The sequence below is a fragment of the Mesorhizobium sp. M1329 genome (genome assembly GCF_040318035.1).
In the GTDB taxonomy this organism is placed as follows: Bacteria; Pseudomonadota; Alphaproteobacteria; order Rhizobiales; family Rhizobiaceae; genus Mesorhizobium.
This window is the reverse complement of the sequence record NZ_JAMYLN010000002.1, coordinates 112,028-220,278: the sequence shown is the minus strand read 5'-3', so window position 1 is coordinate 220,278 and position 108,251 is coordinate 112,028. Positions and strand designations below refer to the sequence as shown.

The 108,251-nt window shown below is 63.5% G+C and carries 121 protein-coding genes and 1 tRNA gene (2 of these 122 running past the window's edge); 52 read left to right on the top strand and 70 right to left on the bottom strand.

Going from position 1 to position 108,251, the window contains the following annotated elements:
- The 5 genes from rpmH to yihA all read left to right on the top strand — a co-directional run.
- Positions 1-6, top strand: partial view of a 50S ribosomal protein L34 gene (gene rpmH, locus NKH21_RS02945; RefSeq protein ID WP_008833937.1) — the end only. Its footprint begins 129 nt before the window's first position; 6 of the gene's 135 nt are visible here — the last part of the coding sequence; its start codon lies off the left edge, out of view; its stop codon occupies positions 4-6.
- A 23-nt stretch (positions 7-29) separates the two neighbouring features.
- The gene (gene rnpA, locus NKH21_RS02940; RefSeq protein ID WP_352862981.1) at positions 30-383 is read left to right on the top strand and encodes a ribonuclease P protein component; all 354 of its coding nucleotides are present in this window, start codon (positions 30-32) and stop codon (positions 381-383) included.
- A gap of 13 nt (positions 384-396) precedes the next feature.
- A complete protein-coding gene (gene yidC, locus NKH21_RS02935; RefSeq protein ID WP_352663569.1) occupies positions 397-2,220 on the top strand; it encodes a membrane protein insertase YidC in 1,824 nt (607 codons plus the stop codon).
- 144 nt (positions 2,221-2,364) lie between these two features.
- A complete protein-coding gene (locus NKH21_RS02930) occupies positions 2,365-3,003 on the top strand; it encodes a CatB-related O-acetyltransferase (RefSeq protein WP_023677492.1) in 639 nt (212 codons plus the stop codon).
- Positions 3,000-3,659, top strand: coding sequence for a ribosome biogenesis GTP-binding protein YihA/YsxC (gene yihA, locus NKH21_RS02925; protein ID WP_352862980.1), 660 nt, complete (start codon positions 3,000-3,002; stop codon positions 3,657-3,659). The genes NKH21_RS02930 and yihA overlap by 4 nt, the downstream gene beginning before the upstream one ends.
- Positions 3,660-3,680: 21 nt before the next feature.
- Here the strand turns inward: yihA and NKH21_RS02920 are convergent, their stop codons facing one another.
- Positions 3,681-4,430, bottom strand: coding sequence for a TetR/AcrR family transcriptional regulator (locus tag NKH21_RS02920; protein WP_352490516.1), 750 nt, complete (start codon positions 4,428-4,430; stop codon positions 3,681-3,683).
- Between the two features lie 143 nt (positions 4,431-4,573).
- Here NKH21_RS02920 and NKH21_RS02915 point away from each other — a divergent pair, with 143 nt between their 5' ends.
- Entirely contained in the window at positions 4,574-5,752 is a 1,179-nt protein-coding gene (locus NKH21_RS02915) for an HlyD family secretion protein (protein ID WP_352862979.1), read from the top strand.
- A 67-nt stretch (positions 5,753-5,819) separates the two neighbouring features.
- Positions 5,820-7,373: a DHA2 family efflux MFS transporter permease subunit gene (locus NKH21_RS02910; RefSeq protein WP_352863098.1), complete on the top strand. Its 1,554-nt coding sequence runs from the start codon at positions 5,820-5,822 to the stop codon at positions 7,371-7,373.
- A 213-nt stretch (positions 7,374-7,586) separates the two neighbouring features.
- Here NKH21_RS02910 and msrB read toward each other — a convergent pair whose 3' ends face one another.
- From msrB to NKH21_RS02890, 4 genes are all read right to left on the bottom strand, one after another.
- On the bottom strand, positions 7,587-8,087 hold the full coding sequence (gene msrB, locus NKH21_RS02905) for a peptide-methionine (R)-S-oxide reductase MsrB (protein WP_352862978.1): 501 nt from the start codon (positions 8,085-8,087) through the stop codon (positions 7,587-7,589).
- Positions 8,088-8,262: 175 nt separating this feature from the next.
- Positions 8,263-8,820 (bottom strand): fasciclin domain-containing protein, encoded by a 558-nt coding sequence (locus NKH21_RS02900; RefSeq protein ID WP_352862977.1) that lies wholly within the window; start codon positions 8,818-8,820, stop codon positions 8,263-8,265.
- 205 nt (positions 8,821-9,025) lie between these two features.
- Positions 9,026-9,730 (bottom strand): anti-sigma factor, encoded by a 705-nt coding sequence (locus tag NKH21_RS02895; protein ID WP_352863096.1) that lies wholly within the window; start codon positions 9,728-9,730, stop codon positions 9,026-9,028.
- On the bottom strand, positions 9,727-10,266 hold the full coding sequence (locus NKH21_RS02890) for a sigma-70 family RNA polymerase sigma factor (RefSeq protein ID WP_023718207.1): 540 nt from the start codon (positions 10,264-10,266) through the stop codon (positions 9,727-9,729). The genes NKH21_RS02895 and NKH21_RS02890 overlap by 4 nt, the downstream gene beginning before the upstream one ends.
- Before the next feature lie 126 nt (positions 10,267-10,392).
- Between NKH21_RS02890 and NKH21_RS02885 the strand changes: the two genes are divergently transcribed.
- Together NKH21_RS02885 and argB are read left to right on the top strand one after the other, a co-directional pair.
- Entirely contained in the window at positions 10,393-11,889 is a 1,497-nt protein-coding gene (locus NKH21_RS02885; RefSeq protein WP_352862976.1) for an amidase, read from the top strand.
- Positions 11,890-12,045: 156 nt separating this feature from the next.
- Positions 12,046-12,939, top strand: a complete 894-nt coding sequence (gene argB / locus NKH21_RS02880; RefSeq protein WP_023677482.1) for an acetylglutamate kinase — start codon at positions 12,046-12,048, stop codon at positions 12,937-12,939.
- Positions 12,940-12,958: 19 nt separating this feature from the next.
- On the opposite strand, the gene bchE is transcribed toward argB, so the two are convergent.
- Positions 12,959-14,497 carry a magnesium-protoporphyrin IX monomethyl ester anaerobic oxidative cyclase gene (gene bchE, locus NKH21_RS02875; protein WP_352862975.1) on the bottom strand — a complete coding sequence of 513 codons (1,539 nt, stop codon included), beginning with the start codon at positions 14,495-14,497 and terminating at the stop codon, positions 12,959-12,961.
- Between the two features lie 102 nt (positions 14,498-14,599).
- Complete coding sequence (locus NKH21_RS02870; protein ID WP_292655879.1) at positions 14,600-15,076, bottom strand: Lrp/AsnC family transcriptional regulator; 477 nt, start codon at positions 15,074-15,076, stop codon at positions 14,600-14,602.
- Positions 15,077-15,215: 139 nt separating this feature from the next.
- On the opposite strand from NKH21_RS02870, the gene phhA reads away from it, so the two are divergent.
- Complete coding sequence (gene phhA, locus NKH21_RS02865) at positions 15,216-16,049, top strand: phenylalanine 4-monooxygenase (RefSeq protein ID WP_352862974.1); 834 nt, start codon at positions 15,216-15,218, stop codon at positions 16,047-16,049.
- Positions 16,050-16,080: 31 nt separating this feature from the next.
- Here the strand turns inward: phhA and NKH21_RS02860 are convergent, their stop codons facing one another.
- Positions 16,081-16,842 (bottom strand): GGDEF domain-containing protein, encoded by a 762-nt coding sequence (locus NKH21_RS02860; protein ID WP_352862973.1) that lies wholly within the window; start codon positions 16,840-16,842, stop codon positions 16,081-16,083.
- 161 nt (positions 16,843-17,003) lie between these two features.
- Between NKH21_RS02860 and NKH21_RS02855 the strand changes: the two genes are divergently transcribed.
- The gene (locus NKH21_RS02855) at positions 17,004-17,708 is read left to right on the top strand and encodes a pyrimidine 5'-nucleotidase (protein ID WP_352862972.1); all 705 of its coding nucleotides are present in this window, start codon (positions 17,004-17,006) and stop codon (positions 17,706-17,708) included.
- A 65-nt stretch (positions 17,709-17,773) separates the two neighbouring features.
- Here NKH21_RS02855 and NKH21_RS02850 read toward each other — a convergent pair whose 3' ends face one another.
- Positions 17,774-18,619 (bottom strand): LOG family protein, encoded by an 846-nt coding sequence (locus NKH21_RS02850; protein ID WP_352663591.1) that lies wholly within the window; start codon positions 18,617-18,619, stop codon positions 17,774-17,776.
- Positions 18,620-18,764: 145 nt separating this feature from the next.
- Here NKH21_RS02850 and dapD point away from each other — a divergent pair, with 145 nt between their 5' ends.
- The 4 genes from dapD to NKH21_RS02830 all read left to right on the top strand — a co-directional run bounded on the left by dapD (position 18,765) and on the right by NKH21_RS02830 (position 22,161).
- Positions 18,765-19,619, top strand: coding sequence for a 2,3,4,5-tetrahydropyridine-2,6-dicarboxylate N-succinyltransferase (gene dapD / locus NKH21_RS02845; protein ID WP_023677474.1), 855 nt, complete (start codon positions 18,765-18,767; stop codon positions 19,617-19,619).
- 26 nt (positions 19,620-19,645) lie between these two features.
- Positions 19,646-20,017, top strand: coding sequence for a DUF805 domain-containing protein (locus NKH21_RS02840; RefSeq protein WP_352862971.1), 372 nt, complete (start codon positions 19,646-19,648; stop codon positions 20,015-20,017).
- A gap of 21 nt (positions 20,018-20,038) precedes the next feature.
- On the top strand, positions 20,039-20,827 hold the full coding sequence (locus NKH21_RS02835; RefSeq protein ID WP_352862970.1) for a hypothetical protein: 789 nt from the start codon (positions 20,039-20,041) through the stop codon (positions 20,825-20,827).
- A gap of 233 nt (positions 20,828-21,060) precedes the next feature.
- Positions 21,061-22,161: a GGDEF domain-containing protein gene (locus tag NKH21_RS02830; RefSeq protein WP_352862969.1), complete on the top strand. Its 1,101-nt coding sequence runs from the start codon at positions 21,061-21,063 to the stop codon at positions 22,159-22,161.
- 24 nt (positions 22,162-22,185) lie between these two features.
- Here NKH21_RS02830 and NKH21_RS02825 read toward each other — a convergent pair whose 3' ends face one another.
- Complete coding sequence (locus NKH21_RS02825; RefSeq protein ID WP_352862968.1) at positions 22,186-22,512, bottom strand: 2-dehydropantoate 2-reductase N-terminal domain-containing protein; 327 nt, start codon at positions 22,510-22,512, stop codon at positions 22,186-22,188.
- A gap of 129 nt (positions 22,513-22,641) precedes the next feature.
- On the opposite strand from NKH21_RS02825, the gene dapE reads away from it, so the two are divergent.
- Together dapE and NKH21_RS02815 are read left to right on the top strand one after the other, a co-directional pair.
- Positions 22,642-23,841 carry a succinyl-diaminopimelate desuccinylase gene (gene dapE, locus NKH21_RS02820; protein WP_352663603.1) on the top strand — a complete coding sequence of 400 codons (1,200 nt, stop codon included), beginning with the start codon at positions 22,642-22,644 and terminating at the stop codon, positions 23,839-23,841.
- Between the two features lie 2 nt (positions 23,842-23,843).
- A complete protein-coding gene (locus tag NKH21_RS02815) occupies positions 23,844-24,452 on the top strand; it encodes a transporter (RefSeq protein ID WP_352455970.1) in 609 nt (202 codons plus the stop codon).
- Here the strand turns inward: NKH21_RS02815 and truA are convergent.
- From truA to def, 4 genes are read right to left on the bottom strand one after another with little or no spacing between them, the layout of a single operon-like run.
- Positions 24,434-25,189, bottom strand: a complete 756-nt coding sequence (gene truA / locus NKH21_RS02810) for a tRNA pseudouridine(38-40) synthase TruA (protein ID WP_352663605.1) — start codon at positions 25,187-25,189, stop codon at positions 24,434-24,436. The genes NKH21_RS02815 and truA overlap by 19 nt on opposite strands.
- Positions 25,190-25,207: 18 nt before the next feature.
- Positions 25,208-25,717 (bottom strand): GNAT family N-acetyltransferase, encoded by a 510-nt coding sequence (locus tag NKH21_RS02805; protein ID WP_352455966.1) that lies wholly within the window; start codon positions 25,715-25,717, stop codon positions 25,208-25,210.
- The gene (fmt, locus tag NKH21_RS02800) at positions 25,714-26,643 is read right to left on the bottom strand and encodes a methionyl-tRNA formyltransferase (RefSeq protein ID WP_352863094.1); all 930 of its coding nucleotides are present in this window, start codon (positions 26,641-26,643) and stop codon (positions 25,714-25,716) included. Before fmt ends, NKH21_RS02805 begins: the two co-directional genes overlap by 4 nt.
- Positions 26,644-26,659: 16 nt before the next feature.
- Positions 26,660-27,190 carry a peptide deformylase gene (gene def / locus NKH21_RS02795; RefSeq protein WP_352862967.1) on the bottom strand — a complete coding sequence of 177 codons (531 nt, stop codon included), beginning with the start codon at positions 27,188-27,190 and terminating at the stop codon, positions 26,660-26,662.
- Between the two features lie 103 nt (positions 27,191-27,293).
- Between def and NKH21_RS02790 the strand changes: the two genes are divergently transcribed.
- A complete protein-coding gene (locus NKH21_RS02790; protein ID WP_352862966.1) occupies positions 27,294-28,556 on the top strand; it encodes a DNA recombination protein RmuC in 1,263 nt (420 codons plus the stop codon).
- A 46-nt stretch (positions 28,557-28,602) separates the two neighbouring features.
- Here the strand turns inward: NKH21_RS02790 and NKH21_RS02785 are convergent, their stop codons facing one another.
- From NKH21_RS02785 to NKH21_RS02775, 3 genes are all read right to left on the bottom strand, one after another.
- Positions 28,603-29,007 (bottom strand): GFA family protein, encoded by a 405-nt coding sequence (locus tag NKH21_RS02785; protein ID WP_352663611.1) that lies wholly within the window; start codon positions 29,005-29,007, stop codon positions 28,603-28,605.
- Between the two features lie 67 nt (positions 29,008-29,074).
- Complete coding sequence (locus NKH21_RS02780) at positions 29,075-30,037, bottom strand: cation diffusion facilitator family transporter (protein ID WP_352663613.1); 963 nt, start codon at positions 30,035-30,037, stop codon at positions 29,075-29,077.
- Between the two features lie 122 nt (positions 30,038-30,159).
- Positions 30,160-30,969 carry a transglutaminase-like domain-containing protein gene (locus tag NKH21_RS02775; RefSeq protein ID WP_254815869.1) on the bottom strand — a complete coding sequence of 270 codons (810 nt, stop codon included), beginning with the start codon at positions 30,967-30,969 and terminating at the stop codon, positions 30,160-30,162.
- A gap of 215 nt (positions 30,970-31,184) precedes the next feature.
- Between NKH21_RS02775 and NKH21_RS02770 the strand changes: the two genes are divergently transcribed.
- Positions 31,185-31,310, top strand: coding sequence for a hypothetical protein (locus tag NKH21_RS02770; RefSeq protein ID WP_013528464.1), 126 nt, complete (start codon positions 31,185-31,187; stop codon positions 31,308-31,310).
- Between the two features lie 151 nt (positions 31,311-31,461).
- On the top strand, positions 31,462-31,776 hold the full coding sequence (gene sugE / locus NKH21_RS02765; protein WP_352862965.1) for a quaternary ammonium compound efflux SMR transporter SugE: 315 nt from the start codon (positions 31,462-31,464) through the stop codon (positions 31,774-31,776).
- An 82-nt stretch (positions 31,777-31,858) separates the two neighbouring features.
- On the opposite strand, the gene NKH21_RS02760 is transcribed toward sugE, so the two are convergent.
- Complete coding sequence (locus tag NKH21_RS02760; protein WP_023718183.1) at positions 31,859-32,287, bottom strand: DUF6481 family protein; 429 nt, start codon at positions 32,285-32,287, stop codon at positions 31,859-31,861.
- A gap of 230 nt (positions 32,288-32,517) precedes the next feature.
- Between NKH21_RS02760 and NKH21_RS02755 the strand changes: the two genes are divergently transcribed.
- From NKH21_RS02755 to NKH21_RS02740, 4 genes are all read left to right on the top strand, one after another.
- Complete coding sequence (locus NKH21_RS02755; RefSeq protein WP_352663617.1) at positions 32,518-33,579, top strand: LLM class flavin-dependent oxidoreductase; 1,062 nt, start codon at positions 32,518-32,520, stop codon at positions 33,577-33,579.
- Between the two features lie 118 nt (positions 33,580-33,697).
- On the top strand, positions 33,698-34,894 hold the full coding sequence (locus NKH21_RS02750) for an AI-2E family transporter (protein WP_352862964.1): 1,197 nt from the start codon (positions 33,698-33,700) through the stop codon (positions 34,892-34,894).
- A gap of 39 nt (positions 34,895-34,933) precedes the next feature.
- Positions 34,934-35,761, top strand: coding sequence for an arylamine N-acetyltransferase family protein (locus NKH21_RS02745; protein WP_352862963.1), 828 nt, complete (start codon positions 34,934-34,936; stop codon positions 35,759-35,761).
- 6 nt (positions 35,762-35,767) lie between these two features.
- On the top strand, positions 35,768-36,769 hold the full coding sequence (locus NKH21_RS02740) for an LLM class flavin-dependent oxidoreductase (protein ID WP_352862962.1): 1,002 nt from the start codon (positions 35,768-35,770) through the stop codon (positions 36,767-36,769).
- Positions 36,770-36,926: 157 nt separating this feature from the next.
- Here the strand turns inward: NKH21_RS02740 and NKH21_RS02735 are convergent, their stop codons facing one another.
- Positions 36,927-37,550, bottom strand: coding sequence for a L,D-transpeptidase (locus NKH21_RS02735; protein ID WP_352862961.1), 624 nt, complete (start codon positions 37,548-37,550; stop codon positions 36,927-36,929).
- Positions 37,551-37,719: 169 nt separating this feature from the next.
- On the bottom strand, positions 37,720-38,739 hold the full coding sequence (locus NKH21_RS02730) for a LacI family DNA-binding transcriptional regulator (RefSeq protein ID WP_352862960.1): 1,020 nt from the start codon (positions 38,737-38,739) through the stop codon (positions 37,720-37,722).
- Positions 38,740-38,956: 217 nt separating this feature from the next.
- On the opposite strand from NKH21_RS02730, the gene NKH21_RS02725 reads away from it, so the two are divergent.
- The 3 genes from NKH21_RS02725 to NKH21_RS02715 are packed head-to-tail and all read left to right on the top strand — an operon-like array spanning position 38,957 to position 42,812.
- Positions 38,957-40,540 (top strand): sugar ABC transporter ATP-binding protein, encoded by a 1,584-nt coding sequence (locus NKH21_RS02725; RefSeq protein ID WP_352862959.1) that lies wholly within the window; start codon positions 38,957-38,959, stop codon positions 40,538-40,540.
- Complete coding sequence (locus NKH21_RS02720; RefSeq protein ID WP_023718176.1) at positions 40,537-41,850, top strand: ABC transporter permease; 1,314 nt, start codon at positions 40,537-40,539, stop codon at positions 41,848-41,850. Before NKH21_RS02725 ends, NKH21_RS02720 begins: the two co-directional genes overlap by 4 nt.
- Positions 41,847-42,812: a substrate-binding domain-containing protein gene (locus tag NKH21_RS02715; protein ID WP_352862958.1), complete on the top strand. Its 966-nt coding sequence runs from the start codon at positions 41,847-41,849 to the stop codon at positions 42,810-42,812. Before NKH21_RS02720 ends, NKH21_RS02715 begins: the two co-directional genes overlap by 4 nt.
- A gap of 68 nt (positions 42,813-42,880) precedes the next feature.
- On the opposite strand, the gene NKH21_RS02710 is transcribed toward NKH21_RS02715, so the two are convergent.
- From NKH21_RS02710 to NKH21_RS02685, 6 genes are read right to left on the bottom strand one after another with little or no spacing between them, the layout of a single operon-like run.
- Positions 42,881-43,342 (bottom strand): MarR family winged helix-turn-helix transcriptional regulator, encoded by a 462-nt coding sequence (locus NKH21_RS02710; protein WP_352863092.1) that lies wholly within the window; start codon positions 43,340-43,342, stop codon positions 42,881-42,883.
- On the bottom strand, positions 43,339-43,923 hold the full coding sequence (locus NKH21_RS02705) for an amino acid synthesis family protein (protein WP_352862957.1): 585 nt from the start codon (positions 43,921-43,923) through the stop codon (positions 43,339-43,341). Before NKH21_RS02705 ends, NKH21_RS02710 begins: the two co-directional genes overlap by 4 nt.
- A complete protein-coding gene (locus NKH21_RS02700) occupies positions 43,916-44,791 on the bottom strand; it encodes a UPF0280 family protein (protein ID WP_352862956.1) in 876 nt (291 codons plus the stop codon). Before NKH21_RS02700 ends, NKH21_RS02705 begins: the two co-directional genes overlap by 8 nt.
- On the bottom strand, positions 44,788-46,332 hold the full coding sequence (locus tag NKH21_RS02695) for a 6-hydroxynicotinate reductase (RefSeq protein WP_352862955.1): 1,545 nt from the start codon (positions 46,330-46,332) through the stop codon (positions 44,788-44,790). The genes NKH21_RS02700 and NKH21_RS02695 overlap by 4 nt, the downstream gene beginning before the upstream one ends.
- Positions 46,329-49,082, bottom strand: a complete 2,754-nt coding sequence (locus NKH21_RS02690; protein WP_352862954.1) for a molybdopterin-dependent oxidoreductase — start codon at positions 49,080-49,082, stop codon at positions 46,329-46,331. Before NKH21_RS02690 ends, NKH21_RS02695 begins: the two co-directional genes overlap by 4 nt.
- Complete coding sequence (locus NKH21_RS02685; protein ID WP_352862953.1) at positions 49,082-49,942, bottom strand: FAD binding domain-containing protein; 861 nt, start codon at positions 49,940-49,942, stop codon at positions 49,082-49,084. The genes NKH21_RS02690 and NKH21_RS02685 overlap by 1 nt, the downstream gene beginning before the upstream one ends.
- A gap of 272 nt (positions 49,943-50,214) precedes the next feature.
- Between NKH21_RS02685 and pncA the strand changes: the two genes are divergently transcribed.
- Together pncA and NKH21_RS02675 are read left to right on the top strand one after the other, a co-directional pair.
- On the top strand, positions 50,215-50,814 hold the full coding sequence (gene pncA / locus NKH21_RS02680) for a bifunctional nicotinamidase/pyrazinamidase (protein ID WP_352490552.1): 600 nt from the start codon (positions 50,215-50,217) through the stop codon (positions 50,812-50,814).
- Between the two features lie 40 nt (positions 50,815-50,854).
- A complete protein-coding gene (locus tag NKH21_RS02675; protein ID WP_352862952.1) occupies positions 50,855-52,282 on the top strand; it encodes a sodium:proton antiporter in 1,428 nt (475 codons plus the stop codon).
- Here the strand turns inward: NKH21_RS02675 and NKH21_RS02670 are convergent, their stop codons facing one another.
- The 8 genes from NKH21_RS02670 to gcvA (NKH21_RS02635) all read right to left on the bottom strand — a co-directional run bounded on the left by NKH21_RS02670 (position 52,283) and on the right by gcvA (NKH21_RS02635) (position 61,192).
- A complete protein-coding gene (locus NKH21_RS02670) occupies positions 52,283-53,002 on the bottom strand; it encodes an ABC transporter ATP-binding protein (protein WP_352862951.1) in 720 nt (239 codons plus the stop codon).
- On the bottom strand, positions 52,995-53,723 hold the full coding sequence (locus NKH21_RS02665) for an ABC transporter ATP-binding protein (RefSeq protein ID WP_352862950.1): 729 nt from the start codon (positions 53,721-53,723) through the stop codon (positions 52,995-52,997). Before NKH21_RS02665 ends, NKH21_RS02670 begins: the two co-directional genes overlap by 8 nt.
- Positions 53,720-54,682, bottom strand: a complete 963-nt coding sequence (locus NKH21_RS02660; protein WP_352862949.1) for a branched-chain amino acid ABC transporter permease — start codon at positions 54,680-54,682, stop codon at positions 53,720-53,722. Before NKH21_RS02660 ends, NKH21_RS02665 begins: the two co-directional genes overlap by 4 nt.
- Positions 54,679-55,560 carry a branched-chain amino acid ABC transporter permease gene (locus NKH21_RS02655; protein ID WP_352862948.1) on the bottom strand — a complete coding sequence of 294 codons (882 nt, stop codon included), beginning with the start codon at positions 55,558-55,560 and terminating at the stop codon, positions 54,679-54,681. The genes NKH21_RS02660 and NKH21_RS02655 overlap by 4 nt, the downstream gene beginning before the upstream one ends.
- 86 nt (positions 55,561-55,646) lie before the next feature.
- Positions 55,647-56,951, bottom strand: a complete 1,305-nt coding sequence (locus tag NKH21_RS02650) for an ABC transporter substrate-binding protein (RefSeq protein ID WP_352467797.1) — start codon at positions 56,949-56,951, stop codon at positions 55,647-55,649.
- 163 nt (positions 56,952-57,114) lie between these two features.
- Positions 57,115-58,548, bottom strand: a complete 1,434-nt coding sequence (locus NKH21_RS02645) for a hypothetical protein (RefSeq protein ID WP_352862947.1) — start codon at positions 58,546-58,548, stop codon at positions 57,115-57,117.
- 171 nt (positions 58,549-58,719) lie between these two features.
- Entirely contained in the window at positions 58,720-60,024 is a 1,305-nt protein-coding gene (pncB, locus tag NKH21_RS02640) for a nicotinate phosphoribosyltransferase (RefSeq protein WP_352862946.1), read from the bottom strand.
- Between the two features lie 193 nt (positions 60,025-60,217).
- Positions 60,218-61,192 (bottom strand): transcriptional regulator GcvA, encoded by a 975-nt coding sequence (gcvA, locus tag NKH21_RS02635; protein ID WP_352862945.1) that lies wholly within the window; start codon positions 61,190-61,192, stop codon positions 60,218-60,220.
- 181 nt (positions 61,193-61,373) lie between these two features.
- On the opposite strand from gcvA (NKH21_RS02635), the gene speB reads away from it, so the two are divergent.
- The 4 genes from speB to NKH21_RS02615 all read left to right on the top strand — a co-directional run bounded on the left by speB (position 61,374) and on the right by NKH21_RS02615 (position 64,700).
- On the top strand, positions 61,374-62,435 hold the full coding sequence (gene speB, locus NKH21_RS02630; RefSeq protein WP_352862944.1) for an agmatinase: 1,062 nt from the start codon (positions 61,374-61,376) through the stop codon (positions 62,433-62,435).
- 136 nt (positions 62,436-62,571) lie between these two features.
- Positions 62,572-63,381 (top strand): transporter substrate-binding domain-containing protein, encoded by an 810-nt coding sequence (locus NKH21_RS02625; protein WP_352862943.1) that lies wholly within the window; start codon positions 62,572-62,574, stop codon positions 63,379-63,381.
- A gap of 6 nt (positions 63,382-63,387) precedes the next feature.
- Positions 63,388-64,056 carry an amino acid ABC transporter permease gene (locus tag NKH21_RS02620; protein ID WP_352663666.1) on the top strand — a complete coding sequence of 223 codons (669 nt, stop codon included), beginning with the start codon at positions 63,388-63,390 and terminating at the stop codon, positions 64,054-64,056.
- Positions 64,053-64,700 carry an amino acid ABC transporter permease gene (locus NKH21_RS02615; protein ID WP_292662377.1) on the top strand — a complete coding sequence of 216 codons (648 nt, stop codon included), beginning with the start codon at positions 64,053-64,055 and terminating at the stop codon, positions 64,698-64,700. Before NKH21_RS02620 ends, NKH21_RS02615 begins: the two co-directional genes overlap by 4 nt.
- A 16-nt stretch (positions 64,701-64,716) precedes the next feature.
- On the opposite strand, the gene NKH21_RS02610 is transcribed toward NKH21_RS02615, so the two are convergent.
- On the bottom strand, positions 64,717-66,120 hold the full coding sequence (locus NKH21_RS02610) for an MATE family efflux transporter (protein WP_352862942.1): 1,404 nt from the start codon (positions 66,118-66,120) through the stop codon (positions 64,717-64,719).
- A 234-nt stretch (positions 66,121-66,354) separates the two neighbouring features.
- Between NKH21_RS02610 and NKH21_RS02605 the strand changes: the two genes are divergently transcribed.
- Complete coding sequence (locus tag NKH21_RS02605) at positions 66,355-66,936, top strand: histidine phosphatase family protein (protein ID WP_352663947.1); 582 nt, start codon at positions 66,355-66,357, stop codon at positions 66,934-66,936.
- A 21-nt stretch (positions 66,937-66,957) separates the two neighbouring features.
- On the opposite strand, the gene NKH21_RS02600 is transcribed toward NKH21_RS02605, so the two are convergent.
- The 9 genes from NKH21_RS02600 to gcvA (NKH21_RS02560) form a co-directional block, all read right to left on the bottom strand.
- The gene (locus tag NKH21_RS02600) at positions 66,958-68,544 is read right to left on the bottom strand and encodes an FGGY-family carbohydrate kinase (RefSeq protein WP_352862941.1); all 1,587 of its coding nucleotides are present in this window, start codon (positions 68,542-68,544) and stop codon (positions 66,958-66,960) included.
- A complete protein-coding gene (locus tag NKH21_RS02595) occupies positions 68,541-69,224 on the bottom strand; it encodes an HAD family hydrolase (RefSeq protein WP_352663672.1) in 684 nt (227 codons plus the stop codon). Before NKH21_RS02595 ends, NKH21_RS02600 begins: the two co-directional genes overlap by 4 nt.
- A 15-nt stretch (positions 69,225-69,239) precedes the next feature.
- Positions 69,240-70,718 carry a mannitol dehydrogenase family protein gene (locus NKH21_RS02590; RefSeq protein WP_352663674.1) on the bottom strand — a complete coding sequence of 493 codons (1,479 nt, stop codon included), beginning with the start codon at positions 70,716-70,718 and terminating at the stop codon, positions 69,240-69,242.
- Between the two features lie 72 nt (positions 70,719-70,790).
- Positions 70,791-71,561, bottom strand: a complete 771-nt coding sequence (locus NKH21_RS02585; protein ID WP_352663676.1) for an L-iditol 2-dehydrogenase — start codon at positions 71,559-71,561, stop codon at positions 70,791-70,793.
- On the bottom strand, positions 71,558-72,562 hold the full coding sequence (locus NKH21_RS02580) for an ABC transporter ATP-binding protein (protein ID WP_352663678.1): 1,005 nt from the start codon (positions 72,560-72,562) through the stop codon (positions 71,558-71,560). Before NKH21_RS02580 ends, NKH21_RS02585 begins: the two co-directional genes overlap by 4 nt.
- Positions 72,563-72,613: 51 nt before the next feature.
- Positions 72,614-73,438, bottom strand: a complete 825-nt coding sequence (locus NKH21_RS02575) for a carbohydrate ABC transporter permease (RefSeq protein ID WP_352862940.1) — start codon at positions 73,436-73,438, stop codon at positions 72,614-72,616.
- 11 nt (positions 73,439-73,449) lie between these two features.
- Positions 73,450-74,322 carry a carbohydrate ABC transporter permease gene (locus NKH21_RS02570; RefSeq protein WP_352663682.1) on the bottom strand — a complete coding sequence of 291 codons (873 nt, stop codon included), beginning with the start codon at positions 74,320-74,322 and terminating at the stop codon, positions 73,450-73,452.
- 120 nt (positions 74,323-74,442) lie between these two features.
- On the bottom strand, positions 74,443-75,753 hold the full coding sequence (locus tag NKH21_RS02565) for an ABC transporter substrate-binding protein (protein WP_352663684.1): 1,311 nt from the start codon (positions 75,751-75,753) through the stop codon (positions 74,443-74,445).
- 213 nt (positions 75,754-75,966) lie between these two features.
- The gene (gene gcvA / locus NKH21_RS02560) at positions 75,967-76,878 is read right to left on the bottom strand and encodes a transcriptional regulator GcvA (RefSeq protein WP_352663686.1); all 912 of its coding nucleotides are present in this window, start codon (positions 76,876-76,878) and stop codon (positions 75,967-75,969) included.
- A gap of 110 nt (positions 76,879-76,988) precedes the next feature.
- Here gcvA (NKH21_RS02560) and NKH21_RS02555 point away from each other — a divergent pair, with 110 nt between their 5' ends.
- The gene (locus NKH21_RS02555) at positions 76,989-77,174 is read left to right on the top strand and encodes a hypothetical protein (protein ID WP_352663688.1); all 186 of its coding nucleotides are present in this window, start codon (positions 76,989-76,991) and stop codon (positions 77,172-77,174) included.
- A gap of 74 nt (positions 77,175-77,248) precedes the next feature.
- Here the strand turns inward: NKH21_RS02555 and NKH21_RS02550 are convergent, their stop codons facing one another.
- A complete protein-coding gene (locus tag NKH21_RS02550) occupies positions 77,249-78,208 on the bottom strand; it encodes a sugar-binding transcriptional regulator (protein WP_352862939.1) in 960 nt (319 codons plus the stop codon).
- 361 nt (positions 78,209-78,569) lie between these two features.
- On the opposite strand from NKH21_RS02550, the gene NKH21_RS02545 reads away from it, so the two are divergent.
- Positions 78,570-79,202 carry an HAD family hydrolase gene (locus NKH21_RS02545; RefSeq protein WP_352663692.1) on the top strand — a complete coding sequence of 211 codons (633 nt, stop codon included), beginning with the start codon at positions 78,570-78,572 and terminating at the stop codon, positions 79,200-79,202.
- Between the two features lie 22 nt (positions 79,203-79,224).
- Here the strand turns inward: NKH21_RS02545 and NKH21_RS02540 are convergent, their stop codons facing one another.
- The 8 genes from NKH21_RS02540 to ureC form a co-directional block, all read right to left on the bottom strand.
- Complete coding sequence (locus tag NKH21_RS02540) at positions 79,225-79,992, bottom strand: class II aldolase and adducin N-terminal domain-containing protein (RefSeq protein WP_352663694.1); 768 nt, start codon at positions 79,990-79,992, stop codon at positions 79,225-79,227.
- A gap of 81 nt (positions 79,993-80,073) precedes the next feature.
- Positions 80,074-80,715, bottom strand: a complete 642-nt coding sequence (ureG, locus tag NKH21_RS02535) for an urease accessory protein UreG (protein ID WP_352862938.1) — start codon at positions 80,713-80,715, stop codon at positions 80,074-80,076.
- On the bottom strand, positions 80,712-81,152 hold the full coding sequence (locus NKH21_RS02530; protein WP_352862937.1) for a DUF3995 domain-containing protein: 441 nt from the start codon (positions 81,150-81,152) through the stop codon (positions 80,712-80,714). Before NKH21_RS02530 ends, ureG begins: the two co-directional genes overlap by 4 nt.
- A complete protein-coding gene (locus NKH21_RS02525) occupies positions 81,149-81,838 on the bottom strand; it encodes an urease accessory protein UreF (protein WP_352663700.1) in 690 nt (229 codons plus the stop codon). Before NKH21_RS02525 ends, NKH21_RS02530 begins: the two co-directional genes overlap by 4 nt.
- The gene (locus NKH21_RS02520; protein WP_352663702.1) at positions 81,831-82,415 is read right to left on the bottom strand and encodes an urease accessory protein UreE; all 585 of its coding nucleotides are present in this window, start codon (positions 82,413-82,415) and stop codon (positions 81,831-81,833) included. The genes NKH21_RS02525 and NKH21_RS02520 overlap by 8 nt, the downstream gene beginning before the upstream one ends.
- A gap of 57 nt (positions 82,416-82,472) precedes the next feature.
- The gene (locus NKH21_RS02515; protein ID WP_352663704.1) at positions 82,473-83,066 is read right to left on the bottom strand and encodes a hypothetical protein; all 594 of its coding nucleotides are present in this window, start codon (positions 83,064-83,066) and stop codon (positions 82,473-82,475) included.
- Between the two features lie 115 nt (positions 83,067-83,181).
- Positions 83,182-83,958 (bottom strand): hypothetical protein, encoded by a 777-nt coding sequence (locus tag NKH21_RS02510; protein WP_352663706.1) that lies wholly within the window; start codon positions 83,956-83,958, stop codon positions 83,182-83,184.
- A 4-nt stretch (positions 83,959-83,962) separates the two neighbouring features.
- Positions 83,963-85,675 carry an urease subunit alpha gene (ureC, locus tag NKH21_RS02505; RefSeq protein ID WP_502903371.1) on the bottom strand — a complete coding sequence of 571 codons (1,713 nt, stop codon included), beginning with the start codon at positions 85,673-85,675 and terminating at the stop codon, positions 83,963-83,965.
- Between the two features lie 179 nt (positions 85,676-85,854).
- Between ureC and NKH21_RS02500 the strand changes: the two genes are divergently transcribed.
- Positions 85,855-86,238, top strand: a complete 384-nt coding sequence (locus tag NKH21_RS02500; RefSeq protein WP_352663708.1) for a hypothetical protein — start codon at positions 85,855-85,857, stop codon at positions 86,236-86,238.
- Between the two features lie 126 nt (positions 86,239-86,364).
- A complete protein-coding gene (locus NKH21_RS02495; protein WP_352663710.1) occupies positions 86,365-86,859 on the top strand; it encodes a hypothetical protein in 495 nt (164 codons plus the stop codon).
- Positions 86,860-86,885: 26 nt separating this feature from the next.
- Here the strand turns inward: NKH21_RS02495 and NKH21_RS02490 are convergent, their stop codons facing one another.
- The 4 genes from NKH21_RS02490 to NKH21_RS02475 are packed head-to-tail and all read right to left on the bottom strand — an operon-like array spanning position 86,886 to position 88,667.
- A complete protein-coding gene (locus NKH21_RS02490) occupies positions 86,886-87,191 on the bottom strand; it encodes an urease subunit beta (protein WP_352567600.1) in 306 nt (101 codons plus the stop codon).
- Between the two features lie 29 nt (positions 87,192-87,220).
- Positions 87,221-87,475: a DUF1272 domain-containing protein gene (locus tag NKH21_RS02485; protein ID WP_352663712.1), complete on the bottom strand. Its 255-nt coding sequence runs from the start codon at positions 87,473-87,475 to the stop codon at positions 87,221-87,223.
- 18 nt (positions 87,476-87,493) lie between these two features.
- Positions 87,494-87,796 carry an urease subunit gamma gene (locus NKH21_RS02480; RefSeq protein WP_023693076.1) on the bottom strand — a complete coding sequence of 101 codons (303 nt, stop codon included), beginning with the start codon at positions 87,794-87,796 and terminating at the stop codon, positions 87,494-87,496.
- 28 nt (positions 87,797-87,824) lie between these two features.
- Entirely contained in the window at positions 87,825-88,667 is an 843-nt protein-coding gene (locus NKH21_RS02475) for an urease accessory protein UreD (protein WP_352663714.1), read from the bottom strand.
- 202 nt (positions 88,668-88,869) lie between these two features.
- Between NKH21_RS02475 and NKH21_RS02470 the strand changes: the two genes are divergently transcribed.
- From NKH21_RS02470 to NKH21_RS02460, 3 genes are all read left to right on the top strand, one after another.
- Complete coding sequence (locus NKH21_RS02470) at positions 88,870-89,124, top strand: acyl carrier protein (RefSeq protein WP_023677013.1); 255 nt, start codon at positions 88,870-88,872, stop codon at positions 89,122-89,124.
- Between the two features lie 4 nt (positions 89,125-89,128).
- Positions 89,129-90,337: a beta-ketoacyl-[acyl-carrier-protein] synthase family protein gene (locus NKH21_RS02465; protein WP_352492188.1), complete on the top strand. Its 1,209-nt coding sequence runs from the start codon at positions 89,129-89,131 to the stop codon at positions 90,335-90,337.
- A gap of 134 nt (positions 90,338-90,471) precedes the next feature.
- Positions 90,472-91,176: a glutathione S-transferase family protein gene (locus NKH21_RS02460; protein WP_352862936.1), complete on the top strand. Its 705-nt coding sequence runs from the start codon at positions 90,472-90,474 to the stop codon at positions 91,174-91,176.
- 21 nt (positions 91,177-91,197) lie between these two features.
- Here NKH21_RS02460 and NKH21_RS02455 read toward each other — a convergent pair whose 3' ends face one another.
- Positions 91,198-91,323 (bottom strand): hypothetical protein, encoded by a 126-nt coding sequence (locus NKH21_RS02455; protein ID WP_352862935.1) that lies wholly within the window; start codon positions 91,321-91,323, stop codon positions 91,198-91,200.
- Between NKH21_RS02455 and NKH21_RS02450 the strand changes: the two genes are divergently transcribed.
- Positions 91,316-91,615: a hypothetical protein gene (locus NKH21_RS02450; protein WP_352663719.1), complete on the top strand. Its 300-nt coding sequence runs from the start codon at positions 91,316-91,318 to the stop codon at positions 91,613-91,615. The genes NKH21_RS02455 and NKH21_RS02450 overlap by 8 nt on opposite strands.
- Before the next feature lie 35 nt (positions 91,616-91,650).
- Here the strand turns inward: NKH21_RS02450 and NKH21_RS02445 are convergent, their stop codons facing one another.
- Positions 91,651-92,271 (bottom strand): nucleoside triphosphate hydrolase, encoded by a 621-nt coding sequence (locus NKH21_RS02445; protein WP_352663721.1) that lies wholly within the window; start codon positions 92,269-92,271, stop codon positions 91,651-91,653.
- 335 nt (positions 92,272-92,606) lie between these two features.
- Positions 92,607-93,713, bottom strand: a complete 1,107-nt coding sequence (locus tag NKH21_RS02440; protein WP_352663723.1) for a hypothetical protein — start codon at positions 93,711-93,713, stop codon at positions 92,607-92,609.
- Positions 93,714-93,934: 221 nt separating this feature from the next.
- Between NKH21_RS02440 and NKH21_RS02435 the strand changes: the two genes are divergently transcribed.
- Positions 93,935-94,825, top strand: coding sequence for a D-alanyl-D-alanine carboxypeptidase family protein (locus NKH21_RS02435; RefSeq protein WP_352663725.1), 891 nt, complete (start codon positions 93,935-93,937; stop codon positions 94,823-94,825).
- Between the two features lie 33 nt (positions 94,826-94,858).
- Here NKH21_RS02435 and NKH21_RS02430 read toward each other — a convergent pair whose 3' ends face one another.
- Positions 94,859-95,665, bottom strand: coding sequence for an AraC family transcriptional regulator (locus NKH21_RS02430; protein WP_352663727.1), 807 nt, complete (start codon positions 95,663-95,665; stop codon positions 94,859-94,861).
- 195 nt (positions 95,666-95,860) lie between these two features.
- On the opposite strand from NKH21_RS02430, the gene NKH21_RS02425 reads away from it, so the two are divergent.
- The 5 genes from NKH21_RS02425 to NKH21_RS02405 all read left to right on the top strand — a co-directional run bounded on the left by NKH21_RS02425 (position 95,861) and on the right by NKH21_RS02405 (position 99,040).
- The gene (locus NKH21_RS02425) at positions 95,861-96,781 is read left to right on the top strand and encodes a zinc-binding dehydrogenase (RefSeq protein WP_352663729.1); all 921 of its coding nucleotides are present in this window, start codon (positions 95,861-95,863) and stop codon (positions 96,779-96,781) included.
- A gap of 157 nt (positions 96,782-96,938) precedes the next feature.
- Positions 96,939-97,015, top strand: a tRNA-Arg gene (locus tag NKH21_RS02420).
- 261 nt (positions 97,016-97,276) lie between these two features.
- The gene (locus NKH21_RS02415; protein WP_352862934.1) at positions 97,277-98,266 is read left to right on the top strand and encodes a DUF2332 domain-containing protein; all 990 of its coding nucleotides are present in this window, start codon (positions 97,277-97,279) and stop codon (positions 98,264-98,266) included.
- Between the two features lie 291 nt (positions 98,267-98,557).
- Positions 98,558-98,767 (top strand): hypothetical protein, encoded by a 210-nt coding sequence (locus NKH21_RS02410; RefSeq protein ID WP_352474763.1) that lies wholly within the window; start codon positions 98,558-98,560, stop codon positions 98,765-98,767.
- Between the two features lie 39 nt (positions 98,768-98,806).
- Positions 98,807-99,040, top strand: a complete 234-nt coding sequence (locus tag NKH21_RS02405; protein ID WP_352663733.1) for a hypothetical protein — start codon at positions 98,807-98,809, stop codon at positions 99,038-99,040.
- Between the two features lie 106 nt (positions 99,041-99,146).
- On the opposite strand, the gene NKH21_RS02400 is transcribed toward NKH21_RS02405, so the two are convergent.
- Positions 99,147-99,461 (bottom strand): hypothetical protein, encoded by a 315-nt coding sequence (locus NKH21_RS02400; protein ID WP_352663959.1) that lies wholly within the window; start codon positions 99,459-99,461, stop codon positions 99,147-99,149.
- Between the two features lie 74 nt (positions 99,462-99,535).
- Complete coding sequence (locus tag NKH21_RS02395) at positions 99,536-100,054, bottom strand: metallophosphoesterase (RefSeq protein WP_352663735.1); 519 nt, start codon at positions 100,052-100,054, stop codon at positions 99,536-99,538.
- A 194-nt stretch (positions 100,055-100,248) separates the two neighbouring features.
- Between NKH21_RS02395 and NKH21_RS02390 the strand changes: the two genes are divergently transcribed.
- The gene (locus tag NKH21_RS02390) at positions 100,249-100,578 is read left to right on the top strand and encodes a hypothetical protein (RefSeq protein WP_352663737.1); all 330 of its coding nucleotides are present in this window, start codon (positions 100,249-100,251) and stop codon (positions 100,576-100,578) included.
- Between the two features lie 94 nt (positions 100,579-100,672).
- On the top strand, positions 100,673-101,221 hold the full coding sequence (locus tag NKH21_RS02385; protein ID WP_352663739.1) for a DNA-3-methyladenine glycosylase: 549 nt from the start codon (positions 100,673-100,675) through the stop codon (positions 101,219-101,221).
- Positions 101,222-101,253: 32 nt separating this feature from the next.
- On the opposite strand, the gene NKH21_RS02380 is transcribed toward NKH21_RS02385, so the two are convergent.
- The gene (locus tag NKH21_RS02380; RefSeq protein WP_352862933.1) at positions 101,254-101,604 is read right to left on the bottom strand and encodes a DUF3606 domain-containing protein; all 351 of its coding nucleotides are present in this window, start codon (positions 101,602-101,604) and stop codon (positions 101,254-101,256) included.
- 85 nt (positions 101,605-101,689) lie between these two features.
- Here NKH21_RS02380 and NKH21_RS02375 point away from each other — a divergent pair, with 85 nt between their 5' ends.
- Together NKH21_RS02375 and NKH21_RS02370 are read left to right on the top strand one after the other, a co-directional pair.
- A complete protein-coding gene (locus tag NKH21_RS02375; protein WP_352663743.1) occupies positions 101,690-102,166 on the top strand; it encodes an EF-hand domain-containing protein in 477 nt (158 codons plus the stop codon).
- A 149-nt stretch (positions 102,167-102,315) separates the two neighbouring features.
- Entirely contained in the window at positions 102,316-102,657 is a 342-nt protein-coding gene (locus NKH21_RS02370) for an antibiotic biosynthesis monooxygenase family protein (RefSeq protein WP_352663745.1), read from the top strand.
- On the opposite strand, the gene NKH21_RS02365 is transcribed toward NKH21_RS02370, so the two are convergent.
- The 6 genes from NKH21_RS02365 to NKH21_RS02340 all read right to left on the bottom strand — a co-directional run.
- Positions 102,639-102,806 carry a hypothetical protein gene (locus NKH21_RS02365; RefSeq protein WP_352663747.1) on the bottom strand — a complete coding sequence of 56 codons (168 nt, stop codon included), beginning with the start codon at positions 102,804-102,806 and terminating at the stop codon, positions 102,639-102,641. The two genes, NKH21_RS02370 and NKH21_RS02365, sit on opposite strands and share 19 nt — an antisense overlap.
- Before the next feature lie 28 nt (positions 102,807-102,834).
- Positions 102,835-103,557: a DUF899 family protein gene (locus NKH21_RS02360; RefSeq protein WP_352663749.1), complete on the bottom strand. Its 723-nt coding sequence runs from the start codon at positions 103,555-103,557 to the stop codon at positions 102,835-102,837.
- A 154-nt stretch (positions 103,558-103,711) separates the two neighbouring features.
- A complete protein-coding gene (locus NKH21_RS02355; protein ID WP_352663751.1) occupies positions 103,712-104,542 on the bottom strand; it encodes an SMP-30/gluconolactonase/LRE family protein in 831 nt (276 codons plus the stop codon).
- 14 nt (positions 104,543-104,556) lie between these two features.
- The gene (locus tag NKH21_RS02350) at positions 104,557-106,332 is read right to left on the bottom strand and encodes a CoA-transferase (RefSeq protein ID WP_352663753.1); all 1,776 of its coding nucleotides are present in this window, start codon (positions 106,330-106,332) and stop codon (positions 104,557-104,559) included.
- Positions 106,329-107,114 (bottom strand): enoyl-CoA hydratase/isomerase family protein, encoded by a 786-nt coding sequence (locus NKH21_RS02345; protein ID WP_352663755.1) that lies wholly within the window; start codon positions 107,112-107,114, stop codon positions 106,329-106,331. Before NKH21_RS02345 ends, NKH21_RS02350 begins: the two co-directional genes overlap by 4 nt.
- A gap of 2 nt (positions 107,115-107,116) precedes the next feature.
- On the bottom strand, positions 107,117-108,251 hold the 3' portion of the coding sequence (locus NKH21_RS02340; RefSeq protein WP_352517176.1) for a CaiB/BaiF CoA transferase family protein. It continues 71 nt past the right edge of the window; only the last 1,135 of its 1,206 coding nucleotides appear in the window; its start codon lies off the right edge, out of view; its stop codon occupies positions 107,117-107,119.

Here is a 108,251-nt window from a genome sequence, read left to right as displayed (position 1 = left end):
GCCTGAGCATCAAGCGAGAGACAAGATCGTTGCCCGCAACCGGCAAGCCAACGGGTCCCCATCCCAAGCGGCTTCTGAAGCGCGCGGAATTCCTGGCTGTCCGCCGTGGTGAAAAGCGCCGCGGGCGGCTTTTCCTCGTCGAGGTCCTGGGCCGCGACGACAGCGAGGCGCCGCGCGTCGGCTATACCGTCACCAGGAAGGTCGGCAACGCCGTCGTCCGCAACCGCATCCGGCGGCGGCTGAGAGAGGCCGTGCGCACGTATGCCGCGGATGACATGGTGCCGGGCAATGATTATGTCATCGTCGGGCGCGAAGACGTGCTTACCACTCCGTTCGGCCAGCTGAAGGCCGAACTCTCCCGCAGATTGCGTGGAACACGATAGGCCAAGGGCTTCGATGGAAAACAACCGCAACTTCTTCATCACCATCGCACTGTCGGTGCTGATCCTGGCGCTTTGGCAATATTTCTATGTGATGCCGCGCAGCGAGATGCAGCGCGAGGCCGCCCGCATCGAAGAACAGCGTGTGGCGGAGCAGAAGAAGGCCGCCCAAGGCACCAGCCCGGGAGCCAGCGAAACACCGGTGCAGCCGGGCGCCATTCCGAACGCACCTGGCGGCGACGCGGTAACGCCGGCCGGCCGCGAGCAGGCGATTGCCTCGACCAAGCGCGTGAAGATCGACACGCCGAGCCTCGAAGGCTCGATCAACCTCACCGGCGCGCGCCTCGATGATCTCAAGCTCAAGCACTACACAGAGACGGTCGACAAGACCTCGCCCGAGATCGCGTTGCTCAATCCGGCGTCCCTACCTAATGGCTATTTCGCCGAGATCGGCTTTTCCGGCACACCGGATGTCGGCAGGCTGCCCGGCCCAGACACCGTTTGGCAGACCGACGGCAATGCGACGCTGACACCGGCGACGCCGGTGACGCTGACCTTCACCAATGACAAGGGCCTGACCTTCAAGCGCACCTTCTCGGTCGACAGCCAATATATGTTCACCGTGTCCGACACTGTCCAGAACGGCGGCTCGGCACCTGCGACGTTGTCGAACTATGGCCGCGTCACCCGTTTCGACAAGCCGGCTATCGCCAGCACCTATGTGCTGCACGAGGGCCTGATCGGCGTTACCGGCAGCGAAGGCCTGCAAGAGTACAAATACTCCAAGGTCGAATCGGAAAGAGAATTCAAGCCAGGCAAGTCGACCGACGGCTGGCTCGGCATCACCGATAAATACTGGGCGGTGACCCTGGTGCCGCCGGGCGGCCGCGAATTTCAGCCCAAATTCTCTTATTTCGAGTTCAAAAGCGGGCCCCACCCGCATAGCTACCAGTCCGATTTCCTGTCCGATCCGGTCACGATCGCTCCCGGGCAGTCAACGACGGTAGAGTCGGAGATATTCGCCGGCGCCAAGGAAGTGTCGACGATCAACGCCTATGAAAAGGACCGTCATATTCGCCAGTTCGACCTGCTGATCGACTGGGGCTGGTTCTATTTCATCACCAAGCCGATGTTCTGGCTGATCGACACGCTTTACAAATTCTTCGGCAATTTCGGCCTGGCGATCCTCGCCACCACCGTCATCGTCAAAGCGCTGTTCTTCCCGCTCGCCAACAAGTCTTATGCGTCGATGGCGAACATGAAGAAGGTGCAGCCAAAGATGCTCGAGATCCGCGAGAAATACGCGGACGACAAGATGAAGCAGCAGCAGGCGATGATGGAGCTCTACAAGACCGAGAAGATCAATCCGCTCGCCGGCTGCTGGCCTGTGGCGTTGCAGATCCCGGTGTTCTTCTCGCTCTACAAGGTGCTCTATATCACCATCGAGATGCGGCACGCGCCGTTCTTCGGCTGGATCCAGGATCTGGCGGCGCCGGACCCGACATCAATCTTCAACCTGTTCGGGCTGATCCCCGTAACCTTGCCGCACATGCTGATGATCGGCATCTGGCCGCTGATCATGGGCGTGACGATGTTCCTGCAGATGCGCATGAACCCGACGCCGCCGGACCCGACGCAGGCTGCGATCTTCACCTGGATGCCCGTGATCTTCACCTTCATGATGGCGGGTTTTCCGGCCGGGCTGGTCATCTACTGGGCCTGGAACAACACGCTGTCGATCCTGCAGCAGGGCGTGATCATGAAACGGCAAGGCGCCAAGATCGAATTGTGGGACAATCTGGTCGCGCTGTTCCGCAAGAAACCGTCGCCGGCGGAATAGCCGGCGCTCCGATGATGCGAAACCAGAAAGCCCCGGTTCGTCCGGGGCTTTTTGCACAAGCAGCCGGCCTGGATTAAGCGATTGGTACTGCCGGACGGATCGCGCTATTTTGACCTGGCTGGCAGTTGCCCGACGGAGCTCGATATGACCGGACCCAATCCATCGATCAAGCATCCGATCCCGTTGCACACGCGCGTCGGCTTTCTGAAACCGCTGGTGACGGCGCCGAATATCGAGATCGGCGACTTCACCTATTATGATGACCCTGACGGACCCGACAAATTCGCCGAAAAATGCGTGCTGCATCATTATCCGTTCATCGGCGACAGGCTGATCATCGGCAAGTTCTGCGCCATTGCCGAAGGCGCGCGCTTCATCATGAACGGCGCCAATCATGCCATGTCCGGCTTTTCGACCTATCCGTTCAACATCTTTGGCCACGGCTGGGAAGAGGGTTTCGACCCGGCGACATGGTCGAAGGAGGTGCGTGGCGACACAATCGTCGGCAACGACGTCTGGATCGGCATGGAAGCGGTGATGCTGCCGGGCGTGAAGATCGGCGACGGCGCCATTGTCGCGGCAAAGTCGGTGGTGACGCACGATGTGCCGGCCTATGCGATCGTCGCCGGCAACCCGGCGAAGGTGGTGAAGATGCGCTTCGACGACAGGACCATCCGGCGGCTGCTGGCGCTGGCGTGGTGGCACTGGCCGGTGGAAAAGATCAGCCGCAATCTCGATGCCATTCGTGGCAGCAATATTTTTCTCCTGGAGGCAGCGGTTTGAACGCGTTGAGCAAGACCACGATCGGCATCGAATTGTTCACGCGAGCCTGGATCTTCATCCGCGGCGTGCCGGCGATGAAATTCCTGCCGCCGGAGGGACCGCCCGAGATCGCCTTTGCCGGCCGCTCCAATGTCGGCAAATCGTCGCTGATCAACGCGCTGGTCAACCAGAAGGGGCTGGCGCGCACCTCCAACACGCCGGGCCGGACGCAAGAGCTCAACTATTTCGTGCCGGGCGGATTTTCGGGAGAAGGCGCCGACCTGCCGCCAATGGCGCTGGTCGACATGCCGGGCTATGGCTACGCCACGGCGCCCAAGGAAAAGGTCGACGAGTGGACGAAGCTCGTGTTCGACTATCTCAAGGGCCGGGTGACGCTGAAGCGCGTCTACGTGCTGATCGATGCCCGCCATGGCATCAAGGCCAAGGACGACGAGGTTCTGTCGCTGCTCGACAAGGCGGCGGTGTCGTATCAGATCGTGCTGACCAAGACCGACAAGATCAAAGCTGCGGGGGTACCGCGGCTGATCGAGGAAACGCTCCAGAAGATCAAGAAACGCCCGGCGGCCTTTCCCCTCGTGCTTGCCACGTCGTCGGAAAAGAGCGAGGGCCTCGAGGAATTGCGTGCGGCGATCGTGCTCGCCGCCAATGGCGGATAGGCAACGGACTCCGACGGTTGGTCAGGCGAGGCTGGAGGCCCGTTCCTGCTCTGCAAGCTGTTCGGTGCCGTAGGCCTTCAGGAACACATCGACGCCCGACCTGACGATATGTTCGATCTCGGCCGCACTTGGTGCCTTGGTGCGATAGGCGAATATGCACTGGCGGAAAAGACCGGCCAGGCACAGTTCGGTGAACTGATAGGCGGCAAGCTCGACGTCGTCGATCTTCAGCAGGCCGCGTTCGATAGCCATGTTGAGGAAAACGACAACCCTGTCATGGCCGCGCTTCGGCCCGCGTTCGTAAAATCGCGCGCCAAGCTCCGGAATACGTTCCGACGCGCCGATCACCGTCCGCTGCGCCAGGATGACCCTCGCCGAAGTGATCTTCATGGACAGCACAATGCCGAACTTCACCAGCGTCTGGCGAAGGTCGCCGATCTGGTCGAGCACCTCATACATGTTCTTGAAGATCGTGCCGCGCTCTTCCTCGATCAGCGCTTCGAACAGCTCTTCCTTGTTGGCGAAGTAGACATAGATGGTGCCCTTGGACACGCCGGCCTCACGGGTGATGTCGTTCATCGACGCGGCTTCGAAGCCCTTGTCGATGAAGACACGGCGCGCACCGTCGATGATCTGGCTGCGCTTGACCGGGTCTTGCCCCGCGGCCGGGCGGCCGCGCGGCAGACTGTCCAGCAAATCGCACTGGTCCTTGCCAGCGCTGGGCAATGGGCCTGAATCAGGCAAAGGAGCGGCCTTGGGGGCTTCGGCCATAATGTCACACCTCGTAAAATAATTCGAACCATCCGGTTCGATTGCTCTTGATATGGTCCTCTTTAAGCGCTAAGTCAACGTCGAGTTCGAACCGAACGGTTCAGTCTGATGAAGTTCAGCGCCAGTTAATTTAGAGAGATATCATGTCCTCGAATGCGCCCACCAGTGCCGAAGTCCGCCCTTTCCCCAATGCCAAGGTCCAGCCTGCGATCGAAGCGCCGGAAGCCCCTCTCAAGCCCGCCGACGTCACCCCGCTGGCTCCCGCCAAAAAGAAGCGCTCGATGCGCTCGATGTTGCTGCCCATCATCGGCCTGGCCCTGCTGGGCGCCGGCGCCTGGTATGGCTATGATTACTGGACAGACGGGCGCTTCATGATCACGACCGACGACGCCTATGTCCAGGCCGACACGGCGTTCATCTCGCCAAAAATCTCGGGCTATGTCGATCAGGTCAAAGTGACCGAGAACCAGCAGGTGAAGGCCGGCGACCCGCTGCTGATCGTCGATGACGGTGACTACAAGATAGCCGTTGCCCAGGCCGAGGCGCAGATCGCCACGTTGAGCAAGACGCTCGACCGCATCGATGCCCAGACCGAGGCGGCGCGCGCTTCGCTCAAGCAGGCGCAGGCGCAGAAGACCGCCGACCAGGCCGCGGCCGACAATGCCAAGCGGGCTCAGGTTCGTGCCGCCCAGTTGCTCAAGACCCGCGTCGGTACGCAGGCCCAGTTGGACGATGCCCAGACGGCGGTCGAGCAAGCCAATGCCGCGCTAGCCGGCGCCGACGCGCAGATCGCGGCGGCTCAGGCCAATATCGGCGTGCTCCAGGCGCAGCGCGCGGAATCGGCCAGCACGCTGGCCTCGCTGCAGCTTGCCCACGACAAGGCGGTGCGGGATCTGTCCTTCACCGTGCTGCGCGCACCCTATGACGGCGTGGTCGGCAACCGCTCGGTCGAGCAGGGTGACCTGATCAGCCCCGGACAGAAGCTCGCCGTCATCGTGCCAATGGACAAGCTCTACATCGTCGCCAACTTCAAGGAGACCCAGCTTGCCCGGCTGGTGCCTGGTGAAAAGGTCAGGGTGTCGGTCGACGCGATCGACGGCCAGGACATCGAGGGTACCGTGTCGTCGCTGGCGCCGGCTTCGGGAGCAGTGTTCTCGCTGCTGCCGCCGGAGAACGCCACAGGCAATTTCACCAAGGTGGTGCAGCGCGTTCCGGTTCGCATCGACGTGCCGGCGGATGTGCTGAAGACGGGCAAGCTGCGCGCCGGCCTGAGCGTCGTCGTCGCCGTCGACAGCCGCACGGCGCCTTCGGCATCGAAGTAAAGCGGATCCGGGAGCAAAGCTCATGGCGACCGCAACTCTGACTGCAGGATCGACACCGGCGCCAGCCATGCCGGTGCCGGTCGACCACATCTCGACACGCCGCGTCATCGCCTTCCTGGCGATGGTGTTCGGCATGTTCATGGCCATCCTGGACATCCAGATCGTCTCGGCCTCGCTGGCCGAGATCCAGGCGGGCCTGAGTGCCAGTTCGGACGAGATTCCGTGGGTGCAGACGGCCTATCTGATTGCCGAGGTCGTGATGATCCCGCTGTCGGGTTTCCTCAGCCGGATGCTGTCGAGGCGCGTGCTGTTCACGATCTCGGCGGCAGGGTTCACCGCGGCCAGCGCGCTGGCCGCGACCGCAACCAATATCGACCAGATGATCGTCTACCGCGCCGTGCAGGGCTTCATCGGTGGCGGCATGATCCCGAGCGTCTTTGCAGCCGCCTTCACCATCTTCCCACCGTCGCGCCGTGCCGTCGTCTCGCCGATGATCGGCCTGGTGGCGACCTTGGCGCCGACTATCGGCCCGACCGTCGGCGGCTATATCAGCCATGCCATGTCCTGGCACTGGCTGTTCCTGGTCAACGTCGTGCCCGGCATTCTGGTGACGACGGCCGCCTGGTCGCTGATCGACTTCGACAAACCCAATCTCAAGCTGTTCAGCAAGTTCGACTGGTGGGGGCTTGCCGGCATGGCCGCCTTCCTGGGCTGCATGGAATATGTGCTGGAGGAAGGTCCCAACAACGACTGGCTGCAGGATCAGGCGGTGCTCGTCTGCGCCGTCATCATGACCTTCGGCGCGGTGCTTTTCTTCTGGCGCGTGTTCACCGCCGAGGAGCCGATTGTCGATCTGAGGGCCTTCAGCAATATCAATTTTGCCTTCGGCTCGCTGTTCTCCTTCGTCGTCGGCATCGGCCTCTACGGTCTGACCTATCTTTATCCGGTGTTCCTGGGGCGCATCCGCGGCTACGATTCGATGATGATCGGCGAGGCGCTGTTCGTCAGTGGCCTGGCCATGTTCTTCACCGCGCCGATCTCCGGCATCCTGTCGAACAAGATGGACCCGCGCATCATGATGATGATCGGCTTCTTCGGCTTTGCCACGGGGACCTGGTGGATGACGCATCTCACCGCCGACTGGGATTTCTATGAACTGCTGATCCCGCAGATCCTGCGCGGCTGCTCGATGATGCTGTGCATGGTGCCGATCAACAACATTGCGCTCGGAACCTTGCCGCCGGAGCGGCTGAAGAATGCGTCTGGCCTGTTCAACCTGACCCGCAATCTCGGCGGCGCCGTCGGCCTGGCCGTCATCAACACCGTGCTGATCGACCGCAATGCCTTCCACTACGCCAGGCTCTCCGAGCACGTGCAATGGGGAAGTGCCGCTGCGCAGCAGAAGCTGCAGAACATGACGGTCAACTTCGAGCAGACCGCCGGGCTCGACGCCTCCAAGGCGGCCATCTCCAAACTGTCAGGCATGGTCCAGCAGCAGGCATCGCTGCTGTCGTTCATGGACGTATTCTTCATGCTGACGGTTTTGTTCGCGACGCTTGGGCTCTTCACCCTGGTGATCCGCAAGCCAGCCGCTCAGGGCGGCGGTGGCGGAGGCCATTGAGGCGCGCTGGATCCCCCGCCTGGCGCCCTCGCGCATGACCCCGAAAAGCGATTTTCGGGGTCATGCGCAAAATCAACCATCACGAAGTCTTGGAGCGGCGGACACTCCACCGCTCCAACTTTTTGTTTGAGCATCGGATTTTCCCAAAACCGCTTCGCACTTTAGGGTCCGATGCTCTAGCGCGCTCCGACAAAGTAAGGGGCGCGGCCGTCCTCACGCCGTCGCCGGCTTGAAGGTCAAGGCGACGCCATTGATGCAGTGTCGCAACCCGGTCGGCGGCGGACCGTCGTCGAAGACGTGGCCAAGATGGCCACCGCAGCGGCGACAATGGACCTCGGTGCGGGTCATGCCCAACGACCTGTCCACGGTCTTGCCGATGGAATTCGGGATTTCCTGCCAGAAGCTCGGCCAGCCTGTGCCGGAATCGAACTTGGTCTCTGACGAATAGACCGGCAGGCCGCAGCCGGCGCAAGCGAAGATGCCTTTGCGGTGCTCGTTGAGCAGCGGACTGGTGCCCGGATATTCGGTGCCCTCCTTGCGCAGCACATTGAAGGCCGCGTCGGACAGGATGGCGCGCCACTCGGCCTCGGTCTTGGTAACCTCGAAAGTCTCGGCCGCGCGTGCATCCTGGGCTTCGCCCATGCGCAGCGCGGTGGCGCCTGCGACAACGCCAATGGCTGCCGCCCCACTCAAAAGAAGCTCGCGACGGTTCATGGCCATTTCCTCCTGTTGCTGCTTGTGCCAAATTCGACCGCCACACGGAAATCAAAAGCCGGTGACGATCGCTGTCCTCAAAGCGGGACTCCGCGCCTGTCCACATCTTGCGTGAACGGCGCGGAGCGTGCGCAGGGAGGCCCTCAGCGATATCTTCGCCGGCAGCGTGCGTTTGTTACATCTTCGGCAGGAGAACCTTGTCGACGACGTGGATGACGCCGTTGGACTGCTCGACATCGGCGATCGTCACATTGGCGACGTTGCCATTTTCGTCGGTCACGGTGACCTTGCCGGCGTCGGCCTTGAGCGACAGTTCGCAACCACCGACCGTCTTGACCTTGTGGGTGCCGCCGTCATCCTTGACCATCTTGGCGACGTCGGCGGCCATCGCTTTGGCGCCGATGACATGGCAGGTCAGGATCTTGACGAGCTTGTCCTTGTTTTCAGGCTTGAGCAGCGTCTCCACCGTGCCGGCTGGAAGTGCCGCAAAGGCCTCGTTGGTCGGCGCGAACACGGTGAAGGGGCCGGCGCTTTGCAGCGTATCGACCAGGCCGCCTGCCTTGACGGCAGCGACGAGTGTGGTGTGGTCCTTCGAGTTGACCGCATTTTCGACGATGTTTTTCTGGGCATACATGGCGGCGCCGCCGACCATCGGATTTTGGGCATAAGCAATGGTGGCGAGCGCAGAAATGGTGACCGTGCCGGCAAGCAAAAGTGTGGCGAATTTACGCATGATTTCAATCTCCTCGGGTTATCGTTCCCTCATTCTGGAACGCAAGGAGATACGCGATAGCAAATGCCGGAGTTTCGTCCTCTGCGCAAAAAAATATTGTTTCGCTGCAATTTGTCCGGCGTCGATCGACAGCCGCCAACACGCTTTTCAGGCGTTTAAATCGCGGGAGATAGATTTCAGATCTGCTTCCACAGATGAGAAGCAGTCAGATGCTCTTCAGATCGCCCGCTGCGACCACCGGTCCAGTCGGCTGGCCGGTCGGTGAACCGCCGGCAGGCTCGATGCTGACCGCAAGCACGGCGCCTTGCGCCAATTTCTCCTGGACGGCGGGCGGGATGGCCAAATGCGCGGTCGCACCGGCCGGGATGACGCCCATCGACACCGGCGCCTTCTTGCCTTCGATCATCCACAGCTCGAAGTCCTTGCCGGCGGCCCGCTCGCCGGAAACGTGGGAAAGACCGACCTCGTGACGGGCGGCATCGTAGACGACGAGATATTTGACGTCGCTGCCTTCGGCCGCCAGCGAGGCGACAAGCCGCGCCTGCGGCGGTTCGGTGGGCGGGCGGAAGTAAGGCACGGCGAGGTAGATCGCCAGCGCCGCAATGGCGGCGGCGGCAAGACCGCGCCAGAAGCCAAGGCTCGACCAGAGGCCGGCGCGCGGCTCTGCAGCGAACAGCCGGCGGTCCAATGCTTCCTTGACCCTGATCGGAGGCTCTGTCTCCGGATAGGCGGCGGCCATCGGCGAAAGATGCGCCTCCCAGGCATCGACAAGGCGTGCGAAGGCGGCGTCCGCATCGATGCGGCGCGACGCGATCTCGCGTTCATCGGCGGCCAGAACGCCAAGAACGTATTCGGCGGCGAACAGGTCGTCGCCCCCACGTTCCGGTCCATTGTCGTCAGCCAGCGTCATCTTTCCAGGCATTCTCTCAGTTTCAACAAGCTGCGACGCAGCCAGGTCCGCATCGTGTTCAGCGGTACGCCATAGCGCTCCGCCAGTTCGGCATAGCTTTTGCCATCCAGATAGGCGCCCCGGACGGCCGCCGCCCGGTCCTTCTCCAATTCCTCGAGACAATGGTAGATGCGTCCGGACTCACCGCCCGCCACGGCCATGGCCTCCGGCCCCGGCGCCGGATCGGCCACGTCGAGCGCGGCATCGATATAGGCGGCAGGCTCTCGCCGCGCCCTGATCCGATCGATCGCATGATTGCGCGCAATGGCCACCAGCCAGGAGATCGGGCTCAGATCCGAAACTGCGAAACGGTCCGCCTTCGTCCATATCTTGACGAAGACCTCTTGAAGCGCCTCTTCTGCATCTCCCCGATCCTTCAATACACGAAGGCAGACGCCGAAAAGTTTCGCGCTGGTCTGCCGGTACAGCAGATCGAACGCAGCCCGGTCCTTCATCGAAGTCCGGACAATCAGGTTGCTGATGTCCTGCGGCGTCATCGGCCGCCAAATTAGGTGATTGCAATGTATTTGCAACGACTGAAATGGTCTTGCGCACCGGCAGCGCCAGCCTCGATTGCCAATGAAATCGCCGCCCGCTAGCTTGCCATGAGCGGGAGGGCGACCATGTCGATCGAGCGGGTCCTGTGGGAGCATGACGCGACCGGCCAGGCCGCACTCGTGCACAAGGGAGAGATCACACCGCAAGATCTCGTCGATGCGGCGATCGCCCGGGCCGAGGCCACCCGGCCGGAGATCAACGCCATCGCCGAACCGCTTTTTGAGGCGGCGCGGGCGCGAGCGAGAACCGTCGACCACAAGCTGCCGCTTGCCGGAGTGCCCTTTGCCTTGAAGGACCTCGGCATCGCCATGAAGGGCGTGCCGACGCATGGCGGCAGCCGCATTCCGGCTTACACCCCCGATTTCAACTCGGTCATGACGGATCGCTATCTGGCCGCCGGCCTGATCCCGATCGCCACCAGCACCGCACCCGAACACGGGTTGAGGCTGGTGACCGAGTCGGTGGCTTACGGCGTCACCCGCAACCCATGGGACACCGCGCACACGACCGGCGGTTCCTCGGGCGGTGCGGCTGCGCTGGTCGCGGCCGGCATCGTGCCGGTGGCGCATGCCTCGGATGGCGGCGGCTCGATCAGGGTGCCTGCAGCCTGCACCGGGCTGGTCGGGCTGAAAACCTCGCGCGGCCGTGTGCCCTTGACGCCGCTCGTCACCGAAAGCTGGTACGGCTTCGTCGTCGACCATGCGTTGGCCCGCTCGGTGCGCGATACGGCCCTGCTGCTCGACCTGACCCACGGGCCCGACCCGCTGTCGCCCTACGCGGCACCGTCGCCGAACGGCAGTTTCGCCGCGGCGGCCGGGCGCGATCCGGGCAAGCTCAAGCTCGCCTTCTATCGAAAATCGCCGCTCGGCCTGCCGATATCGGAAGAGACGTTGAAAGCTCTGGATGCGGCGATTGCGCTGGCGCGCGAAGGCGGGCACAGCGTCGAGGAGATCGACCTGCCCTATATCGATCGCGATTTCATCGCCGATTTCGCCAGAACCGTCGCCGCGGCGGTGGCCGGCACGATGCGTGGCGAGGCCCTGCGCGTCGGCCGCTCCATCTCAGGCGATATCGAACGCGCCACGCGCGTGATGAGCCGGTTCGGTGAAATCCTCTCGGCCGGCGAAATCTATGCCGGCCTGCAGCGGCTGCACGCCGCCTCGCGCCGGCTTATCACCGAAACCGCGCACTATGATGCAGTGCTGATGCCTGTCATCGCGCACCCGCCGCTCGCCTGCGGCACCATGGACCCGAAAGGCGCCGACGAATTCATCGAGAATGTCCTGGACAGACTGCGCCTCGCCGGCCTGCTGAAGTTCAAGCCGCTGTTCGGCCAGCTGATGGACAAGAGCCTGTGGTTCACCCACTGGCCGGCGATCCAGAACGTCAGCGGGCAACCGTCGATCACGCTTCCGGTCTACGTCACCGATGCCGGCCTGCCGCTCGGGGTCCAGGCCGCCGGCCGCCCCGGCGATGAGGAAACGCTTTTGTCGTTCGCCGCGCAGATGGAAAAGATCTCGGGCTGGCTGGGACGGCGCGCGCCGCTACAGGTGCCGGCATAGACCATGATCCCGAAAGGTGGGAACCGGTTTTCGGACAAGATCATGGTCAAACAAATAGTAGTACCGATTTGATCGATCGTGACAGCAAAGCCGTTTGCCCCCTCGTCCAATTCCCGCTAAGACGCCGCCGTTCATGCCAAGCTGGGAACCACGCCGATGACGGATGTCGCCGCCACCGCCGAAATGCAGGCCGCGCTGCTTTCAAGGGCGCTGCCCTACATGCAGCGCTACGAGAACAAGACGGTCGTGGTGAAATATGGCGGCCACGCGATGGGCGACATCGCGCTCGGCAAGGCTTTCGCCCGCGACATCGCACTGCTCAAGCAATCCGGCGTCAACCCGATCGTTGTGCATGGCGGTGGGCCGCAGATCGGCGCCATGCTCAGCAAGATGGGCATCGAATCCAAATTCGAGGGCGGCTTGCGCGTCACCGACCAGAAGACCGTCGAGATAGTCGAGATGGTGCTGGCCGGTTCGATCAACAAGGAGATCGTCGCGCTGATCAATGCCGAGGGCGAGTGGGCGATCGGCCTGTGTGGCAAGGACGGCAACATGGTGTTTGCCGAAAAGGCGCGCAAGACCATGATCGATCCGGATTCCAACATCGAGCGGGTGCTCGACCTGGGCTTCGTCGGTGAACCTGTCGAGGTCGACCGCACATTGCTCGACCTCCTGGCACGATCCGAAATGATCCCGGTGCTGGCGCCGGTGGCGCCCGGCCGCGACGGCCATACCTACAACATCAACGCCGACACTTTTGCCGGCGCCATCGCCGGCGCCTGCCAGGCGACGCGCCTGCTGTTCCTCACCGACGTGCCCGGCGTGCTCGACAAGGACAAGAAGCTGATCGACGAGCTGACCGTGGCCGAGGCCAAGGCCCTGATCAAGGACGGCACGGTCTCGGGCGGCATGATCCCCAAAGTCGAGACCTGCATCGAGGCAATCGAGCGCGGCGTCGCAGGCGTCGTCATCCTCAACGGCAAGACGCCGCATGCGGTGCTGCTCGAGCTGTTCACCGAACACGGCGCTGGCACGCTGATCGTGCCGTAAGGCCGGGTGTCTGAGGGGTTCAAGCGTTTGGCGAAATAGCGGTCACGGACTGACGCGACAGGCGTTCGACCACCATCGATTCCTCTTCCCCGTCTTGCGGCGCGCCCCAGAATTCGGCGAGCGTCGGGCCATTTTTCAGGCGGCGGTCGCGGACCAGAAAGCCCCAGACTTCGCGGAACCAGACGCGGCGGCCCATTTTGGTGTACCAGCGCATCGAATGCCGTTGCTCCGGATCCTTGTGGAACAGGATACGCGCCAGCGCCTTGGGCCGCGATTGCACGGCCAGTTCGATCAGCTTGACGGCGAAGAACAGCATCCACGGCTTGAGGCGGGTCATCTGCAGCACCTGGTGCTTGTAGTCCCACAGGCGTGGGTCCAGCTGGATCACCTTGCGGTTCCTGGCAATCCTGAAGAACGGCGTCCAGCGATGCGGCGTCACATAGAGCGCCTGGATCTGGTCGGGATCATAAGCGATCAGCTGGCGGAAGCCGCGCCAGAGGTCGCGAAAGCTTTCGTCCTCGAAACCGGCCACCCAGGTCGCCATCGACAGGATGCCGTTGCGGCGCAACAGCCGGATCGCCTCGCGGTCGGATGAGGTGCTGCCGCCCTTGCGGATCAACTGGAGCGTCTGTTCGTCGGTGTTTTCCATGCCCAGCAGCCAGCGAATGACGCCGGCCTTGCGATAGAGATGCAGGCTGCCGGCGTCGCGGACGATGTCGTCGGCGCGGGTGGAGCCGACGATCAGCACCGGCACGTTCTCGGCGATCATCGCATCGAGAAAGGAGCGCCAGGCTTTTTTGGACGAGGTCGGGTTCTCGTCGGCAAGGTTGATCAGCTCGACGCCGTGCTCGCGGTGCAGCCAGGCAATCTCCCGCGCGAACTTCACGGGGTCGCGGTGACGCCAGCGCGTCCAGAAGCCGCGCTGGCCGCAATAGTTGCACAGATGCGGACAGCCTCGCGAGAACTGCATGACCACTGCGCGCTTGCCGCCCCAATAGCTGTAGCGATTGAAGTCGATCAGTTCCCAGCCGATGCGGTAGTCGTCGAGGTTGGCGATCGTCAGTGCCGGGCAGGTGGCAAAGGGCCGGCGCAAATCGTCAGGAAAGGCGATGCCCGCCACGTCCGACAGCCGCTTGCGTTTCTCCAGGGTTTCGATCAGCGCAACGATAGTCGCCTCGCCCTCGCCGCGCACGATGAAGTCGAAGACATCCGTTTCGGCCAGTATGTCGCGCCAGTGATAGGTCGGAAACACGCCGCCGTAGATCAGGATTGTCGCTGGATCGATGTCCTTGACCATGCCGGCGATCAGCAGGGCTGTCGGATGTGCAGAGGTCGAGCCGGAATGGCCGATCAGAATGCAGTCGGGATGGTCGCTCAAGGCGTCCCGGACCAGCGTGGCAAGCGGCATCGGCCCGAATTCGGCGTCCACAAGCCGCACTTGATGTCCCGCGTCGATCAGCGGGCCGCCCAGTGCCAGCAAACCGAGCGGCGGCAGATGGTCGTCCGGCACACGGCTGCCAATAGCGGTATGCGGCGGGTTGATCAGGACGATTTTCATGGCGGGCCTTATGCTATGGCGGTCCGCATGTCGTAGTCGGCAATCTAGCTCTGGAGATTGGCCAGCTTCAGCAGTTTTTGTGCAGCTTTCCCGCAGAACTACCTATCGTCTGAGATGTGCAAGCGGGACATGGCCGGGCCCCTTGATGTTCTGCAGCACAAGCTGGGTGTGGACGTCGCGCACGCCTTCGAGCCGCATCAGCCGGTGCATGACGAAGGCATTGAGCTCGTCGACCGACGGCACCATGACATGCAGCAGGAAATCATGGTCGCCGGTCATGGTCCAGCATGAGGACACCTCGTCCATGCGCTGGACGGCGGCGATGAAGCTCTCGGGCGAGCCGTCGCTGTGGCTGGTCAGGCGCACCTGGATGAACACCTCGACCATCAGCCCGACGGCGCGACGGCTGAGCACCGCGGCGAAGCGCTTGATGATGCCCGCCTGCTGAAGAGCTTCGAAGCGCCGCGCGCAAGGTGTCGTCGACAGGCCGATCTGCTGCGCCAGTTCGGATACCGGCTTGCGCCCGTCGCGCTGCAGGATGTCGAGCATCTTGATCTCGAATTCGTCAAACTGAGGCATTTTCACTCTCCCAAAGCTTGATCGTGGAGTCTTTTACCTCCAACCCCGCATTTGAGCCACCATCAAAGCTGATTTGCCTCGCGCGATCCGGCTAAAATTGCCGACAATTCGCTGATCATGATTTCCAGGGAGAGCAGCCATGACCATGAACGTTGCCGATTATGCCCGCGAATGCGCGGCGCGAGGCCTCCGCGGCGATTATTCGGTCTGCCGTGGCGATTTCACCGTGGCGCAGGGCTACAATTATAGCGACGAAGAACAGGCGGTGTGGCGCACGCTGTGCGACCGCCAGACGAAGCTGACCAGGAAGCTCGCCCATCACTCCTATCTCGATGGCGTTGCGGCGCTCGGCCTTCTCGACAAGATCCCGGATTTCGGTGAAGTCAGCGAGAAGCTGCGCAAGCTCACCGGCTGGGCGATCGTCGCCGTGCCGGGGCTCATCCCCGCCCAGCCGTTCTTCGACCACCTCGCCAACCGCCGGTTCCCGGTCACCAACTGGCTGCGAACCCAAAAGGAGCTCGACTACATCGTCGAGCCCGACATGTTCCACGATTTCTTCGGTCACGTGCCGATCCTGACGCAGCCGGTCTTTGCCGACTTCATGCAGATGTATGGCAAGAAGGCCGATGGCGTGATTGCGCTCGGCGGCGACGAGATGATCACCAGGCTTTACTGGTACACCGTCGAATACGGGCTGATACGCGAGCCGGGCCAGCCGCTGAAGGCTTTCGGCGCCGGGCTAATGTCATCCTTCACCGAGCTTCAGTTCGCGGTCGAAGGCGGCGAGGCGCACCATGTCCCCTTCGACCTGGAAACCGTAATGCGCACCGGCTACGAGATCGACAAGTTCCAGCGTGCCTATTTCGTGCTGCCGTCGTTCGACGCGCTGCGTGATGCTTTCGAGACCGCCGATCTTGCGGCGATCGTGGCGCGCCGCAAAGGCGAGCCAGCGCTCGACCCAGCAAAGGTCTGAAGGGTTAGTTCTTGTTAGCGACCGCCAAGGCTCAGGCGGCTTCGGAAATATCGCGGTCGATGATCGACAGATTACGGCCGCGATGCTTGGCCTCGTAAAGCCGCTGGTCGGTGGCGCGCATCAGCTCCGGCACTGCGGCGTCCCTGCCGCAGGTGATGCCGCCAATACTGACTGTCAGCGGAACCGTTCGTTCGTCGACGGGCCGGAAACGGATACGCTCGACTTCACGCCGGATGCGCTCGGCGACGCGCCTGGCCTCGGGTTCGGTGGCGCCGATCAGAAGGGCGCAGAATTCCTCGCCGCCGATGCGCCCAAGCACGTCGCCGCTGCGCACGCCACGCTCTATCGCGTTTGCGATCAGGAGCAACGCATCGTCGCCGATCAGATGGCCGTAGCTGTCGTTGATGGTCTTGAAATGATCGGCATCGATGATCAGCAATGCCCCGCGATCGAATTTACGCCGGGAGCCGTCGAGCGCGGCAAAGAAGCTTTCGCGGTTGAGCATGCCGGTCATGTCGTCGCGGCTCGCCTTTTCCGCCAAGCGCCTGTGCGCGGCGGCTAGTTGGGCATGGGCGCGGGCGAGCTCGCGATGCGCGGTCTGCAACCTTTCGCCCTGCCAGAACGTATAGGCGCCGACGCCCCAGGCAAGGGCCAGCGGGCAGACGGTGGATGTCAGCCAGATGGTGCGATTGATCGGAAAACCCATTGCCGGCACGACGATCAGCGTCAGCAAAAGCGAGACCGCGACAGAGGCGAAAGCGATGGCGGCAGATTTTAGAAATATGCGATTCATCGCTTGCTCCCACTGGTCCGTCTTGGTCCCAGCAAGCGCTGAATGTCCCCTTTCGGTGATGCTTAAGATTTTAATTATGGCGCCATTTTCACCACCCAGGGCGCGCATAGGTTGTGGATAAACCTCCTGTTAGAAAGACCGTTTCGTGCCATAAGGACGGTATGACCACACTTCCCGACCCCGCCCGCTTTGCCCATGTCACCGACTGGGTGTTCGATCTCGACAACACGCTTTATCCGCATCATTCGAATCTGTTCTCGCAGATCGATGTGAAAATGACCGCCTATGTCGGAGAATTGCTGACGCTGCCGCGCGAGGAAGCACGCAAGCTGCAAAAGGAGCTCTACCGCGAATACGGCACGACACTGAACGGATTGATGATGCGCCACGGCATCGACCCCGATGATTTTCTCGAGAAGGTCCACGACATCGATTATTCCTGGCTGGTTCCAGATCCCGTCCTCGGCACCGCCATTCGCCAGCTTCCCGGCCGTAAATTCATCTTCACCAACGGGGATCGCCGGCATGCCGAACGCACCGCGCGGCAGTTGGGCTTTCTCGAGCATTTCGACGATATTTTCGATATCGTCGCAGCCGGACTGAATCCCAAGCCGGCGCGGCAATCCTATGAGAAATTTGCCGAACTCCACGCCGTTACCGGGCAAAATGCGGTGATGTTCGAAGATCTCGCCCGCAACCTGTCGGTACCGAAATCGCTGGGCATGACCACAGTGCTGGTGGTGCCGCGCAATTTCGAGCCAACCTTCTCGGAAATCTGGGAACGCGACCCGGCCAACGAGGACGATGTGGACTTCGTCACCGACGATCTCGCCGGCTTTCTCACGGCGATCGTCGTAGGGGAGTAGGGGAGTAGGGGAAATTGACCTGAAAAGCGGCGGCTGTAACCACCTATTCCCTATTCCCTACTCCCCTACTCCCCTAACTTGTAGAAACGGCTAACGATCCCCCAGGCCTCGTCGGCGGTGTCGACGAAATCGATGATATCCTGGTCGCCGGGCGTGATCGTGCCTTGCTCGGCGAGGAAATCAAGGTCGATCGCCTTTGCCCAGAAAGCCTTGCCGAACAGAATAACCGGCACGCGTTCCATGCGGCCGGTCTGGATCAGGGTCAGCGTCTCGAAGAACTCGTCCATCGTGCCGAAGCCGCCGGGAAATACCGCAACGGCCTTGGCACGCATGACGAAATGCATCTTGCGGACCGCGAAATAGTGGAAGTTGAAGCAGAGTTCCGGCGTCACGTAGGCGTTTGGCGCCTGCTCGTGCGGCAGCACGATGTTGAGACCGATCGACGGCGCGCCAACATCGTCGGCGCCGCGATTGCCAGCCTCCATGACGCCGGGCCCGCCGCCGGTCACCACGACGAATTCGCGATAGTACGAGGTGGCCGATTGCTGCGAGCAGAGACGGGCGAATTTGCGCGCCTCCTCATAGTATTTGCTGTTTTGCTCGAGGTTCTTCTTCTGCGTCTCGTTCTTGGCCGCCCAGGCTTCGCCGCCGGGCTCGGGGATGCGGGCGCCGCCGAACAGGATGACGGTCGATTGGATGCCGCGCTCGGCCAGGATCATCTCCGGTTTCAGCAGTTCGAGTTGCAGCCTGACAGCTCGCAACTCGCGCCGCGTCATGAAATCGGGGTCGTTCCAGGCCAGCCGATATGTCTCCGCCCGCGTTTGCGGCGTGTCCGGCACGCTTCTCGACCGCTCCAGATCCTCGTCCGAATGCGGCAGCGGTGTCCATCCCGCCTTTTCCATGGGAGTCATATTTGCTTTACCCGTCCAATCATTCACTTGCGCCGTCCCGTGACGCTGCCGCGATTGACCCTCCCCAAGCCTTCACATAGGGTCCGCGCGACTTTCAAACAGGTTAAGGCGCCGGCCCTTAACAGCTTGGTAATGGAGCGAATTCATGTCGAAGCCCGATCTCGCGAGCCTCGAGGAGATTATCGAGAACGCCTTCGAGGAACGCGACACGATTTCGACCGCAACCCGCGGCGAGACGCGCGAGGCCATCCAATCGGCGCTCGACCTGCTCGACCGGGGCGTCGCCCGCGTCGCCGAGCGGCAGGCCGACGGCAAATGGCACGTCAACCAGTGGCTGAAGAAAGCGGTGCTGCTGTCCTTCCGGCTCACCCCGATGGAGATCATCAAGGGCGGTCCCGGTCAGGCAGTATGGTGGGATAAGGTGCCCTCGAAATTCGACGGCTGGAGCGCCGTCGATTTCGAGAAGGCCGGCTTCCGCGCCGTGCCGTCGTCGATCGTGCGCCGCTCCGCCTATGTCGCGCCCGGCGCCGTGCTGATGCCGTCCTTCGTCAATGTCGGCGCTTATGTCGACAGCGGCACCATGGTCGACACCTGGGCTTCGGTCGGCTCCTGTGCCCAGATCGGCAAGAATGTGCATCTGTCGGGCGGCGTCGGCATCGGCGGCGTTCTGGAGCCGATGCAGGCCGGCCCAACCATCATCGAGGACAATTGCTTCATCGGCGCCCGTTCCGAAGTGGTCGAAGGCTGCATCGTTCGCGAAGGCTCGGTGCTCGGCATGGGCGTCTTCATCGGCCAGTCGACCAAGATCGTCGACCGCGCCACCGGCGAGATATTCTACGGCGAGGTGCCGCCTAATTCCGTCGTCGTCGCCGGCTCGCTGCCGGGCAAGCCTTTTCCAAACAACGAGCCCGGCCCCAGCCTCTACTGCGCCGTCATCGTCAAGCGGGTCGACGCCAGGACCCGTTCCAAGACCTCGATCAACGAATTGCTGCGCGATTGATCTTCCCAAGAAACGGATGCACCGGGTTGACTGACAAACCTCAATTCCTGTGGCTTTTCTTCAGCCTTTCCGGGCGAGTGAATCCGAGCGCTTACGTTTTGGCTGGCCTCTTGCCGGTCATCGTTCAACTCTTTCTGCTCTACCAATTCGCACGAACGCCGTTAGGCACTGCCGCGAGCCAGTACTGGGCGCTCGCCTTATGGATCGGTATGTTCGTCTCGACATGGTCGACCTTTGCGCTAACGGCGAAGCGGTTCCATGATTTCGGCAAGCCTACCTATTACGCATTGGTCTCTCTCATTATCGGCTTTGTCCTGCTTTTTATCCTGGCTTTTTTCAAAAGTGACGCCGGCCCCAACCGCTACGGCAAGCGCACCAACGCACCGGCCGAACCCTGAGCGCCGATCGCACATTTCGTCATGCGCTATCGCTCGCTTGATCCGAAACTGATCCTCGAAACCGCCGAACGGCTGGAGGGCCGCGTCGCCGAACGCTTTCCCGATGCAGGCTTGCGCGGCGTTGCCGCCGAGCTCGTGTCCCTGTCGCGCGATCTGGCAAAGGCGGCCAAGGCGCTGGAGGCGCCAATCTGGTGGCTGCGCGGCCTCATCATCGCCGCTTTCGTCGTCGGAGCGCTGATGTTCCTGTTCGTCGGCACAATCCTGCCGCTTGGCCGCATTTCTGGAAACCACGACGCCTTCCAATCCGTGCAAGGCATCGAAGCTTCACTCAACATGATCATCCTCGCCGTGCTGGGCTTCCTTGCCCTGATCCGCTCCGAGGAGCAGATCAAGCGCAAGCGGGTGTTCCGCCAGCTCCACGGGCTGCGGTCGCTGATCCACGTCATCGACATGCACCAGCTGACCAAGGATCCGGCAGCACTTTCAGCCAGTTTCAAGCCGACTGCGCATTCGCCAGCCCGCATCACCAACGCCGCCGACCTTGCCCGCTATCTCGACTATTGCTCCGAAATGCTGTCGATCACCGGCAAGATCGCCGCGCTGTTTGCGCAATCGGTCAATGACGCCGTGGTGATCGACGGCGTCAACGACATCGAGAACCTGGCTTCGAACCTGTCGCGAAAGATCTGGCAGAAGATCACGCTGATCGAAACCCCTCATGGGCAGCCGGCACGCGCGGCGAAGACCGATCCCGAGCCGGGTCCGCCGCGTCAGCCTGCGGTCCGCAAACAATCGGGGCCGGCAAGCTAAAACCCGCGAGCCGGCGGCAGATCCGCGAGAGCGGCAGAACGGGGAGTTCCGAAACCCCGGTTTTGCGCCGGATGCTCTAAGCGAATGTTAATCACCCTCGCCCAGCATGCCGGCGAAGACTGTGTCGACCGGCACGGAGCGCTCGACTGGCAAGCGACCTATCCCTGACCACCAAGGAGCTGCGCAAAACGCGGAGCGCCGCCGCTCGCCTGTTTGCCTGGTTCTCTTCGCCGATGAGATTGGAACCGGAAGCCGTCCGCGCCCGGCTTCTCGACACCACTTTCGATCGCAAATTCGCAGTCCTGTTCGGCACCATCAGCGTTCTGGTGGTTGCGGTCAGCGCCGCATTTGCCACCGGGAATTGGTGGCCCTACGCCTGGATCGCAGCCGACCTGATGCTTTTCACCGTCCGTGTTCTGCTGATGCGGGAATGCGAGCAGGCCCGCAGGCGCGGCTCGAAAGGGCCGCTGGCGGGCCTGATGGCAGCCAGCGGTATCTGGTCGGTTGTTTTCGGCCTCGGCTGCTATGGCTGTGTTGCCAGCGGGAATATGGCGCTTTCCGTACTGGCCGCCTTGAATGTCGCAGGTGTCGTTGGCGTGGTGTCGTCACGCAATGCGGCGACCCCGCGCTTCGCTATATTCGTCATGTTGGCCGTAAGTCTGCCTTACGTCGTCGGTGCATTGTTTTCTGCGGCGCCCGGAATGCCGATCGTCGGAATTCAGACGCCGTTCTATCTGGCCGGCGTCATCATCGTGCTTCTTCAGAACCACGCAATCAACGCGCGCATGATCCGCGCCGAACTGGACAATCGCGACCTGGCGATCAAGGACGCGCTGACCGGCCTGCCAAACCGGATCTTCCTGCAGGAGAAATTGCGCGACATGTGCCGCGACCTTGCGGCGCCGGCCGCCAATGGCGGCAAGCCGTTTGCAGTGCTCAGCATGGATCTCGACGGCTTCAAGCAGGTCAACGACCGTTTTGGCCACGCCGTCGGCGACGTGCTGCTGTGCAAGGTGGCCGAACGCTTGAAGCGCGGCTTCCGTCCGGGGGACGTGGTCTTCCGCATCGGCGGCGACGAATTTGTCATCGTTTTGCCCGCAACCTCGGAGATCGAGGCTACCTACCTGGCAAAGCGCGCCATCGAAAAGGTCTCGGTGCCCTTCGACCTCGGGGTCGGTTCCGCCATCCATGTCGGCTTGAGTGTCGGCAGCGCCTTCGCACCCGCCGACGGCGGCGATCCGGAAATCCTGCTCACCTGTTCCGACCATGCGCTCTACGAAGCCAAGCGCACCGGCAAGGGCCGTTACTGGGCGCCTGTGCGGGCTACGATCTGACGGTCGCGACGACGGCTTCCGGCGTCAGGCAGGGCGATCCGCTTCTCTCCTGCTCGGCCGCGCCAGCCCGGCCATGTCTTGCGTCGCGCCGCTCTTGACCGTTACCAGGATGACATCGGCACCGGGCAATGCTGCGGCCGGATCGGCCGTGACCGACAATGCCTCCGGCTTGACGGAACGGTCGCGGCCATCAGGGTCGGTGATGCGCAATCCACCTTTTTGCAGCGCCTGCTCGATGCGCGGTCGCGCCAGCAGAACCACCTTCCGCCCGGCAAGTATCAGGCAGCCGCCTGCGTAGCAGCCGATACTGCCGGCACCGGCGATTACAATCGTCTTGCCATGCCTGACCATGCGATGGCCCTGTCCTGGTCGAGAAGCCTTGCCGCAATTATACGACATGAAAACCATACTGTCGGCGGCATGGCTGGCCCTTATGTCTGGCCGTGACAGGCCTTGCGCTTTCGACTATCGCTTTTGCCCATGATGCTGCCTACCGATCCAGCCCGAAATCTGGCTGCTCTCATCCGCTGCGCTTCCGTGACGCCCGCCGAGGGCGGTGCGCTGAGCGAGCTGGAAGAAATGTTGAAGCCGCTCGGCTTTGCCGTCGAGCGCCCGGTGTTTTCCGAATCCGGCACACCTGACATAGAGAACCTTTACGCGCGGCGTTCCGGCAACGGCCCGCATCTGATGTTTGCCGGCCATACCGATGTGGTGCCGGCGGGCGATGAAACCGCCTGGACGCACCCGCCCTTTGCCGCCGAAACCGCCAATGGCGAGATGTTCGGCCGCGGCGCCGTCGACATGAAGGGCGGCATTGCTTGTTTCGTCGCGGCGGTAGCGCGACATATCGCGCAGAAGGGCGGCCCGAAGGGATCGGTCTCGCTGCTGATAACCGGCGATGAGGAAGGGCCGGCGATCAACGGCACGACGAAACTGCTCGAATGGGCGGCCGCCAAGGGTGAGAAATGGCATGCCGCGATCGTCGGCGAGCCGACCAATCCCGACGCGCTCGGCGATATGATCAAGATCGGCCGGCGCGGCTCGCTGTCGGGCACGGTCGTCGTCAACGGCCGCCAGGGCCACGCCGCATATCCGCAGCTAGCCGACAATCCCGTGCGCGGCCTGGTGACGCTGGTCGACGCCTTGCTGCACCCCGTCTTCGACAACGGAACAAGGGATTTCCAGCCGACTAATCTTGAGGTGACCTCCATCGATGTCGGCAATCCTGCCACCAACGTCATCCCAGCGAAGGCAGCAGCTACCTTCAATATCCGCTTCAACGACACATGGACCGCCGAGACGATCCAGGCCGAGATCCACAACCGCCTCGATCGGGCGGCGAAACGCAAGAAATACCGCGCCGGCAAGAAGACGCCGGTCGACTACGAGATCGTCTGGCGCGACGGGCCGAGCCATGTTTTCCTGACACGCGACGACAGGTTGATCGAAACGCTTGGCGGCTCGATCAAGGCGGTGACCGGCAGGAAGCCGGCGCTCTCCACCTCCGGCGGCACCTCCGATGCCCGCTTCATCAAGGATTATTGTCCGGTGGTCGAATTCGGCCTGGTCGGCAAGACCATGCACATGGTCGACGAACGCGTGGCGATTGCCGACCTTGAGACGCTGACGCAGATTTATCTGCGCTTCGTTGAAGACTGGTTTGCGCAGGACATATCCTAGTGATGCTTTCAGCGGATGAAACCTACGCTTCGCTTGCCGGTGCCTGGCGGCTGATGCTCGGCAAGGCCGACGGATTTCGCCTGCTCGACCTTTCGGCGGACGGTTTCTGGAACTCCTTTTTTGCCATCGTCGTCGCGGCGCCGGCACTGATCGTCGGCTGGGTCGGTATTGCCAACGAGATCGGCGATCCCAACGCATTCGTCGGCCGTTTCAGCATGTTGATCCGCCTGGCCACCGTCGATATCGGCGCCTGGGTGCTGCCGCTCATAGGCCTCGCCCTGGTGGCGCCGCGGGTCGGCGTCGGCGGCCGTTTCGTCCATTATGTCGTGGCCAGCAACTGGGCCTCGGCGATCATCGCCTGGATGATGCTGCCATCGGCGTTGATCCGGCTTTTCCTGACGTCGGCCAACGAAGTCTCCGGACTGGTGTCGCTGCTGTTGTTCGCGCTGTCGATGGTATTGACCTGGCGGATGACCAATGTTGCGATCGGCAGGGGTGCGGCCACCGGCAGCGCCGTTTTTGCCGGTATGTTCGTGGCGTCGCTGATCGTCCTGTTCGGCCTGCAGGCGCTGCTCGGGATCAGCGTTCCGGATCAGCCAGGCGTTGGATAATCGACGCCAACGAGAAACAGCCCGTCGGGCGGCGCCACCTGACCGCAGGCCGCACGGTCGCGCGCGTCGAGCGCCGCCTTGAGGTCGGCAATAGTCCAGCCGCCTTCGCCGACACGTTTGAGCGAGCCGACCATCGAGCGCACCTGGTTGTGCAGGAATGACCGCGCCGACGCGCGGACTTCAATGAAATCGCCCGCCCGGCTGACCTCCAGCCGGTCGAGCGTGCGGACCGGGCTGGTGGCCTGGCACTGGGTCGAGCGGAAGGTGGTGAAATCATGCCGGCCAAGCAGCACCTTTGCCGCTTCGTGCATGGCAGCCGCATCAAGTTGCTTCGGTACCCACCAGATCTTGCCCTTGTCGAGCGCCGCCGGCGCGCGGCGGTTGACGATGCGGTAGAGGTAGTGGCGGCCGATCGCCGAGAAACGCGCATCGAAGCCATCCGGCACGACGGCGGCCTTCAGGATGGCGATGCGCACCTTGGCCGCCTGCAGATGCGCGTTGACGGCGTCGCGCACCTTGTCGCCGGGCCATGCCTTGATCAGATCGACGTGCGCCACCTGAGCGGTCGCATGGACGCCGGCATCGGTGCGGCCGGCGGCGCGCAGCGAAACCTGCTCACCACAGAACTTCTCGATCGCCTGCTCGATCGCCTGCTGCACCGAAGGCTGGTTGGCCTGGCGCTGCCAGCCGGCGAAGAGACTGCCGTCATATTCGATGTCGAGGCGAAAACGCGGCATTCCCGGATCGAGGCGAAATCAGGCGGCGAGGGCTGAGCCGAAGGCCGAGGCGTAGACCAGCCTGCCGGTCTCCGGCGCCTCGCCCCAGGCAAGCGCCTGCAGAGCCTCGCTTTGGTAGTCGCTCTCGAATTTTGCTGCACGGGCGCGGCTGTAACCGAAACGGCCATAGTAAGCCGGATCGCCGAGCACCACGGCGAGCGTCTCGCCGGCAGCCTTCAGGCGGATATGCGCCTCGCGGACCAGCGCACCGCCGATGCCGGTGCCGTGGAACGACGGCTCGACCGCCAAAGGAGCCAAAGCCACCGCCGGGAAGCTCTTGCCGCCATTCTGCACGAAAAGCCGTGAAAATAGGATATGGCCAACCACTTGCCCGTCTTCGTCCGCCACCAGTTCGACGACGGCGTCACCGCCGGTGACCAGCGCGTCGACCAGTCCGGCCTCCGTCTGCTGGCCAAATGCGTGTTCTTCGACAAGGCGGATCGCCTCGCGGTCCCGCGGCGTCGCCGCGCGTATGGACATCATGCTCATGACAATTTCATTCCTTTTTCGAGCTTGGCCCCGCGCAGAAACTCCTGCGCGGCAATGGGCCTTCCGCCCGCACGTTGAACTTCGACCAGCCTGATCGCGCCTGACCCGCAGGCGACCGTCAGCCGGTCATCGAGAATTCCTCCCGGTTCGCCGGCGCCTTGCGAGAGCGTCGAGCGAAGCAGTTTCAGCCGTTCCACGCGGCCGCCGATTTCGGTCTCGCACCATGCACCGGGAAAGGGCGACAGGCCGCGAATCTGGTTGTGCACGTCGCCGGCAGGTCGCGGCCAGTCTATGCGAGTCTCCGATTTATCGATTTTCTTGGCGTAGGTCACCCCCACCTCCGCCTGAGTGGTAAATGTCAGCGTATTCCGCTCCAGCCGTTCGAGCGCCTGCACCATCAGAGCCGCACCCAACACCATCAGCCGGTCGTGCAGATCGCCGGCCGTCATGTCGGGTCCAATGGCGCATTTTTCAACCATTGCCACAGGGCCGGTGTCGAGGCCTTCCTCCATCCGCATCACCATCATGCCCGTTTCGGTATCGCCGGCCATGATGGCGCGCTGGATAGGGGCAGCGCCGCGCCAGCGCGGCAACAGCGACGCGTGACCGTTGAGGCAACCGAGCCGCGGCGCCTCGAGAATGGGTTTGGGCAGAAGCAGCCCGTAGGCGACGACCACGGCGACGTCGGCACCCAACGCGCGGAACGCCTCCTGCTCCGCCTCGCTCTTCAGCGACACCGGCGCGCGGACCTCGACACCCAGCCGCTCCGCCTCGCGCTGCACCGGCGACGGCGTCAGCTCGAGCCCGCGCCGGCCGCCGGCGCGCGGCGGCTGCGTGTAGACGGCTGCCAATTCATGCTCTGCCCCGGCAATCGCCCGCAAGGTCGGCACGGAGAATTCGGGCGTACCCATGAAGATGACACGCAGGGGCATTCGTCGACCCCTACCCCACCATCTTGCCCGGCGCCTTGTCCCTGGCGAGCTTTTTGAACTTCTTGACCACCATGTCGCGCTTCAGTTTTGAGATGTGGTCGATGAACAGCACGCCGTTGAGGTGGTCGATCTCGTGCTGCAGGCAGGTCGCCATCAGCCCTTCGGCCTCGATCTCCTGCAGCTTGCCGTCGCGATCGAGATACTTCACCCGCACCGCCGCCGGCCGCTCGACCTCGGCGTAGTAGTCCGGGATCGACAGGCAGCCTTCTTCATAGACCGAACGCTGGTCGGAGCTTTCGAGGACTTCGGGATTGATGAAGACGTGCGGTGCCGGCGTCTCGTCCTCTTTGGCGAGGTCGATGACCAGCATGCGCCAGGGTTCGCCGACCTGGATCGCAGCGAGGCCAATGCCGGGCGCGTCGTACATGGTGTCCAGCATGTCGCCGGCCAGTTTGCGCAAATTGCCGTCGACACGCTCGACCGGTTTTGACACCTGACGCAGGACGGGATCGGGAAGGATGATAAGCGGCTTGATCGACATGGCGTCTCACCTAAGACCTCGCAGGAAAAGCGTCAACCGGGACGCCTTCGGGTCGTTCACGTTTTGATCTGTGCCGGCAGACCGAATCATCTATGCTGTTGGCATGAACGATCTGGCCATCATCCTGTCCGAACCTGTCGCCCGCCTCGGCGCCACCACGATCACGCTCGGCCATGCCCTGGGTTTCGGCGCAATGCTGTTCCTCGGACTGTTCGTGGCGCTCGTCGTTGCGCTCTGGCGATCGGCCAAGGCGCGTGCAATGGCGGCTGCCGAAGCCGCCGACCACGCCCGCGACGCCGAGGCGAGGATGGCCGGCATCTTGGCAAGCCAGGCGGAAATGCAGGGCCGCATGGGCGCCATCGCCGAAGTGTTCGGGGCGCGCCAGGCGGAACTGACACAGTCGATCGGCCAGCGCCTCGATGCCATGACCGGCCGCTTGGGCCAGACCATGACCGAGCAGACGAGATCGACGCATGAGAGCCTCGCCAAGCTGCAGGAACGGCTGGCGGTCATCGATATCGCGCAAGGCAACATCCAGTCGCTGGCCGGCCAGGTCGTGCAATTGCAGGCGATCCTTTCCAACAAGCAGACGCGCGGCGCCTTCGGCCAGTCGCGCATGGAAGCCATCGTCGCCGACGGATTGCCGCACGGCGCCTATGAATTCCAGGCGACCTTGTCGAATGGCAGCCGGCCCGACTGCCTGGTGAAGATGCCGAACGGCGCACCGTCGCTTGCCATCGATGCAAAGTTTCCGCTCGAGGCCTGGAATGCCATCCGTGCCGCCGAAGGCGCCGACCTGCAGAAGTCCGCCGCTCAGGCTTTCCGCCGCGACATCGAGGTGCATGTCCGCGACATCGCCGAAAAATACCTGATCCAGGGCGAGACGCAGGACACCGCCTTCATGTTCGTGCCCTCGGAATCGGTGTTCGCGGAAATCCATGAGAATTTCGAGGCCGTTGTCCAAAAGGCGCATCGATCGCGGATCGTCATCGTCTCGCCATCGCTTTTGATGCTGTCGATCCAGGTCATCCAGGCAATCCTCAAGGACGCACGCATGCGCGAGCAGGCCCACCTGATCCAGGGCGAGGTCATCCGGCTGATGGAAGACGTCTCCCGGCTCGACGAGCGGGTGCGCAAATTGCAGACGCATTTCGGTCAATCGGCCAGGGATATCGAGGACATCCTCGTCTCGACATCGAAGGTGACCAGGCGCGGACAAAAGATCGAGGCGCTGGAGTTTGGCGTACAGCCGGCAGAGGACACCGCTGGTTCGAATGGCAGCGGAGCAATAGCGGAAAGCAGCCCGCGCGTCGCCGATTCGAAAACCGGGCAATTGAGGCTGAGGGTCGTCGAAGGCGACGATTGAGAGCTATGCTGGAACCCGGAGCCGAGCGCTTCGCCCGGGTCCGGCGCTACTGCTCCTCGATGATGATTGTGCCTTCGAATTCCGGCAGCCAATGCAGCGCCGAGCGATGCCAGATCTGCTTTCTCGGCACCAGTTGATCGCGCTGCCGTGTCGTGCCGACCCTGATGCCGTAAACCTTCGGTCCCGCGCCCGCCGACGTGGCGTAGAGATGCGAGCCGCACTCACCGCAAAATGCCTGGGCGCGCTTGGCGCCGCTCGAACCGGTCTTGATGTAGATTTTCGGCGTGCCCTTGGTGATCCTGTAATTGTCCTCGGACGCCGGCACGGTGACGCGAAAGGCCGTTCCGGTTAGCTTCTGACAATCGACGCAGTGACAAATGGTGGTCTTTTCCGGATCGACTTCGGCCTCGTAAGTGATGGCGCCGCAATGACACCCGCCGTCGATTTTCATCTTCGTTCCTCCTGGAGCTTTTGCCCGCAATCATAACCGGGACTGCCCGATGGCGCAGCCATTTTCCTCAGACCGGTTCGCCTCCGGACGCCGCCAAGGCCTTGCTCCGGCGTTCCCAGGTGCCGGTGGTCTGCGGCTTGACGAAGAGCCGCGTCACCTCCGGCATCTCCGCCTTCAGTCGCGTCTCGAGGCGCTCGACGCAGGTCTCTATCTCCGGCGCCGACAAATGATCCTCGAACTCGATGCTCAAAGCGGCGACGATCTCCTGCGGACCCATATGCAGCGTCAGCACGCCATTTGCCCGTTGCACCGCCGGGTCCTGCTGGACGATGGCCAGCACCTTTGTTTGCACCTCGGGCGAGGCCGGCTCGCCGAGCAGCAGGCTTTTGCTTTCGCGCGCCAGGAAGATGGCGGTCGCGCCCAGGATGAGCGCGATGCCGATCGACGCGGTGCCGTCTAGCTTCGGCATGTCCAGCCGTTCCGCCGCCAATATGCCGGCGAAGGCGACAACGAGGCCGAGAAGTGCCGCGCTGTCCTCGAAGAGTACGGTGTAGACACTCGGATCCTTGCTGAGCTGCACCGCCTCGAGCCAGCCGTGGCTGCCTTTTTGGTGACGGAATTCCTTCAGCGCCACCAGCCAAGAGGTACCTTCGAAGAGGAAGGAAAGGCCAAGGACAGCGTAGTTCACCTTGGCGTTGGCGATCGGCTCCGGCGCCATGATGTGCGTCACGCCTTCGTAGAACGATATGCCGGCGCCCAGCGCAAAGACGAGGAGCGCGACGATGAAGCTCCAGAAGTACAGCTCGCGGCCATGGCCGAGCGGATGCGTGCGGTCGGCCGGCCGGGCGGCACGGTGCATGCCGTAAAGCAGCAGGCTGCCATTACCGGTATCGACGAGCGAGTGGACGCCTTCCGAGAGCATTGCCGAGCTGCCCGTGAACAACGCAGCGGCGAACTTGGTCAGTGCGATCGCAAGATTTCCGGCGAGCGCCGCATAGATCACTTTTTTCGACCCGCCATGCGCCGCCATGGTGTGCTGCCTTGGTTGATGCACCGAGATTGGCGGAGCGCCCGCCCACGCTCCACAGTCCCCACAACGCCCGAAGTGCCCAGTTGTTCACAAGGTCAGTTGTTCAAAAGGGCGGCGCGGGGCTATTCGACGACCTCGTCCGTCCAGACCTTGAAGCCAGCCAGCGCGCCCGGCCCGAAAATGTGGGTCAGCGGCACATCGGCGGCATCGCGTCCGGAGGCAATCAGGATACGGCCGATGCGCGGCGCGTTGTTGCGCGGGTCGAACGCGTGCCAGCGGCCGCCGAGATAGACCTCCATCCAGGCGGCGAAATCCATGTCCGACCACGGCTTCGGCAGACCGATATCGCTGATATAGCCGGTGCAGTAGCGGGTCGGAATGTTCAGGGCGCGGCAGAAGGCAACAGCGAGGTGGGCAAAGTCGCGGCACACACCACTCTGCTCGCGATAGGCCTCGGCGGCGGTGCGTGTCGGGCGTGCATTGAAATAGTTGAAGACGATGTGGTTATGGACGAAGTCGCAGACCGCCTGGACGCGCGGAATGCCGAGCGGGGTGCTGCCGAACAGCCGCCATGCTTCATTCGACAGCACGTCGCTCTCGCAATAACGGCTGGGCAGCAGGAACAGCAGCGTCTCCGACGGCAGATCGCGCACCTCGTGCTGCCACGCCGTCAGCTCGCGCGTCTCGAAGGAGCCGGGGTCGCGGATGACCGCGTCAGTGCCGAACGCAAAGCGCCCGGCCGGCGCAACGAGACGGTTGCACCAATTGCCGAAACTGTCGCGGTAGCTTTCGATTGGCACCGGCGGGTTCGACGTCAGGAAGTCCGGCCGCTCAAGATCGGATGCGCGCGAATAATGGACATTTAGCATCGCGATCAGCGGTGTTTCCTGCGGGAAATCGAAACTCATCTGGCAACCGATGTGGATCCGCATTGTCGTCCTGACCGGCCTGCCTGATCATCAGCTGGCGAAACGCAAGGGCTGATGCTGCAGTGCGAAGAAGACCATGGCACGGACCGCTGCGGTTTACGAGGGAATTAGAAACCGGTTAACAGCCATCGGCTAGGGCGACTGCACGGCAACGGCCTCTTGCAGTCGAGCGTTTTCTCTTGTTTCACTTCGCTAGGCATCAACTGGAGGAACGAATCATGGCTAAGGGTGCGATGAAGGCGGGCAAGGAAGCCCGCAAGCCGAAGAAGGACGCGAAGAAACCCGCTCCGGCGCCGGCCCTGAAGGCACCGCCGGTGAAGGCGATGAAGCTGAAGGACAAGTAGGGCCGCAGCTACCGTTTCGGCTCATTTCGACCGGCCGCGAACGCGGCCGGTATGATGTTCATTAAGCTCACGCTCATCCCCATGGATGCGGCGAAGATAGTTTTTGCGCCTTCAAGAAATCGGCCGGAAGCCATCGAAACGGAGCGTTCCGATGTCGTGGATTTTCCTGTTCCTCGCCGGCCTGTTCGAGATCGGCCGGGCGATCGGCCTCAAATACACCGACGGATTCTCGAAGCCGCTGCCGACCGTCCTGACGGTAGCCTCGATGATCGTCAGCCTGACCTTGCTCGGCCTGGCGCTGAAGGCATTGCCGGTCGGCACCGCTTATGCGGTGTGGACCGGCATCGGCACCGTCGGCACGACGCTGTTGGGGATATGGCTGCTCGGGGAGCCGGCGACGGCGATCAGGCTGGCCTGCATCGCCCTCATCGTCTGCGGCATCATGGGACTGAAGCTCGCGGCCTAGCCGATTCTGACAGACGAACGCGTTCGGGGCCGCTGCAAGGCGGCCCTGATTCTTGAATTCGACTGATTAGCGCCGGAAGGCGCTATCGGGCGGAGAAGCCGGGCGGCGTCCTGCCGGTGCGCTGCTTGCGCGCGGCATAGCGTGCGTCACGCTTGGCCTTGCGCTCGGCCTCGTCAGCAAGAAAACGGGCGATGCGCTCGTTCTCTTCAGCTTCCCGGATCTTCGCTTCGGCCTGTGCGGCTTCTTCCGCAGCGATGCGTGCCGCTTCGGCAGCTGCCTCGCGCTCGGCCTTTTCGGCCGCTTCGCGCGCCAGCTTTTCCTGCTTCAGCCTGGCCTTTTCGGCCTCGCGTATCGCGCGGGCCTCGAGGATCGCCTTGCGCTCGGCCTGCCGTGCCAGCACCGCTGGATCATCTGCCGCCGGCTTTGCCTTGAAGCGCTCCAGAAGCGCCTTCTTTGCCTCGTTTGCGGCATTGCGCCGCTCGAAAACGTCTTTTTCCCTATAGATAGCCAAGTCCACTTCCCTGAAGTCAATTTGCGAGGCTTACATACGCGTGAAAACCGAGAGTTCAAGCGCCAAAACGGTATGCCAGCCATGAAATTCTGATCTGTTGCAACCAGGAGACGCCATTTCGATTGAATTCGGCTGAAAGCCACCCGCACTGTTCACCATCCAGGCCTCTGGCGGGGCGACGGACTGATCGCTACCTGTAGCGGCAAGACAAAACGCTGGGATGACACACTATGGAACTCGGTCTCTACACCTTCGCCGACGTCAGCCCGCAACCGGGTCCCGGTGCGATCGGTGCGCATGAGCGGTTGCGCAACCTGATCGAGGAGATCGAGCTCGCCGACCAGGTCGGGCTGGACGTCTTTGGTCTCGGCGAGCACCACCGTCCCGACTATGCTGCCTCGGCCCCGGTGGTGGCCCTGGCGGCGGCTGCCGAACGAACCAGGCGCATAAAGCTGACCAGCGCTGTCACCGTGCTGTCGTCCGACGATCCAGTGCGCGTCTTCCAGCAGTTTGCCACCCTCGATCTTCTGTCCGGCGGCCGGGCCGAGATCATGGCCGGGCGTGGGTCGTTCATCGAGTCCTTTCCGCTGTTCGGCTACAATCTCGAAGACTACGACGAGCTCTTCGCCGAGAAGCTCGACCTGCTGCTCGCCATCCGCGATCATGTCAAGGTGACCTGGTCGGGCAGCCTGCGCGCGCCGATCAACGATCGCGGCGTCTATCCCCGGCCCGTGCAGGACAAATTGCCGATCTGGATCGCCGTCGGTGGAACACCGCAATCCGTCGCCCGCGCGGGCGTGCTCGGGCTGCCGCTGGCGCTGGCGATCATCGGCGGCGAGCCGGCGCGGTTCGCACCGCTGTTCGACATCTACAGGGATGCAGCCAGGCGGGCCGGCAACGATCCGGCGAGCCTTGCCACCAGCCTCAACGTGCACGGTTTCATCGCCGAGACCACGGACCAGGCAGCCGACGATTTTTACGGGCCGCAGGCCGAGGTGATGAACCGCATCGGCCGCGAGCGCGGCTGGGGGCCGACATCGCGGGCGCATTTCGACCAATCGCGCGGCCCGAACGGCGCGCTGTTCGTCGGCAATCCAGAACAGGTGGCCGAGAAGATCATTGCCCAGCACAGGATATTTGGCAACGACCGCTTCCTGCTGCAAATGGCGATCGGCACCATGCCGCACGCCAAGGTCATGAAGGCCATCGAACTCTACGGCACCAAGGTGGCGCCGATCGTGCGCCGGGAAACGGCGAAGGCCGTTCCCGCCGTGGCGGCGCCGGTTGCCTGATTGACCGGCAAGGCCGCGAGGCGGCCTTGCCGGTGACGCCGGCTAACGGAACCTTGAAGCGACAGAGGCGTTTTCGCCAACGGTCTGCACCAATCGCGGTGTGCCGCCGAGGGTCAGAATGAAAGCCGAACCCGCCGCTTCGGGCGCAAGCGCTGCCGAAAGCCCGGATCCGCGCGTCGAGGCGCGGGCGGATGCGCATCTGATGCGTTCGCTGCTCGTTGGCATCTTCATCCTCATGGCGATCTACGCGCTTTACTTCGCCCGCGCCTTCTTCATGCCGGTCGTTCTGGCTTTCCTGCTGGCGCTGACGCTGACGCCGATCGTTCGCTTCCTGCGCAAGCATGGCATGCCCGAAGTCATTTCGGCGACACTGCTGGTGCTGCTTTCGTTCTGCCTCGTCGCCGTCGCGGGATATCTGCTCAGCGGCCCGGTCATCGATCTCATCAACAACACCTCGACGATCGGCCAGCAGCTTACCGAACGTCTGGCACAACTGCGCCGTCCGTTCGAAAGGATCGTGGAGATTTCACGCCAGATCGAGGGCCTGACACAGACATCCCAGGAGCCGGGCGTTCAGAGGGTGGCGATGGCGCCATCCGGTATTCTCTCGCAGGCCGCCGGCAATGTGCTGTCGGCCGGCGCCAGCGTTACTATCGTCTTCGTCCTGTCGCTGTTCCTGCTCGCCTCGGGCACGATGTTCTATGAAAAGATCGTCCAGTCCTTCCCCAGTCTTAGCGAAAAGAAGCGGGCGCTGCGCGTCGTCTACGACGTCGAACGTGAAATCTCGCATTATCTGCTTACCGTCACGGTCATCAACACATGTCTCGGCGTGGTCATCGGGCTCGGCCTGTGGGCGCTCGGCGTGCCCAACGCTCAGGTCTGGGGCGCGGCAGCGGCTCTGCTCAATTTCCTGCCCTATATCGGGGCGCTGACCACCATCACACTGGTCACGATCATCGCGCTGATAAGCTTCGACACGATTTCCTATGCGCTGCTGGCGCCGGCCTTCGTCCTTTTGTGCGACGTCGTCGAAGGCCAGTTCGTGACGCCGACGGTGGTCGGCCGCCGTCTCGAGATCAACGCAGTGGCGATTCTCATCGCCATCGCCTTCTGGTCGTGGCTATGGGGTTTCGTCGGCGCGCTGCTGGCGGTGCCGCTGCTGGTCGTCATCAAGGTGTTCTGCGATCATTTCGACGGTCTCAGCCATGTCGGCAATTTCCTGGCGGCGCAACACACGGCGGTGGCTGAAGAAGAACTCATCGAGGACAGCACTGCAGCGCAAACCGACGCGCGGCGTTTGCGGCGCCCGGATTGAATGCCTATATCGAGCCGGTCAAAGCTCGGACTCCCTTCCATGACCGATATCTCCTTCGACATCGATGCCTATTTCGCCCGCATCGGATACACCGGCTCGAGGGACGCTTCGCTGGACACGCTGGAGTCGCTCCATCTCTTGCACCCGCAGGCAATCCCGTTCGAAAATCTCGATCCGTTTCTAGGCCGCCCGGTTCGTCTCGATCTTGCCTCGCTGCAGGAAAAGATCGTCGCTCGGCGTCGCGGCGGCTATTGCTTCGAGCACAATCTCATTTTCATGCATGTGCTGAAGGCGCTTGGCTTCGCCGTCAGCGGCCTTGCAGCACGCGTTCTTTGGGGCCAGCCCGATGATGCCATAACTGCACGCAGCCATATGTTGCTGCGTGTCGAACTCGACGGCCGAACCTACATTGCCGACGTCGGCTTCGGCGGGCTGACGCTGACGGCACCGCTCCTGCTTCGACCGGGTCTCGAGCAGAAGACCCCACATGAGACATTCCGCATGGTTGAGACAGGCGATCATTTTCGCCTGCAGGCCAATGTCGGCGGCGACTGGCGTACGATGTACCGCTTCGACATGCAGCAGAACTATGAGGTCGACTATTCGGTCAGCAACTATTTCCTGTCGACCCACCCAACCTCGCACTTCCTTTCCTCCGTAGCCGCGGCACGGGCCTTGCCGGATCGCCGTTATGCGCTCCGCAACAACCGGCTGTCGACGCATCATCTCGGCGGCGGTACCGAGCAGATGGAGATAGCAACAGCCGCCGAACTCGCCGACGTGCTGGAAGGCCCGCTCGAAATCGCCATTCCCGACCGTGCAGCCTTCGAGGCCATGGCGCGACAGAAGAAAATCCTGGAGGCCTAAGACGCCATGACCGCTCTTTCCGTTCTCGACCTGTCGCCGATCGTCGAAGGCAGCAACGCTTCCCAGTCACTCGCCAATTCGCTCGATCTCGCCCGCCATGCCGAGCGGCTGGGTTACCGGCGCTATTGGCTGGCGGAGCACCACAACATGCCGGGCATCGCCAGCGCCGCCACCTCGGTGGTCATTGCCCATGTCGCCGGAGGTACCCGTACGATCCGCGTCGGCGCCGGCGGCATCATGCTGCCCAATCATTCGCCGCTGGTAATCGCCGAGCAGTTCGGTACGCTCAACGCTCTGCATCCCGGCCGCATCGATCTCGGCCTCGGCCGGGCGCCCGGCACCGACATGGCCACGGCACGGGCGCTGCGCCGCAACCTCGACGCCGGCGCAGACAATTTCCCGCAGGACGTCGTCGAGCTGATGGGTTACTTCCAGCCGGCCGAAGACGGTCAACGCATCCGCGCGGTGCCCGGCGAAGGCGAAAAGGTGCCGATCTGGATCCTGGGCTCCAGCCTCTACGGCGCGCAGCTTGCCGCCATGCTCGGCCTGCCCTACGCCTTCGCTTCGCATTTTGCGCCGGCCGAGCTCGACCATGCGCTGGAGATCTACCGCTCGCGCTTCCAGCCGTCGGAGCAGCTCGACAAGCCCTATGTGATGCTCGGCCTCAACGTCTTCGCCGCTTCTTCCGATGCCGAGGCGCGGCTGTTGTTCACCTCGCTGCAGCAGGCCTTCGTCAATCTGCGCACCGGCCGGCCCGGCCGATTGCCGCCGCCGGTCGAAGGATATGAGCGCGACCTCGATCCGATGGCCAAGACCATGCTCGGACAGGCGCTTTCCTGCGCCGTCGTCGGCTCTCCCGAAACGGTCAGGCAAGGCATCGAGGCATTCGTGGGCCGCACCGGCGCCGACGAACTGATGGTCACGGCGCAGATTTTCGACCATGCGGCGCGGGTGCGCTCGTTCGAGATCCTGGCCGACGCTCACAAATCGCTGTCGGAAGCTGCCTGAGAGTTGGTTCGCCACCTGGCACTGTTTGCGGGCAAGGCCGGCCTTAGGCAGGGAACATCGCGAACAGCTGTGCGAAGACATTGCGAACAGTTCGCGCGTTTTACGCGGAGGTTCTCGATCCGTCATGCTCGTCCGTTAGACGGAACCGCGGCGTCTACTAAATGACAATCACCTTGGTGCCGATTGTGGCGCGGTTATAGAGATCGATGATGTCTTGGTTCATGAGGCGAATGCAGCCAGCCGACACCGCTTTGCCGATGGACCACCATTCAGGGCTACCGTGCAGCCGATATCCAGTGTCGCCTTTCTCGTTGAAAAGATAGAGCGCCCGCGCCCCGAGCGGGTTCGTGAGTCCGCCCTCCATATGGGCCGGTATGATGCGGCCTCGCTTCTGCTCGCGCACGATCATCGCAGACGGCGCACTCCAATCCGGCCATTCGCGCTTCCTCGCAACGTGAGCAGTGCCATGCCACTCGAAGCCCGCCTTGCCGACGCCGATTCCATAGCGCAGCGCCTGACCATCTCCCAACACGTAGTAGAGGAACTTCGCTCCTGTATCGACAATGATGGTGCCAGGCGCCTCTTCAGTCGCATAAGGCACTGTCTGCCGAAGGAACTTCTGGTCAACCTTGTAGATCGGAACCGGCGGAACGCGAAAACCGGCATCGGTGAGGCCGCCATAGGCCGAGGGGGAAGTCTTTAATGCGCCGCCGGTGGTGCAGCCGAAGAATGCGACCATCCCAGCAAGTACCAGCCCGATTAGGATCGATTTCACGCGCATGACTCAAGCCGGCGCCCGTGTGAGCGATCAGCCGCATCTCGTCATATTCCTAATCCGACATGCTTCGATTGCCAAGATTTTCCTGCTTGTCGGCGGGCTGCCGCAGTCGGCAGGACAGTGGGAGCGCTGTCCGCCCGGCATTACAAAGTTTCTGAACAGTGCCCAAGCGCTACGCGCTGACGCTCTGCGCAGTGGCGCCTAGCGGACGGCATGAATTGCGGATCATCAAGCGTCCCTTGAGCGTCAGCTTGCGCGGCGGCGCATCCCTGTTTCCGGCGAGCCGGTCGAGCAGCAGATTGGCCGCCTGTTCGCCAATCGCCTGCACCGGCTGTGCGACCGTGGTCAATTGCGGCCGGAACACATCCGACCACGGAAAATCGTCGAAGCAGGCGACCGAAATATCCTCCGGACAGGACAGGCCGATATCGCGAATGGCCTTCATGGTGCCGATCACCATCGGGTTGTTGGCCGAAAAGATGGCGCTCGGCCGGTCGTGCAGCGAAAGCAACTGCATGGTGGCGTTGTAGCCATCGACTTCGTGGAAATTGCCGAAGCGGACGAGCTCGGGCTCGCCCGGCAGGCCGGCGGCCTGAAGGGCCTCGCGGTATCCCGCCATGCGGTCATGCATCGGCGAGATATCGAACGAGCCGGAGATGTAGCCGATGCGCCGATGGCCGAGATCGATCAAATAGGTGATGGCGTCGAACACCGCGCGCTGATTGTCGAGAACGACGGCATCGGTGTCGACACCCTGGCAAACACGGTCGAGCAGCACGACCGGCACATTGGCGTCGTCGACAATCCGTTTGAGGATCGCGCCGTCGCCGACACGCGCGACGATCAGTCCGTCGACCATCCGGTCGAGCAGCAGCCTGATCTGATCGTCCTGGGTATTCAGGTGCTCGTCGGTGCAGCACAGCATGACGGCGTAGCCGGCCCGGTCGAAAGCCTGCTGGATGACCGAGACCACGTCGGTAAAGAACGGGTTGGTGATGTGTGGGACGGTGAGCCCGATGGTGCGTGTGGTGCCCATCTTCAGGCTGCGGGCGATGGCATTGCGCTTGTAGCCGATGTCGCGGATCGCCTGTTCGATGCGCTGGCTGAGCTCGGGGCTGACGGTCGCGGTGCCGTTGATCAGCGCCGATACGGTGGCCACGGAAACACGCGCCGCCTCGGCCACATGAAGCATGGTCGGAGCAGTGAATTTGCGCTGCTTTTTTCGTCCTGACGCTGTCATTTTCGAAACGTTTAACCACTCCACGGCAGCAATAAGTACGGAATCTTATGATTTTGCGCAAGAATTGAAATGAATCAATCTTAGGCTCCAGATATTGCCTTGACATGATCGAAACGTTTAGATTAGCGTTTGAGGTCTTCGGTGACGACGGAGGGAGGCCGTCCTTGTCATGCAGCACGGCAATTCCATTCCTGCGCAAGGCGTTATGGCGGGCGGCTCGGCTATCGTGCTGAGCGCCGAACATATCTCCAAGTCCTTCGGCGGCATCGCCGCACTTGTCGATGTCGGTTTCGAGCTGCGGCGCGGCGAGGTCCATGCGCTGATGGGCGAGAACGGCGCCGGCAAATCGACGCTGATGAAGATCCTGTCCGGCGTCTATACGGACTATAACGGAACGGTCAGTATCGATGGCCACGCGGTGCGCTTTGCCGGCGTCCGCGAAGCCGAGCGTGCCGGCATCGCCATCATCCACCAGGAGCTGAACCTCGTCCCCGAACTCAGCGTCGCCGACAATATCTTTCTCGGCCGCGAGAAGCTGATCGCCGGGTTGATCGTCGACCGCAAGGCGAGCAGCCGCGGTGCCGGCGCGCTGTTGCAAAGGCTCGGCATCGAGCTCGACCCGGATGCGCGCGTCGGTGCCTTGCGCGTCGGCGAACAGCAACTGGTCGAGATCGCCAAGGCGCTGTCGATGTCGGCACGCATCCTGATCATGGACGAGCCGACCTCGGCGCTTTCGCCGGCCGAATGCCAGCGGCTGTTCCGCATCATCCGCCAGCTCGCCGATAGCGGCGTGGCGATCGTCTACATTTCGCACCGCATCGACGAAGTCATGCATCTAGCCAGCCGGGTCACGGTCTTTCGCGATGGACGCCACGTCCTGACGCAGGCGATGGACAAGCTCGACGAAGAGGCCATAATTTCAGCGATGGTCGGGCGAAACCTGCTTGCTTCCTTCCAGGAGCACCGCATCCCCGGTGGCAACACGGTCCTTTCCGTAAGCGAGCTGTCGTTGTCGAAGCCCAATCGCCATGGCTGGCGCACCGTGCTCGACGGCGTCAGCTTCGATCTTGCCGCGGGAGAAATCCTCGGCATCGGTGGGTTGCTGGGCTCGGGCCGTACCGAAATCCTGGAAACCATCTTCGGGTCCAGCGGCGGACGTGCTGGCGGTGAGATCAGGCTCGATGGCGAGGCAGTAGAAATCCGTTCGCCGCGCGATGCGCGCCGGCTCGGCATCGCCCTGGTCACAGAAGACCGCAAGACGCAAGGCCTGCATCTCGAGGCCTCGATCACCGACAATGTCGCGCTGCCGCTGGTCGGCGCGCTGGCGCGGTTCGGCCTGCGCTCGCTGGCCGGCGAGCAAGGGCTGGCACAGGACGCCGTCAAGGCGCTCGGCATTCGCTGCGAGACCGTCGAGCAGTCGGCCGGCACGCTGTCCGGCGGCAACCAGCAGAAGGTCGTCATCGGCAAGTGGCTGGCGACGAGGCCGCGGGTACTGCTGCTCGACGAGCCGACGCGCGGCATCGATGTCGGCGCCAAGCGGGAAATCTACGATCTCATCTTCAAGCTGGCGCGAGACGGGCTGGCGATCGCCGTCATCAGCTCGGAATTGCCGGAGCTGCTGCATCTTTCCGACCGTATCCTGGTCATGGCCGACGGCCGCCAGACGGGAATGCTGTCTCGCGCGCAAGCCAGCGAGGAGGCCATCATGCGACTTGCGGCGCCGCGACGGACCATGACGAGGCCTGCCGCATGAGCATTTTGCATATCCTGTCCCGGACGAAACTCTATTGGGGCCTGATCGCCATCTTCCTGATCGGCGTGCTCGGCTCGCCGATCAGCTCCAAGGGCAACAACATTTTCCTGTCCTACGGCAACCTGCTCGATGTGCTGCGCCAGGTGTCGACCACCGGCCTGATTGCCACCGGCATGACGGCGGTGATCATCACCGGCGGTATCGACCTTTCCGTCGGCTCGCTGATGGCAATCTGCACGGTCGTCTGTGCCATGCTGCTGACGGTCCCCGGCGTGACGCCGGCGGTGGTGCTGGGGGTGCCGACAGTTGCCGTGGCAGCCCTTTGCCTCGGCATTCTCGTCACTCGTTTCATCCTGCTGAACATCGAAAAATCCCGCGCCGGCGCGCAGGCCACGCACGACATCAGGTTGGACAGCGTTCGCGGGCTGGTCACGCCCGGCATTGTCGGGGTGATCCTGTGCAGTCTGGTGCTGTGGTTCCTGCTGCCGCAGGTAGGCTCAAAATTCGGCGTGCTCGGCGTGTTGCTGGTGGCGCCTTGCGTCGGCCTGCTGTTCGGCGCGCTCAACGGCTTCATCATCGTCGCCGGGCGGCTGCAGCCCTTCATCGTGACGCTGGCGATGATGGTCACTGCGCTTGGTATCGCCCGGCTGACAGCCGGCCAGAACAATGCGGTGCTGCCGGTCTATACCGGGTCGAACGCCACCGCCGATTTCGAAATGCTGCGCTCGCTGGTGTTCGGCGTGATCCCGATGCCGGGCCTGTTCTTCCTCGGCGCCATCCTGATCTACGGCGCCGTGCTGCGCTTCACCCCGTTCGGCCGCTATGTCTACGCAATCGGCGGCAATGAGGAGGCGGCGCGGCTGTCGGGCATCGCCGCTGGCCGCGTGAAGATCGCCACCTATGCCGTGTCAGGGCTGCTGGCCGGCATCGCGGCGGTGCTCTATGTCGCGCAGTACCGGCAAGGCAAGCCGGACGCCGGCGCCGGGCTGGAGCTCGACGCGATTGCCGCCGTGGTCATCGGCGGCACCAGCCTGATGGGCGGACGCGGCAGCCTCACCGGGACGTTCTGCGGCGTGCTGATCTTCGGGCTGCTCTCCAACATCCTGCAGCTGCACAACATCAATTCGAACCTTCAGCTGGTGCTGAAGGGGATGATCATCATCGGTACCGTGCTCGTACAGGAGCGCAATGCCGGTGATCTTCTCTTCTATCTGCGACTGCCCGGTGGGCAAGCGCACAAGGAAACGGCCGCGGCAAAGCGGCCGTCGCAAGAGACCGCGTCTCTGAATATTGGAGGAAACAAGAAATGAAACGACGTGAATTGTTGAAGCTCGCCGGGCTGACAGCGGCACTCCTGACCACGACCGCCATGTTTGCTGGCGGTGCCCATGCGCAGGACAAGAAGTGGAAGATCGGCTTCTCGCAGGTGACGACCATCGAACCCTGGCGCGCCCAGTTCAACAAGGACATCCTGGCCGAAGCGGCCAAGCATCCGGAAGTCGAGCTGATCATCACCGACGGCGAGGACAAGACCGAGAAGCAGGTCGCCGATGTCGAAAACCTGATCCGTCAGGAGGTCGATGCGCTCTTGGTATCACCGAAAGAATCCGCCGGCCTGACCGGTGTCGTGCAGCAGGCGATCGATGCCAAGATCCCGGTCTTCGTGCTCGACCGCAACGTCGAAACCAACGACTACACGCAGTTCGTCGGCGGCGACAACAAGCTGATCGGCCGGGCTGCCGGTGAATATGCCGTCGAGCTGCTTGGCGGCAAGGGCAAGGCCGCCGGCAACGTCGTCGAGATCTGGGGCGGCATGGGCACCCAGCCGGCACACGACCGCCATGACGGCTTCCATGAATTCACCGACAAGGAGCCGGGCATAAAATACCTGCTCGACCAGCAGTCGGGCGACTGGAAGCAGGACCAGGCCTACAACATCATGGCGACCGCGCTGCGCAACAACGAGAAGATCGATCTCGTCTACGGCCACAATGATCCGATGGCCTATGGCGCCTATCTCGCAGCCAAGGACGTCGGACGTGAGAAGGACATCAAGTTCATCGGCATCGACGGCCTGCCCAATGAAGGCGTGCAGCTGGTCGCCAATGGCGAGCTGACGGCGACGTTCACTTATGTGACGCCGGGCGCCGAAGGGCTGCGGCAGGCGATCAAGTTCCTGAACGGCGAGAAGGTGGAAAAGACCATCACCCTGCCGACGCAGAAGATCACCAAGGAAAATGCCGCCCAGATCCTGAAGGACAACGGCCTCTGAGACGAGGCTTTCCTGCCGGGCGTTCAGCGCCCGGCAGGAACAACAACCAAACGCCGGCAGGCAGCAGCTCAAGCCAGCTTGGCCAGCAGCTTCATGAAAATGGCCGCTTCTTTGGCGGAAAGCGGCGCCAGCGTTTCCTGCGTAATCTCGCGGGCAAGCGGGATCAGCCGATCGATCGCGTCGCGCCCCTCGGCCGTCAGACTGACCAGCAGGCGCCGTTTGTCGACTTCGTGTTTGCTAAGTTCGACAAAGCCACGCGCTTTCAGCCGATCAATGACGCCCTTCACCGTCGCCGCATCCATGGCGATCAGGCTGCCAAGCTGGTTCTGCGAGGTCTCGCCGACGTCGCGCAATTTGGCCAAAGCGGCAAATTGCGGCGGCGTCAGATCGGCGATGTGTGCGGCGAAGATCGAGACGTGGCGCTGATGCGCCTTGCGCAGGATGAAGCCGACCTGCTCCTGCAAGCGATAGTCGTTTTCGTCAGGCTCCTCGGCCTCGACCAGCTTGAGCAGATTGTCGTCGGCGCTCACCGCAGCCCATCCCATGCCTTGATGTCCTTGGCCGCCAGTCCGCCCATGCGGTCGTGCACGCGCGGGCCGCAGGTCATGGCGAGGCAGAACAGGATCTCGTCGGGACGGGGGCCATCGCTGATGCCGATTTCCATAGCGTCGAAATGGCTGCGCACATAGGCGGCGTTGATGTGGCCGAGCGGCACATCGAGCCGCGCACCGAAAGCGCCGACCTTCTTCGCCGAGGGCACGATCGCCTTGGCGTCGCCGAGCCGCTCGCGCATGGCGTAGCCGCCCGGCACATGCCACAGCGCGCCATGCTCCAGCTCGCCTGCGGAGCCGACGATGGCACCCTTGCCGTAACCGTCGATCTGCTTGGCGTCGCCGCCCAAGGCGGCAATTAGCCGGTCAGCGAGCATCAGGCCGAGCGGCTTCAGATCTTCCATGGCGCCCTGCAGTTCCTCGACGTAACGGCCGGCGAACGGGTTCTTCACCACAGCCATGGCCGCCGCGCGGCGCCGCGGCACCTTCGCCACCGGCCCGCCTTCGTGAAAAATCTCTTCGGTCAGCACGGCGATCTTGCGGATCGGAAACTCAGGCATGAGCAATTTCCCTCTCTAAAACTTTATTGGCGAGCGCCACCCGACCTGCGATGCGCGCCTGACCGCCGAGGAAGAGCGCCGCGGCGACAATCAGGCCGCGCCGCCGAAACTCCTCGGCAACGGCAAATCCACCTTCCAGCGCAATAGCGATTTCAGCGGCGGAAAGCGGCCCGACGCCCTGCGTCACCAAACGGTCGCCGAGATCGCTGTCAGGTGCGAGATCGCGCGCCGGCACGCGCGTAACGGCCGGATGACCGGGCAGATCGATCGCGTTGGCGATCAAGGTCGCGGCGCCATCGGCTTCAGCACCCGTCCGCGCCAGCACCGTGACGGCGTCGGCAATGCCGAGCGAAAAGGAGCGGCCGCGCCAGCCGCTTGTCGCGACACCGCGGATCCCGTCTTCGGCCCGGATCGTGAGACGGTCTGCCAGCCCATGACCTGTCCCGGCAATGGCAAGCGTCATCGACCGGCCGTTGCCGAGATGGATCGCGCTGTCGCCGCCATCGTTGACATAGGCGCGATCGAGCCGGCGGTCGGCAAGCAGCGCACAAAGTACTTCATCGGCTACCGAGCCGGCGACGGCCGCCATCGGTGTGATGAATTGTTTCGCTAGCGGAACGACCGCCGCTTCCATGCGGCGCGCTGTCGGGCCAGCGAAAGTCCGTGGCCGCGAGGAGGCCGGGCAGCGCAGCTCGGGCAACTCTTCGACCAGTTCAACCAGGATTGTCTGGAAGCGCGCCACTGCCTGGCGATAGGCGGCGCTGCATTCACTCGCCTCGCCGAAGGCCTCGACGATCAGATCGATCGGCCCATGATTGAGGTGAAGCCGCCGGCCGTCCTCGAGCCAATGCGCCTGCGGGCCGTTCATCGCCCGGCTCCGTTCGTCACCGCGCGACGCAACTGCGCCAGCGGCGGCCAGGGATTGTCGCCGGGTGCGGCCGTGCCCTGGCGCGGGTTGAGATACTCGCCGCCCTTAGCCAGGATATCATCGACGCTGCGGATTTCGGCTTCGTAGCCGCCGAGCCTGACATAATCGTCGCGGCGCATGGTGAACTCGATCGGCGCCACCAGCGCCGGCGTCGGGACATAGCCGAAGGCGCCTTCCGGCACGCGGGTGACGTCGACCATCAGCGTGATGCCGCCGCCCGGCCAGACATAGACCGGCGCGCCGCCGACCGTCACATAAGTCGTCAAGCCCTGCACCGAGCGGGTCAGATTGACCGGGTTCTCGGTGACGCCGGCGCGCAGCGAGCCGCCGGCGCCGCCGACGAAAAGCACGGTGCAGAGCGCCGGCTCGCAATTGTCCTCGATCAGTTCAACCGACTTCCGCAGCCGCTCCGGGAACGGTTTCTGGACCGGCTTCAATTCGTCGTCGAGCTCGTAATAGGCGAATTGCTCGCCGGTGGTCGAGACCATCAGCAGCGACATGCCGGGGCGCGCACCCTTTTTGGCGTTCCATTCACCAAGGATCGACAGCGGGTCGGAAATGCTGGTGCCGCCCCAGCCGAGGCCGGGCTCCGAGACCTTGAAATAGCGGCCAGGCGTCGAACGGCGGCCGATGATCTTGATGCCGGTATCCTGCCAGCCAAGCACCTTGCCGGCCTGATGCTCGGAGACGACGCCGGTGATATGGTCGTCGACCACCACCACCTCGTCGACAAGGCCCCGCCACTGGGTGGCGAACATGCCGATCGTGGCCGAGCCGCAGCCGACGCGCATGCGCTGTTCGAGCTTACCGTCGATGACCGGCGGCTTGCCGGCTTCGACGATGACGGTGGCGCCGCCGTCGATGACAAGCTCGACCGGCTTGCGGTTGCACAGGCTGAGCATGGCGTCGCAGGTGGCGCGCCCTTCAGCCTTCGAGCCGCCGGTCAAATGATGCACGCCGCCCAGCGACAGCATCTGCGAGCCGTATTCGCCGGTGGTGACATGGCCGATCGCCTCGCCTTGGGCACGGACCGTTGCCGTTTCGGGGCCAATATGACGGTCGGTGTCGATCTTCACCTTGACGCCGCAATAGGAGAAGATGCCCTCGGTGACGACGGTGACCAGATCGACGCCTTCGACCTCCTGGCTGACGATGAAGGGCGCCGGCTTGTAGTCGGGATAGGTGGTGCCGGCGCCGATCGCGGTGACGAAGCGGCGGCCGGTGTTGACCAGTTCGCCGTCCCATGCCTCGCCTTCCTCGGCAAAGGGCACGACCGCGCCGCCTGTCTCGGCCGCGTGGTCGAGGATGGTCAGCGGATCCATCCGCACGATCCTGCCGCCGACATTGCCGTAGCGGTCGCAGGCGCCGGTGCGGCCGTCGGCGATGTAGCACATGACCGGACAGGCATCGCAGCGGATCTTCTCGGCCACCAGCTTCTCGCCAGGATCGTGTGTCTCGAAGCGTTCGGCAAGCTCGCTCATCGGCGCGCCTCCTTGTCGAGGATGGCGGCGCGGATGCGGGTCGGCGTCGCCGGAATTTTGGTGACCAGGACGCCGGTTGCGTGGCGGAACGCGTTGAGGATCGCCGGCGCCGTCGGGATCAGCACATGCTCGCCCAAACCCTTGGCACCGAAGGGTCCTTCCGGATCCGGAACTTCTATCAGGATGGTCTCGATCGGCGGCACGTCGCCGATGGTGGGGATCAGATAGTCGTGCAGGTTTTCGGTGCGGCCGGGGATGTATTCTTCCATCAGCGCCATGCCGATGCCCTGGGCGATGCCACCCTCGATCTGGCCTTCGGCAAGCAAGGGATTGATGGCCTTGCCGACATCGTGCGCGGCGGTGATTTTTATCAACTTCACGGTGCCGAGCCTGAGGTCGATCTCCAGTTCGGCGATCTGGGCGCCATAGCCATAGACAGCGTAAGGCTTGCCCTGACCTTTTGCATCGAGCGGCTGCGTCGGCGGGTCGTAGCTTTCCTCGGCCCGGAAGACGAAGCCTTCGGCGTCTGCCTTCAGCGACGAAAGATCGATGCGGCGCGTCGCTTCGCCTTCCCCGATGCTCAGACTTGTGCCGTCCAGCGCAATCGCCGCCTTTTCCGAGACATTGGCGAAACGCAAGATCTCCTCGCGCAAGGCGCGGCCGGCCTTTTCGGCGGCCTTGCCGGTGACGAAAGTCTGGCGCGAGGCCGAGGTCTTGCCGGCGTCGGGGGTGATCGCCGTGTCGGCGCCTTTCAGCCGGAGCTTTTCAAGCGGAAGACCCAACGCGTCGGCGCAGATCTGCGCGATGACGGTGTTCGAACCTTGCCCGATATCGACCGCCCCCTGATGCAGGACGACTTCGCCCGATACCGAGATGCCGACCTTGATGGTCGACGGATTGGGCAGCGAGGTGTTGCCGCAGCCGTACCAGCACGAGGCCACGCCGACGCCGCGTTTTTTGACGCTGCTACCGGCATTGAACGCTTCGGCATCATGAAGGGCACGCTGCCAATGTGAGCGGAGGGCCTCCAGGCAGTCGCCGATGCCGACGCCCGACTCGAGCCGCTGCCCAGTGACTGTTTCGGATCCGTTACGAAGGCAGTTCTTCAGGCGAAAGTCGAGCCGGTCCATGCCGAGCTTGTCGGCGAGCTCGTCATAGAGGGTCTCCTGCATGATCGTCGCCTGCGGCACGCCGAAACCGCGAAAGGCGCCGGCAATCGGACCATTGGTGTGGATGGCGCGGCCTTCGGCGCGATAGTTCGGCGTCGCATAGGGGCCGGAGGCGTGCACCGGCACGCGGTTGGCGACCGTCGGCCCCCAGCTGGCATAGGCGCCGGTGTTGAAATCGCCGGCGAAGACCATGCCGGTGACACGGCCGTCGGCATCGACGCCGATGCTCGCTTTCATCTGAGCCGGATGGCGCTTGGTGGTCGAGATCATCGATTCGGTGCGGGTATAGGCGAGCGCCGCCGGTCGACCGGTTTTCATGGCGACGAGGCCGATGAGCGGTTGCAGCGAGACGTCGAGCTTGGAGCCGAAGCCGCCGCCGGTGGCGGTCGGCACGATACGCACCTTTTCCGGGGCAAAGCCGAGCACTTTTGCCGTGTCGTCACGGTCCATATAGGGCGCCTGCGTGCAGGCGACGACGACCAGCGTGTCGCCGTCCATGAAGGCATAGCCGGCTTCCGGTTCGATATAGGCGTGCTCGACATAGGAGGTGTCGATGGCGCCGGAAACGACGAAAGCCGCACCGGCAAGCGCGGCCTCCGGGTCGCCACGCTCGACGAAGCCGGAGGTGAGCAGGTTCGACGGCCGGTTTTCATGGACCAGTGGCGCACCGCCGGCCCGTGCTTCGCCAGTTTCCAGAAAATGCGGCAATTCGGTCCAACTGACCGGAAAATCGGCAAGGTCGAGATCGAGGATAGCCTCGCATTCGCCGGCAACCAGCGCCACCGCCTCGCCGCGAAAGCGCGAAAATCCTTCAGCCAGCGCCGGCTGGTCGGCGAAGGGCGCGATGACGCCGAAACAATTCTTTCCCGGAATGTCGGCGGCGGTGAAGACGCCGGCAATGCCGGGATGGGATTTCACCCAGCCATCGAGATCGCCGAAGCTGAAGGCCGCATGATAATGCGGCGAGCGGACCACCAGCACAGACAATGCATCCATGGGGAAGGAATCGCCGCCGAACTTTTCGCCGCCGGTGACTTTCGGCACGCCATCGAGGCGGATCGGAGAGGAGCCGACGGCATGGCCGGACAATGGCATGCGCGGATCGAGACCATCGGTATAGCGCCAAGCATCCATTACCGCCGCAACGATCTTGCGATAGCCGGTACAGCGGCAGAGCACGCCGCCCAGCGCATCCTGCGTTTCGGCCTCGCTCGGGTAAGGCGTCCTGTCCAGGAGTGCCGTTGCCGCGACCAGCAGGCCGGGCGTGCAGGCGCCGCATTGTGCCGCGCCATGGCTGAGGAACGAAGCCTGCAGCGCCGACAGCCTGCCATTGGCGAGGCCTTCGACGGTCGTCACCACGGTGCCGGAGGCGGAAGCCGCGGGCATCAGGCAGGCGCAGACCGGCTCGCCGTCGACCAGCACCGTACAGGCGCCGCAATCGCCGGCATCACAGCCGATCTTGGTGCCGGTCAGCCGCAGCTCGTCGCGCAGCACCGCGGACAGCCGTCGCACCGGCGGCACGCAAACGCTGACGGCGGCGCCGTTGACCTCGAAGGCGATATCGGCGCGCTCCATGCCCATCAGGCTGCCGCCCTTTCGCCAGGAATAGCGCCCATCGTACCAAGCACGGCGCGGGCAACGATCTCGCGCGCAGCATCCAGCCGGTATTCGGCGCTGCCGCGAACATCCGCAATCGGCGACAGCTCGTCCATTGGCGCGGATTGGATCGCAGTGGCCAACGCGTGGCCGACGGGCCGGCCGCGCAGCGCCGCCTCGACACCCGCCAGGCGCCTGGCGACGACCGAGCAGGACCCGACGGCGACGGCAGCGTTCCTGACGACACCATCTTCGACGACCAGGCGGGCGGCGGCCATGGCGATAGAGATGACGAGATAACGCCGCGCGCCGAGTTTCACGAAGGCGGAGCCGCCGGCGGTCGCAGGTTTGGGAATGCGGATTGCCGTGACCATTTCGCCGGGCTGCAGTGCGGTGCGACGGTTGCCGAGGATGAATTCTGCAAGGGGCAGATGCCGGGTCGCCACCGCGGAACGCAGTTCGACTTCGGCATCGAGCACCAGCAGCGCCGGCACGCCGTCGGCGGCCGGCGAGGCATTGCAAAGATTGCCGGCAATCGAGGCAGTGTTCTGGATCTGCACCGAGCCGACTTCCCGCGCCGCCTGCTTCAGCGCGTCGAAGGCCGCCGGCAGCGGATGGCGGACGAGATCGGTCCAGGTGGTGCGCGCGCCAACGAGCCAATGGTTCTCGGCTTCGGCAATGCCGCGCAACGCCGCCAGGCCATTGATGTCGAGGATATTGTCGCGGAAAGGCTTGCTGCCCTGTGCCGGATAAAAGTCGGTGCCGCCGGCGAGGATGCGCCATTGTCCTTCGCCCAGCAAAGCGAGGGCGTCGTCGACCGTGGTGGGTTTTGCGTAACGGATCACGCTTTGCCTTCCCAGAATGGGCTTCCCGAGAGGGGATCCTGCCGAAAGATTTTCCCGAGCATTCAAGGCAGGAAATTCATTCGTATGCAAATGATATCAAGCCGGCAGGAATTGTCAAAGCCAGAGTTTGTACGACTGTTGGCACCGGTGCGCCCGGAACGCATTTGTTGTGCCATGAGAGGTTGACGCAGCCGGCCATCTGGTCAAGTTTCTGCGTCCGGTCGCGTTTTCATTGGAGCCTAAGCTCAAGACCAGAACATAAGGAGGGCTCCATGGCCGACGAAGCGCTTGTCGTCATCGACCTGCAGAACGATTTCTGCCCGGGTGGCGCCCTGGAAGTGGCTGGTGGCGACGAAATCGTGCCGTTGGTCAATGACCTGATCCGGCGGACCGAGCACGTCCTGCTGACGCAGGACTGGCACCCTGCCGGCCATTCCAGTTTTGCCTCCAGCCACCCCGGCAAGCAACCGTTCGAAACGATCGATGTGCCTTATGGCCACCAGACGCTGTGGCCGGATCACTGCATCCAGGGCAGCCTGGGGTCGGATTTCCATTCGGGCCTCGCCTGGAGCAAGGCCGAGCTGGTGATCCGCAAGGGGTTCCGTCCTGCGATCGACAGCTATTCGGCATTCTTCGAGAACGACCGGACGACGCCGACCGGCCTTGCCGGCTATCTCCGGGATCGGAACATCGAGACGCTGACCCTGGTCGGCCTGGCGACGGATTTCTGCGTCGCCTTTTCGGCGCTCGACGCGGTCAAGCTCGGTTTTGCGACGTCCGTGCGGCTCGACGCCTGCCGCGGCATCGATCTCAACGGCTCCGTGGAGAGGATGCTGGGCCGGATGCGCGATGCCGGCGTGGCACTGATTTGAACGTCATCCAGCCGAAGCTGACAGACTTTTGAGGGGCTTCATGCGGTTTGCGGCGTTGACGGCAAGTGCTGTACTGATTGCCGCAATTCTTTCTCCGGGAGCGGTTCTTGCGGCCGAAGCGCACGAATTGCCGGGCGCCGCCATGTCGCTGTGGTGGGTGCTGCCGTTTGCCGGGCTGTTGCTTTGCATCGCGACCGGGCCGTTGCTCTTCCAACATGCGTGGGAACACCATTACGGCAAGATCGCTGCCTTCTGGGCAGCGTTGGTGATCGGGCCGCTGGCCATCGCCTTCGGCATCCCGTCGGCCACGCAGGCGGTGCTGCATGCGCTGCTCACCGAATACATGTCGTTCATCATCCTGCTGTTTGCGCTGTTCACCATTTCGGGCGGCATCTTCGTTGCCGGCAACATACACGGCACGCCGCTGGTCAATGCCGGGCTGTTGCTGGGCGGGGCGGTGCTTGCCTCGATCATTGGCACAACCGGCGCCTCGATGATCCTGATCCGGCCGCTCATCCGCGCCAACGACAACCGGCGCTTCAACGCCCATGTCGTCATCTTCTTCATCTTCCTGGTGTCCAACATCGGCGGGTCGCTGACGCCGCTCGGCGATCCGCCGCTGTTCGTCGGCTTCCTGCGCGGCGTCGATTTCTTCTGGACGACAGTTCACCTGTTGCCCGAGACGCTGTTCGTCGCCGGCGTGGTGCTGGTGGTTTTCCTGGCGGTCGACATCTTCATGCATCACCGGGAGGAAGGCGCGCCGAAGATCAAGGATCCGACGCCCGACAGCAAGGTGCGCATTCGCGGCCTGGCCAACATCCCGCTGCTGGCAGGGGTGATCGCCGCGATCCTGATTTCCGCTGCCTGGAAGCCGGAAGTGAGCTTCTCTTTTCAGGGCGTCAGCCTCGAGCTGCAGAACCTGGTGCGCGACGCCGCCATCCTGATACTGGCCTTCACTTCGCTTGTCGTCTCGCCGAAGGAGTTTCGCGGCGCAAACGCCTTCAGCTGGGGGCCGATTGCCGAGGTGGCGAAGCTGTTCGCCAGCATCTTCATCTGCATCGTGCCGGTCGTCGCCATATTGCGGGCCGGGCTCGACGGCGCGCTGGCGCCGTTGGTGCTGCTGGTCAGCTCCCCGACCGGCGCGCCCGACAACCTTGCTTATTTCTGGCTGACCGGGGCGCTGTCGTCCTTCCTCGACAATGCGCCGACCTATCTGGTGTTCTTCGAACTGGCCGGCGGCGATGCGCAGCATCTGATGACCGAACTCGCCTCGACGCTGGCGGCGATCTCGGCCGGCGCGGTGTTCATGGGCGCCAACACCTATGTCGGCAATGCGCCGAATTTCATGGTCTATGCCATTGCCAGGCATCGCGGCATCAAGATGCCGAGCTTCTTTGGCTATATGGCGTGGTCTGGCGCCGTGCTGATCCCGACGTTCCTGCTTGCCGGCTTGCTGTTCTTTGCCTGATCATCCGACGCCGACATAGCGACGGACCGCCGAGGGATCGGCACGCAGTTCCTCGACATTGACCGTCTCGCGGTTGCGGCCGTTTTCGATGAAGCAAACGCGGTCTGCGACCGACAGCACAGCATCGACGCGCTGCTCGACAAGAATTGTCGACACGCCGAGCGCTCGCAGTTTCGACACGGTTTCGCGAATCTTGGCGATCATCGACGGCATCAGCCCTTCGGTCGGCTCGTCGAGCAGGAGCACCTGCGGTTCCAGACACAAGGCGCGCGCCATGGCCAGCATCTGCTGCTCGCCGCCGGACAGCGTGCCGGAACGCTGCCTGAGGCGCTGGCGCAGCAGCGGGAAAAGATCGAGCACGTTTTCGCGCGTCGCCTTGCCCTTGTTGCGGGCCATCAGGCCGATCTCGATGTTTTCCGCCACCGTCATCTCGGCGAACAGCCGCCGGCCCTGCGGCACGTAGGCGACGCCGGCCTTGGGCACCCCATGCGCCGGCAGGCCTGTCAACTCCCGCCCTTCGAGCTTGATCGAGCCGGCGCTTGCCGGCACCAGGCCCATGATCGCCTTCAGCGTCGTCGTCTTGCCGGCGCCGTTGCGGCCGAACAGGCAGAGCACCTCGCCCTCGTTCAACACGAGATCGAGGCCATAGAGCACCTGGACCTCGCCATAGAAGCAGTCGAGCCCGGAGATCGTCAGTGCCTTGGACTGGGCCTCAGCCATTGGTCGTCCCCAGATAGGCGTCCTGCACCGCGGCATTGGCGCGGATCTGCTCGGGTGTGCCTTCAGCTAAAATTCTGCCGGCGTTGAAGACGGTGATGCGGTCGGCGAGCTGGATGACCACCGGCATGTTGTGCTCGATCAAAAGCACGGTGGCGCTATCGGCGATCTCGCGCACCAGCTCGATGAAATTGTCGATCTCGCTGTCGGCCAGCCCTTGCGTCGGTTCGTCGAGGATCAGCAGCCGCGGCTTCAGTGCCAGCCCCATCGCCACTTCCAACAGGCGCTGGTGACCGTAGGACAATTGCCCCGCCGGCATGTGGGCGCGGTCGGCAAGGCCGGTACGCTCGAGGGCGGCCATGACGCCGGTGTGAACCGCACTCTTCGAGCGGCCGTCGGTCAGCGTGCGCTGCACCGGCAGGGCAACATTGTCGTAGGCGCTGAGATTGGCGAAGACGCTGGTGATCTGGAACGTGTAGGCGATGCCAAGGCGAACCCTGGCGTAGGCCGGCAGGCTGGTGATGTCGGCGCCATCGAAAACGATCGTGCCCGACGAGGGCTGGATGCGGCCGCTGACCAGGCTGACGAAGGTGGTTTTGCCGGCACCGTTGGGGCCGATGACGGCGCGGATCTCGCCCGGCATCAGCGCGAAGTCGACGCCGTCGACGGCGCGCAAGCCGCCGAAACTGCGCGACAGTCCTTTGGTCGTCAAAAGCGGCATCATGGCAACCACCCGACCCAGCGTTGGCGGATACTGCCGAGAATGCCTTTCGGGAAGAACAGCACCAGCAGGATCAGTGCTATGCCGACGATCAGCAAATAGGCCGAGGTGTAGCCGCTGGCGACGTCGATGACGTAATACATGAACAGCGTGCCGATCAGCGGCCCGAGCGTGGTGGCGGCGCCGCCCAGCAGCACCCAGAGCAGCGGCAGGATGGAATATTGCACCGAGGCGAAGCTCGAGCCGACATAGCCGAACAGCAGCGCATAGGCCGCGCCGGACGCCGCGCAGATGCTGCCGGAGATGACGACGGCGGCAAGCTTGCTGGAGAACGTATCGTAGCCAAGCATCTTGGTCCGCTCCTCGTTCTCGCGGATGGCGACCAGCACGCGACCGTAGCCGGAGCGGACTATGGCCAGGCTTATAAGCAGCACGATCGAGAACAGCGCCAGCGCGCTCATATAGCGCACGGTCGGGTTGGTGAGGTCGAGCGACGTGCTGCCCAGGACCAGGACACGCATCGGCTGCGGCACGACCATGCCCTGGTCGCCGCCGGTCCACGCGGCGAGATAGAGGATGACGAGATAGAATACCTGCGCGAACATCATTGTGACGATCATGAAGGCGACGCCGGAGGTGCGCAGCGCCAGCAGCCCGATCACCAGCGCGAGAAGCGCGCCGCAGGCAAGCCCGGTTGCGAAGGCGGCCGATACGCTCCAGCCGAGATGGATGACGGCAAGCCCGGCGCCATAGAGCCCGGCCGAAAAGAACATGGCATGGCCGAGGCTGAGCAGCCCGACATAGCCGAACAGCAGATTATAGCCCATGGCGAAGACCGCCAGCACCATGATGCGGGCGAGCAGGCCGTGATGGTATTCCGGCAGGATGAAGCTAAGCCCCAAAAGCAGGGCGATGACGCCGAGATGCAGCGCATATGGCTTTGCCGGCGAAGCATCCTTCATCGCGATGTCGTCCCGAACAGGCCCTGCGGCCGGAACACCAGCACCATGGCGACGAGCAAGGTGGCGATGATCTTGGCCAGCGTCGGTGAGAAGAACACCGAGATAATGCCGTCGGAAAGGCCGATCAGCACCGCGGCGACGACCGTGCCGCGCAACGAACCAAGGCCGCCGATGATGACGACGATGAACGAGAGCAGCAGCGGGTCTTGTCCCATCAGATAATGCGCCTGGCTGATCGGCACGATCAGCACCGCGGCGACAGCAGCCAGCATGGCGCCGAGGGCAAAGACGCCGGCATAGACTTTGGTCACCGGAATGCCGAAGGCCTGCGCCGTCTCGCTGTCATATTGTGTGGCGCGCATGATGAGGCCGATTTTCGTGCGCGTCAGCACCAGCCAGGTCGCGACCAGCAGCAGCGCCGACGCGGCGATGATCGACAGCTTGTAGCCGGAATAGCCGAACCACGGCAGGAGGATGCGGTAGCTGAACGGCGGCTCCACCGGCCGCGCCTCCGGGCCGTAGAAGGTCAGCGCCAGTTGCTGGATGATGTAGAGCATGCCGATGGTGGCGACGATGGTGGCTTCCGGATTGTAGTTGAGCCGGCGCAGCACCAGCCGTTCGGCGATCAGCGCGATCAGGCCGACGATTAGCGGCGCCAGCACCAGGGCGGCCAGGAAGCCAAGCGCCGGATGGCCGGATATCGCCGTAGAGATCGCCCAGGCAAGCACCGCGCCCAGCATGAAGAACTCGCCATGCGCGACATTGACGACGCGCATGACGCCGAACACCAGCGATAGGCCAAGCGCCGTCAGCGCCAGCACGGCGGAGGTGACGAGGCCTTCGAGGGCGGCGAGGAGCAGGTGTGGTCCGAAGTGCATCGGCTAAGTACCGGCGGATGCGCGAAGCACCCCCCTCTGGCCTGAGGGGAATGTCTCGGCGCTCACGCTTGCGGCAGCAGCCAAGCTCACAGCGCCTGCGTGGTGTAATCCCCTTCCGGCTCGTAGAGGCCGTCCTCGATCTTGGTCTTGTGGACGACATTCAGCCGGCCGCCTTCGACCTTGGAGATGTTCTGGATACCAAAACACTGGTGGATCTTGCCGTTGAAGGTTTTCGGTCCCTGCGGATGCTCGGGCCCCTCGGCGAACTCGGTCAACGCCTCGGTCGCCTCGACCAGCTTGGCGCGGTCTTCCGGGCCCTTGTAGCCGGCGTCCTCCATCGCCTTCTTGACGACGTAGAGCGTTTCCCAGCAGCCGAACATGTGCGCGGCGGTGGAGACGTCCTTGGGGTCGCCGACAGCGGCACCATTGTCGTCGATGCCGACGGCGGCGCGGTAGGCCTTCTGCGCAGGGGAGTCATCGGGCTGCGCATAACGCGGCGAACCTTCCCAGAAATGGCTGCCGTCGAGGAATTCGAGGCCGGGGCTGTTGATGTCGGTGGCTTCGAGCGAATCGATGAAGCCGAACAGCTGCGGCCGATTGGAGCCGTAGAACTCGCCGAGCTCCTTGACGAAGGTGAGCACCGCCGGGCCGACCATGACGTGGTAGATCACCTCGGTCTCCGCGGGGATCTGCGGGAAATATTTGGTGAAGGAGGATTCCGTCGGCGGAATCGCGATCTGCGCGATGACCTCGGCGCCTTGCGCCTTCAGCGCCGGCGGCAGGTAGTCGCGATGGTCGTAGCCGAAGGCGAAATCGGGGAAGATCTGCGTCACCTTCTTGCCGGCGTTGGCGGCAATCCACGGCGCCATCGACTGGATCTGGCTCTTCACATCGGTGATGCCGGGCTGAAAGACGTAGCGGTTCAATTTGGTCGAGGCGACGTGGTGGCCTTCGCTAACGACGAAATAAGGCATCTTGGCCTCGCCGGCGGCCGGCGCCGAGCCGATGACGACATGCGAAAACAGCGTACCGTAGACTATGTCGGTCTTGTGCTGGGAGGCGAACTTGCCGACGACTTCGGCGCCGCGGCCGGGATCGGTGCCGTCATCCTCGATGATCACCTCGACCGGCCGGCCGTTGATGCCGCCGGCATCGTTGATCGCCTTGACCGCAGCCGCCGTGGTCTTCTCGTACCAGCGGCCGTAGGCGGCGCCGATACCGGTCCGGTGCGACTGGAAGCCGATCTTGATCGGCGCCGAACTCTGCGCCTGGCTGTACCGCACGAACCCAGGCGCGACGGCGAGGCCAGCGCCCGCGGCCAGGCCTTTTAGCGCCGTGCGGCGGGTGAGAGCGGATCTGGAGAGATCGAAAAACCCATTCTTGTCAGTCACGGCAGTTCCCCTTGTTTTTGAGCTTTGACCAATGGCTGTAGCGAGGCAGACCACTCTTGCTAAGAGGGCAGAAAATTGCATGTGTACAAACTAAATCACCAAAGCTCCGACGTGGCAAGCGAGCTTTCCCCAAGGTTCGATCGACGGGCATCGCACACCTCGTTCATCCGGCGCTCGGCGTCGCAAGCAGCCATAGGCCGAGGACGGTGTAGGCGATCATCAGCACGGTGAGCGGGAACTGGCTGAGCGCGGCGCGAACCGGAATGGGGTGCAGCCGCCAGGCCAAGCCATGGGCGACAAACACTGCAAATATGTGGCCTACTATGATGACGCCGGCCTGGAGGTTCCACAGCCACCACGCCGAACCGGCGCCGGCGACGACGCCGGCTTCAATTGACATGTCGGCGCTACCGAACAGGTTCCAGCCCAGCGCAAACGGGTCGGAGAGAGCGGCAATCGCATATTGGCCGTCGACCAGCAGTGCCGTCAGATAGTGTGCGAAGTGGTAGGCGAGCGCTATCGGCACGATCGACCAGACCAAAAGCCCGGCGGCGTGACCAAGCGAATGCTTGCTGCCGGCAAGGTGCTGGCCAAGAAAGACGGCGAGCGCGAACACGGCCGCAAGCACGGCAAAGCTCAGCACAAGACCGAAACTGCCGATGCCGATCAAAGCGGTGCGTCCAGGGAACTCCAGCGGATTGATGCCGAACCAGCCTAGCCAGAAGAAGGTTTTCGACAGGCCGTCGAAGGACACCGACGACAGCGAGAGCAGCAGGAAAGCGACGCCGCTGAGCGGCAGCGGCGCGGCACCAAGCAGCTTGGCGCCCGGCCAGCAGAGTTTGAGTCGGCCGTCTGCACCACGCTCGACGATGGCGAAGCGCGCCACCATCGAAAAGAATACGGTCAGGAATTCACCGCGCAGGCTCCAGTCGCGGTAGCCGAAGGCCTGCATGGCGGCGAAGCTCAGCAGCCAGTAGGCGCCGGCGGCCCAGGCCAACCGAGCCGGATCGTCGGGCGCCGGGTCGATCAGCTCGAACCAGGCGAAGGCGAAGAACAGCACGAAAGCCGGCCAATAGCCGAGCCACCGGGGGAGCAGACACGGCTGCGTTCTGCCGGACAGGCGCGAGGCGACGCGGCACGGCCCGTACCAGGGATTGAGCCACGACCAGAGATCGCCGGCGAGCCCCTGCAACAGAGCCAGGCCAACCCAGAGCAATGTCCATACGGTCAGCGGCAGCGGGTTGGAGAGCGGATCGCGGCTGCCGAACAGGCCGGCGGCAATGAGAATTGCAAAGCCGGCAAAGGATACCAGGCTGACGGCAGTCCGCGCTCCGTCGCCGAAGGCGAAAAGCGGCAGGCGTTTGCGCCAGAAGCGGTCGAGGGAGTCCGGCGGGAGTAGAGCCAGGATCAGGAAGCTCGCGGCAATGGCGAGCGCGCCGCCGGCGACATAGTAGCCGGTGGGAAGCAGCAGAACGTGGCCGCGGTCGGAGGCGTGGGCGAACGCGGGCGTGGGCAGGAATGCCAAGGAAGCGACGAGGCCAGGAATGGCTGACGAACAACAGCGCTCTACGGCGCCCCCCTCTGTCCTGCCGGACATCTCCCCCACTTGGGGGGAGATCGGCTGGCTGTGGGGTCGGCGCTTTTCTTGCAACATGCAAGATTGGCGAAAGCGGGGGTGATGGCCAATCTCCCCCCTCGTGGGGGAGATGTCCGGTAGGACAGAGGGGGGCGCGAAGGAACTCATACTACGCAAGAGTTCCCCACACCCTCACACCTTGACCAACTGCTCCACGCGGTCCTTCTGGCCGAAGATGCGCAGATAGCGCTCGATCTCTTTCTCGTAGCCTGTCGACTTGGCCGGATTGTCGGAAAGCTTGACCGCCGGCCTGCCGTTGGCTTCGGTGACCTTGCAGACCAGCGAGATGGCGTCTAGCCGGTTGGTCTCGGTCGGCGCGCAGCCCTCGAAATCGTTGGTCAGGTTGGTGCCCCAGCCGAAGGACATGCGCACCTTGCCGCGGAAGTGGCGGTAGGTTTCCTCGATGGTCTCGACCTCAAGCCCGTCGGAAAAGATGAGCAGCTTCTGCTTGGGGTCCCTGCCCTTTTCGCGCCACCAGGAAATGATCTTCTCGCCGCCCTCGATCGGCGGCGCGCTGTCGGGGCGGAAGCCGGTCCAGTCGGCGACCCAGTCCGGCGCATCGCGCAGGAAAGCCGCGGTGCCGAAGGTGTCCGGCAGTACGATCAGCAAATTGCCGCCGTAGTAGCGCTGCCAGTCCTGCAGCACGTTGTAGGGCGACTGTTTCAATTCCTTTTCCGAATTGGTGAGCGCGGCGAACACCATCGGCAGTTCATGCGCGTTGGTGCCGAGCGCCTCGAGATCGTTGTCCATGGCGAGCAGCACATTGGAAGTGCCGGTGAAGGCCTCGCCGATGCCTTCCTTCAACGCTTCGACGCACCAGCGCTGCCACAGGAAAGAATGACGGCGGCGGGTGCCGAAATCCGAGATGCGGATGCCGGGCAGCGCCTTCAGCCGCTCGGTCTTGGCCCACATCTTGGCCTTGGCGCGGGCATAGAGCACGTCGAGCGCGAACGGCCCGAACGCCCGCATGGCCGCGCGAGATCGAAGTTCATTGATAATTGCCAGCGCCGGGATCTCCCACAGCGTCGTGTACATCCACGGGCCGCTGAAGGCGAGTTCGTATTGGCCGTCGCGCTTGGAAAGCTCGTATTCGGGCAGCCGGAAATTTTCCAGCCAGGCGAGGAATTCCGGTTCGAAGATCTGCTTGCGGCCATAGAAGGTGTTGCCGCCGAGCCAGATCATCTCTTTCTTCGAGAAGCGCAAGGTACGGGCATGGTCGAGCTGCTCGCGCAGCTCCGTCTCGTCGATCTCCTCGGCAAGGCGGACCGAGGTGGTTCGGTTGATCAGCGAGAAGGTGGCGTCGACCTTGGGATACATGCCCCAGATCATCTGCAGCATCAGAAGCTTGTAGAAATCGGTGTCGAGCAAGCTGCGGACGATCGGGTCGAGCTTCCAGGTGTGGTTGTAGACGCGCCGCGCTATATCGGTCTTTGCCATCTCTCAATGCCGCCTTCGCTGCTCGCTCTAGCTTTTGTCTAGCGCAATTCCGGACGGAAAACCGCTGCGCAGTTTTCCCGGAATTGCTCCAAATGCCTCTTAGCATCGAATTTTTGAAAGCGCCTCCCGCTTTGCGGACTGGCCCGACAAAAAGAAGCCCCTGCGGCAAGCGGCGCCCACGGCAGTGTCGGCCTCAGGATGCGGTCTTGGCGCCGACCACCTTGAGCGCCGGACGCTTGCGACGAGTGCCGATGCGGCCCGCCACCGGCGCATCGGCGCGGCGGTCGGCCTGCTCTTTCTCGGCAAACAGCCAGTCGATGAACAATTGCACGATCGGCGCCGACCGCATCTCGTTGCGGCAGACGACGTAGAAATCGTCGACCGCCGGCACGGAAAGGCTGAATGGCGCGACAAGCAGGCCCCTGGCGAGCAGTCCGCTTGCCGTCACTGTATCGCCGAGCGCCACGCCATGGCCGTGGACCGCGGCCTCGGTCGCCATGCGCGCGTCGCCAAGATGGTGGCGGCGGCCGCGCTCCAGGTCTAGCGCGTCGGCGGCAGCCAGCCAGGTGTGCCATTCGCGGCCGTCGTCGCCATGCAGGAAGACGTGATCGGCGAGGTCGCGGACGGTGCGGATCGGGCGGTTGTTGATCAGCGTCGGGCTGACCACCGGGAAAAGTTCGAGACCCGACCATTTGCGCATCCAGCAATCGGTCCAGCTGCCGTCACCATAGTGCACGCAGACATCGATATGCGGTGCGCGGACGTCCTTGGCATCATTGGATGGGATCAGCGTCAGCCGGATATCCGGATATTGCGAAGTGAAGCTGCCCAGCCGCGGGATCATCCACAGCAACAGCAGCGCCGGCACGCAGGATACCGACAGCGCGCCGGTGCTGGCCGGCCGTGTCATGCGCTGGGTGGCGGCGGCAATGCCGTCGAAGGCGGTCGACACCGCCGGCAGCAATTCGGCGCCGTGCGGCGTCAGCTTCACCCGCTGGCCGGAACGCTCGAACAGCTTGATGCCCAACGATTGTTCGAGCGCCTTGATCTGATGACTGATGGCGCCATGGGTGACGTTGAGCTCAGCCGCCGCCTTGGTCAGCGAGGCGTGGCGCGCCGTCGCCTCGAAGGCGCGCAGCGGATTGAGCGGTGGCAAACGCTTGGCCATTGGAACCTGAACTCTGTGAGATTTTCTCACAACAAACACCCTAACAATATCAATTGATTTTTCAATGCAGCTACAGGACACTTTGCCCAGGCATTGCATCAAGACGTGAAAGCTGCAGGCAGCCGACGGCTGCGGCTATCGAGGCGTCGTCCGCGCGCTTCACCAGCCATGGAGGACCGACATGGGTTACGACCGCGGCAAGCTCGAAGCGTTGCGCCGCAAATACGGCGAGAGCCATGGCGGCGAAATGTTCGACCCGAAATTCCAGCGTGTCGCCGACAAGATCTTCTCCAAGAGCGGCACGCGGCTGGCGCCCTATTCCGGCATCCCGACCTTCCTCGCGGCGCCCTATCGTGAAATCGCCCCCGACAATCCGGATTTCGGCGATCTTCAGGTGGCGATGATCGGTGTGCCGATGGATCTGGGCGTCACCAACCGGCCGGGCGCCCGTTTCGGGCCAAGGGCGCTGCGCGCCATCGAGCGCATCGGCCCCTACAACCATGTGCTGGAATGCGCGCCGACGCATGAGCTGAAGGTCGCCGACATCGGCGACGTGCCATTCCAGAGCCGCTACCGGCTGGAGACCAGCCATGACGACATCGAACGCCGCACCAACCAGATCGTCGATGCCGGCGTGCTGCCCTTATCTGTCGGCGGCGACCATTCGATCAGCCACCCGATCCTGAAGGCTGTCGGCAAGAAGGCGCCGGTCGGCATGATCCATATCGACGCTCATTGCGACACCAGCGGCCTGTTCGACATGACCAAGTTCCACCATGGCGGGCCGTTCCGTAACGCGGTGCTGGACGGCGTGCTCGACCCGAGCCGCACCATCCAGATCGGCATTCGCGGCTCGGCCGAGTACCTTTGGGAGTTCACCTATGAGTCCGGCATGACCGTGGTGCATGCCGAAGAGGTGACCGGCCTCGGCATCCCCGCCATTATCGAGAAGGCGCGCAGGATAGTCGGCGACGGCCCGACCTATGTCTCCTTCGACATCGACAGCGTCGACCCGGCCTTCGCGCCGGGCACCGGCACACCGGAAGTCGGCGGGCTGACGACGCGCGAAGTGCTCGAGCTGCTGCGCGGCCTGAAGGGCCTCAACATCGTCGGCGGCGACGTCGTCGAGGTGGCACCACAATACGACGCAACCACCAACACCGCCCACGCCGGCGCGCAGGTGCTGTTCGAGATCCTCAGCCTGATGGTTTTCAGCCCGGCAATCACCGGCAAGGCGGGCTGACACGCTCGACCATGATCCCGAAAAGTGGGAACCGGTTTTCGGAGAAGATCATGGTCCACTAGAGAATCCAAAGCGACCGCCGCGCTGGAGCCGGCGGTTGCACTCAAACAAACAAGCTTCCAGCAGGGGAATAAAAATGACACTTCACATGAAACTCAAATCATCTATCGCCGCCGTGCTGATGCTCGGTGCGGCCGGTCTTGGTTTCACCACCCAGGCCGTCAATGCCGACGCGATCGACGACATCGTCAAGGCCGGCGCCATCAATGTCGGCATCTTTTCCGATTTCCCGCCCTTCTCCTCGGCCAGCGCCGATATGAGCATCAAGGGCTACGACATCGACGTCGCGCAATTCATCGCCGACCAGCTCAAGGTCAAGCTCAATCTGGTCAGCGTGACCGGCCAGAACCGCATCCCGTATCTTACCGACAAGCGCGTCGACCTGCTGATGAGCGTCGGCTATTCCAAGGAGCGTGAGCAGGTGATCGATTTCGCCGCCGCCTACGCGCCCTATTACATCGCCGTCATCGGCCCGGCAGCACTTGCGATCAAAGGCAAGGAAGACCTCGCCGACAAGTCGATCGCCGTCAATCGCGGCACGCTGGAGGACACCTCGCTGACCGAGGTAGCACCCGCCTCGGCCGACATCCGCCGTTTCGACAACTACAATTCCGTCATCCAGGCCTTCATCTCGGGCCAGACCCAGCTGATGGTGGTCGGCAACGATGTCGGCGCCCAGGTGCTCGCCCGCCAGGAGGCGCTGAAGCCGGAGCAGAAATTCCAGCTTCTCACCTCGCCCTCGCATATCGGCCTCAACAAGAAGGAAGACCGCCTGAAGCAAGCGGTCAACGATGCGGTTGCCAAGATGCTGGCCGACGGCAAACTGGACGAAAGCTCGAAGGCCTGGCTGAAGACACCGCTCGATCCCGCCAATCTCAAGGATTGACGGCCAGTGACCTATAGCCTCGACTTCGGCTGGCTTGCCGGGGCGACAGGGGCGATCGCGCGCGGCGCGGCCACGACGATCCTGTTGATCGCCGTGACCACGCTGGCGGGAACCTTGCTCAGCATCCTCGGCGCCGCAGGGCGGCGGAACGGCCCGCTGCTGCTCAAGCGGGCGATCGGCGTCTATGTCGAGGTGATCCGCAACACGCCTTTCCTGGTGCAGCTGTTCTTCATCTTCTTCGGGCTGCCCAGCATCGGCGTCAGGCTCGATCCGGTGCTGGCAGCCATGTTGGCGATGACGCTCAACATGGCCGCCTACACGATCGAGATCGTTGGCGCCGGGCTCGACGCGGTGCCGCCCGGGCAGACGGAAGCGGCTCTCGCCCTTGGGCTCAGGCCGCGCCAGGTCTTCATCAAGATCGTGCTGCCGCAGGCGCTCAAGGTGATCTATCCGGCGCTGACCAGCCAGATCGTCATCATGATGCTGGAATCCGCCGTGGTGTCGCAGATCGCGGTGCGCGAGCTGACCTACGAAGCCGACATGCTGCAGGCACGCACGTTCCGGGCTTTCGAGACCTATTTCGTGGTGACGATGGTCTATCTCGCCCTGTCGATTGGGCTGCGCCGGCTGCTGGTCGGCGGCGGGCGCCGGCTTCTTGGAGCCGGCGTGTCATGATCGAATTCACCTTCTGGGACATTCTGCGCAACCTGCTGCTGGCGGCGCGCTGGACGGTGCTCTTGTCGTTGGCTGCCTTTGTCGGCGGCGCCGTGGTCGGCATGATCGTGCTGTTCTTCCGGATCGCCAAGAATAAATGGGCGCGGCGGCTTGCCTCCGGCTACATCGCGCTTTTCCAGGGCACGCCGCTGCTGATGCAGCTGTTCCTGATGTTCTTCGGCCTGCCGATGTTGGGCCTGCGCATCGAGCCGTGGACCGCGGCGGTGCTTGGCCTGACCTTCTTCGCCAGCGCCTATCTCGCCGAGATCTGGCGCGGCGGCGTCGATGCGCTGCCGCGCGGCCAGTGGGACGCCGGCGCCAGCCTCGGCCTGCACTATTTGCAGGAGCTCAGGCTGATCATCTTGCCGCAGGCGTTTTCGATCACCCGCGCGCCGACCGTCGGCTTTCTGGTGCAGCTGATCAAGTCGACCGCGCTGACCTCGATCATCGGTTTCGAGGAGCTGGTGAGGACATCCAACGCGATCAACAATGCGACCTTCGAACCGTTCAAAGTCTATGGGCTGGTAGCGCTGATCTTCTTCGTCATGTGCTTTCCGCTTACGCAATACGCACGTTCGCTCGAGCAGCGGGCGGCGGCCCGCTGAGCGGGCGACCAGCGCTTCAACGCCCGAATACCTGAGGCGGCGCTATACGGTCGCGCCGCAGCCAGCGCCCCAGCAGGAGCGCGGCAACCACCGCCAGTCCCGACGACAGGCCGATCCAGATGCCGACGCCATTGAAGCCGAAACGGAAGGCCAGCAGCACGCCGAGCGGCAGGCCGATGCCCCAATAGCCGATCGCGGCATAGATCATCGGCACCTTAGTGTCGTGCAGGCCGCGCAGCATGCCGCTGGCCACCGCCTGCGCGCCGTCAAAAACCTGGAACAGCGCGGCAAAGGCGAGGAACGACACGGCAAGCGCCACCACCTCGGCATTCGCCGGATTGCCCAGGTCGATGAAGGCGCCGATCAGGAGATGCGGCCACAGGATCATCACCAGCCCCATCAGCGCCATGAAGGAGACACCGACGACATAGGCGGTCCAGCCAGCCCGGCTGACACCTTCCGGATTGCCGGCGCCGTGGGCAAGTCCGACGCGCACCGTCACCGCCTGGTTGAGGCCGAGCGGCACCATGAAGGTGATCGAGGCGATCTGGATGGCGATCGCATGGGCGGCAAGCGAAGCCGCATCGATCAGGCCCATGAGAAAGGCCGCCGCGTTGAAGATCGTCACCTCGAAGGCCAGCAGGCCCGCGATCGGCAGGCCGAGCCGCAGCAGGCCCTTGAAGCGCGGCCAGTCGGCCCGCCAGAAGCGTCCGAACAGACGATAGCGCCGAAATTTCTTCTCAAGCATCACCACCACCGCCATGCCGGCGAACATAAGTGTGCTGGACAGCGTGGTGGCAAGGCCGGAGCCGGCGATGCCCATCGATTGGATGCCGAGATTGCCGAACATGAACAGCCAGTTGAAAAAGGCGTTGCAGGCGACGGCAACGAAAACGATGATCAGTGCCCAGCCCGGCCGCTCCAGGGCCGAAATAAACGAGCGCAGGACGATGTAGCCGAAAAAGGGCAGCACCGCCCATTCAAGCCAGCGCAGATAGACGCCGGCCTGGTGCGCCAGCGCCGGTTCCTGACCCATGGCCAGCAACACGCTCTCGCCGTGCCAGAGAAGGACCCATATCGGAATGCAAATGAGGATCGCCAGCCACAGACCCTGGCGCACGGTGCGGCGCAGATCGCGCACCGAGTGGCGGCGACGGCCGAGCTCGGTCGCCATCATCGGCGAGGTCGCCAGCATCAAGCCGAGCCCAAAGATGAGCGGCATGAAATAGAGATTGGCGCCAAGTGCACCGCTGGCCAGCGTGTCCGGCCCCAGCCGCCCCATCATCATGACGTCGGTAGCGGTCATCGCGGTCTGGCCGAGATTGGTCAGCACCATCGGCCAGGCGAGCGCCAGCATCGCCCTGATTTCCCGACGCCAAAGGTTTTCCGGCGCGCGAGCGTCGGCTTCGATCGCAGACATTCTAGTTTTCCGCCTATCCGATTGCGGCACGTCGGCAAGAGCCGGAAGCCGCGTCTCAGCGCGGAAAATGGCCAAGATCGGCCGGATTCCGCATTACGACGGGTTTGTCTATCAAATGGGCACTGGTGGCAAGAGGCTGACTTGCGGAAGGGTTAAGCCAGTCTGCTCAACGCACGCTATTGGAGAGGCTATGGAAGCCGCTATGGTCACGGCGGATTCATTTGAAAAGGCACCCTGATGAGCGCGTTTCCCGAAATCTATCTGGTTCGGCATGGCGAGACGGAATGGAGCGCGTCCGGAAAACATACCGGCCGGACCGACATACCGCTGACGCCGGCCGGCGAGGACGCGGCGAGGCAACTCGTCGACCGGCTCAAGGGCCTGTCCTTCTCGGCGGTGTGGTCAAGCCCGTCGCAGCGCGCCTTCAACACCTGTGCGCTGGCCGGCTTCGGCTCGTCCGGCGTGAAGAATGACGATCTGGCGGAGTGGGATTATGGTGCCTATGAGGGATTGACCACCAAGCAAATCCTCGCCGAGCGTCCCGGCTGGCGGCTCTTTCGCGACGGCTGCCCGCGTGGCGAGTCGGCCGCGGATGTCGGCTCGAGGGCGGACCGGATCGTCAGCCAGTTGCGCGAGGCCGGCAGCAACGTCCTGGTCTTCTCAAGCTCGCATTTCCTGCGGGTGCTGGCCGCACGCTGGCTCGGCCTGCCGCCGCAAGGTGGCGCGCTTTTCGTTCTGGACACCGCCAGCATAAGCGTGCTCGGCTACGAGCACGATTTTGACGAACCGGTAGTCCGGCGCTGGAACCAGAGATAGCTGTCTCGAGGCCGTTCGGCCCTATCGGATCGCGTCCAGCGCGTGCCTTTGCCGATGCATTTCGAGAAACACGCGATAGTCGCGGTCGAACCGGCCGGCGGCAGCCGGATTGGGCTCGCGCGTCCTGCCGCCTTGCTGCATGGCGACGCAGGCGGCGTTCAAATCGGGAAAAAGTCGGGCCGCGGTGGCCGCAATCATGCCGGTGCCGAGCAGCACCGCTTCATCCACCAGCGGCTCGACCACTGTGCAGCCGGTGGCGTCGGCATAGAGTTCCATCAATAGCGGGTTCTTGGTGTGGCCGCCGGTGACGTGCAGCGTGTCGATCAGATAGCCGTTTTCGTTCAGCGCTTCCAGCACATGGCGGACGCCAAGCGCGATGCTGACGGCGGTGCGCCAGTAGAGCTTGCACAGGCTGTCGAAGGAGGAATCCAGCGTCAGCCCGCTGATGACGCCGACGGCATGCGGGTCGGCGAGCGGCGAACGGTTGCCGTGAAAATCGGGCAGCACGTGCAGCCTGGCGGCGAGGTTGCCGCCCTCGGCGGCGCGCAGCTCGGCGACGCGGCGGGCGATCCTGGCATGCATGGCGGCATCCGGTTCGCCGCCGGCGCCGTGCCAGCGGATGATGTGATCGAGCAGCGCGCCGGTGGCCGACTGGCCGCCTTCTGACAGCCACAGACCGGGAAGGGCGGCGCCATAATACGGCCCCCAGACACCGGCGAAAGGCTGTGGGTCGGGCGACATCGCCATGACGCAACTCGAGGTGCCGGCGATCAGGGCCAGATGGCGGCCGATGTCCTTCGCGTCACCGGCGAAGCCGCCGAGCACGCCAAGCGCGCCGGCATAGGCATCGATGACGCCGGCGCCGACCCGGCATTTTTCGGTGAGGCCAAGCTCCGCCGCGGCTTGTGCGCCAAGCGGACCGATATCGGCGCCGACCGGGCTTGCCTTTCCCGGCAGATTGCCGTGCTCGAAAAGGTCGCCGAGCCCCACGGCTTCGAAGAAGTCGCGCCGCCAGCCGGTCTCTTCATGGGCCAGATAGGTCCATTTGGCGGTCAGCGTGCATTGTGAACGGGCGAGAGAGCCGGTCGCCTTCCAAGTGAGGAAGTCGGTGAGGTCGAATAGGTAGCCGGCTTCGTTCCATGTTCCGGGTAGGTTGCGCTTCAGCCACATCAGCTTGGGCGTCTCCATTTCCGGCGACATGACGCCGCCGATATAGTCGAGCACGGCATGGCCGCTTTCGGTGCATTCGTCGGCCTCGGCAATGGCACGATGGTCGAGCCAGACGATGGTGTCCCAGCGCCTTTCGCCAGTGACGGACACGCTGAGCTGGCCGCCATGCCGGTCCCGCACCACCAGCGAGCAGGTGGCGTCAAAAGAGATGCCGACGATATCCTCAGCCTTCACGCCGGCCTTTTCGCGGGCAGCGCGCACGGCCATGCACACTGCCGACCAGATATCCTGCGAATCGTGCTCGGCATGGTCGGCCTTCGGCTGTTGCATGGCGATCGGGTGCTCGGCGCGGCCGAGCAAGGCGCCACCGGTGTCGAGAATGCCGGCACGGGCGCTTCCGGTGCCGACATCGACCGCGCAAACGAAACTGTTGGTCAAGGTGTTCTTGCTCTCGCTCCCAGGCCTGCAATCAGATCGGGCAATTGCAGCATGTCAGCGAATATAAAGTCCGGCTCACTTGACGCAAGCCGCGCTTTCAATGCCGGGTTGCCGGTGTGCGAGCCGCCGGTGAAGGCAAGGACGCGCATGCCGGCCGCCCGCGCCGCTTCGATGCCGGCCGGGCTGTCCTCGACGACGAGGCAGTTTCGCGGGGCTGCTCTCATTTTATCGGCTGCATGGAGAAAGAGATCGGGCGCCGGTTTGCCCCGCGCCACCATGGCAGCGCTGAACAAATGCGGCTCCAGCAGCCCAAGCAACCCCGTGACCTGGAGCGCATAGCGGATCCGCTCCAGCGTGCCGGAGGAGGCGACGCAGCACGGCACGCCGAGCGTCGGCAGGACCTGTGCGATGCCTGGCATCGGTTTCAGCTCCTGGCGAAACTTGCGCATCAGTTCGGAGCGCATCTCGGTCAGATGCTGGTCGGTGAGATCGAGCCCGAAGTCGCTTGCGAGGATTTCGCGGACGCTCTTCATGCTCTTGCCGAGGAAGTGCTCGTAGGCAATGTCCTCGCTGACGTTGCCGCCGGCAAGCGCGATCATCTCCAGCAATGCCGAGACCGACAGCATCTCGCTATCCACCAGCACGCCGTCACAGTCGAAAATGACCAGTTCAGGCGTCATCGCGCTGGATCGGCTTCAGAGGTCGCCGGCGAGATAGCGCGTCAGTGTCGCGCGCGCGCCGTCCGCCCACAGCGATTTGAGCGCATGGGCGAACGCTTCGGCGAACGGCCGCGAGCGGCCGACATCGCCATAGATGTCTTCCATGGCAAGCCAGGCGGCAGGCATGTCCCTGGCCGCCTTGGCCGTCGCCTGCAGCCGGCCCCAGTTCGGGTCGTTGGGCTCGGTGACGGCACCGGAATCCGTCGTGCCGAAGCAGTAGCGACACCAGAGCGCAGATTCCAGCGCCAGGCCGGTGACGCTTTTGCCAGCCTTCAGCCGGTCGGCGATGGTCGGAATGATGAATTTCGGCTGGCGGTTGGAGCCGTCGAGGCAAAGCCGGCGTATGGTGTCGCCGATCTTCGGATTGGAGAAGCGGTGCTCGATAAGCTGGTAGTAATCTTCGAGGTCGGTGTCCGGAACCGGCGGCACGGTCGGGATGATTTCGTCATGCTCGAGCTTGTCGAGGAAGCCGCGTACCAGCGGCTCCTGCATTGCCTCATGGACGAAATGGATGTCCATCAGCCCGGCCGGATAGGCGATGGTCGCGTGGCCGCCATTGAGGATGCGGATCTTCATCAGCTCATAGGGCGCGACATCGCTGACGAACTGCACGCCGACCTTTTCCAGCGGCGGCCTTCCGTCGGTGAAACGGTCCTCCAGCACCCATTGCTTGAACGGTTCGCAAAACACCGGCCAATTGTCGTCGAGGCCGAACTCGCTGGAGAGAATGCCGCGCTCGCGGTCGGTGGTGGCCGGCGTGATGCGGTCGACCATGCCATTGGGAAAGGCAACGTTCTCGCTCACCCAGTTTGCCAAACCTTCGTCGATCAGCCGGGCAAGGCCGATGACGCCATCCGAGGTGACGTGGCCGTTATGGGGGATGTTGTCGCAGGACATGATTGTGAAGGGCACGATGCCGTCGGCGCGGCGGCGCACCAGCCCAGCGAGGATGAGCCCAAAAACGGTCTTCGGTGTCGCCCCGGGTTGCGCGTCGGCAATGATGTCGGGATGTGTCGGATTGAAGACGCCGGAAGCCGGATCGATGAAATAGCCACCCTCGGTGATGGTCAGGGAAACGATCTTGATCGCCGGATCGGCAAGCTGCTCGACGATTGCGGCCGCGTCGCCCGGCATGAGGAAATCGATCATGACGCCGGTGACGCGCGCGCTCATATGGCCGCTGTCCTGCTCGACCACGGTGGTCAGCCAGTCCTGCTCCTGCAACTTGCCGCGGCCGACCTTCTCGCCCTCGAAGACGCCGGCGCCGACGATTGCCCAGTCGTGGCCGACGCCCGAATTGAACAGGTCGTCAAGATAGACGGCCTGGTGTGAACGATGGAAATTGCCGACGCCGAAATGCACGATGCCGGCCTTGAGCGCGGCGCGATCATATTTCGGGCCGGCGACTTTGGGCGGCAGGTTGGCGAGGTTGGAAGAAGAGAGTTTCACGGTCATCTGCTTTTACCCTTTTGGCAGGACGGCTCTTCTCCCCGTGGAGGAGACGGGGAGAAGAGCGCCTTCGCCCCCTCAACTCATCCACTGGCCGCCATCGACATTATAGGTCTGGGCGACGATGTAGTCGGCCTCGTCGCTGGCCAGGAACACCGCCATGCCGGTGAGGTCTTGCGCCGTGCCCATGCGGCCATAAGGCACCGCTTCGCCGACCAGCCTCTTCTTCTCGCCCCTCGGCCGGTTCTCGAACTTGGCGAACAAGGCATCGACATGGTCCCAGTGCTCGCCGTCGACGACACCCGGGGCGATGGCATTGACGTTGATGCGGTGCTTGATCAGATCGAGCCCTGCCGACTGGGTCAAGGAAATGACCGCCGCCTTGGTGGCGCAGTAGACGGCGACCAGCGCCTCGCCGCGGCGCCCGGCCTGGCTTGCCATGTTGATGATCTTGCCGCCCTTGCCGCGGGCAATCATCGAACGGGCGGCGGCCTGCAGCGTAAACAGCGTGCCGGCGACGTTGACCGAAAACAATTTGTCGTAGCTTGTCTTGGTGATCTCGACGATCGGCGCCAGGTCGAACAAGGCAGCGTTGTTGATCAAGATATCGAGGCCGCCGGCCCTGGCTTCGACCGCCTTGACGGCCGCATCGATCGACGCGAGATCGGTGACGTCCAGCTTCACCGCGTAGGCGTTGCCGCCGATTTCCGAAGCCGTCTTCTCGGCGGCTTCGAGATTGATGTCGCCAATCGCGACCGTCGCCCCTTCGCGCACATAGGTTTCGGCAAACGCCCTGCCGATGCCGCGCGCCGATCCGGTAATCAGCGCCGATTTACCCCGGAGTCTCATTGCAGCATCGCCTTCCCGTCAGCGCCGAAACGATGCAGCTTGGTCTTGTCCGGCGTCAGGTAGATCGTGTCGCCGTGATGGACGGGCAATTCGCCGTCGGCGCGCACCGTCAGCGGCCCGACGCCATCCGCCTGGACGTGCAAGAACGTGTCGGAGCCGAGATGCTCGGCAACGCCGACCGTCGCCTTCCAGTCGCCTGACGTCTTCGAAATGTTCATATGCTCCGGGCGGATGCCGACTGTGTTGGCGCCATATTTGGCGGCCGGCGCGCCTTCGATCAGGTTCATCTTCGGCGAACCTATGAAACCGGCGACGAACAGGTTCTTCGGCATCTTGTAGAGCTCCATCGGCGAGCCGACCTGCTCGATATTGCCGGCATTGAGCACGACGATCTTGTCGGCCATGGTCATCGCCTCGATCTGGTCGTGGGTGACGTAGACCATGGTGGTCTTGAGCTGATGATGCAGCTCGCTGATCTCCAGCCGCATGGTGCCGCGCAGCGCCGCGTCGAGATTGGACAACGGTTCGTCGAACAGGAAGGCCGATGGCTGGCGCACGATGGCGCGGCCGATGGCGACGCGCTGCCGCTGGCCGCCGGAGAGCTGGCCGGGGCGGCGGTCTAGGTAGTTGGTGAGGTTCAAAATCCGCGCGGCGTCCTTCACCTTCTTGTCGATGGTGGCTTTGTCCTCGCCCGCCATCTTCAGCGGGAAAGCGATGTTCTTGGCCACCGTCATGTGCGGGTAGAGCGCATAGGACTGGAACACCATGGCCAGCTTGCGCTTGGCCGGTGCCTCGCCGGTGACGTCGCGGCCATCGATGTTGATGGTGCCGCCGCTGGTATCCTCCAGGCCAGCGATCAGACGCAACAGCGTTGACTTGCCGCAGCCTGACGGGCCGACGAAGACGACGAACTCGCCGTTCTCGATGACCAGGTCGAGGCCGGGAATGATGGATGTCGCCCCGAAGGATTTGGAGACGTTCTTGAGCGTGATGTTTCCCATGGTTTCCTCCCCCGAAGGGCTATTTCGTCGTTTTGCGTCAGGCAGTTTCCGTTACTTTACTGCCCCAAATGTCAGGCCGCGGACCAGCTGCTTCTGGCTGAACCAGCCCATGATCAGGATCGGCGCGATCGCCAGCGTCGAGGCGGCCGAAAGCTTGGCCCAGAACAGCCCCTGCGGGCTGGAGAAGGAGCTGATGAAAGCGGTGAGCGGCGCGGCCTCGGTGGTGGTCAGCCGGATTGTCCAGAACGCCTCGTTCCAGGCGAGGATGATGTTGAGCAGCATGGTCGAGGCGATGCCGGGCACCGCCATCGGCGTCAGCACGTAGATGATCTCGTTCCACAGCGACGCGCCGTCCATGCGCGCCGCTTCCAGGATCTCGCCCGGGATCTCGCGGAAATAAGTGTAGAGCATCCAGATCACGATCGGCAGGTTGATCAGCATCAGCATGACCATCAGGCCGATGCGGCTGTCGAGCAGACCGGTGTCGCGAAAGATCAGATAGATCGGGAACAGCACGGCGACGGCCGGCATCATCTTGGTAGAAAGCATCCACATTAGGATGTCCTTGGTCCATTTGCCTGGCGAAAACGCCATCGACCATGCCGCCGGTATGGCGACAAGCAGAGCCAGGATGGTCGAGCCGACCGACAGGAACACCGAGTTCAGGAAGAATTTGAAATAGCCGTTCTGCGCCTGGACCTCGGAATAGCTCTCCGTGGTTCCCGACGGGAACAGGTTGAAGCCCTGGATAGCCTCCTGCTCCGACTTGAACGAGGTGATGATCGTATAGAGGATCGGGAAGAAGATCAGCAGCGCGACGATCCAGGCGGCCGCGGTCGCGATCGTCTTGTGCTGGGTGGTGACTGCACGTGCCATCTTATCCTCCCTTATTTGTCCAGGTTCTTGCCGACCGCGCGCATGGCGAAGAAGGCGACGATGTTGGCGAGAATGACGGCAATGACACCGCCGGCGGATGCCTGGCCGATTTTGAACTCCAGCAACGCCTTCTGGTAGACGAGGAAGGGCAGGTTGGTGGAGGCGTAGCCGGGGCCGCCATTGGTGGTGACCAGGATTTCGGCATAGACCGACAACAGGAAAATCGTCTGGATCAGAATGACGACGGTGATGGCGCGCGACATGTGCGGCAGAGTCAAATAGATGAAGCGGCTGACGAAGCCGGCGCCGTCCATCTCGGCGGCTTCCTTCTGCTCGCCGTCGAGCGACTGAAGGGACGTCAAAAGGATCAGTGTTGCAAACGGCAGCCACTGCCATGCGACGATGATGATGATCGCCGTCATCGGATGCTGCCCGAACCAGTCGATCGGCTGCATGCCGAAGAAGCGCGCAATATCGGCAAACACGCCGTATTGCGGATGCATGATCATGTTCTTCCAGACCAGTGCCGCCACCGGCGGCATGACGAAGAACGGCGAGATGACGAGGATGCGTACGATGCCCTGTCCCCACATCGGCTGGTCGATCAGCAGCGCCAGCATGATGCCGCCGATCACCGTGATCAAAAGCACGCTGCCGACAAGGACAAGCGTGTTGAGGATCGACTGCAGGAATGCCGGGTTGGAGTAGAAAAGCGCGTAATTCGAAAAGCCGACGAAGCCGTCGCGGACGGGATTGAGCGGGTTGTATTGCTGGAAGGAGAACCAGATGGTGATGACCAGCGGGACAATCATCCAGACGAAGAGCAGCACCACGGATGGCGCCATCATGAAACGGGCAAGCGAACGGGTCTGCTGAGTAGCCATGACGGTCACCCTTCGAGGTCAGCCAAGTTTTCGGCGGTAAGAAGCTGGCCGCCCGAACTGGGAATTCGGGCGGCCGTTGCCGGTCATGATCGACGACCGGCATTCGGCACCGGGAGGAGCCTACTTGATATAACCGCCCTCGGTCATCGTCGCGGTGGCGGCGTCCTGGGCCTGCTTCAAGGCATCGTCGACGCTCGACTGGCCGGCGAGTGCCGCCGAGAAGAGCTGACCGACGGTGGTGCCGAGACCCTGGAACTCGGGAATGGCGACGAACTGGACGCCGACATAAGGCACCGGCTTGACCGTCGGATGCGTCGGATCGGCGGCGTTGATGGAGTCCAGCGTCATCTTGGCGAAGGGCGCCGCCTTCTGGTACTCGGCATTGGCGTAGAGCGAGGTGCGCGTGCCCGGAGGAGCGCTGGCCCAGCCTAGCTTGGAGGCGACGAGCTCGGAGTAATGCTTGCTGGTTGCCCAGGCCACGAACTTCTCGGCCGCGTCGGTCTTCTGCGTACCGGCCGGAACAGCCAGCGACCAGGCCCACAGCCAGTTGCCGCGCTTGCCGAGGCCATTGTCAGGCGCCAGCGCATAGCCAACCTTGTCGGCGACCTTCGAGCTCTTCGGGTCGGAGACCATGGATGCCGCGACCGTGGCATCGATCCACATGCCGCACTTGCCTTGCTGGAATAGCGCCAGGTTTTCGTTGAAGCCGTTGGACGAGGCACCCTCGGGGCCGTCGGCCTTCATCAGGTCGACATAGAATTGCAGCGTGCTCTTCCATTCGGGCTGGTCGAACTGCGGCTTCCAGTTCTCGTCGAACCAGCGTGCGCCGAAGGAGTTCGACATGGCGGTCAGGAAAGCCATGTTCTCACCCCAGCCGGCCTTGCCGCGCAGGCAGACGCCGTTCACGCCACTGGCTCGGTCGGTCATCTTGTCGGCGGCCTGCTTGATGAAGTCCCAGGTCGGTGCGTCGGGCATCTTCAGCCCGGCCTTATCCATCAGGTCCTTGCGGTACATGACGAAGGAGCTTTCGCCGTAGAAGGGCGCTGCGTAGAGCTTGCCGTCGACCGACAGACCGCCGGCGATGGCCGGCAGGATGTCCTTGGCGTCGTAATCGTCGCCGAGCTTGTCGAGCGGCAGCAGCCAGTTCTGCTTGGCCCAGATCGGAACTTCATAGGTGCCGATGGTCATCACGTCATACTGGCCGCCCTTGGTGGCTATGTCGGTAGTGACGCGCTCGCGCAGCACGTTCTCTTCCAGCGTGACCCAATTCAGCGTGATGTCGGGGTTCGCCTTGCTGAAGTCGTCCGTCAGCGTCTGCATCCGGATCATGTCGGCATTGTTGACGGTGGCGATGGTGATGGATTCGGCATGCGCGGCGAACGCGAGGGCGCTGGCCGAGAACAGGCCTAGGGTGAACGTGCGAAGTTTCATCAAAATTCCTCCCATAAACCAAGATGAGCATTTGCCTTGGCTGTGAGCAATTACTCACTCGCGCTGAATTATGTCAAGACGGATTCGTTGCTGCAGCGCAGCACGCCGGTCTGGTGCAGCGACAAGCCTGGGACGTTTGCGGCATGTCTGATGAAGGATTCGGCCGGGCTGATTGGGTCCGGAGCTTTGCTATCGGGCTTGCTGGGATTCAGCCTATTGGCAAGCGATCTCGCTCAGGATCCAATCGCGGAAGGCGCGGATCTTCGGCACGTTGCGCCGCGCCGTCGGATAGACCAGCCAATAGGCATGGCCGTCGTCACCAACCAGATCAAAGGGCTGGATCAGGCGGCCGTCGGCAAGTTCGGTCTTGAACAGCGCCTTGGTAACGATCGCCACGCCGTGGCCGGCAATCGCGGCATTGGCCTCATAGGCCTGTGCGCCCATGCTGGTGCCGGGGCGCTTGGCCAGCTCCTCGACCGGCAGGCCGGCGGCGGCGAACCAGTCCCGCCACCAGATGTCGCCGGGGTCGAGGATCGGCAGCCGCAGCAGGTCGGCCGGCTCCTTGACGCCGCCGATGCTTGCCGCGAGCTTTGGACTAAGAACGGGCGTGAAATCGGCCCTGAAAAGCATATGGGTCTCGACGCCCGGCCAGTTGCCGCCGCCGGAGCGGATGGCGATGTCGATATCCTCTCTGGCAAAGTCGACAACCCTGTTCGAGGTATCGACGCGCACCGCCAGCGACGGATGCGCGACCTGGAACGAACCGAGATGCTGCGCCAGCCAATTGGAGGCAAAGGTCAGCAGCGTCGAAACGCAAAGCACGCCGTCTGCGCCGGTGCGCGCGGCGGCATAGGCGCCGCTCAACAGCGCGAACGCTTCGCTGACCGCAGGTGCCAGGCGCTGGCCGGGTTCGGTCAGAACGATCTGTTTTGGTTGGCGCAGGAACAAGGGCGCGCCGATGCGCTCCTCCAGAAGCTTGATCTGATAGCTTGCCGCCGCCTGCGTCATGCCAAGCTCCTGGGCGGCCTTGGTGAACGAGAGATGCCGCGCCACCGCCTCGAACACCCGGATCGCCTGAAGCGGAGGAAGCTGCGAAATCAGCTGTCGTGAATTGAGCTCCGGCATAAGCCCTCCTTATGGGCAGTGATCGACGTTTGATTGGCGGCACCGGCCGGTCCTACCGATATTCCGTATTGAAGATCAATTACGCCTAGAGATAGTGAAGGCTGACGATCATGACCACGATACAGGAAAAGCTGCTTCTTGCTCCAGCCCATGGCTGGTTTTCACGGCTGGCGCGGGGATTGGCAGGGCACGCGGCGCGGAAACGGGCCTATCTCGACGTCCGGGAACTGCCGCCGCATCTGCAGCGCGACATGGGCTTCCTCGACGGCAACGATCCTTGCGGCCGGCACCAGTAATGTCGCTCGTTTTATCGGGGTTCAGATGCGTTTCGATTTCACATGATCGTTTCCGACCGCCAGCGGCTCGGAGATCATGCGCCCGCCAGCAAGGCGGCGGCGGTCCGCTCATCGGTGATGAGGCCGTTGACCAGCCGCCGGTTGACGGCGGCGAAGATGCCCGGCAGCTTGCGGTCGCCCATGGCAAGCGCGATCACCAGCGACTTTTCGCGCGACGGCAGCGGCGCCGACGACACCCGGTCGTTGGTGATGCCGTCGATCATGCGGCCGTCGCGATCGAATACCCAGCCGACGATCTCGGCGACGCCGCCGGCCTTCTGCAGCGCCTTTAATTCACCCTCCGAAATGAAGCCGTCCTCGTAAAGCGGCGCCTTCGGGCCGAGATCGCCGATGCCGACAAAGGTGACGTCGGCCTCGGCCGCGAGCGCCAGCGTCGGCTGGATCATCGGCTGGCTGAGCAGCATCTCGCGCTCCTCCGGCGAGGAGGCGATGACCGGCAAAGGCATCGGAAACGAGCGCGCCTTGACCCTGTCGGCCATGGTGAAGATGACGTTGTAGAAGGCGGCCGAGCCGTCCGGCGAGATGTTGCCGGTCAGCGATACCACCTTGTGCTGCGGGCATTCCATCGGCGGCAGCTGCTCGATCGCGGCCTTCAGCGTGCGGCCGGTGCCGATCGCCATGACAATCGGCGTCGGCGACCGCAGCCGCCGTTCGATCTCGGCCGCCGCCGCCTCGGCAACGCCGATGACGGTGGAGGAGGAAGCGGGATCGCTCGGTACCACCTCGACCAGATCAAGCGCAAAGCGCGATTTCAGCCGTGCCGCAAGGTCGAGGCAATTGGCGATCGGATGGTCGACGCGCACCTTGATCAGCCCTTCGGAGACTGCGAGCGACACCAGCCGCTGCGCCGTCTGCCGCGAGATGCCAAGCGTGGCGGCGATCTGGTCCTGGGTGTTGCCGGCAACGTAATAGAGCCAGCCGGCGCGCGCCGCGTCGTCCAGCCTGTTGCCGCCGCTATCCTGCCGCGAATTCAAGTCCGTGCCTCCCAGCCCCGCCGAGCATATGAGGCGGAGCGCCGTAGTTTCGCAGGGAATGAACTTGCGCGCAATTGCCTATTGCAAGAGCAATTGCTTAGGGCTGAAACTTGGTGTTTGCAGCGAAGTGAGGGGGTCGAGCCAGCTCGTTGCAACTGCAAGGCTGTCGAGGTCGTACCAATCTCGGTTCTAAAGCGCGTCGCGTTCGATCGGCCTCATGTGACGCGCTTTAGGTTCTTTTTTATGCATGTCGTCATCGCAAAACCGCTGCACATTTTTGCGCGACATGCATTAGCGGGGACGCGGCGGTTTATCTCCCGCGCTAAACGCTTTAAGGGATTTTTTGTGAATGGAGCCTTGCATGACGCCGAAAGCGGTTTTCTGGGATATGGACGGCACGCTGGTCGACAGCGAGCCGCTGCACGAGGCAGCGCTGATTGCGGCGCTGCACAGCGTCGGCATCGCACCGCCGGCCAACTTGCACGAGCGGGTGCTCGGCATCGCCGCATGGCCGGTCTACGAAATGCTGCGCGACGAGTTCGGCCTCGACCTGCCTTTCGACGACTGGATCGTGCGCAAATACGATCACTATCTGCCGATGGCCGAAACGCTGATGCCACGCACCGGCGCGATCGAGATTTTCAATGAGCTGCGCGCGCTTGGCGTGCCGCAAGCGGTGGTGTCCAACTCGGACAGGCTGATCGTCGACGCCAATCTGCGCGCCGTCGGCCTTTTCTACCCCGGCATGAAGACCATCAGCCGCAACGACGTGCGCGAAGGCAAGCCGCATGCCGAACCTTTCCTGCGCGCCGCCTGGTTGGCCGACGTCGATCCCGCTGGGGCCGTGGCGGTCGACGACAGCGTGACCGGCGCCACGGCGGGGCTGGCAGCTGGAATGAAGACGATCTTCTGGCCAGAGGTGCCCATGGAGGGGCCGCCGGGCGCGATTGTCGTCAACACCGCCGACCAGTTGCGGGCCGAACTCGGGCTTTAGGCCAGGCCCGGCTGGACCGCACTCAATTCCGGTAGGCAGGCTCCTGCTCGTCGAGGATCTCCTTCAGTTCGGAGAGGTGGCGCTCGGCCTGGCCGGGATAGTCTTCCTGTTCCCTTGCCGCCTTTTCGGCGATCTCATCCGACAGTACCCGCAGCGGCCGGCCGGTCCACAGCGCCTTGATATAGGTTTCGGCGGCGCGCTCGAAATAGAACATGCGGTTGAAGGTATCGGCGACGCTGTCGCCGATGACCAGCACGCCATGGTTGCCCATCACCATCACCTTGACCTTCGGGTCGACAAGAAGCTGCGAGCAGCGCTCGCCCTCTTCCTCGAAGGCCAGCCCGCCATAGTGAGCGTCGACGACATGGCGGTTGAAGAAGATCGCCGAGTTCTGGTCGATCGGCGGCAGCGTCGAGTCGGCAAGCGAAGCAAGCACGGTGGCGTGGATCGAGTGGACATGCATGACGCAGCGCGCGTGACCGACGTTGCGATGGATGGCGCCGTGCAGGCCCCACGCCGTCGGGTCGGGCGCATTCGGGCCGACCAGCGTGTCAGGATCATTGGCGTCGATCAGCAACAGGTCGCTCGCCTTGATGCGCGAGAAATGCACCTGGTTGGGATTCATCAGGAATTGCGAGCCGTCGTCGTTGACGGCCAGCGAGAAATGATTGGCCACCGCTTCGTGCATGTTGAGCCGCGCTGTCCAGCGGAAGGCGCAAGCCAGATCGACGCGCTCCTCATAGAACGGCAGGTTGGTCAGCACTTCCTTCTGCAGGCGCGTGATGCTCATCGTAAACCTCCGTGAACGAAGCAAGGATGCCGCGCGGCTGGAAGACGCGCAACCGGTTTCGTTTGGTGCAGGCGAGCGCCGTTATGCCGCCGTGCTGGTGGCCGTGCCGACCCTGAGCCCGCCATGTTCGACGATGAAATCGACCACGTCCTGCAGTCCCTTGCCGCGCGACAGGTCGGTGAAACCGAACGGCCGCTTACCGCGCATACGGGCAGCGTCGCGTTCCATGATGTCGAGATTGACGTTCACATAGGGCGCAAGGTCGCTCTTGTTGATGACCAGGAAATCGGACCGGGTGATCGCCGGCCCGCCCTTGCGCGGAATCTCCTCGCCCTGGCAAACCGAGATGACATAGAGCGTCAGGTCGGCAAGATCCGGCGAGAAGGTGGCGGCGAGGTTGTCGCCGCCCGATTCGATGAAGACGATATCGAGGTCCGGAAACTTCCTGGTCATCTCGGCAATCGCCTGCAGATTGATCGAGGCGTCCTCGCGGATGGCGGTGTGCGGACAGCCGCCGGTCTCGACGCCGACGATGCGATCCTCGGGCAGTGCCTGCAGCCGGGCCAGCATCATGGCGTCTTCCTTGGTGTAGATGTCGTTGGTGACGACGGCGATCGAAAACTCGTCACGCAGCGCCTTGCAGAGCTTTTCGGTGAGCGTCGTCTTGCCCGAGCCGACCGGACCGCCAATGCCGATGCGAAGAGGACCGTTGGGCGATGTCATGCGGGGAACTCCGTGAGGTCAAGAACAGCAAAGCCAAGCCCGATCAGCAGGCACAGCGGCGAATAATAACGCAGATCGAGTCTCGCGAAAGGCTGTTCGGGCGTCAGCCGGCGCCACCAGGGCGTGAAGCCGGCAATGCCGCGCGCCAGGAAAACCAGCGCGATAAGCAGTGACGTGGCGGCAAGCCCAGCCTTGGGAAACGGCGTGGCAAAGACGCCCTCGAGCGCCATCGGCCACAGTGTCGCCAGGCCGAGACATGCGGCGACGGCGAAGCTGGCGAAGGGTGCCGGCATCTCGTCGACGCCGCGAAAGCCGATGACGGCGTGGGCGCAGGAGGCGGCGTCCCTGCCCGGCCAGATGCCGCCAATGCCCCAATAGACATGCAGTGCGGTGATCAACAGCAGGACGAGCGAGAGCGCGAAAGCGAGGACGATCATGAGCGGAACAGCCGAGAATACTGGGTCTCGTGCTTCATCGCCACGATATCCGAAACGAAGGCGCAGCCGCCGAGATCGTCGAGCGTCGAGCGGGCGGCGCGGTCGGCCGTCGCCAAGGCCAGCGGTTCGAAGGCGGCGAGCAGCGCCATCGCAGCGCTCTGGCCGAGGACGCCAAGCCGGATCGCAGCCTGGACGAGGTTGGAGAAGAAGGCCTGCAGGAAGGCCGCCAGGGCATCCCGCAGCGAAATGCCGTGATCGCCGGCAACGGCGCCGACGGCAACGCAATAGGCACATTCGGCCGGCAGGCGATCCAGCACCTGGCACGGCCAGGCCGAGGCCGCCTTCAGGAAGGCGGCGCCCTGCAGCATCGTCTCGGTATGACGCTCGCGCGAGCCTGCCAGAGCTTCGGCAAGGGCAACGATTTCATCGAGATCGCCGGTTTCGCGCGCCCGGCGCCAGCTCTCGGCGAACAGCACCGCATCGTTCCAGCCCGAACCCATCTCGACCAGCGTTTCCAGCCACGCGGCGAGCTCTTTGCTGTCGGCAACCAGCCCGGCGTGCACGGCTTGTTCCAGGCCATGGCTGTAGGAAAAGCCGCCGACCGGGAAGGAGGGCGACAGCCACGCCATCAGCCGCAACAAAGCAATGTTGGAAGGCTGGGCCACGTTGGAGGGCTGGTCAGTCATGGTCATGGTCGTGCGAATGGCTGTGGGAATGCGATTCGCTATGGCTATGGGAATGCGATTCGGCGTGGCTGTGCGTATGCGCCTCGGCATGAGCATGGCCGTGCCCGCCATGCCCGGAATAGGCGCCGCGCATCGGCCTGAACGGCTCGGAGACGTCGCTCACCGCGGCGCCCAATCCCTCCAGCATCGCCTTGATGACATGGTCGCGCAGAATGAGGATGCGCCCAGCTTCGATGGCGGCTGCGAGATGGCGGTTGCCGATGTGCCAGGCCAGCTCGGCCAGATGGACAGGGTCGCTGGCCCGGACGTCGTAGAGCGGCTCCTCGGCCGCGATGATCTCGATGTGACGGCCATCCTCCAGCACCAGCCGGTCACCATGGTTCAAGGTCACCGGTTCGGGCAGGTCGACCAGCACCTTGTCGCTACGGGCCGTTTCGATGGCGCGACGGCGCAGATGCCGCTCGTCATGGGCAAGCACCGCACTGTCGTATGGTGTGGTGGTTCCGGCTTCGCCTGCGGCCAAGACGGAGACGGCGCGCGGGAATTTGGTGAAGTCGGTGCGAATATCGAGCTTCATGTAAAAACTGCCTTTCGCAAAAAGCCTAGACTATCAGATCAGCCGCCCCAATGGCGCTCAAACAATCGTGTCGAAGAGCCGCAGGATGAACGATATCTGATAGACGAGCGCGCCGGCGACAAAGGCGATGTGAAAGCGGCGGTCGCGCAGCAGGATCGCAACGACGCAAAGCGCGACGAAAACCGGCGTGCGGATCAGATATTCGACGCCGAAATGGGCGAAATGCTCCGGACCTTTCAGCAGCGTATCGATCACGTCGAGCAGATAGGTCGCCGCCAGCAGGCCGAAGAACCAGGCCCGGCGCGAATAAAAGAAATCCTCATAGCTGGTGTAGTCAAGCATCGAATCCGGGAACAGCAGCGCGCAGAGCAGGAACAGCGTGACGGCGTAGAAGATGATGAACAAGTATTTGCCGAAGGTCCAATTCTCGATCTGGAACAGACCGAACTCCCACCACCAGAAATGCACCAGCATCAAAAGCACCGACGCAACCCAGGCGAGGTGCACGGGATAGAGCCGGTACTGGCCGGGATGCTGGACGATGCGGGCAAGCCCCGACAAAAGGCGGGTGACGCCAAGGCCGATCACCATGCCCAGGACGATGCGGATATGCGGGAAAATGTCGTGGGCGTAGGGGAGTTGCTGGTCCATAAGCCTGGCGCGGCATGTTCTACATCAAACGTTCTAGACCAAGATCCTGAAAAGTGAAAACCGGTTTCTGCGTCGCTGACCTACCGTTCGAATCTTGAGTCCGTTGAGACCTTGGTTATTGGTTCGCCGCAAGCAGATCGGATGAAATGGATGGCGTCTGCGCCAGATACTTCCTTGCTTTACGAAAATAGGCCAACGGCCCGGAATCCAAATACTCGCCTGCCTCTTGTACTCCCTGACCACGCGCCTGGATGAACAGCGCCAGCGCAAACGCGCGTTCCGCTGGCGACAGATAGCCTTGTCGCTCGAAGGACCAGCCTTGCGTGCCGGTGGCAGTGTCGCGGTACTGAGTGAAACTCGCCGCGGTGTTGGAATTGAAGATTCCAAAGCCGAAGAAGGTGGCTGCGAGATCGGTCGCGAACTCCTCCATCTCGGAGCCGCCCGGCGGTTCTTCAGACACCGAGAGCAGCAACGGATGGCAAATCTCATGCGCGAAGGTCGTAATGAGCTTCATGGGCTTCGGAACGATCGCCGGATTGTAGGTGATTGTCATGGCACCGCCCAGGGATACGGAGAAGGTCCCGGCAGGCTCTCGCGGCGCGTTCTGAAGGACCTGAAGCGGTCCGAAAACCGGATCGATTGAATCTTCCTGCGGCACGAAATTGAAGCGGGCGGCATCGATGTCAAAATATGCCGCCACCTGCCTGAAATAGTGCGATTCAGCGGCGTGCCCCCGTTCTTCGGACGGGGTGAAAAACGCTCGCGTCGGCAGGATCAGCGAACGTTTGCGCAGTGCCGCCGCCCCGCCGAAATGCTTGAGCAGCCAACCCCAGCAATCGAGCTGCCACTCCTCGTCGTCGGCGTCCAGCGGGGAGCGCGCCAGAACACTCATCACCTCAAAACAGAAAATATCGTTGCGCCATCGGTAGCACGGTTGCGGGCTCGCAGGTCAAGAGTTCGCCGTCGGCGCGGACCTCGTAGGTTTCGGGGTCGACCTCGACATGCGGCGTGGCGTCGTTGAGCACCATCGAGTGCTTGCCGATGCCGCCGCGGGTGTTCTCGACGGCGACCATCTGCTTGTCGACGCCGAGCCTGCCGCGCAGGCCGGAATCGAGCGCGGCCTTGGAAACGAAGGTCACCGACGAATTGGTCATCGCCTTGCCATAAGCGCCGAACATCGGCCGGTAATGCATCGGCTGCGGCGTCGGGATCGAGGCGTTGGGGTCGCCCATCGGGGCCGCCGCGATCATGCCGCCGATCAGCACCATGTCCGGCTTGACGCCGAAGAAGGCCGGGTTCCACAGCACGAGATCGGCGCGTTTTCCCACCGCCACCGAGCCGATGTCCTTCGACAGGCCATGCGCGATGGCCGGATTGATGGTGTATTTGGCGATGTAGCGGCGAACGCGGAAATTGTCGTTGTCGCCGGTCTCCTGCGGCAGCGAACCGCGCTGGCGCTTCATCTTGTCGGCGGTCTGCCAGGTGCGGATCGCCACTTCGCCGACGCGGCCCATGGCCTGGCTGTCCGACGAGATGATCGAGAAGGCGCCGATGTCGTGCAGAATGTCTTCGGCGGCGATGGTTTCCTTGCGGATGCGGCTTTCGGCAAAGGCGATATCTTCGGGGATCGACGGCGACAGATGGTGGCAGACCATCAGCATGTCGAGGTGTTCGGCCAGCGTGTTGACCGTATAGGGACGGGTCGGATTGGTCGAGGACGGAATGACGTTGGGCAGGCCGCAGACCTTGATGATATCAGGTGCGTGGCCGCCGCCGGCGCCTTCGGTGTGGAAGGCATGGATGGTGCGACCCTTGATGGCCGCCACCGTGTTTTCGACGAAGCCGGACTCGTTCAGCGTGTCGGTGTGGATCATCACCTGCACGTCGTAATCGTCGGCGACCGACAGGCAGCAGTCGATTGCAGCCGGCGTGGTGCCCCAGTCCTCGTGCAGCTTCAGCGAGCAGGCGCCGGCGAGCACCATCTCCTCGAGCGCGGCAGGCAGCGACGCGTTGCCCTTGCCCGACAGGCCGATATTCATCGGGAAGGCGTCGAAAGACTGGATCATGCGCGCCAGATGCCACGGCCCCGGCGTGCAGGTGGTCGCCAGCGTACCGTGCGCCGGGCCGGTGCCGCCGCCGAGCATGGTGGTGATGCCCGACATCAGCGCTTCCTCGATCTGCTGCGGGCAGATGAAGTGGATATGCGCGTCGAAGCCGCCGGCGGTCAGGATCTTGCCCTCGCCGGCGATGATCTCGGTGCCCGGGCCGATGATGATGGTGACGCCGCCTTGAGTATCCGGATTGCCGGCCTTGCCGATCGCGGCGATGCGGCCGTCCCTGAGGCCGATATCGGCCTTGACGATACCGGCGGTGGCATCGACGACCAGCGCATTGGTGATGACGGTGTCGACCGCGCCTTGCGCGCGCGAAACCTGGCTCTGGCCCATGCCGTCGCGGATGACCTTGCCGCCGCCGAATTTCACCTCCTCGCCGTAAAGGGTGAGATCCTTTTCGACCTCGATGAACAGCTCGGTGTCTGCGAGCCGGACCTTGTCGCCAAAGGTCGGGCCGTACATCTGGGCATAGGCGGCGCGGGTGATTCTAGCCATCAGCAATTGCTCCCGAAATACAGCCCGAAAATACGGCTTGTCGAAGCCGGGGCCCACATTGCCGCCATCCTATGGTCACGCAATGACCCGCTGAGCGACACTTTCCGATCCCATTTGGCGGTTGAGGTGGCCAGGTCACCCCAAAACGACCATTTGCCAATCGATGGAAAGGAACATCCATGCGCAAAACGACCCTTCTGGCAGCCGCCGCCACGCTGGTGCTCGCAACCGCCGCCAGCGCCCAGCAGCAGCCTGCGCAGCAGCCCAGTCCGGCGCCGGCCGTGCCTGCTCCTGCCGCACCCGGGGCGCAGCCGCAGGCGCCCACCATCCAGGCGATCAACGTCGTCGATATCAAGGATCTGCCGGCGGACACTCAAGCCAAGGTCAACGAGGTGATCGCCAAGCGCAGCGATGCCGATCTGCAGAAACTGCGCGGCTCGATCGACGCGACACCGCAGGTCAAGTCCGCGCTCGAAGCCAAAGGGCTCACCTCGGCGCAGGTGATCGCCGCCAGCATGAGCACCAATGGCGCGCTGACGCTGATCACCAAGAAAGCGAGCTGACGAGACGAGGCGGCGGGCGGGCGCCCCGCCAGCCCGCCGCATCGCAAAGGGAACCTTCACGGGGGACGTTACGTTTCGGTCCTGTCGCCCTGACACAAGCCTCGAAAAGGACCCCGAGAACGAGCGATGGCGATCACCACCTTGTCCGACACCAGATGGCTGCATGGGATTGCCGCGACCGCATTTCTGGCAGCCAGCATTCCGCACGCCGCGCTGAACGCGCAAAGCCTGGACAGCGCCGAGACCGTCAACCGGATCGTCGGCTCGGAGGTCGGCCAGGAAGAGACCAAGACAAATGCGGAAGCCGGCAAGGTCAGTTCGGCGATCGACCGCACGCGTGAGAACATCGCCGCCGTGCGCAAGACGTCCAAGCTCGACAGGGTCGATATCGTGTTTCTTACCGATGCCGCGCGCACCGAAGGCGGCCCGCCGCCGGCGATCGAGAACAAGGTCAGGCAACATCGGGACGACATTGCCGAGCTGCGCAAGGAGATCGAGGCGAACGCATTGCTGTTCAACGCCATCGACTCGCGGCGTGTGCAGACCGAGGACGTTCTGGCGGTAGAATTCGACGATCCGGGAAAGGTCGTCATTTACGCGGCGGCCAAGCCGCCCGGCTGAGCCGAAACTGCTCGACGCCTTCGATCTCACAGCGCGCCCATGATCTTCTGCTGAAACCCGTAGACCTCGCGCTTGCCGCCGAGCGGCACCAGGGTAACGTCGCGCTCCTGCCCCGGCTCGAAGCGCATGGCGGTGCCGGCAGCGATGTCGAGCCGCATGCCGCGGGCCTTGTCGCGATCGAACCTCAGTCCCTCATTGGTCTCGAAGAAGTGGTAATGGCTGCCGACCTGGATCGGCCGGTCGCCGCTGTTGGCTACCTTCAAGGTGACCGTCGCCAGACCCTTGTTCAGCTCTATCTCGCCGCTTGCCGTGATGATTTCGCCGGGGATCATTGATTGCCTTCCGTTTCACGGTCGCCGGATCAGGCGGCCTTGCGGGGGTCGCAGCCTTCGGCCTTCAGCACACGTCTGGTGGAGGCTGGATATTTGTTCAGCAGCGCTGCCGGACGGATCGGGCGGACCGAGAAGTTGCCGCCGCAATTCGGACAGGCGCCGCCGAGCACGTTTTGTGCGCAGTCGGCGCAAAAGGTGCATTCGAAGGTGCAGATCACCGCATCCGTCGCATCAGGTGGCAGATCCTTGTCGCAGCATTCGCAGTTGGGGCGCAGCTCAAGCATTTTCCTCTCCTTGCGGTGTTATCTGATCGGCTCGTGCACGGTCACCAGCTTGGTACCGTCGGGAAACGTCGCCTCGACCTGCACATCGTGGATCATTTCGGCAATGCCCTCCATCACCTGGGCCCGGGTGACCACATGGGCGCCGGCCTCCATCAGCTCGGCGACCGGGCGGCCGTCGCGGGCACCCTCGACGACGAAATCGGTGATCAGCGCGATCGCTTCCGGGTGGTTGAGCTTGACGCCGCGTTCGAGCCGCTTGCGGGCCACGATCGCCGCCATGGCGATCAGCAGCTTGTCTTTCTCCCTCGGCGTTAGATTCATGCGTTTTCCTGCGGTGGTATAATCAAAATCAAAGTGACCATAATTTGGGCAGGCCCGCCCGTCCGTTGAGCAATTCGACAAGCGGCACCAGCCGCTTGCGGAGCTGGTAGCCGTCCTCGGCGAACAGCCTCGCAAGAAGCTTGCCAGATTTCCGTACACTCCAGAAACTCACGGCGCCCTGGCCGCCGACTATGCCCCGGGCCGGCTCGAGCAAAGCCTCTGCCCGCGGCGACACCATCAGCAGCGTCGCCACGGCGACGGCACCGCCGCCAACCGCCGGACGGTTCAAGGTGGCCGCAATGTCCGGCCCGATACGGAACTCCTCGGCATGGACTAGCTTCCCGTCCTGGCGGACGCGCCAGCGGTCGTGGAATTGGCCTTGCGAAGCCCGTTCACCCATGGCCAGGCGGCCGAAGACGGTAGCCTCCAGGATCAGCGCCTCGGCTCCAGCGGCAAGCTCCACGTCAAGCGTGCGGGCAAAGACCGAGCGGTCGAAGACGATGGTTTCCTGCGGCAGCCAGGCAATGTGGCCGCCTTCGCCGACGGTCAGCTGCACCCGCACTTCGGCACGGTCGGATGCGGCGCGGTAGATTTTCTCGCAGGCCTGCGTTGTTATGGTTGCGGAGGCGCCGGCACCGACATCGACCTCCCAGGCGAGACGGTCGCCACCGGTCAGCCCACCGGCGGTGTTGATCAGGACAGCTTCGAGCGGATCGGCCGAGACTGCCGGCATGCGGATCTTGGCCGAGCCGTCCTGGTACAGGCGCCGAAGACGCGTGCGGCCCCCCTTCCAGTCGCAGCCAAGCCGCGCGACGCCGGCAACACGCTGGGCCGGCGGCACTGAGGTCAAGCTATATGCGATCGTGTCCACGACACCAACGTTAAGCACTGCGGCGGCTTTGTCGATATATAGCTTGTTGCTTGACAGCGTTTCGGTTTCTATAGAGGGAGCCACCTTGGTACGGTCACCGGCGCCCGGCGGGGGTAAAGGGCGACGATGACGACGTAATCGAGGACAAAAGGGGCGCTGATCAGTTGGCGTCGGGAAACGACAGAGTTGGGGAAGAAACCGAATGGCTGACCAGCTGGCAAACGATATCATCGCCAAGATCAAGGCTCACGCCGAGCCGGGCGGCGAGGAAATCACCACCAGTACCGAACTGACTGCCCTTGGCATCCATTCGCTGGAACTGACGGAAATCATCTTCGATCTCGAGGAAGAGTATGGCATCGAAATCGAGATGAACACGGTCGATGCCTGGAGCAATCTGAAGAATGTCGGCGACATGGTCGAGGCGGTTCGCGCGCTGATCGCGAAAAAAGCCTGACTGAATGCACAAGCGCATCGTCATCACGGGCATCGGCGGATTATGTGGCCTCGGCACCAATGCACCGGCAATCTGGAATGAGATGCGCGCCGGCCGTTCGGCGATCGGCGCGATCGACAATCCGCTGTTGCATGATCTGAAGGTCAAGGTCGGCTGCGAAATCAAGGCGCTTCCGGAGCACGGCATCGACCGCAAGCAGGTCGTGTCGATGGACCGCTTCAGCCTTCTGGCGACGATCGCCGCGCGGGAGGCGGCACAGCAGGCGGGATTGAACCCGCACGCGGCCAACACCTACCGGATGGGCACCATCGTCGGCGTCGGCGTCTGCGGCTGGGAGGCAATCGAAGAGAACTATCGCGCCATCCTGCTCGAAGGCAAGAACCGCGCCGGCATCTTCACCGTACCGAAAGTAATGCCGGGCGCAGCCGCCGGCCACGTCAGCATGAATCTTGGTCTGCGCGGGCCGGTGTTCGGCATCACCTCTGCCTGCTCGTCATCCAACCACGCCATTGCCTCGGCGGTCGATCAGATCAGGCTCGGCCGGGCCGACGTCATGGTCGCCGGCGGCACCGATGCGCCGCTGGTCTGGGGCATCCTCAAGGGCTGGGAGGCCCTGCGGGTCCTGTCGCCGGACACCTGCCGGCCGTTTTCGGCCGACCGCCAAGGGCTTGTGCTCGGCGAAGGCGCCGGCATGGTGGTGCTGGAAACATATGAGCATGCCATGGCGCGCGGCGCGGCCATCCTTGCCGAAATCGCCGGCGTCGGCCTTTCCGCCGACGCCTCCGACATCGTCGCGCCAACCATCGAAGGGCCCGAGGCGGCGATGCGCTTCTGCCTCGTCGATGCCGGGCTCAATCCGGAGGACGTCGACTATCTCAACGCGCATGGCACCGGCACCAAGGCCAACGATCAGATCGAGACGGCGGCGATCAAGCGTGTCTTCGGCGGCCATGCCTACAAGCTTTCGGTGTCCTCGACCAAATCGATGCATGCCCACTGTCTCGGCGCGTCCGGCGCGCTGGAAATGATCGCCTGCGTGATGGCAATCCGCGAAGGCATCGTGCCGCCGACCGCCAATTATCGGGAAGCCGACGCCGACTGCGATCTCGACATCACGCCGAACGTGGCGCGCGAGCGCGCGGTGCGCACCGCGATCAGCAACAGCTTCGCCTTCGGCGGCACCAATGCGGTGCTGGCGGTCAAGGCCGTGTAACCGCATACCTTGCGGCCCTTCACCGGGGCCGGTGAAACTTTCCATGCGCATATTGATCGCGCCAGGCGTCGCGCCTAACTCTCTGCGGCCCGCCATGACTGCGCCGTTCGGAGCGCGCCGACCAGGAGTTTTCGATGACCGATCTGTCCGCGTTTCCGATCGCCAGGCGCTGGCCGGCAATCCACCCCGACCGCATCCAGCTCTATTCGTTTCCGACGCCGAACGGGGTGAAGATATCGATCGCGCTGGAGGAACTTGGCCTGCCGTACGAGCCGCATGCCGTCGACATCGGCAAGAACGAGAGCTGGACCCCGGAATTCCTGTCTTTGAACCCCAACGGCAAGATACCGGCGATGATCGATCCGGACGGCCCGGGCGGCAAGCCGATCGGCCTGTTCGAATCCGGCGCCATCCTGCTCTACCTCAGCGACAAGACCGGCAAGCTGGTTCCGGCAGACGCAACGCTGCGTTACGAGACGATCCAGTGGGTGTTCTTTCAGATGGCTTCGATCGGGCCGATGTTCGGCCAGGTCGGGTTCTTCCACAAATTCGCCGGCCGCGAAATCGCCGACAAGCGCCCGCTGGAACGTTATCGCGACGAGTCGCGGAGGCTGATCGGCGTCCTCGAAACGAGGCTCAAGGGCCGCAGCTGGATCATGGGCGACGACTACACCATCGCCGACATTTCGATGCTTGGATGGGTGCGCAACCTGATCGGCTTTTACGAGGCACGGGAACTCGTCGGTTTCGACGACTTCCCCAGCGTGGGCGCATGGCTGGAGCGTGGCCTCGCCCGGCCGGCGGTACAGAGGGGCCTCACCATTCCGGCCAGAGCCTGATCGAAAGCCTGACTGGACCGGCTATTTTGCCTTGGTACGGCGTTTCGAGCTCTTGCCGACTACGGAAGCGGCAAGCGAGGCCGCACCTTTGGCGGTCGCAAGCACGGCACCAGCGGCGACGTTGGCCGTTGCTTTAACAGTGCGCATTGCGCTGCCTGCGATCGATCCTCTGCTGCTTGCCGGCTTTTTAGGGCTGGCGGCTTTGGGAGCTGCGGCCTTGCTCGCAGCAGGCATCACCTTTTTCGGCGCTGCCTTGCCAAAGCTGGGCTTTGCCGCCTCCTTGGAACGCGCCGCCGCTGCCGGGCCGGCGCCGGTTTTCGCTCGAGTGGCTTTTGATCGTGTTGCCCTGCCCTTGGCGGGCGCAGGCTTTCTTGCCATGGTTTCCATCGAACTGTTCCCTCATACGGCACGATTGCCGTGTCCCGGGATAACGGCCTGAAAGTGTTAAGGTTCCGGCCGAACAGTCCTTACAGATCAGGCCTGTTCGCCGACCACCAGGTCGGCGGGTCGCCGACGGGCAAGCACCCGATCGATGTTCGGCATGTCGTTGGAAGCGATCCAGGCGCGCGCGTCCTCGTCGGACCGGCCGTGCTCGTGCCATCGCTCCAGCAGCCGGCGCTCGAGCTCGGCGCGCGGCACATCGACGAAGATCGAGAAGTCGAACAGCGGCGCCAGCCGCGTCCATGGCTCTTCGTCGAGCAGCAGATAATTGCCTTCGACCAGGATGAATTTGGTCTCGGCGGCGATGATCGCGGCGGCGGCGCGCGACAGCTCCATGCTGCGGTCGAAGACCGGGATTGCAATATCCGGCTCGCCGGCCCGGATGCGCTTGAGCAGCGTTTCGAAGCCGGCAAAATCAAAGGTTTCCGGGGCACCTTTTCGCGCGCGAAGGCCGCGCCGCTCGAGCACGACATCATCGTAGTGGAAGCCATCCATCGGCACGACTTCCGCCGTGCCTTCCGGCAGCAGGTCGTGCAAACCTGCCGACAATGTCGATTTGCCGGCGCCGGGCGGACCGGCAATGGCAACGATGAAGCGCGGTGCCTTGGCGGCGCGCTTGAATATGGTGGCGGCGAGATGAGCGATCTCTGACATTGGAGCCTTTCTGGCTGAGTGTTTTCGATCTTGGCGACAATTCGCGGGAATTTCAAACCCGGGATTAGTTTCCTCGCTCAGGGATTTTGACCGTCCGTTGGCAAATCGCAAAGCTTTGAGATTGCCCGAAACGATCGTCCCTGGGGCGGAGCAAGGAGCGAAGCGACGCAGCGCAGACCCCGGGATCCATGCCGTGACATCAGGGGCGCCTCAGCGGCGCAGAATTCTGTTCCGCCGCATTCCTCGACGACGGTCGCGGCATGGATCCCATGGTCTCCGCGACGTCGCTTCGCTCCTGCTCCGCCCTGGGATGACGAAGGTGGGGAGGCGAGCTCTCAAACTGGGACCGACCTGCCGATCCGCAGGAAATCGCTGTCGAAGCCGACGTCGCGCACGGCATCATCGGCCGCCAGGATGCGCATGCGGCCCGGCGAGGTCGTGACGTCGCGCGGCGGCTCGCCGGATGGCCATGGCAGTGCGCCGATGACATGGCGGAACGAAAAGCTGCGCCCTTCGGAAAGGGCAAAGGCGGTCGCCACGCCTTCGCGCTTCAGCCAGTTGTCGCCGAGCGAGGCGGCGTGGCCAACTGCGGTGCGGCCGTCCTCGATGCCGAGCACGCCGCGGTGGCGGCCGCTCCATGGCGCATAATCGCGCCCGCCATTGCTGACCCACAGCATGGTGACCGGCAGTTCGGCTGGGTTCTTCAGCACCAGCACGAGATCGGCTTCCGCCTGGCGCGCCAGCGCGGTCCAGCCCGGCCCGCCATGATCGGCCTCGACCAGCGTGACGAAATCCTCACGCTGCTGATCCATGCGATAGGTGGTCAGGTCGATCGTGCCGCCGTCGGCGGCGGGAAAGCGCGTCAGGTCGTCGGTTCGCGCCGGATAGGCGAGCAGAGAGCGGCCGCGAGCCAGATCGGGTTCCGGCGCTTCGTTCGGCGTTGCGGCAAGGCGCTTCGGCGAGAAGGCCAGCCTGCCGCCGGCCGTCATCACCGTCATCGGATGGTGGGCGACGGGAATGGCGCCGGCACCATCGGAAAAGACGTGCTCCTGATAGAGAAAAGGATGGTCGTCGCGCAAGGTCAGGATCTTGTCGACGGTTGCGCCCATGACCAGGCGCTGGAGGCGGAAGACGGCGCGCCAGCCATCGGCCGTTGCTGCGTTGTCGACCACATCCCAGTGACTATTGGCCGGCCAGCCATGCAAAGGTGCCGCTTCGACGTCGCTGACCGAGAACGGCGCGCACAGGAAATCGCCCGACAGGTGGACCGTCCCTTCAGGCAGGTCTTTCGGCAGCGTCTCGCGCGGCTCGCCGACCCAGGGCGCGCGATGCAGCGGCTTCAGCCGGCGGCCATCGATATCGATCGCCATGTCGGCGAGATGGCCGACGGCAAGATCGACCGATACCGAAATGCCTTTTGCCGTGATCGTGACCGTATCCATGTGCACCTACCGATTCTGCCGGCGCCAGCAAAGCCCACTCGCCGCCGGTTGCGCAAGCGGTGCGGCCGGCAATTCCCATCACACGGCGGCGGCATAGCCGCCACGTCGGCCTGTGGACAGGGCACCAATCCAGGCCCAGACCGATATTAACCAAATGGACTGTGCCTTTGCGTTAAGATAGCTTCGCCTCGTCTCAGAAACAGCCTGCCTTCGGAACTGACTTGTCCGCCTTCCGGTTCTTTTCGTTCATCCACAAATGCGTCGCTGTGCTGGCGCTGCTGCTGTTTGTCGCCGGCTGCACGACTGTCACGCCTCCCGACAGCGTGCTGGCGGTGCCGGCGCCGCCGCAGAAATATGCCGCCATGGTCATCGATGCCGGCACCGGCAAGACGCTGTTCGAGGTCAATTCGACGGCGCCGCGTTATCCGGCGTCACTGACCAAGATGATGACGCTCTACCTTCTGTTCGAGGCGCTGGAGCAGGGCCGCATCAGCAAGGAGACACAAATCCCGGTGTCGGACAACGCCGCCCGGCAGCCGCCGACCAAGCTGCGGTTCAGGCGCGGCGAGACCATCGACGTCGATTCGGCGATCCGCGCCATCGTCGTCAAATCGGCCAATGATGTGGCGGTCGCCGTCGCCGAATATCTCGGCGGCAGCGAACAGGCGTTCGCCGGCATGATGACCGCCAAGGCGCGCCAGATCGGCATGAGCAGCACCGTGTTCCGCAATGCTTCGGGCCTGCCGGACGGCGACCAGCACACCAGCGCGCGCGACATGGCGGTGCTCGGCATGGCGCTGCACGCCCGCTTCCCGCAGCATTTCCACTATTTCTCCGAAAGCGACTTCATGTTCCGCGGCAGGCTGGTGCGCGGCCACAACGACATGCTCGGCCGGGTGCGCGGCGTCGACGGCATCAAGACCGGCTACATCAGGGCTTCGGGCTTCAACATCGTTACCTCCTATAATGCGGACGGGCACCGGCTGATCATCGTGGTGATGGGCGCCGACAGCGCGCGCCAGCGCAACGACCACGTCGAGGCGCTGATCCAGCGCAGCCTGTTGCCGACCTCCGAGGCAAAGACGCGGCTGCTGTATGCCGAGGAGCAGTGACGGTTGAAGTCCGGGTGTTGACCGTGTGCGGGTTCAGGCGACAAACGCAGAACCGCCGTTTTGCGCGATACTGCTGAGATATTTTGCCGGCGGCTTGCCAAGCGCTTTCTTGAACATAGTGATGAAGGCGGTGACCGATTCATAGCCGAGATCGGCCGAAACCTGCTGCACGCTGGCGCCGGAGGCCAGCTCGCGCAATGCGACGATCAGGTGCAATTGCTGGCGCCAGCGCCCGAAGGTCAGCCCTGTCTCCTTGACCACGAGACGGGCGAGACTGCTTTCGCTGAGGGCGACGCGACTGGCCCATTCCGCCAGGGTGCTGCGGTCGGCAGCATCTTGCGCCAGTGCCGCGGCGATGCGCCTCAAGCGCGGCTCGGACGAGATCGGCAAATGTAGCTGCTGGACAGGCATGCGCGGCAGGTCGGTGAGCAGAACCCTGGTCAGGAGCTCGCCCCTCCCATCATCGTCCTCACCGCGATCCGCCAGCTCGATGATGAGCTCGCGCAGCAACGGCGAGATCGACAGCGTGCAGCACCGGTCCGGCAGGTCGGCAGCTTCCGGCTCGATATAGACGAAGAAAATCCGGGCATTGGCGGTCGCGATATTGCTGTGCTCCATGTCGCCCGGAATCCACACCGCGCAATGCGGCGGCACCATCCACAGCCCGCTGGGGACGCGACATGTGACGCCACCTCCGAGCGCGAAGACAAGTTGGCCTTTGCGGTGGCGGTGGTCGGGCACCTCCGCCCTGGTCTCGGTGACGTCAACGCGCACGGCGATTGCCGGCGCGAGGACATCATCCGGATCGAAAGGCCAGGGGTAGCGGAGAGGCTGTCTCATATTGACTGATCTTAGCGATGATATGCCAAGATATCTAAATTACTCGAACAGGAAAGTCGCTAGCTTAGGCCTCCAGATGAGTAACTCAGGAGCCGGCAGGGGGCTTCCAGTCCCCTGCTTGCGTTCTGAACGTCGGACCAACAAGCCCGCACGAAAACAGGCTGGCGTCCGCCAGGCAGCAGGAAGGTACGAACCATGCTCGGCTTAATCACATCTCTCGATAGCGCCACCGGGTTGAGGCTCGCCGAACTTGGCGAGCCCGAGCCCGCCCCGCACGAGGCGCTGGTCTCGGTCCGGGCAGTCTCGCTGAACCGCGGCGAACTGCGCCTGCTCAACATCCGCCCGAACGGCTGGGTACCTGGCCAAGACGTCGCCGGGGTCGTCGAGCGTGCTGCGGCCGACGGCTCCGGGCCAGCCGTCGGCGCCCGGGTTGCGGCTTTGGTCGACGAGGCCGGGTGGGCCGAAAATGTCGCCGTTCCAACCGACCACCTCGCCGTCCTGCCGGACGACGTCAGTTTCGGCGCCGCCGCCACCGTTCCGGTCGCGGGCACGACCGCGCTGCGAACCCTGCGCCTCGGCGGCGACCTGGCCGGCCAGCGGGTCCTGATTACCGGCGCAAGCGGTGCGGTCGGCCGTTTCCAGATCCAGATCGCCCGCCAGCAGGGCGCGTCGGTGGTCGCGGTCGCCGCCGCCCGGCATGCCGAAGATCTCCGCAGCCTCGGAGCCGAGCAGGTCGTCGAAACGATCGAGCTCGCCGACGGACTGTTCTCGCTGATTGCCGAATCGGTCGGCGGCGATAGCCTCGCCCATGCGATCGAACGGGTCGCGCCCGGCGGGACCGTCGTCATGTTCGGCTCGAGCAGCGGCGAACTCACGCCGATCGGCTTCCGCCAGTTCGTTCCGGGCCACGAAGGCGCGCGGCTGCAGACCTTCGCCTACTACGCTTCCGGTCCGGAGGTAGGCGCCGACATCGCCTCGCTGCTCGCGCTGATCGCAGCCGGCCGGCTCGAAACGCGCGTGGTCCTGACCGTGCCATGGCGGGACGTCGGCCAGGCCCTCGACGCGCTGCGGCAACGCAGCATCAGCGGCAAGGCAGTGCTTACCATGACCGGATGAGCAGGCGCGGCCCGCCGGGACGGTGTCTATACCAAGCCTGCTACGGCAACTTAAGCCCGCCCGCGATTGCCCGTTGAAGCCGGCGCCTGCTTCCGCTAAGAAGCCGTGGCTGGCCGGTTCACCGGCTGGTTCGTTTTTGGGATCACCGATCCTGAAAGCACCCGTAGCTCAGCTGGATAGAGCGCTGCCCTCCGAAGGCAGAGGTCACAGGTTCGAATCCTGTCGGGTGCGCCAACTCTCAAAATGTACGGCCCGGACACATAGGTTGCGGTTTATACCGGAGACATGGTGGACTGCACCCCCTTGGGTGAGACACCAATTAGGGACAGTTCCCCAGATTTTGGATTGCGCACGGCCTCATAACGCAACGGTTAAGTAGGCGACCGCGGGAAGTCCGCGGGGTTCCCAAGCCTGTGTAAAAACGCCGGGCCTGGCTCCAATCAGACCCGTGGATCGTATACTGTGACGAGACGTCGGGACCGAGGATCAGCGGATATGGACGAGGAGGGCTTGGCCGAGATCTCAGCCCGATATATTCGCTTCGCCGATACGGAAGCTCGCGGTCGCTCGCCGCTCTACGAGGAGTTGGCTCGGGCAGTCGCTGGGGATCGGGAGGCGCTCGGTTTCCTGTCGACCCTTCCGGACCTAAAGCGGCAACCGAACCTTCTACTTGCCGTGGTGCGTCACCTGTTCGCCACGCCGACAGGGTGGACCGAGTTTCGCCAGGCGCTTCAGGCTAATCCCGACGCTATCCGCTCGCTCATGCTCGAGCGCTCAACGCAAACCAACGAGCCGGGAAGATGCGCCACCCTGCTCCCCGTGCTCGCGCGTTTGCCGCAGCCGCTGGCCCTCATCGAGGTCGGGACCTCCGCAGGGCTCTGCCTCATGCCCGATCTCTATGGCTATGACTACGGACGCAAGGTGATCCGCGCACCCGCGATGGCCTTGGAGCCGCCTGTCTTCCGCTGCCTCGCCAGCGAAACAACGCCATTGCCGACGGCCTTGCCACAAGTCGTCTGGCGGGCGGGATTGGACCTGAGCCCGATAGATGCTTCGGACGACACGCAAATCGCATGGCTTGAGACGCTGGTCTGGCCGGAACAGACAGCACGGCTCGCCAATCTGCGGGCGGCCCTGAAGATCGCTGCCACAGTCAAGCCTCGGCTGGTGAAGGGCGACCTGCGCGGGAGCGACCTCGTGCAACTCTGCAACGAAGCGCCAAACGACGCTACACTCGTCATCTTTCACACAGCCGTCCTCGACTATGTCTCCGACCCTGGTGACAGAGAAGCTTTTGCCCAACAGGCGATGCGTCTCTCGCCTTATTGGGTATCGAACGAGTTCCCTCGCGTCTTCCCGTCCATCGCCACACGCGCCGGAACAAGTTGGCCGCCCGGCCGCTTCCTCCTGTCTGCGAACGGCTCCCCTGTAGCTTGGACCGACCCGCATGGCGCCTCGCTCGAATGGATCGCGGACGCGGCGTAGGCTATAGGTGGTGGATTGCCGTCCCTTGGCCAGAGGCGCCATCAGTTCTCAGCTTCATCTATGCGCGTTTCGACTGCTCGCGTCTCGAATTCATTGGAAGCGACCTCTCCGACTTGCCTTGTCGCCGCCTCTACCGGACGGCTGAGAGCGAGAACGGCGCGCTGAGGCGTACGAAGACCGCTCCACAGTCGGGAACCACAGCTGTCGGCAAGCCGTTTACGCTGCAAACCCGCCTGGCGATCCTCAGAGGCCGGGCCGAGTTGTCCGAGATCCACAAATTGGGGATTGATCATGACAAGCGCTGCCGACCGCGATCCGCGCCATCACACGCAGAAAATGCAGAAAAAGTTGGAGGAGGTGAAGCAGCACCTTCGCGAGGACATCGAGAAGGTCGATGAGCCGCAGCTGAAGGCGATGTTCGAGACGTCCGCCGAGGTGATCGGCGGCCTCCAGAAGGCGTTCCAGGACTATGAACAGAAGAATGAACCCGCCTGGCGTTGAACGACTTCTTCGCCGGTAGGTTTCGAAGGGAGCGCCGCCGTGCCTGCACCACCTGAAATGGATGTCGTCCTCGAACAGCTGCCGTTGAGGATCGGCGCCTATGTCCCCGACGATCTGCTGGAGGACTGGTTTGCGCCGGGAACCGGCATGAACCCGGTCAGCAAGGAGGCGCTTGCCGCCGCCAAGAACTACGGCTGGCGCTTCGAATGCGACTTCAAGCACTATCCCGAGCGCAAAGAGGGCGTGTTCTGGAAGTGGGTGCCGGCGATCTGACCGGCGCTGGAACGGTTCATCGTTCCGCGGAAACGCAGAACTGGTCCATTTTTGTGTTTTGACGCAATTCCGCACGAAAACCCGTTTCAAACTTTCCTGGAATTGCTCAGCCTCCGCCGATCGGTGTCGTCACCTTGCCGGTTCCGCCGCATTCGGGGCAGGTGCGGCCGTCGATCATGCCTGACCCCGCACAGCGGCGGCAGATATTCTCGCCAGCGCCTGGAGTGCCTGCGGGGACTTCGTCCGCGTTGGTCTGACCGGCTTGCCGGGGCTTGCCCTGCAGCTTGTTTCTCAGCCGGGCGACCCAGCCTTCGTCGACCTCGAGCGGCCTGCTGCTGTCGTCCGGCAGGCCTTCGCCGGATTGGCCGATGGTTTCATTGCGCGGCCGGTCGTTCGCGCCTGTCGTGATCTTCTGAGCCATTGCAGTTGCCTTTACGCCTTGCAATTTTCGAACGCCTCAGCTGCGCAGAGGTTCCGGTTGCGGCCGGCAGCCTTTCAGCCGGGTTTTGTCCGAGCCGTCCTTCGGCCTCGGCTGGCAAGGATGGTGGTCAGCGTGACCGGACGAAAATCCCAGCTGTCGACGCCGACGTCATATTGACGCGTGACCGGGATGAGCCTGCCGTGCGAATGGCCATGCAGGTCGATCGATTTCCGGCCGATCTGGTTCCAGGTGCGAAAAGGGTAGTGGCAAAGGATCAGCAGGCTGCCGTGGTGCGTCAGCTCCTTGTAGTGCTGCGTGCTCGCCCAACCCGTGGCCTCGATGGTGGCCGCAGCATCGTTGTTGCCGATGACCAGATGCTTGCTGCCATGAAGAGACGACAGCAGCGACGACACGAACGCGGCCGATCCCCTGGCAAAATCGCCGAGATGCCAGACCTCGTCGTCCGGCCCGACAGTCTCGTTCCAGAACGCAACGAGCGCCCGGTCATGTTCCGCCAGCGAGCCGAACGGGCGGCGGTCGATGCGCAGGATGCGCGGGTCGCTGAAATGCGTGTCGGCGGTGAAGTAGATCATGCGCTGGAGCCTGTTTCGACCTGCCGATCTGGGCGCGTGGCGCACCAAGTCCATCTCGCTCTCCCCGATGCTTGCTCAACCCGCTCGATCGCCGGTTGTTCCTGTAGGCAGGCAAGCGGTTTCCGCTCGCCGGAACTTTGAAATGAGACGCAGGTTAGGATGCTTGAAGCCGATGCTCTGAAAGGACCTCGACGATGACCGACGCAGCACCTCTTGGGCGGAGCCCGGCTCAGGCGCGGGGCGATATCGACGCCGGGCGCGCGGGGGACAAGACACCGGGCATCGATCCGGCTGCGGCTCCCATGGAAACGGACGCGGAATCCGCCGGTACCGCTTCCGCAGATGATCCGTCTCCACGCCATGAAACGCCGGAGTTCACCAACCAGGCGAGCTATGCCAATGCGATGCGCCCGCTGAGGGACGAGCCCGCCGTCCAACCGCGCAGATACGGGCCGGTCCTGGTGATTGCCGCCATCGTCGTGCTGGCCGCGGCGGTTTTCATCGGCGCAGCCATTCTGCGCTGAATACCTTTATCCGTGAGCTGTGGCTGGACATTTTGTGTCCGGTCCGGGAACTTGCCGACGCGCCAGGTTCAGGCGTGAACGAGTCTGCTGCACAGTGACCACGACCCATCAATTCTTTGCCCGTGACGCCACCATCGTGGCGCGCGACATCATTGGCGCCTCGCTGCTTCTGCACGGCGTTGGCGGCATCATCGTCGAGACCGAGGCGTATCGCCCGGATGACCCGGCTTCGCATGCTTTCGGTGGCAGGACGGTGCGCAACGGCGCCATGTTCGGCGCCCCGGGCAGCGCCTATGTCTATCGCTCCTATGGCCTGCATTGGTGCCTCAATGCCGTGTGCCTGCCCGGCAGTGCCGTGCTTATCCGCGCAATCGAACCGCAATCCGGGCTGGATGTGATGCGGGCCAATCGCCGCGTTGACGATCCCCGGCTGCTTTGTTCGGGACCGGGTCGCCTTTGCCAGGCGCTGGCAATCGACAAATCCCATGACGGGCTGCCGCTGGACTTGCCGCCATTCGACTTCAGACAGCCGGGCGACGCCAGCGTCGTTCTTACAGGCCGCCGGATCGGCATTTCCAAGGCTGTCGATGCGGAGTGGCGGTTCGGCCTGCGCGGCTCGGATTATTTGAGTCGCAAATTCTGACGCTGCGGCAGCGGCAGAGCAGCTGCCTGGCATCACTCGTCGGGTTTGCCGAGATGCATAGGCGTTCTCTGTTGGCGGGCTTCGCTGGTCACCTCGTCGGCTCCGGCAGGTGAAATCCCTCGCAACGCCTTCGCGGCTTCGATCAGGCGCCCGCGATCATTGCCGAAGCTCTTGATCAGCTGGCGGACCTGGTCGGCGGTGATGCCGTTCAGTTGGGCAAAATACTCGACCTCACGGTCGTCTTCCGCAGCAACGCGATCGCGGTCGCGGAAATCTCGCTTGCTCTTATCGTCAGCCATTTTTTCCTCCTGGTGGAGCTTCGCATCAATGGCAACGTGGGCAAGCGGGTTTCGTTGCCGCGACCAGGCGGACTTTTGCGCCATCGTGGCGACTGACCAGGAACCATGAGGCGAGCAGCCGGTTTGGCTTGGATGCAGCAGCCCCCAATTCATACCGATGGAGATTACGATGACGCTCGCAAGCAAAACCACTGTAATTGCAGCGGCGCTGGCCATGTTGGCCGCGCCGGCATTCGGCCAGACGAGCCCGCCCGCAGCGCCGGCACCGGCACCGGGGAATGTGAACGGGCAGGACGCCATGCGCGACATGATGCGCCAGATGATGACCGAGATGCTGGAAGAGAGAATGCAGGAAGATCGCGCGCCCCGGGGAGAACGGCGAGGTCACTGGCATCGCGACTACAGGATGGGCCCGCCTCACAGAGATTGGGAGATGGGAGGGCGCGGCGGCGGGATGCATGGCGCGAGGATGCGAATGATGTTCGCCATAGTAGATGCGGACGGCGATGGCGCGCTTTCTCAAAGCGAAGTCCAGGATTTCGTCGGGCGGATATTCAACGCCGTCGACGAGGACGGTGACGGCAGCGTCGACATGCAGGAAATCCGATCCTTCTTCCACGGAGCAGACGCCGAGGATCAGGAGTGAGTCCCCTACGGGTCGGCAGGAGGCCTGTCGGCCGGGGAGGATGAAAGCGCTGGCAACGGGATACCAGGCTGCCAGCCGGGGAGATGCGTTCCTTGGCTGGCCTTGCCCGAACGCCGCGGACCAATCAAACCAGCAGGAATTCGTTGGCCATGACAGAGAAAGCCACAGAGAAAACCCCGACCATCGCTCGTATCTGGCGCGGCAGAACCGTGCCTAAAAAGGCGGATGCCTATGAGAGTTACAATTACGAGGCCGGCATCAAGCCGCTGATCGAGAAGGCCCTGGGCGTGCAGACCTTTCGCGAGGACACGCCGACCCATTCGGAATTCGTGACGATCTCCTATTGGGAAAACGTCGAGGCGATGGCAGCGTTCACCGGCGGCGATCCGACGAAAATCCACCATCTCGAGCGGGATGAAGAGTTCCTGATCGAGCTGCCGTCGAGGGTGCAGGTGTTGCGCATCCGCTCCAGTCACGGCCGGCTGGGATAGGCCGGCGCCGCCGCATCGGGCTCGATCCGTGGCATCGCCGTCAAGTCGATCTCGGTAATATGCCGGCGGCCGAGATTTGCGGTCGATCCGGACAGCATCGTGTTAAGCCAGGCAGGCGACACCGGCGTCGAGCAGGCGACGCTCGACATTCCGCAGATCGTGCGGCGGCAGGATCAGTTAGTAGGTGATCTTCGGGTACCAGTCCGTCCCGCGGCCGTCCGGCGTCAGGTCCAGGACGTTCCACAGGACCATCAAGTCCGGCGGCGTGGTCGGGTCCTGGCCCGGATCGGCAGTCTCGAAACCCAGTTCGGCGCCCCAGAAATGCCGGATGGTTCCATCACGGCGGGTAAAGACGTTTTGAGCGGCGGTATCGGTCCCGTCATCCATGATGGCGTGGTAGTCCTGGCTGAACTTCCCGTTCACGTCGGCGTAGAGCGGCAAGTTCTTCCAGCCGCGCTCGACTTTGAAGGCGACCTGTCGCTCGATGGGCGAAAGGCCGACGACGGCCAGGGCGACACGCTGACGGATGTGGTCGGCGTTGCCATCCAGGCAGCTCAGAAGCGCCGTGCACATGGGGCAGGGTCGCGCGCGTTTGGGGCCGTACATCCAGTTGTAGACAAACAGCGTGTCCTTGTCGCCGAACAGCTCAGCGACGCCGACGGGATTGGCGCCGGCCACGCTGCTGGCTTCGCCCATGAACTGATAGTCGCCCTTCACCTCGCCGCCGGGCGGCAGGGCGCGGCGCTGCGCGGCGACGCGCGCGATATGCCGGCGAAGGTCGATTTCCTCGACCATCAGGGCCTCGCGGGCCTTGCGGTACTCGGCGGTCTCGTTCGGTTGGTGGGCGCCGTTCTTCCGAACCAGTGCTTCGGCGGGTTGCAGGGCGGAACCGTAGTCCATGACTTATCTCCCAGTTCAAACCTCTTAAACTGGCCAGCCGCCTTGGGGTTCCGCCTGGAATGACCACGGCCCGGAGACACGGGTTACCGTTTAGACCGGAGACATAGGTGACACTTTTGGCCCGAGGGGCCTTGGAGTGGCTCGAGCTTGCATGTCATCGTCGAAGTAGGTCGATCTCGGTAATATGCCAGCGGCCGAGATTTGCGGTGTAGAGCTTGTCGCCCTTGAAGGCGATGTTCGTGGGATGGGCGAGCGTCGTTGCGGCCGGATCCTCGATCAGCACCTCGAGCCCGCTATCCTGTCGCCAACGATAGATGCGGCTCGGCTCGTAGCACGAGATGAACAGCGACCCGTCCGGCGCCAAGGCGACGCCATCGGGGACGTTGTTCACGCCGTCCACGACGAGCTGGCGAGGCCCCGGCGCGCCGTCGGCAAGGATCGGCACATAGCTGACGCGGGCCGCATGGCTTTCCACCACATAAAGCCCATTGCCATTCGGCGCCATCGCCATGCCGTTGGCGAAGGCCATCGCCTCGCTACACCACAGGCCGCCTTCGCCGGTCTTCAAATCGTAGCGAAAAATGCCGGAGCGGTTGTCTTCGCCAACGCTGTCCGACACGTAGAGCCGGCCTCGTGCCTCGTCGACGATCGGATAGTTCGGCACGCGGATGCCGGACGCCGCGAAGCGCTGCATGTCGGCCGTCGCGGCATCCCAGCGAAAGATCGCCGAATGTCTCAGATCGCAGGCAAAACAGTTCCCCGCGCTATCGAAGGCGATGCCGAGCAGAAAGCCCTTCGTGCCGCCCATGCGTTCGACCGAGCTGCCATCCGCGGCCAGGCGCAGCAGGTCGCCGGTTTCGGTGCCGCACCAGATCGAGCCGTCGCGATGGATGGCCACGCCTTCCGGATGGGCGACGCGCGGGCTGGTGAAGATGCCATCGAAGAAGACCCTCGCGGCCGACATTTCGAGCAATGGCTTTGTCATGCGCCGCCCCCTCTTCAATCCGGTGCAGTATGCGACCGCTGTGCGGCAATGCAGCGCTCGACCATCAGCCGGTCGGCCGCCAGGATCTCGGCGATCAGCGCGCGGCGCTCCTTGGCGCTGACGAATTCGAGGCGCCGCAGGCCGAGCGGGTCGATGCGGTTTCGCAGGATGTCGAGCGTCTCGTTCGAGGGTAGCGCAACTTCGCGGCAATCGACATCGAATGTCAGGGCAAAGCCGGTGGCATCCTGGACCTGCTCGCGCGTCACGCCCGGCATGGTCTCGACGACGGCCAATTGCCGGCTCTCCCGGTCGAGCCGAAACACGCAAAGGTCGGTGAACACCAGTGCCGCGCCGGTCCGATAGCCCATCGGCTCGCGTTCGGCCTCAGTCAACAGTCCGCGCGCCGAGCTGGCGATCTCGACCGTCTCGACCAGCGACTGCACCGAATGGCGGGGGACGTAGAGCAGATAATCGCGATGCATGTTGGCGACATCGGCCATGCCGCCTTGCCCGGGCAGCCGGATAAGGCTGCCGTCGCGCTTGCGCAGCGCAATGGTGTTGACGCGCCCGCCTCGATCGACCTGCGCGGCACCGACGATCTCATGCGTCACCGCGCCGGCCTGGTAGTGGGTCGAATAGGTGTCATCGCCGCCGGCATGCGCCACCGCCGTCTCGCAATCGAGGCTTTCGATCAGCGACAGGATCATCGGGCTCGGCGCTATGTCGAGATGGCCGCAACTCATGGTAGCGATGATCATGTCCGGCGCAAGCGTCGCTTTGGCCAGCCGGTAGGCGACATTGGCGAGCGGCGACACTGCACCGGCACTGGCAAAGCTCTCATTGTCGAGCTCAGCGGCGATGCGGGCGACGACGATCTCGTCGATGGACGCCTTCTTTTCGCCGTGCACGAGCGCAGGCATCGCGAGGACTGTTTCAGCGCGGACTTTCGCAGCGTCTTGAACCCGCTCCGGCACGTCTTCCGCAGGCATGCTCAGGCTGTCCGACAAGGGTATTTCCTTGGCCGCGAACGCCCCCGCCAACGCTTGATAATCCGTCACATAGAATGGCAGGCAAGAGGCGGGATAGGCGCCGCCTGGCGCCAGCGCGATCGCCGACACCTGGTTGCGGGTCAAAATGCTCTGCCGGCCATCATGCCGCAGCGCTCCGACCGGGACGATTTCCTCGACCGTGACCAGCACCTGGCGCGCCGCGCCGGCCATGGCGAAATCCAGCGCTCGTGGTCCGATGATCTGGACATTGCCGCTCTCGTCGGCTCGCTGGGCATGGACGACGAACGTATCGAGCCGCAAGGCCGGGATGATCCCGGTCGTGATTCCCGCGATCGGATCGGACACGGCGATCGCGCCGGGCACGCGCGCCAGCATGTCCGAACCCTGCGGAAGCTGAAACGGCATCGACGGCAGGTTCTGCTGCGCCGCCCGCAACGCCTGGATCATGGCCAGCGCCGTCCAGTCGCGGATCGGCACGGCATTGGTCTCGGCAGCCGCGCGGAAGCGCGGCGGCAAGCCAAAAATATCGAGGCTGGAAAAGCAGATATCGACCTCCGCCACGGCATTCGCTTCGAGAAGCAGTTCGAGCGGCAGGCCGCCGGCCCAGCAGACATAGCGAAGGTCCCTGACGCCCGAGCGGGCGATGGCCCGCAACAAGGCGATCGGCAGCCGGGCAAAATGATGACCACCGACACCGAAGACATCGCCGCCGCCGACCATCGCGGCCAAGCCCTCGACATCGGTGAAGCGTGGCCGGTTTTGCTTGACCAGGGACGTCATTTTGCAGCCTTGGCCCGTGCCGCGCTCTTTTCAGCAAATTCCTTGACGCGACGCTGGCCGATCTCGCTGCGGTAGAGGCCACCCAGGACATCGCGCTCGATGGCAAGGCCGCCGGCCAGATCGCCCGACACGGCATGCGCTGTCAGTGCTTTCAGCCCCTCGATCGCTGCGGCCGGTTCGGCGGCAATCATCTCGGCGAGTTCCAGCGCCCGCGGCATCAGCCTTTCGGCATCGACGATCTCGTTGACCAGACCGGCGCCGACGAACTCGGAAGCCGGCACGATGGCGCCGGTCATCAGCAAAAAATTGGCGCGGTTGCCGCCGAGCTTCTGGACGCTGCGCTGGGTGCCGCCGCCGCCGGGGACCAGCCCGAGCTTGATTTCGGGCAGGCCGAGCTTCGCGAACTGGTTGGCGATGACGATGTCGCAGCACAGCACCAGCTCCATGCCGCCGCCGAGCGCAAAGCCGTTGACCGCGGCGATGACCGGCTTGCGGTTGTTCTCGACCGCCGCATACATGCGCGTGCCCGCCATCTGGAAGGCGTCGAACTCGGCAGCTGTCTGGGCGGCGTATTCCTTGATGTCGGCGCCGGCCATGAAGCCGCGCCCCTCGCCGGTCACCACGATCGCGCCGATGCCGTCATCCTGCGACAGCGCCTCGAAAACCTCGGTGATCTCGCTTTGCATCAGCCGGTTCATGGCGTTGAGCTGATCGGCGCGCCGGAAGGTGACGACTGCGACGCGCCCGGATATTTCCAAGCTGAGTGTCTGGTTAACGCTCATCGTCAGGCAGCATCCACGGTCATGTCGCCGGACGCCTCAAGTGCTGCAATCTCGCCGCTGGAGAGGCCGAACTCGGCCAGTATCTCGCGGCCATGCTGGCCGACCAGCGGCGCCGGCCGCTCTATGGTGGCCGGCGTCTCGCTCATCTTGACCGCCGGTGCGACCACCCTGACCTTGCCGCCGCGCGGATGATCGTAGCTGGTGATCATGCCCAGGTGCTTGACCTGCGGGTCCTCGGCTGCGCGGCGGATGTCCTTCACCTCGGCACACCAGATGTCGGCTGCCAGCAGCCGCGCCAGCAGGTCCTGCGTGGCAAACTTCCTGGTTTCGGCGTTGACCTTGTCGAACACCTCGTCGCGCTTGTCGAACAGCGTCTTCAGATCGTCGTAGACAGCGAGCTGCGGCGCCTCCAGCACTTCATACAGCGTCTTGAACGGGCTCATGGCGATCGACACATAGCCGCCGTCCTTCGCTTCGTAGATACCGAACGGCGCCTGCATGCCGGGGTGGCCGATGCCGGAATTCGGGCGCACGAAATCCTCGCCGAGATTAAGCACGGCGACATATTCCTGATTGAGATGCGCCAGCATGCCGGCCAGCAGATTGACCTCGATCTTCTGGCCCTTGCCGGTCTTCTCGCGATAGTAGAGCGCCGACAGGATGCCATAGACCATGTTCATGGCGCCGATCTGGTCGGCCAGGCCGGCGCCGGCCGGAACAGGCGCCTGGTCGCCGCGGCCGGTGTTGGAAATCAGCCCGGACAGTCCCTGGATCAGCATGTCCTGGCCGGGGCGCTCGACATAGGGGCCTTCCTCGCCATAGCCGGAGCCCGAGCAATAGATAATGGCGGGATTGACCGCCCTGAAATCCTCGTAGCCATAGCCGAGCCTGGCGAGCACGCCAGGGCGGAAATTCTGCACCACCACATCCGCCTTCTTGGCCATATCCATGATGATGGCATGCACCTTGCGGCTTTTCAGATTGAGCGCGATGGAGCGCTTGTTGCGGTTCCATGCGAGGAAATTCGGGCTCTCGGAGCCGCCGACCCATTTGGCGAAGAAGGTCATGCCGCGGAACATGTCGCCGGCGCCGGCACGCTCGATCTTGATGATGTCGGCACCCATGTCGCCGAGCAGC

What these genes read in the sequence shown, in the direction of transcription:
- yidC (WP_352663569.1), top strand. Translation starts at nt 397, where the DNA reads ATGGAAAACAACCGCAACTTCTTCATCACCATCGCACTGTCGGTGCTG.
- NKH21_RS02930 (WP_023677492.1), top strand. Translation starts at nt 2,365, where the DNA reads ATGACCGGACCCAATCCATCGATCAAGCATCCGATCCCGTTGCACACG.
- NKH21_RS02920 (WP_352490516.1), bottom strand. Translation starts at nt 4,430, where the DNA reads ATGGCCGAAGCCCCCAAGGCCGCTCCTTTGCCTGATTCAGGCCCATTG.
- NKH21_RS02915 (WP_352862979.1), top strand. Translation starts at nt 4,574, where the DNA reads ATGTCCTCGAATGCGCCCACCAGTGCCGAAGTCCGCCCTTTCCCCAAT.
- NKH21_RS02910 (WP_352863098.1), top strand. Translation starts at nt 5,820, where the DNA reads ATGCCGGTGCCGGTCGACCACATCTCGACACGCCGCGTCATCGCCTTC.
- msrB (WP_352862978.1), bottom strand. Translation starts at nt 8,087, where the DNA reads ATGAACCGTCGCGAGCTTCTTTTGAGTGGGGCGGCAGCCATTGGCGTT.
- NKH21_RS02900 (WP_352862977.1), bottom strand. Translation starts at nt 8,820, where the DNA reads ATGCGTAAATTCGCCACACTTTTGCTTGCCGGCACGGTCACCATTTCT.
- NKH21_RS02895 (WP_352863096.1), bottom strand. Translation starts at nt 9,730, where the DNA reads ATGACGCTGGCTGACGACAATGGACCGGAACGTGGGGGCGACGACCTG.
- NKH21_RS02890 (WP_023718207.1), bottom strand. Translation starts at nt 10,266, where the DNA reads ATGACGCCGCAGGACATCAGCAACCTGATTGTCCGGACTTCGATGAAG.
- NKH21_RS02885 (WP_352862976.1), top strand. Translation starts at nt 10,393, where the DNA reads ATGTCGATCGAGCGGGTCCTGTGGGAGCATGACGCGACCGGCCAGGCC.
- argB (WP_023677482.1), top strand. Translation starts at nt 12,046, where the DNA reads ATGACGGATGTCGCCGCCACCGCCGAAATGCAGGCCGCGCTGCTTTCA.
- bchE (WP_352862975.1), bottom strand. Translation starts at nt 14,497, where the DNA reads ATGAAAATCGTCCTGATCAACCCGCCGCATACCGCTATTGGCAGCCGT.
- NKH21_RS02870 (WP_292655879.1), bottom strand. Translation starts at nt 15,076, where the DNA reads ATGCCTCAGTTTGACGAATTCGAGATCAAGATGCTCGACATCCTGCAG.
- phhA (WP_352862974.1), top strand. Translation starts at nt 15,216, where the DNA reads ATGACCATGAACGTTGCCGATTATGCCCGCGAATGCGCGGCGCGAGGC.
- NKH21_RS02860 (WP_352862973.1), bottom strand. Translation starts at nt 16,842, where the DNA reads ATGAATCGCATATTTCTAAAATCTGCCGCCATCGCTTTCGCCTCTGTC.
- NKH21_RS02855 (WP_352862972.1), top strand. Translation starts at nt 17,004, where the DNA reads ATGACCACACTTCCCGACCCCGCCCGCTTTGCCCATGTCACCGACTGG.
- NKH21_RS02850 (WP_352663591.1), bottom strand. Translation starts at nt 18,619, where the DNA reads ATGACTCCCATGGAAAAGGCGGGATGGACACCGCTGCCGCATTCGGAC.
- dapD (WP_023677474.1), top strand. Translation starts at nt 18,765, where the DNA reads ATGTCGAAGCCCGATCTCGCGAGCCTCGAGGAGATTATCGAGAACGCC.
- NKH21_RS02835 (WP_352862970.1), top strand. Translation starts at nt 20,039, where the DNA reads ATGCGCTATCGCTCGCTTGATCCGAAACTGATCCTCGAAACCGCCGAA.
- NKH21_RS02830 (WP_352862969.1), top strand. Translation starts at nt 21,061, where the DNA reads ATGAGATTGGAACCGGAAGCCGTCCGCGCCCGGCTTCTCGACACCACT.
- NKH21_RS02825 (WP_352862968.1), bottom strand. Translation starts at nt 22,512, where the DNA reads ATGGTCAGGCATGGCAAGACGATTGTAATCGCCGGTGCCGGCAGTATC.
- dapE (WP_352663603.1), top strand. Translation starts at nt 22,642, where the DNA reads ATGATGCTGCCTACCGATCCAGCCCGAAATCTGGCTGCTCTCATCCGC.
- NKH21_RS02815 (WP_352455970.1), top strand. Translation starts at nt 23,844, where the DNA reads ATGCTTTCAGCGGATGAAACCTACGCTTCGCTTGCCGGTGCCTGGCGG.
- truA (WP_352663605.1), bottom strand. Translation starts at nt 25,189, where the DNA reads ATGCCGCGTTTTCGCCTCGACATCGAATATGACGGCAGTCTCTTCGCC.
- NKH21_RS02805 (WP_352455966.1), bottom strand. Translation starts at nt 25,717, where the DNA reads ATGAGCATGATGTCCATACGCGCGGCGACGCCGCGGGACCGCGAGGCG.
- def (WP_352862967.1), bottom strand. Translation starts at nt 27,190, where the DNA reads ATGTCGATCAAGCCGCTTATCATCCTTCCCGATCCCGTCCTGCGTCAG.
- NKH21_RS02790 (WP_352862966.1), top strand. Translation starts at nt 27,294, where the DNA reads ATGAACGATCTGGCCATCATCCTGTCCGAACCTGTCGCCCGCCTCGGC.
- NKH21_RS02785 (WP_352663611.1), bottom strand. Translation starts at nt 29,007, where the DNA reads ATGAAAATCGACGGCGGGTGTCATTGCGGCGCCATCACTTACGAGGCC.
- NKH21_RS02780 (WP_352663613.1), bottom strand. Translation starts at nt 30,037, where the DNA reads ATGGCGGCGCATGGCGGGTCGAAAAAAGTGATCTATGCGGCGCTCGCC.
- NKH21_RS02775 (WP_254815869.1), bottom strand. Translation starts at nt 30,969, where the DNA reads ATGCGGATCCACATCGGTTGCCAGATGAGTTTCGATTTCCCGCAGGAA.
- NKH21_RS02770 (WP_013528464.1), top strand. Translation starts at nt 31,185, where the DNA reads ATGGCTAAGGGTGCGATGAAGGCGGGCAAGGAAGCCCGCAAGCCGAAG.
- sugE (WP_352862965.1), top strand. Translation starts at nt 31,462, where the DNA reads ATGTCGTGGATTTTCCTGTTCCTCGCCGGCCTGTTCGAGATCGGCCGG.
- NKH21_RS02755 (WP_352663617.1), top strand. Translation starts at nt 32,518, where the DNA reads ATGGAACTCGGTCTCTACACCTTCGCCGACGTCAGCCCGCAACCGGGT.
- NKH21_RS02750 (WP_352862964.1), top strand. Translation starts at nt 33,698, where the DNA reads ATGAAAGCCGAACCCGCCGCTTCGGGCGCAAGCGCTGCCGAAAGCCCG.
- NKH21_RS02745 (WP_352862963.1), top strand. Translation starts at nt 34,934, where the DNA reads ATGACCGATATCTCCTTCGACATCGATGCCTATTTCGCCCGCATCGGA.
- NKH21_RS02740 (WP_352862962.1), top strand. Translation starts at nt 35,768, where the DNA reads ATGACCGCTCTTTCCGTTCTCGACCTGTCGCCGATCGTCGAAGGCAGC.
- NKH21_RS02735 (WP_352862961.1), bottom strand. Translation starts at nt 37,550, where the DNA reads ATGCGCGTGAAATCGATCCTAATCGGGCTGGTACTTGCTGGGATGGTC.
- NKH21_RS02730 (WP_352862960.1), bottom strand. Translation starts at nt 38,739, where the DNA reads ATGCTTCATGTGGCCGAGGCGGCGCGTGTTTCCGTGGCCACCGTATCG.
- NKH21_RS02725 (WP_352862959.1), top strand. Translation starts at nt 38,957, where the DNA reads ATGCAGCACGGCAATTCCATTCCTGCGCAAGGCGTTATGGCGGGCGGC.
- NKH21_RS02720 (WP_023718176.1), top strand. Translation starts at nt 40,537, where the DNA reads ATGAGCATTTTGCATATCCTGTCCCGGACGAAACTCTATTGGGGCCTG.
- NKH21_RS02715 (WP_352862958.1), top strand. Translation starts at nt 41,847, where the DNA reads ATGAAACGACGTGAATTGTTGAAGCTCGCCGGGCTGACAGCGGCACTC.
- NKH21_RS02705 (WP_352862957.1), bottom strand. Translation starts at nt 43,923, where the DNA reads ATGCCTGAGTTTCCGATCCGCAAGATCGCCGTGCTGACCGAAGAGATT.
- NKH21_RS02700 (WP_352862956.1), bottom strand. Translation starts at nt 44,791, where the DNA reads ATGAACGGCCCGCAGGCGCATTGGCTCGAGGACGGCCGGCGGCTTCAC.
- NKH21_RS02695 (WP_352862955.1), bottom strand. Translation starts at nt 46,332, where the DNA reads ATGAGCGAGCTTGCCGAACGCTTCGAGACACACGATCCTGGCGAGAAG.
- NKH21_RS02690 (WP_352862954.1), bottom strand. Translation starts at nt 49,082, where the DNA reads ATGGGCATGGAGCGCGCCGATATCGCCTTCGAGGTCAACGGCGCCGCC.
- pncA (WP_352490552.1), top strand. Translation starts at nt 50,215, where the DNA reads ATGGCCGACGAAGCGCTTGTCGTCATCGACCTGCAGAACGATTTCTGC.
- NKH21_RS02675 (WP_352862952.1), top strand. Translation starts at nt 50,855, where the DNA reads ATGCGGTTTGCGGCGTTGACGGCAAGTGCTGTACTGATTGCCGCAATT.
- NKH21_RS02670 (WP_352862951.1), bottom strand. Translation starts at nt 53,002, where the DNA reads ATGGCTGAGGCCCAGTCCAAGGCACTGACGATCTCCGGGCTCGACTGC.
- NKH21_RS02665 (WP_352862950.1), bottom strand. Translation starts at nt 53,723, where the DNA reads ATGATGCCGCTTTTGACGACCAAAGGACTGTCGCGCAGTTTCGGCGGC.
- NKH21_RS02660 (WP_352862949.1), bottom strand. Translation starts at nt 54,682, where the DNA reads ATGAAGGATGCTTCGCCGGCAAAGCCATATGCGCTGCATCTCGGCGTC.
- NKH21_RS02655 (WP_352862948.1), bottom strand. Translation starts at nt 55,560, where the DNA reads ATGCACTTCGGACCACACCTGCTCCTCGCCGCCCTCGAAGGCCTCGTC.
- NKH21_RS02645 (WP_352862947.1), bottom strand. Translation starts at nt 58,548, where the DNA reads ATGTCCGGCAGGACAGAGGGGGGCGCCGTAGAGCGCTGTTGTTCGTCA.
- pncB (WP_352862946.1), bottom strand. Translation starts at nt 60,024, where the DNA reads ATGGCAAAGACCGATATAGCGCGGCGCGTCTACAACCACACCTGGAAG.
- gcvA (WP_352862945.1), bottom strand. Translation starts at nt 61,192, where the DNA reads ATGGCCAAGCGTTTGCCACCGCTCAATCCGCTGCGCGCCTTCGAGGCG.
- speB (WP_352862944.1), top strand. Translation starts at nt 61,374, where the DNA reads ATGGGTTACGACCGCGGCAAGCTCGAAGCGTTGCGCCGCAAATACGGC.
- NKH21_RS02625 (WP_352862943.1), top strand. Translation starts at nt 62,572, where the DNA reads ATGACACTTCACATGAAACTCAAATCATCTATCGCCGCCGTGCTGATG.
- NKH21_RS02615 (WP_292662377.1), top strand. Translation starts at nt 64,053, where the DNA reads ATGATCGAATTCACCTTCTGGGACATTCTGCGCAACCTGCTGCTGGCG.
- NKH21_RS02610 (WP_352862942.1), bottom strand. Translation starts at nt 66,120, where the DNA reads ATGTCTGCGATCGAAGCCGACGCTCGCGCGCCGGAAAACCTTTGGCGT.
- NKH21_RS02595 (WP_352663672.1), bottom strand. Translation starts at nt 69,224, where the DNA reads ATGACGCCTGAACTGGTCATTTTCGACTGTGACGGCGTGCTGGTGGAT.
- NKH21_RS02590 (WP_352663674.1), bottom strand. Translation starts at nt 70,718, where the DNA reads ATGACCGTGAAACTCTCTTCTTCCAACCTCGCCAACCTGCCGCCCAAA.
- NKH21_RS02585 (WP_352663676.1), bottom strand. Translation starts at nt 71,561, where the DNA reads ATGAGACTCCGGGGTAAATCGGCGCTGATTACCGGATCGGCGCGCGGC.
- NKH21_RS02580 (WP_352663678.1), bottom strand. Translation starts at nt 72,562, where the DNA reads ATGGGAAACATCACGCTCAAGAACGTCTCCAAATCCTTCGGGGCGACA.
- NKH21_RS02575 (WP_352862940.1), bottom strand. Translation starts at nt 73,438, where the DNA reads ATGGCACGTGCAGTCACCACCCAGCACAAGACGATCGCGACCGCGGCC.
- NKH21_RS02570 (WP_352663682.1), bottom strand. Translation starts at nt 74,322, where the DNA reads ATGGCTACTCAGCAGACCCGTTCGCTTGCCCGTTTCATGATGGCGCCA.
- NKH21_RS02565 (WP_352663684.1), bottom strand. Translation starts at nt 75,753, where the DNA reads ATGAAACTTCGCACGTTCACCCTAGGCCTGTTCTCGGCCAGCGCCCTC.
- gcvA (WP_352663686.1), bottom strand. Translation starts at nt 76,878, where the DNA reads ATGCCGGAGCTCAATTCACGACAGCTGATTTCGCAGCTTCCTCCGCTT.
- NKH21_RS02555 (WP_352663688.1), top strand. Translation starts at nt 76,989, where the DNA reads ATGACCACGATACAGGAAAAGCTGCTTCTTGCTCCAGCCCATGGCTGG.
- NKH21_RS02545 (WP_352663692.1), top strand. Translation starts at nt 78,570, where the DNA reads ATGACGCCGAAAGCGGTTTTCTGGGATATGGACGGCACGCTGGTCGAC.
- NKH21_RS02540 (WP_352663694.1), bottom strand. Translation starts at nt 79,992, where the DNA reads ATGAGCATCACGCGCCTGCAGAAGGAAGTGCTGACCAACCTGCCGTTC.
- ureG (WP_352862938.1), bottom strand. Translation starts at nt 80,715, where the DNA reads ATGACATCGCCCAACGGTCCTCTTCGCATCGGCATTGGCGGTCCGGTC.
- NKH21_RS02530 (WP_352862937.1), bottom strand. Translation starts at nt 81,152, where the DNA reads ATGATCGTCCTCGCTTTCGCGCTCTCGCTCGTCCTGCTGTTGATCACC.
- NKH21_RS02525 (WP_352663700.1), bottom strand. Translation starts at nt 81,838, where the DNA reads ATGACTGACCAGCCCTCCAACGTGGCCCAGCCTTCCAACATTGCTTTG.
- NKH21_RS02520 (WP_352663702.1), bottom strand. Translation starts at nt 82,415, where the DNA reads ATGAAGCTCGATATTCGCACCGACTTCACCAAATTCCCGCGCGCCGTC.
- NKH21_RS02515 (WP_352663704.1), bottom strand. Translation starts at nt 83,066, where the DNA reads ATGGACCAGCAACTCCCCTACGCCCACGACATTTTCCCGCATATCCGC.
- NKH21_RS02510 (WP_352663706.1), bottom strand. Translation starts at nt 83,958, where the DNA reads ATGAGTGTTCTGGCGCGCTCCCCGCTGGACGCCGACGACGAGGAGTGG.
- ureC (WP_502903371.1), bottom strand. Translation starts at nt 85,675, where the DNA reads ATGGCTAGAATCACCCGCGCCGCCTATGCCCAGATGTACGGCCCGACC.
- NKH21_RS02500 (WP_352663708.1), top strand. Translation starts at nt 85,855, where the DNA reads ATGCGCAAAACGACCCTTCTGGCAGCCGCCGCCACGCTGGTGCTCGCA.
- NKH21_RS02495 (WP_352663710.1), top strand. Translation starts at nt 86,365, where the DNA reads ATGGCGATCACCACCTTGTCCGACACCAGATGGCTGCATGGGATTGCC.
- NKH21_RS02490 (WP_352567600.1), bottom strand. Translation starts at nt 87,191, where the DNA reads ATGATCCCCGGCGAAATCATCACGGCAAGCGGCGAGATAGAGCTGAAC.
- NKH21_RS02485 (WP_352663712.1), bottom strand. Translation starts at nt 87,475, where the DNA reads ATGCTTGAGCTGCGCCCCAACTGCGAATGCTGCGACAAGGATCTGCCA.
- NKH21_RS02480 (WP_023693076.1), bottom strand. Translation starts at nt 87,796, where the DNA reads ATGAATCTAACGCCGAGGGAGAAAGACAAGCTGCTGATCGCCATGGCG.
- NKH21_RS02470 (WP_023677013.1), top strand. Translation starts at nt 88,870, where the DNA reads ATGGCTGACCAGCTGGCAAACGATATCATCGCCAAGATCAAGGCTCAC.
- NKH21_RS02465 (WP_352492188.1), top strand. Translation starts at nt 89,129, where the DNA reads ATGCACAAGCGCATCGTCATCACGGGCATCGGCGGATTATGTGGCCTC.
- NKH21_RS02460 (WP_352862936.1), top strand. Translation starts at nt 90,472, where the DNA reads ATGACCGATCTGTCCGCGTTTCCGATCGCCAGGCGCTGGCCGGCAATC.
- NKH21_RS02455 (WP_352862935.1), bottom strand. Translation starts at nt 91,323, where the DNA reads ATGCGCACTGTTAAAGCAACGGCCAACGTCGCCGCTGGTGCCGTGCTT.
- NKH21_RS02445 (WP_352663721.1), bottom strand. Translation starts at nt 92,271, where the DNA reads ATGTCAGAGATCGCTCATCTCGCCGCCACCATATTCAAGCGCGCCGCC.
- NKH21_RS02440 (WP_352663723.1), bottom strand. Translation starts at nt 93,713, where the DNA reads ATGGATACGGTCACGATCACGGCAAAAGGCATTTCGGTATCGGTCGAT.
- NKH21_RS02430 (WP_352663727.1), bottom strand. Translation starts at nt 95,665, where the DNA reads ATGAGACAGCCTCTCCGCTACCCCTGGCCTTTCGATCCGGATGATGTC.
- NKH21_RS02425 (WP_352663729.1), top strand. Translation starts at nt 95,861, where the DNA reads ATGCTCGGCTTAATCACATCTCTCGATAGCGCCACCGGGTTGAGGCTC.
- NKH21_RS02415 (WP_352862934.1), top strand. Translation starts at nt 97,277, where the DNA reads ATGGACGAGGAGGGCTTGGCCGAGATCTCAGCCCGATATATTCGCTTC.
- NKH21_RS02410 (WP_352474763.1), top strand. Translation starts at nt 98,558, where the DNA reads ATGACAAGCGCTGCCGACCGCGATCCGCGCCATCACACGCAGAAAATG.
- NKH21_RS02400 (WP_352663959.1), bottom strand. Translation starts at nt 99,461, where the DNA reads ATGGCTCAGAAGATCACGACAGGCGCGAACGACCGGCCGCGCAATGAA.
- NKH21_RS02395 (WP_352663735.1), bottom strand. Translation starts at nt 100,054, where the DNA reads ATGATCTACTTCACCGCCGACACGCATTTCAGCGACCCGCGCATCCTG.
- NKH21_RS02390 (WP_352663737.1), top strand. Translation starts at nt 100,249, where the DNA reads ATGACCGACGCAGCACCTCTTGGGCGGAGCCCGGCTCAGGCGCGGGGC.
- NKH21_RS02380 (WP_352862933.1), bottom strand. Translation starts at nt 101,604, where the DNA reads ATGGCGCAAAAGTCCGCCTGGTCGCGGCAACGAAACCCGCTTGCCCAC.
- NKH21_RS02375 (WP_352663743.1), top strand. Translation starts at nt 101,690, where the DNA reads ATGACGCTCGCAAGCAAAACCACTGTAATTGCAGCGGCGCTGGCCATG.
- NKH21_RS02370 (WP_352663745.1), top strand. Translation starts at nt 102,316, where the DNA reads ATGACAGAGAAAGCCACAGAGAAAACCCCGACCATCGCTCGTATCTGG.
- NKH21_RS02365 (WP_352663747.1), bottom strand. Translation starts at nt 102,806, where the DNA reads ATGTCGAGCGTCGCCTGCTCGACGCCGGTGTCGCCTGCCTGGCTTAAC.
- NKH21_RS02360 (WP_352663749.1), bottom strand. Translation starts at nt 103,557, where the DNA reads ATGGACTACGGTTCCGCCCTGCAACCCGCCGAAGCACTGGTTCGGAAG.
- NKH21_RS02355 (WP_352663751.1), bottom strand. Translation starts at nt 104,542, where the DNA reads ATGACAAAGCCATTGCTCGAAATGTCGGCCGCGAGGGTCTTCTTCGAT.
- NKH21_RS02350 (WP_352663753.1), bottom strand. Translation starts at nt 106,332, where the DNA reads ATGACGTCCCTGGTCAAGCAAAACCGGCCACGCTTCACCGATGTCGAG.
- NKH21_RS02345 (WP_352663755.1), bottom strand. Translation starts at nt 107,114, where the DNA reads ATGAGCGTTAACCAGACACTCAGCTTGGAAATATCCGGGCGCGTCGCA.